General features: G+C 67.3%; 108 protein-coding genes and 2 tRNA genes (2 of these 110 cut by a window edge). 73 read left to right on the forward strand and 37 right to left on the reverse strand.

Going from position 1 to position 114,341, the window contains the following annotated elements; genetic code table 11:
* On the forward strand, window positions 1–77 hold the final stretch of the coding sequence (gene nrdE, locus AAFP35_RS19525) for a class 1b ribonucleoside-diphosphate reductase subunit alpha (protein ID WP_419223297.1). It extends 2,119 nt beyond the left edge of the window; only the last 77 of its 2,196 coding nucleotides appear in the window; the start codon falls outside the window, past its left edge; its stop codon occupies window positions 75–77.
* A 46-nt stretch (window positions 78–123) separates the two neighbouring features.
* Window positions 124–1,128, forward strand: coding sequence for a class 1b ribonucleoside-diphosphate reductase subunit beta (nrdF, locus tag AAFP35_RS19530; RefSeq protein ID WP_419223298.1), 1,005 nt, complete (start codon window positions 124–126; stop codon window positions 1,126–1,128).
* A 91-nt stretch (window positions 1,129–1,219) separates the two neighbouring features.
* On the opposite strand, the gene AAFP35_RS19535 is transcribed toward nrdF, so the two are convergent.
* The 4 genes from AAFP35_RS19535 to AAFP35_RS19550 all read right to left on the reverse strand — a co-directional run bounded on the left by AAFP35_RS19535 (window position 1,220) and on the right by AAFP35_RS19550 (window position 6,578).
* Complete coding sequence (locus AAFP35_RS19535) at window positions 1,220–2,014, reverse strand: hypothetical protein (RefSeq protein ID WP_419223299.1); 795 nt, start codon at window positions 2,012–2,014, stop codon at window positions 1,220–1,222.
* A complete protein-coding gene (locus AAFP35_RS19540) occupies window positions 2,011–5,004 on the reverse strand; it encodes a DEAD/DEAH box helicase (RefSeq protein ID WP_419223300.1) in 2,994 nt (997 codons plus the stop codon). Before AAFP35_RS19540 ends, AAFP35_RS19535 begins: the two co-directional genes overlap by 4 nt.
* Window positions 5,005–5,046: 42 nt before the next feature.
* The gene (locus tag AAFP35_RS19545) at window positions 5,047–5,544 is read right to left on the reverse strand and encodes a beta-class carbonic anhydrase (protein WP_419223301.1); all 498 of its coding nucleotides are present in this window, start codon (window positions 5,542–5,544) and stop codon (window positions 5,047–5,049) included.
* Between the two features lie 86 nt (window positions 5,545–5,630).
* Window positions 5,631–6,578, reverse strand: a complete 948-nt coding sequence (locus AAFP35_RS19550) for an aldo/keto reductase (protein ID WP_419223302.1) — start codon at window positions 6,576–6,578, stop codon at window positions 5,631–5,633.
* Between the two features lie 96 nt (window positions 6,579–6,674).
* Here AAFP35_RS19550 and AAFP35_RS19555 point away from each other — a divergent pair, with 96 nt between their 5' ends.
* A complete protein-coding gene (locus AAFP35_RS19555; protein ID WP_419223303.1) occupies window positions 6,675–7,253 on the forward strand; it encodes a TetR family transcriptional regulator in 579 nt (192 codons plus the stop codon).
* Window positions 7,254–7,340: 87 nt separating this feature from the next.
* Here AAFP35_RS19555 and AAFP35_RS19560 read toward each other — a convergent pair whose 3' ends face one another.
* Both AAFP35_RS19560 and AAFP35_RS19565 read right to left on the reverse strand, forming a co-directional pair.
* Entirely contained in the window at window positions 7,341–8,099 is a 759-nt protein-coding gene (locus AAFP35_RS19560; protein ID WP_419223304.1) for an isocitrate lyase/PEP mutase family protein, read from the reverse strand.
* Window positions 8,086–9,054 carry an ABC transporter substrate-binding protein gene (locus tag AAFP35_RS19565; protein WP_419223406.1) on the reverse strand — a complete coding sequence of 323 codons (969 nt, stop codon included), beginning with the start codon at window positions 9,052–9,054 and terminating at the stop codon, window positions 8,086–8,088. The genes AAFP35_RS19560 and AAFP35_RS19565 overlap by 14 nt, the downstream gene beginning before the upstream one ends.
* A gap of 341 nt (window positions 9,055–9,395) precedes the next feature.
* Between AAFP35_RS19565 and ctaD the strand changes: the two genes are divergently transcribed.
* From ctaD to AAFP35_RS19585, 4 genes are all read left to right on the forward strand, one after another.
* Window positions 9,396–11,180, forward strand: coding sequence for a cytochrome c oxidase subunit I (gene ctaD, locus AAFP35_RS19570; RefSeq protein ID WP_419223306.1), 1,785 nt, complete (start codon window positions 9,396–9,398; stop codon window positions 11,178–11,180).
* A gap of 22 nt (window positions 11,181–11,202) precedes the next feature.
* Window positions 11,203–12,432 (forward strand): phosphoserine phosphatase SerB, encoded by a 1,230-nt coding sequence (serB, locus tag AAFP35_RS19575; RefSeq protein ID WP_419223407.1) that lies wholly within the window; start codon window positions 11,203–11,205, stop codon window positions 12,430–12,432.
* An 86-nt stretch (window positions 12,433–12,518) separates the two neighbouring features.
* Complete coding sequence (locus tag AAFP35_RS19580) at window positions 12,519–12,902, forward strand: VOC family protein (RefSeq protein ID WP_419223307.1); 384 nt, start codon at window positions 12,519–12,521, stop codon at window positions 12,900–12,902.
* Window positions 12,902–13,693 (forward strand): peptidyl-tRNA hydrolase, encoded by a 792-nt coding sequence (locus tag AAFP35_RS19585; RefSeq protein ID WP_419223308.1) that lies wholly within the window; start codon window positions 12,902–12,904, stop codon window positions 13,691–13,693. Before AAFP35_RS19580 ends, AAFP35_RS19585 begins: the two co-directional genes overlap by 1 nt.
* A gap of 40 nt (window positions 13,694–13,733) precedes the next feature.
* Here the strand turns inward: AAFP35_RS19585 and AAFP35_RS19590 are convergent, their stop codons facing one another.
* Entirely contained in the window at window positions 13,734–14,765 is a 1,032-nt protein-coding gene (locus tag AAFP35_RS19590) for an LLM class flavin-dependent oxidoreductase (RefSeq protein ID WP_419223309.1), read from the reverse strand.
* Window positions 14,766–14,865: 100 nt separating this feature from the next.
* On the opposite strand from AAFP35_RS19590, the gene AAFP35_RS19595 reads away from it, so the two are divergent.
* Window positions 14,866–15,732 carry an ABC transporter ATP-binding protein gene (locus tag AAFP35_RS19595; RefSeq protein ID WP_419223310.1) on the forward strand — a complete coding sequence of 289 codons (867 nt, stop codon included), beginning with the start codon at window positions 14,866–14,868 and terminating at the stop codon, window positions 15,730–15,732.
* A 70-nt stretch (window positions 15,733–15,802) separates the two neighbouring features.
* Window positions 15,803–16,615 carry an NUDIX hydrolase gene (locus AAFP35_RS19600; protein WP_419223311.1) on the forward strand — a complete coding sequence of 271 codons (813 nt, stop codon included), beginning with the start codon at window positions 15,803–15,805 and terminating at the stop codon, window positions 16,613–16,615.
* On the opposite strand, the gene AAFP35_RS19605 is transcribed toward AAFP35_RS19600, so the two are convergent.
* On the reverse strand, window positions 16,605–17,210 hold the full coding sequence (locus tag AAFP35_RS19605) for a maleylpyruvate isomerase family mycothiol-dependent enzyme (RefSeq protein WP_419223408.1): 606 nt from the start codon (window positions 17,208–17,210) through the stop codon (window positions 16,605–16,607). The genes AAFP35_RS19600 and AAFP35_RS19605 overlap by 11 nt on opposite strands.
* Before the next feature lie 89 nt (window positions 17,211–17,299).
* Entirely contained in the window at window positions 17,300–18,298 is a 999-nt protein-coding gene (gene ligD, locus AAFP35_RS19610) for a non-homologous end-joining DNA ligase (RefSeq protein ID WP_419223312.1), read from the reverse strand.
* Between the two features lie 57 nt (window positions 18,299–18,355).
* Between ligD and AAFP35_RS19615 the strand changes: the two genes are divergently transcribed.
* From AAFP35_RS19615 to AAFP35_RS19625, 3 genes are read left to right on the forward strand one after another with little or no spacing between them, the layout of a single operon-like run.
* Entirely contained in the window at window positions 18,356–19,144 is a 789-nt protein-coding gene (locus AAFP35_RS19615) for an enoyl-CoA hydratase/isomerase family protein (protein ID WP_419223313.1), read from the forward strand.
* 39 nt (window positions 19,145–19,183) lie between these two features.
* On the forward strand, window positions 19,184–20,173 hold the full coding sequence (locus tag AAFP35_RS19620; RefSeq protein WP_419223314.1) for a class I SAM-dependent methyltransferase: 990 nt from the start codon (window positions 19,184–19,186) through the stop codon (window positions 20,171–20,173).
* Window positions 20,174–20,189: 16 nt separating this feature from the next.
* Window positions 20,190–21,401, forward strand: a complete 1,212-nt coding sequence (locus tag AAFP35_RS19625; RefSeq protein ID WP_419223315.1) for a THUMP-like domain-containing protein — start codon at window positions 20,190–20,192, stop codon at window positions 21,399–21,401.
* On the opposite strand, the gene AAFP35_RS19630 is transcribed toward AAFP35_RS19625, so the two are convergent.
* A complete protein-coding gene (locus AAFP35_RS19630; RefSeq protein ID WP_419223316.1) occupies window positions 21,321–22,634 on the reverse strand; it encodes an MFS transporter in 1,314 nt (437 codons plus the stop codon). The two genes, AAFP35_RS19625 and AAFP35_RS19630, sit on opposite strands and share 81 nt — an antisense overlap.
* A 66-nt stretch (window positions 22,635–22,700) precedes the next feature.
* On the opposite strand from AAFP35_RS19630, the gene AAFP35_RS19635 reads away from it, so the two are divergent.
* A complete protein-coding gene (locus AAFP35_RS19635) occupies window positions 22,701–23,699 on the forward strand; it encodes a GlxA family transcriptional regulator (RefSeq protein ID WP_419223317.1) in 999 nt (332 codons plus the stop codon).
* 44 nt (window positions 23,700–23,743) lie between these two features.
* Window positions 23,744–24,358, forward strand: coding sequence for a DUF3887 domain-containing protein (locus AAFP35_RS19640; protein WP_419223318.1), 615 nt, complete (start codon window positions 23,744–23,746; stop codon window positions 24,356–24,358).
* 15 nt (window positions 24,359–24,373) lie between these two features.
* On the opposite strand, the gene AAFP35_RS19645 is transcribed toward AAFP35_RS19640, so the two are convergent.
* A complete protein-coding gene (locus AAFP35_RS19645; RefSeq protein WP_419223319.1) occupies window positions 24,374–25,711 on the reverse strand; it encodes a PQQ-binding-like beta-propeller repeat protein in 1,338 nt (445 codons plus the stop codon).
* 98 nt (window positions 25,712–25,809) lie between these two features.
* Between AAFP35_RS19645 and AAFP35_RS19650 the strand changes: the two genes are divergently transcribed.
* Window positions 25,810–26,559, forward strand: a complete 750-nt coding sequence (locus tag AAFP35_RS19650) for an acyltransferase (protein WP_419223320.1) — start codon at window positions 25,810–25,812, stop codon at window positions 26,557–26,559.
* A 12-nt stretch (window positions 26,560–26,571) separates the two neighbouring features.
* Here AAFP35_RS19650 and AAFP35_RS19655 read toward each other — a convergent pair whose 3' ends face one another.
* The 3 genes from AAFP35_RS19655 to AAFP35_RS19665 are packed head-to-tail and all read right to left on the reverse strand — an operon-like array spanning window position 26,572 to window position 30,217.
* Entirely contained in the window at window positions 26,572–27,855 is a 1,284-nt protein-coding gene (locus tag AAFP35_RS19655) for a glycosyltransferase family 4 protein (protein ID WP_419223322.1), read from the reverse strand.
* Entirely contained in the window at window positions 27,852–29,414 is a 1,563-nt protein-coding gene (locus AAFP35_RS19660; RefSeq protein WP_419223323.1) for a 1,4-alpha-glucan branching protein domain-containing protein, read from the reverse strand. The genes AAFP35_RS19655 and AAFP35_RS19660 overlap by 4 nt, the downstream gene beginning before the upstream one ends.
* A 17-nt stretch (window positions 29,415–29,431) precedes the next feature.
* Window positions 29,432–30,217 (reverse strand): methyltransferase domain-containing protein, encoded by a 786-nt coding sequence (locus AAFP35_RS19665; RefSeq protein WP_419223325.1) that lies wholly within the window; start codon window positions 30,215–30,217, stop codon window positions 29,432–29,434.
* Between the two features lie 143 nt (window positions 30,218–30,360).
* Between AAFP35_RS19665 and sfnG the strand changes: the two genes are divergently transcribed.
* The 9 genes from sfnG to AAFP35_RS19710 all read left to right on the forward strand — a co-directional run bounded on the left by sfnG (window position 30,361) and on the right by AAFP35_RS19710 (window position 39,747).
* Window positions 30,361–31,485: a dimethylsulfone monooxygenase SfnG gene (gene sfnG, locus AAFP35_RS19670; protein ID WP_419223326.1), complete on the forward strand. Its 1,125-nt coding sequence runs from the start codon at window positions 30,361–30,363 to the stop codon at window positions 31,483–31,485.
* A gap of 203 nt (window positions 31,486–31,688) precedes the next feature.
* The gene (locus tag AAFP35_RS19675; protein ID WP_419223327.1) at window positions 31,689–32,474 is read left to right on the forward strand and encodes an electron transfer flavoprotein subunit beta/FixA family protein; all 786 of its coding nucleotides are present in this window, start codon (window positions 31,689–31,691) and stop codon (window positions 32,472–32,474) included.
* A gap of 51 nt (window positions 32,475–32,525) precedes the next feature.
* The gene (locus AAFP35_RS19680) at window positions 32,526–33,482 is read left to right on the forward strand and encodes an electron transfer flavoprotein subunit alpha/FixB family protein (RefSeq protein ID WP_419223328.1); all 957 of its coding nucleotides are present in this window, start codon (window positions 32,526–32,528) and stop codon (window positions 33,480–33,482) included.
* A 175-nt stretch (window positions 33,483–33,657) separates the two neighbouring features.
* Window positions 33,658–34,557, forward strand: a complete 900-nt coding sequence (locus AAFP35_RS19685) for a lysophospholipid acyltransferase family protein (protein ID WP_419223329.1) — start codon at window positions 33,658–33,660, stop codon at window positions 34,555–34,557.
* A 118-nt stretch (window positions 34,558–34,675) separates the two neighbouring features.
* Entirely contained in the window at window positions 34,676–35,173 is a 498-nt protein-coding gene (locus tag AAFP35_RS19690) for a DUF4334 domain-containing protein (RefSeq protein ID WP_419223330.1), read from the forward strand.
* A 5-nt stretch (window positions 35,174–35,178) separates the two neighbouring features.
* Window positions 35,179–36,264, forward strand: a complete 1,086-nt coding sequence (locus AAFP35_RS19695; protein WP_419223331.1) for an NAD(P)-dependent alcohol dehydrogenase — start codon at window positions 35,179–35,181, stop codon at window positions 36,262–36,264.
* Window positions 36,265–36,365: 101 nt separating this feature from the next.
* Entirely contained in the window at window positions 36,366–37,568 is a 1,203-nt protein-coding gene (locus tag AAFP35_RS19700) for a cysteine desulfurase family protein (protein WP_419223409.1), read from the forward strand.
* Window positions 37,568–38,713 (forward strand): tRNA 2-thiouridine(34) synthase MnmA, encoded by a 1,146-nt coding sequence (gene mnmA, locus AAFP35_RS19705; protein WP_419223332.1) that lies wholly within the window; start codon window positions 37,568–37,570, stop codon window positions 38,711–38,713. Before AAFP35_RS19700 ends, mnmA begins: the two co-directional genes overlap by 1 nt.
* Window positions 38,714–38,733: 20 nt before the next feature.
* A complete protein-coding gene (locus AAFP35_RS19710) occupies window positions 38,734–39,747 on the forward strand; it encodes a vitamin-B12 independent methionine synthase (protein WP_419223410.1) in 1,014 nt (337 codons plus the stop codon).
* Window positions 39,748–40,202: 455 nt separating this feature from the next.
* Here the strand turns inward: AAFP35_RS19710 and AAFP35_RS19715 are convergent, their stop codons facing one another.
* Entirely contained in the window at window positions 40,203–40,601 is a 399-nt protein-coding gene (locus AAFP35_RS19715) for an MmcQ/YjbR family DNA-binding protein (protein WP_419223333.1), read from the reverse strand.
* Window positions 40,602–40,782: 181 nt separating this feature from the next.
* On the opposite strand from AAFP35_RS19715, the gene AAFP35_RS19720 reads away from it, so the two are divergent.
* Together AAFP35_RS19720 and ligA are read left to right on the forward strand one after the other, a co-directional pair.
* On the forward strand, window positions 40,783–41,769 hold the full coding sequence (locus tag AAFP35_RS19720; protein ID WP_419223334.1) for an LLM class F420-dependent oxidoreductase: 987 nt from the start codon (window positions 40,783–40,785) through the stop codon (window positions 41,767–41,769).
* 66 nt (window positions 41,770–41,835) lie between these two features.
* Window positions 41,836–43,911, forward strand: coding sequence for an NAD-dependent DNA ligase LigA (ligA, locus tag AAFP35_RS19725; RefSeq protein ID WP_419223335.1), 2,076 nt, complete (start codon window positions 41,836–41,838; stop codon window positions 43,909–43,911).
* Between the two features lie 3 nt (window positions 43,912–43,914).
* Here ligA and AAFP35_RS19730 read toward each other — a convergent pair whose 3' ends face one another.
* A complete protein-coding gene (locus AAFP35_RS19730; protein WP_419223336.1) occupies window positions 43,915–44,586 on the reverse strand; it encodes an amino acid-binding protein in 672 nt (223 codons plus the stop codon).
* 114 nt (window positions 44,587–44,700) lie between these two features.
* On the opposite strand from AAFP35_RS19730, the gene gatC reads away from it, so the two are divergent.
* Together gatC and gatA are read left to right on the forward strand one after the other, a co-directional pair.
* On the forward strand, window positions 44,701–45,015 hold the full coding sequence (gene gatC / locus AAFP35_RS19735) for an Asp-tRNA(Asn)/Glu-tRNA(Gln) amidotransferase subunit GatC (protein WP_419223337.1): 315 nt from the start codon (window positions 44,701–44,703) through the stop codon (window positions 45,013–45,015).
* A complete protein-coding gene (gene gatA / locus AAFP35_RS19740; RefSeq protein ID WP_419223339.1) occupies window positions 45,012–46,502 on the forward strand; it encodes an Asp-tRNA(Asn)/Glu-tRNA(Gln) amidotransferase subunit GatA in 1,491 nt (496 codons plus the stop codon). The genes gatC and gatA overlap by 4 nt, the downstream gene beginning before the upstream one ends.
* Here gatA and AAFP35_RS19745 read toward each other — a convergent pair.
* Together AAFP35_RS19745 and AAFP35_RS19750 are read right to left on the reverse strand one after the other, a co-directional pair.
* The gene (locus tag AAFP35_RS19745; protein WP_419223340.1) at window positions 46,472–47,710 is read right to left on the reverse strand and encodes an alpha/beta-hydrolase family protein; all 1,239 of its coding nucleotides are present in this window, start codon (window positions 47,708–47,710) and stop codon (window positions 46,472–46,474) included. The two genes, gatA and AAFP35_RS19745, sit on opposite strands and share 31 nt — an antisense overlap.
* Window positions 47,707–48,387, reverse strand: coding sequence for a hypothetical protein (locus AAFP35_RS19750; RefSeq protein WP_419223341.1), 681 nt, complete (start codon window positions 48,385–48,387; stop codon window positions 47,707–47,709). The genes AAFP35_RS19745 and AAFP35_RS19750 overlap by 4 nt, the downstream gene beginning before the upstream one ends.
* 179 nt (window positions 48,388–48,566) lie before the next feature.
* Between AAFP35_RS19750 and AAFP35_RS19755 the strand changes: the two genes are divergently transcribed.
* From AAFP35_RS19755 to AAFP35_RS19765, 3 genes are all read left to right on the forward strand, one after another.
* Window positions 48,567–49,886 (forward strand): sensor histidine kinase, encoded by a 1,320-nt coding sequence (locus AAFP35_RS19755; protein WP_419223411.1) that lies wholly within the window; start codon window positions 48,567–48,569, stop codon window positions 49,884–49,886.
* A gap of 11 nt (window positions 49,887–49,897) precedes the next feature.
* Complete coding sequence (locus AAFP35_RS19760) at window positions 49,898–50,578, forward strand: response regulator (RefSeq protein WP_419223342.1); 681 nt, start codon at window positions 49,898–49,900, stop codon at window positions 50,576–50,578.
* 110 nt (window positions 50,579–50,688) lie between these two features.
* Window positions 50,689–51,723, forward strand: a complete 1,035-nt coding sequence (locus AAFP35_RS19765; protein WP_419223343.1) for a 6-phosphofructokinase — start codon at window positions 50,689–50,691, stop codon at window positions 51,721–51,723.
* 4 nt (window positions 51,724–51,727) lie between these two features.
* Here AAFP35_RS19765 and AAFP35_RS19770 read toward each other — a convergent pair whose 3' ends face one another.
* Entirely contained in the window at window positions 51,728–51,946 is a 219-nt protein-coding gene (locus AAFP35_RS19770; RefSeq protein WP_419223344.1) for a PspC domain-containing protein, read from the reverse strand.
* A 107-nt stretch (window positions 51,947–52,053) separates the two neighbouring features.
* Between AAFP35_RS19770 and gatB the strand changes: the two genes are divergently transcribed.
* Window positions 52,054–53,556, forward strand: a complete 1,503-nt coding sequence (gene gatB / locus AAFP35_RS19775; protein WP_419223345.1) for an Asp-tRNA(Asn)/Glu-tRNA(Gln) amidotransferase subunit GatB — start codon at window positions 52,054–52,056, stop codon at window positions 53,554–53,556.
* Between the two features lie 61 nt (window positions 53,557–53,617).
* Here gatB and AAFP35_RS19780 read toward each other — a convergent pair whose 3' ends face one another.
* Complete coding sequence (locus AAFP35_RS19780) at window positions 53,618–54,733, reverse strand: PQQ-dependent sugar dehydrogenase (RefSeq protein ID WP_419223346.1); 1,116 nt, start codon at window positions 54,731–54,733, stop codon at window positions 53,618–53,620.
* Between the two features lie 82 nt (window positions 54,734–54,815).
* Here AAFP35_RS19780 and AAFP35_RS19785 point away from each other — a divergent pair, with 82 nt between their 5' ends.
* A complete protein-coding gene (locus tag AAFP35_RS19785; protein WP_419223347.1) occupies window positions 54,816–55,895 on the forward strand; it encodes a DoxX family protein in 1,080 nt (359 codons plus the stop codon).
* Window positions 55,896–56,026: 131 nt separating this feature from the next.
* Here AAFP35_RS19785 and ilvD read toward each other — a convergent pair whose 3' ends face one another.
* Both ilvD and AAFP35_RS19795 read right to left on the reverse strand, forming a co-directional pair.
* Complete coding sequence (ilvD, locus tag AAFP35_RS19790) at window positions 56,027–57,871, reverse strand: dihydroxy-acid dehydratase (RefSeq protein WP_419223348.1); 1,845 nt, start codon at window positions 57,869–57,871, stop codon at window positions 56,027–56,029.
* 194 nt (window positions 57,872–58,065) lie between these two features.
* Window positions 58,066–58,521, reverse strand: a complete 456-nt coding sequence (locus AAFP35_RS19795) for a PH domain-containing protein (RefSeq protein ID WP_419223349.1) — start codon at window positions 58,519–58,521, stop codon at window positions 58,066–58,068.
* A 276-nt stretch (window positions 58,522–58,797) separates the two neighbouring features.
* On the opposite strand from AAFP35_RS19795, the gene AAFP35_RS19800 reads away from it, so the two are divergent.
* The 3 genes from AAFP35_RS19800 (at window position 58,798) to ilvC (ending at window position 62,349) form a co-directional block, all read left to right on the forward strand.
* The gene (locus AAFP35_RS19800; protein ID WP_419223350.1) at window positions 58,798–60,756 is read left to right on the forward strand and encodes an acetolactate synthase large subunit; all 1,959 of its coding nucleotides are present in this window, start codon (window positions 58,798–58,800) and stop codon (window positions 60,754–60,756) included.
* Window positions 60,753–61,256, forward strand: coding sequence for an acetolactate synthase small subunit (gene ilvN / locus AAFP35_RS19805; RefSeq protein ID WP_419223351.1), 504 nt, complete (start codon window positions 60,753–60,755; stop codon window positions 61,254–61,256). The genes AAFP35_RS19800 and ilvN overlap by 4 nt, the downstream gene beginning before the upstream one ends.
* Window positions 61,257–61,335: 79 nt before the next feature.
* Window positions 61,336–62,349 carry a ketol-acid reductoisomerase gene (gene ilvC / locus AAFP35_RS19810; protein ID WP_419223352.1) on the forward strand — a complete coding sequence of 338 codons (1,014 nt, stop codon included), beginning with the start codon at window positions 61,336–61,338 and terminating at the stop codon, window positions 62,347–62,349.
* 176 nt (window positions 62,350–62,525) lie between these two features.
* Here the strand turns inward: ilvC and AAFP35_RS19815 are convergent, their stop codons facing one another.
* Entirely contained in the window at window positions 62,526–63,191 is a 666-nt protein-coding gene (locus tag AAFP35_RS19815; RefSeq protein ID WP_419223353.1) for a serine protease, read from the reverse strand.
* Window positions 63,192–63,509: 318 nt separating this feature from the next.
* Here AAFP35_RS19815 and serA point away from each other — a divergent pair, with 318 nt between their 5' ends.
* The 4 genes from serA (at window position 63,510) to AAFP35_RS19835 (ending at window position 67,799) form a co-directional block, all read left to right on the forward strand.
* Window positions 63,510–65,105 (forward strand): phosphoglycerate dehydrogenase, encoded by a 1,596-nt coding sequence (serA, locus tag AAFP35_RS19820; protein ID WP_419223354.1) that lies wholly within the window; start codon window positions 63,510–63,512, stop codon window positions 65,103–65,105.
* Window positions 65,102–66,112 (forward strand): 3-isopropylmalate dehydrogenase, encoded by a 1,011-nt coding sequence (locus tag AAFP35_RS19825; protein ID WP_419223355.1) that lies wholly within the window; start codon window positions 65,102–65,104, stop codon window positions 66,110–66,112. Before serA ends, AAFP35_RS19825 begins: the two co-directional genes overlap by 4 nt.
* Before the next feature lie 293 nt (window positions 66,113–66,405).
* Window positions 66,406–66,759 (forward strand): GntR family transcriptional regulator, encoded by a 354-nt coding sequence (locus AAFP35_RS19830; RefSeq protein WP_419223356.1) that lies wholly within the window; start codon window positions 66,406–66,408, stop codon window positions 66,757–66,759.
* Window positions 66,756–67,799 (forward strand): DUF1648 domain-containing protein, encoded by a 1,044-nt coding sequence (locus AAFP35_RS19835; RefSeq protein ID WP_419223357.1) that lies wholly within the window; start codon window positions 66,756–66,758, stop codon window positions 67,797–67,799. Before AAFP35_RS19830 ends, AAFP35_RS19835 begins: the two co-directional genes overlap by 4 nt.
* Here AAFP35_RS19835 and AAFP35_RS19840 read toward each other — a convergent pair.
* Window positions 67,747–68,931 (reverse strand): MFS transporter, encoded by a 1,185-nt coding sequence (locus AAFP35_RS19840; RefSeq protein ID WP_419223412.1) that lies wholly within the window; start codon window positions 68,929–68,931, stop codon window positions 67,747–67,749. The two genes, AAFP35_RS19835 and AAFP35_RS19840, sit on opposite strands and share 53 nt — an antisense overlap.
* A 162-nt stretch (window positions 68,932–69,093) precedes the next feature.
* Here AAFP35_RS19840 and AAFP35_RS19845 point away from each other — a divergent pair, with 162 nt between their 5' ends.
* From AAFP35_RS19845 to AAFP35_RS19865, 5 genes are all read left to right on the forward strand, one after another.
* Window positions 69,094–69,867 (forward strand): fumarylacetoacetate hydrolase family protein, encoded by a 774-nt coding sequence (locus tag AAFP35_RS19845; protein ID WP_419223358.1) that lies wholly within the window; start codon window positions 69,094–69,096, stop codon window positions 69,865–69,867.
* Window positions 69,864–70,688, forward strand: a complete 825-nt coding sequence (locus AAFP35_RS19850) for an alpha/beta fold hydrolase (RefSeq protein ID WP_419223359.1) — start codon at window positions 69,864–69,866, stop codon at window positions 70,686–70,688. The genes AAFP35_RS19845 and AAFP35_RS19850 overlap by 4 nt, the downstream gene beginning before the upstream one ends.
* A 75-nt stretch (window positions 70,689–70,763) precedes the next feature.
* Window positions 70,764–72,239 carry a glutamate--tRNA ligase gene (gene gltX / locus AAFP35_RS19855; RefSeq protein ID WP_419223360.1) on the forward strand — a complete coding sequence of 492 codons (1,476 nt, stop codon included), beginning with the start codon at window positions 70,764–70,766 and terminating at the stop codon, window positions 72,237–72,239.
* A 121-nt stretch (window positions 72,240–72,360) separates the two neighbouring features.
* A tRNA-Gln gene (locus tag AAFP35_RS19860) sits at window positions 72,361–72,432 on the forward strand.
* Between the two features lie 68 nt (window positions 72,433–72,500).
* A tRNA-Glu gene (locus AAFP35_RS19865) sits at window positions 72,501–72,573 on the forward strand.
* Between the two features lie 57 nt (window positions 72,574–72,630).
* Here the strand turns inward: AAFP35_RS19865 and AAFP35_RS19870 are convergent.
* Both AAFP35_RS19870 and AAFP35_RS19875 read right to left on the reverse strand, forming a co-directional pair.
* Window positions 72,631–73,128 carry a pyridoxamine 5'-phosphate oxidase family protein gene (locus tag AAFP35_RS19870; protein WP_419223361.1) on the reverse strand — a complete coding sequence of 166 codons (498 nt, stop codon included), beginning with the start codon at window positions 73,126–73,128 and terminating at the stop codon, window positions 72,631–72,633.
* A gap of 70 nt (window positions 73,129–73,198) precedes the next feature.
* On the reverse strand, window positions 73,199–73,933 hold the full coding sequence (locus AAFP35_RS19875; RefSeq protein WP_419223362.1) for an IclR family transcriptional regulator: 735 nt from the start codon (window positions 73,931–73,933) through the stop codon (window positions 73,199–73,201).
* Window positions 73,934–74,024: 91 nt separating this feature from the next.
* Between AAFP35_RS19875 and leuC the strand changes: the two genes are divergently transcribed.
* The 3 genes from leuC (at window position 74,025) to AAFP35_RS19890 (ending at window position 76,897) form a co-directional block, all read left to right on the forward strand.
* Window positions 74,025–75,461, forward strand: coding sequence for a 3-isopropylmalate dehydratase large subunit (gene leuC, locus AAFP35_RS19880; RefSeq protein ID WP_419223363.1), 1,437 nt, complete (start codon window positions 74,025–74,027; stop codon window positions 75,459–75,461).
* A 44-nt stretch (window positions 75,462–75,505) separates the two neighbouring features.
* Window positions 75,506–76,099 carry a 3-isopropylmalate dehydratase small subunit gene (gene leuD / locus AAFP35_RS19885; RefSeq protein WP_419223364.1) on the forward strand — a complete coding sequence of 198 codons (594 nt, stop codon included), beginning with the start codon at window positions 75,506–75,508 and terminating at the stop codon, window positions 76,097–76,099.
* A 189-nt stretch (window positions 76,100–76,288) separates the two neighbouring features.
* Complete coding sequence (locus tag AAFP35_RS19890) at window positions 76,289–76,897, forward strand: HU family DNA-binding protein (RefSeq protein ID WP_419223365.1); 609 nt, start codon at window positions 76,289–76,291, stop codon at window positions 76,895–76,897.
* 90 nt (window positions 76,898–76,987) lie between these two features.
* Here AAFP35_RS19890 and AAFP35_RS19895 read toward each other — a convergent pair whose 3' ends face one another.
* Genes AAFP35_RS19895 through cofC form a run of 3 tightly spaced genes read right to left on the reverse strand, consistent with a single transcriptional unit; the run spans window position 76,988 to window position 80,908 of the window.
* Window positions 76,988–77,908 (reverse strand): NUDIX hydrolase, encoded by a 921-nt coding sequence (locus AAFP35_RS19895; RefSeq protein WP_419223366.1) that lies wholly within the window; start codon window positions 77,906–77,908, stop codon window positions 76,988–76,990.
* A 35-nt stretch (window positions 77,909–77,943) separates the two neighbouring features.
* A complete protein-coding gene (locus tag AAFP35_RS19900) occupies window positions 77,944–80,121 on the reverse strand; it encodes an RNA degradosome polyphosphate kinase (protein WP_419223367.1) in 2,178 nt (725 codons plus the stop codon).
* A 7-nt stretch (window positions 80,122–80,128) separates the two neighbouring features.
* Complete coding sequence (gene cofC / locus AAFP35_RS19905; protein WP_419223368.1) at window positions 80,129–80,908, reverse strand: 2-phospho-L-lactate guanylyltransferase; 780 nt, start codon at window positions 80,906–80,908, stop codon at window positions 80,129–80,131.
* Between the two features lie 115 nt (window positions 80,909–81,023).
* On the opposite strand from cofC, the gene AAFP35_RS19910 reads away from it, so the two are divergent.
* Entirely contained in the window at window positions 81,024–82,031 is a 1,008-nt protein-coding gene (locus AAFP35_RS19910) for an NAD(P)H-dependent glycerol-3-phosphate dehydrogenase (protein ID WP_419223369.1), read from the forward strand.
* A 23-nt stretch (window positions 82,032–82,054) separates the two neighbouring features.
* Here the strand turns inward: AAFP35_RS19910 and AAFP35_RS19915 are convergent, their stop codons facing one another.
* Complete coding sequence (locus tag AAFP35_RS19915) at window positions 82,055–82,633, reverse strand: DUF3515 domain-containing protein (protein WP_419223370.1); 579 nt, start codon at window positions 82,631–82,633, stop codon at window positions 82,055–82,057.
* A gap of 11 nt (window positions 82,634–82,644) precedes the next feature.
* Window positions 82,645–82,890 (reverse strand): Lrp/AsnC ligand binding domain-containing protein, encoded by a 246-nt coding sequence (locus AAFP35_RS19920; RefSeq protein WP_419223371.1) that lies wholly within the window; start codon window positions 82,888–82,890, stop codon window positions 82,645–82,647.
* A 149-nt stretch (window positions 82,891–83,039) separates the two neighbouring features.
* Between AAFP35_RS19920 and thiL the strand changes: the two genes are divergently transcribed.
* From thiL to AAFP35_RS19935, 3 genes are read left to right on the forward strand one after another with little or no spacing between them, the layout of a single operon-like run.
* Entirely contained in the window at window positions 83,040–84,086 is a 1,047-nt protein-coding gene (thiL, locus tag AAFP35_RS19925) for a thiamine-phosphate kinase (RefSeq protein ID WP_419223372.1), read from the forward strand.
* A 38-nt stretch (window positions 84,087–84,124) separates the two neighbouring features.
* Window positions 84,125–84,646: a gamma carbonic anhydrase family protein gene (locus tag AAFP35_RS19930; RefSeq protein ID WP_419223373.1), complete on the forward strand. Its 522-nt coding sequence runs from the start codon at window positions 84,125–84,127 to the stop codon at window positions 84,644–84,646.
* Window positions 84,643–85,323: a uracil-DNA glycosylase gene (locus AAFP35_RS19935; protein ID WP_419223374.1), complete on the forward strand. Its 681-nt coding sequence runs from the start codon at window positions 84,643–84,645 to the stop codon at window positions 85,321–85,323. Before AAFP35_RS19930 ends, AAFP35_RS19935 begins: the two co-directional genes overlap by 4 nt.
* Window positions 85,324–85,340: 17 nt before the next feature.
* Here the strand turns inward: AAFP35_RS19935 and AAFP35_RS19940 are convergent, their stop codons facing one another.
* Window positions 85,341–86,168 carry an enoyl-CoA hydratase/isomerase family protein gene (locus tag AAFP35_RS19940; RefSeq protein WP_419223375.1) on the reverse strand — a complete coding sequence of 276 codons (828 nt, stop codon included), beginning with the start codon at window positions 86,166–86,168 and terminating at the stop codon, window positions 85,341–85,343.
* Window positions 86,169–86,287: 119 nt separating this feature from the next.
* Entirely contained in the window at window positions 86,288–86,479 is a 192-nt protein-coding gene (gene rpmB, locus AAFP35_RS19945) for a 50S ribosomal protein L28 (RefSeq protein ID WP_124706538.1), read from the reverse strand.
* A 257-nt stretch (window positions 86,480–86,736) separates the two neighbouring features.
* Between rpmB and AAFP35_RS19950 the strand changes: the two genes are divergently transcribed.
* The 4 genes from AAFP35_RS19950 (at window position 86,737) to AAFP35_RS19965 (ending at window position 93,177) form a co-directional block, all read left to right on the forward strand.
* Window positions 86,737–88,407, forward strand: coding sequence for a DAK2 domain-containing protein (locus AAFP35_RS19950; RefSeq protein ID WP_419223376.1), 1,671 nt, complete (start codon window positions 86,737–86,739; stop codon window positions 88,405–88,407).
* Window positions 88,408–88,415: 8 nt separating this feature from the next.
* Window positions 88,416–90,662, forward strand: a complete 2,247-nt coding sequence (gene recG / locus AAFP35_RS19955; RefSeq protein ID WP_419223377.1) for an ATP-dependent DNA helicase RecG — start codon at window positions 88,416–88,418, stop codon at window positions 90,660–90,662.
* Between the two features lie 87 nt (window positions 90,663–90,749).
* Complete coding sequence (locus AAFP35_RS19960; RefSeq protein WP_419223378.1) at window positions 90,750–91,505, forward strand: HNH endonuclease family protein; 756 nt, start codon at window positions 90,750–90,752, stop codon at window positions 91,503–91,505.
* Between the two features lie 217 nt (window positions 91,506–91,722).
* Window positions 91,723–93,177 (forward strand): aldehyde dehydrogenase family protein, encoded by a 1,455-nt coding sequence (locus AAFP35_RS19965; RefSeq protein ID WP_419223413.1) that lies wholly within the window; start codon window positions 91,723–91,725, stop codon window positions 93,175–93,177.
* 72 nt (window positions 93,178–93,249) lie between these two features.
* Here AAFP35_RS19965 and AAFP35_RS19970 read toward each other — a convergent pair whose 3' ends face one another.
* On the reverse strand, window positions 93,250–94,089 hold the full coding sequence (locus AAFP35_RS19970) for a mycofactocin-coupled SDR family oxidoreductase (protein ID WP_419223379.1): 840 nt from the start codon (window positions 94,087–94,089) through the stop codon (window positions 93,250–93,252).
* Window positions 94,090–94,369: 280 nt separating this feature from the next.
* Between AAFP35_RS19970 and AAFP35_RS19975 the strand changes: the two genes are divergently transcribed.
* From AAFP35_RS19975 to holA, 12 genes are all read left to right on the forward strand, one after another.
* Complete coding sequence (locus AAFP35_RS19975; RefSeq protein WP_419223380.1) at window positions 94,370–94,981, forward strand: TetR/AcrR family transcriptional regulator; 612 nt, start codon at window positions 94,370–94,372, stop codon at window positions 94,979–94,981.
* Window positions 94,982–95,112: 131 nt separating this feature from the next.
* On the forward strand, window positions 95,113–96,390 hold the full coding sequence (locus AAFP35_RS19980; RefSeq protein ID WP_419223381.1) for a glutamate-5-semialdehyde dehydrogenase: 1,278 nt from the start codon (window positions 95,113–95,115) through the stop codon (window positions 96,388–96,390).
* Window positions 96,390–97,331: an AAA family ATPase gene (locus tag AAFP35_RS19985; RefSeq protein ID WP_419223382.1), complete on the forward strand. Its 942-nt coding sequence runs from the start codon at window positions 96,390–96,392 to the stop codon at window positions 97,329–97,331. Before AAFP35_RS19980 ends, AAFP35_RS19985 begins: the two co-directional genes overlap by 1 nt.
* Window positions 97,331–98,794 carry a vWA domain-containing protein gene (locus tag AAFP35_RS19990; RefSeq protein WP_419223383.1) on the forward strand — a complete coding sequence of 488 codons (1,464 nt, stop codon included), beginning with the start codon at window positions 97,331–97,333 and terminating at the stop codon, window positions 98,792–98,794. The genes AAFP35_RS19985 and AAFP35_RS19990 overlap by 1 nt, the downstream gene beginning before the upstream one ends.
* A gap of 17 nt (window positions 98,795–98,811) precedes the next feature.
* The gene (gene nadD / locus AAFP35_RS19995; RefSeq protein ID WP_419223384.1) at window positions 98,812–99,525 is read left to right on the forward strand and encodes a nicotinate-nucleotide adenylyltransferase; all 714 of its coding nucleotides are present in this window, start codon (window positions 98,812–98,814) and stop codon (window positions 99,523–99,525) included.
* A 61-nt stretch (window positions 99,526–99,586) separates the two neighbouring features.
* On the forward strand, window positions 99,587–99,949 hold the full coding sequence (gene rsfS, locus AAFP35_RS20000) for a ribosome silencing factor (protein ID WP_419223385.1): 363 nt from the start codon (window positions 99,587–99,589) through the stop codon (window positions 99,947–99,949).
* Entirely contained in the window at window positions 99,946–100,659 is a 714-nt protein-coding gene (locus AAFP35_RS20005) for a histidine phosphatase family protein (RefSeq protein WP_419223386.1), read from the forward strand. Before rsfS ends, AAFP35_RS20005 begins: the two co-directional genes overlap by 4 nt.
* Window positions 100,656–101,417 (forward strand): diglucosylglycerate octanoyltransferase, encoded by a 762-nt coding sequence (octT, locus tag AAFP35_RS20010; RefSeq protein ID WP_419223387.1) that lies wholly within the window; start codon window positions 100,656–100,658, stop codon window positions 101,415–101,417. Before AAFP35_RS20005 ends, octT begins: the two co-directional genes overlap by 4 nt.
* Window positions 101,418–101,426: 9 nt before the next feature.
* The gene (locus tag AAFP35_RS20015; RefSeq protein WP_419223388.1) at window positions 101,427–102,275 is read left to right on the forward strand and encodes a DegV family protein; all 849 of its coding nucleotides are present in this window, start codon (window positions 101,427–101,429) and stop codon (window positions 102,273–102,275) included.
* 114 nt (window positions 102,276–102,389) lie between these two features.
* Entirely contained in the window at window positions 102,390–103,430 is a 1,041-nt protein-coding gene (locus AAFP35_RS20020; RefSeq protein WP_419223389.1) for a helix-hairpin-helix domain-containing protein, read from the forward strand.
* The gene (locus AAFP35_RS20025) at window positions 103,427–104,983 is read left to right on the forward strand and encodes a ComEC/Rec2 family competence protein (RefSeq protein WP_419223390.1); all 1,557 of its coding nucleotides are present in this window, start codon (window positions 103,427–103,429) and stop codon (window positions 104,981–104,983) included. The genes AAFP35_RS20020 and AAFP35_RS20025 overlap by 4 nt, the downstream gene beginning before the upstream one ends.
* Complete coding sequence (holA, locus tag AAFP35_RS20030; protein ID WP_419223391.1) at window positions 104,976–105,944, forward strand: DNA polymerase III subunit delta; 969 nt, start codon at window positions 104,976–104,978, stop codon at window positions 105,942–105,944. Before AAFP35_RS20025 ends, holA begins: the two co-directional genes overlap by 8 nt.
* 99 nt (window positions 105,945–106,043) lie before the next feature.
* On the opposite strand, the gene rpsT is transcribed toward holA, so the two are convergent.
* A complete protein-coding gene (gene rpsT, locus AAFP35_RS20035; protein WP_419223392.1) occupies window positions 106,044–106,304 on the reverse strand; it encodes a 30S ribosomal protein S20 in 261 nt (86 codons plus the stop codon).
* Between the two features lie 269 nt (window positions 106,305–106,573).
* On the opposite strand from rpsT, the gene AAFP35_RS20040 reads away from it, so the two are divergent.
* From AAFP35_RS20040 to AAFP35_RS20055, 4 genes are read left to right on the forward strand one after another with little or no spacing between them, the layout of a single operon-like run.
* Window positions 106,574–107,713 (forward strand): sulfotransferase family protein, encoded by a 1,140-nt coding sequence (locus AAFP35_RS20040; RefSeq protein ID WP_419223393.1) that lies wholly within the window; start codon window positions 106,574–106,576, stop codon window positions 107,711–107,713.
* 57 nt (window positions 107,714–107,770) lie between these two features.
* Window positions 107,771–109,561, forward strand: a complete 1,791-nt coding sequence (locus tag AAFP35_RS20045) for a circularly permuted type 2 ATP-grasp protein (RefSeq protein ID WP_419223394.1) — start codon at window positions 107,771–107,773, stop codon at window positions 109,559–109,561.
* Entirely contained in the window at window positions 109,558–110,538 is a 981-nt protein-coding gene (locus AAFP35_RS20050) for an alpha-E domain-containing protein (RefSeq protein ID WP_419223395.1), read from the forward strand. Before AAFP35_RS20045 ends, AAFP35_RS20050 begins: the two co-directional genes overlap by 4 nt.
* Window positions 110,535–111,383, forward strand: coding sequence for a transglutaminase family protein (locus tag AAFP35_RS20055; protein ID WP_419223396.1), 849 nt, complete (start codon window positions 110,535–110,537; stop codon window positions 111,381–111,383). Before AAFP35_RS20050 ends, AAFP35_RS20055 begins: the two co-directional genes overlap by 4 nt.
* A gap of 23 nt (window positions 111,384–111,406) precedes the next feature.
* On the opposite strand, the gene AAFP35_RS20060 is transcribed toward AAFP35_RS20055, so the two are convergent.
* Window positions 111,407–112,414: an AsnC family transcriptional regulator gene (locus AAFP35_RS20060; RefSeq protein ID WP_419223397.1), complete on the reverse strand. Its 1,008-nt coding sequence runs from the start codon at window positions 112,412–112,414 to the stop codon at window positions 111,407–111,409.
* A 161-nt stretch (window positions 112,415–112,575) separates the two neighbouring features.
* On the opposite strand from AAFP35_RS20060, the gene AAFP35_RS20065 reads away from it, so the two are divergent.
* Entirely contained in the window at window positions 112,576–114,138 is a 1,563-nt protein-coding gene (locus AAFP35_RS20065; RefSeq protein ID WP_419223398.1) for an MFS transporter, read from the forward strand.
* A gap of 16 nt (window positions 114,139–114,154) precedes the next feature.
* Here the strand turns inward: AAFP35_RS20065 and AAFP35_RS20070 are convergent, their stop codons facing one another.
* Window positions 114,155–114,341, reverse strand: partial view of a type II toxin-antitoxin system PemK/MazF family toxin gene (locus AAFP35_RS20070; RefSeq protein WP_419223399.1) — the 3' end only. It continues 251 nt past the right edge of the window; 187 of the gene's 438 nt are visible here — the last part of the coding sequence; its start codon lies off the right edge, out of view; it ends in the stop codon at window positions 114,155–114,157.

The following is a 114,341-nucleotide window of genomic DNA, read 5'->3' on the forward strand; positions in this document are numbered from 1 at the left end:
CGCTGTACTACATCCGCCTGCGGCAGATGGCTCTCGAGGGGACCGAGGTGGAGGGTTGCGTCAGTTGCATGTTGTGATCCTCTGTCGCCAAACGCCTCTCAGCACTCACCAAGGGATGATTCGATGACCTCCACCGAAAGCCACAGCCCCGCCGACGGCGCACCCATCAAGCTGGTGAGTCGCGTCTCGGCCATCAACTGGAACCGTGTGCCCGACGAGAAGGATGCCGAGGTCTGGGATCGACTCACCGGCAACTTCTGGTTGCCCGAGAAGGTGCCGGTGTCCAACGACATCCCGTCGTGGAACACCCTCACCGAGTACGAGAAGCAGCTGACCATGCGGGTCTTCACCGGCCTCACGCTGCTCGACACCATCCAGGGCACCGTCGGTGCGGTTTCGCTGATCCCGGATGCGACCACGCCACACGAGGAGGCGGTGCTCACCAACATCGCGTTCATGGAGTCGGTGCACGCCAAGAGCTACAGCTCCATCTTCTCGACGTTGTGCTCCACCAAGGAGATCGACGAGGCATTCCGCTGGTCGGAGGAGAACGAGCAGCTGCAGCGCAAGGCGCAGATCGTCATGGACTACTACCGTGGCGACGACCCGCTCAAGCGCAAGGTGGCCTCCACACTGCTGGAGTCGTTCTTGTTCTACTCGGGCTTCTACCTGCCGATGTACTGGTCGAGCCGCGCCAAGCTCACCAACACCGCAGACCTGATCCGCCTCATCATCCGCGACGAGGCTGTCCATGGGTACTACATCGGCTACAAGTACCAGCGCGGTCTCGAGGTGCAGTCGCCGGAACGTCGTCAAGAGCTCAAGGATTACACGTTCGAGTTGTTGTTCGAGCTCTACGACAACGAGTCCGACTACACCGAGTCGCTCTACGACGAGGTCGGGCTGACCGAGGACGTCAAGAAGTTCTTGCGCTACAACGCCAACAAGGCGTTGATGAACCTCGGCTACGAGGCGATGTTCCCGCGCGACGAGACCGATGTGAACCCGGCGATCCTCTCCGCGCTGTCGCCGAACGCCGACGAGAACCACGATTTCTTCTCCGGCTCCGGCAGCAGCTATGTGATCGGCAAGGCGGTCAACACCGAGGACGAGGACTGGGACTTCTGAGGCGGCATTCGGTGTCCTGAGGCCAGCGCAGTATCTGGGCGGGTTCTGGGACTGATGTTGCGGTGATCTCGCCTGCTGGAGGCTCTCGAGATCAGTTGTCCCGCAAGCGCGTATAGAGCAGATCGAGCGTGTCGAGTGTCTCGCCGACGTCGGCGGGTGAGATACCGGAGGCACGCAGCGCGCTGCGCAGTGCGTCACCGTCGAGATCCATGAGCGGGTTCATCGGCGGCGGTGCCGGCAGTGGCGGCAGCGTCGCGTGAGTGCCGTAGAAGTCGATGACGGGTGCGGCGGCAGTGTCGTCCTCCGTTCCGAATCGGTCGTCGCCCGAACGACGCGACGCGGCGTCGAGCAACTCCGACAGATCGGTACCCATGACGGTGAGCAGTGTGGTCGGGTTGCGGTCGATCTCCGCGGCCACCTCGTAGGCCACGCACAGGACGTGGATGCAGCGAGGTGCCTCGTCGGGGCAGGTGCAGTCGGCCGCGATATCCGCGGATTCGGTCGGCAGCAGCAGTTCTCCCAGCGCGGTCGGCTGTTCGCCGCGGGTGAGGGTCATCAGGTCGCCTGCCGCGTCACGGTGCCGCAGCAGATCCACCACGGTGCCGGCATCGACGGCGCGCATGGTGAGGGTGACATCGAACGGATCGAGTTGACTGCCGCGCACCGACGCACTGACCGACGCGGCGCCGATGTGCAGTCGGTGCGCATGCCGGTCGCGGAAATACCTGCGGGCCTGTGTGATCCGCCGTCGATCGGGCTCGCCGGACCCGGCGCCCTCCACGACGTCGACGAATGCCCGACCCCAGCGGGTCACCCCGTACCCGCGGGTCGATCCCGGCCCGCGGGTACGGCTCGCACGGCCGGCGCCGGTCCGTCCGGGGCTCACTCGCTCACCGCCTCGTCACGCAACCGGAACAGGTCGAAGAGCTCATCGTCGCCTAGTTCGGTCAGCCAGTTCTCTCCGGAACCGACGGTGAGTCGGGACAATTCGCGTTTCGCGGTGATCATCTCGTCGATGCGCTCCTCGAGGGTGCCGACGCAGACGAACTTGTGCACCTGCACCCGTTGCTGCTGACCGATGCGGTAGGCGCGGTCGGTGGCCTGGTCCTCGACCGCCGGGTTCCACCACCGGTCCACGTGCACGACCTGATTGGCCGCGGTGAGGTTCAGTCCGGTGCCACCGGCCTTGAGGGTGGCGATCATCGCGGGTGGGCCGCCGTCGGACTGGAAGTCGGCGACGAGTGCTTCGCGGTCGGACCTCGACAGCCCGCCGTGCAGGAGGGGGACCGGCGCGCCGAGTTCGGTGCCGAGCCAGTCCGAGAGCAGTTCGCCGAACGCCGCGAACTGGGTGAACACCAGCGCCCGGTCACCTTCGGCGGCGGCCGTGGTGAGGATGTCGACGAGCAGTTCGACCTTTCCGGACCGATGTCTGTTGCGACGCAACAGCGCCGAACCGTCGGCCAGGTAATGCGCAGGATGGTTGCACACCTGCTTGAGGCGGGTCAGTGCGGCCAGGATGTTGCGTCGCCGGATGGTACGTTGCTGTTTGTTGCGCAGGGCCTCCATCAGTTCGTCGATGACCGCACGGTAGAGCGCAGCCTGCTCCACGGTGAGGTTGGCGCGCACGGTGAGGTCGGTCTTCTCGGGGAGATCGGTGATGATCGAGGGGTCGGTCTTTTCTCGGCGCAGGATGAACGGGCGGGTGAGACCGTTCAGACGGCGGATCGCATCCGGGTCGCGGTCGCGTTCGATGGGTTCGGCGAAACGGGCACGGAACCGTGACGCGGAGCCGAGTAGCCCAGGATTGACCAGATCGATCACGGCTCGCAGGTCTTCCAGTCGGTTCTCCACGGGCGTTCCGGTCAAGGCGATCCGGTGGTCGGCCGGAACGGCCCGAATCGCCTTGGCGGCCTTGGTCGCGACGTTCTTGACATGTTGTGCCTCGTCCACCACGACCCGCCGCCATCGGTGTGCGCTGAGCGTCGCACGATCTCGGGTCGCGATGGCGAAGGTGGTCAGAACCACATCGGTTCCGGCATGCACTGCGCCGAACCGGGTGCCGTCGGCGCGCTCGGTGCCGTGGTGCACCACGACGCGCAGGTGTGGGGCGAATCGTGCGAGTTCACGCTCCCAGTTCCCGACCACCGACATCGGGCAGATGATCAAGGTGGGGTCGGGTGATGTTGCGCTGTCCTTCTCGTGGCACAGCAGGGCGATGATCTGGACGGTCTTTCCCAGGCCCATGTCGTCGGCGAGCACACCTCCGATCCGGTTGGCGGCCAAGTACGCCAGCCAGTCCAGGCCGCGGCGCTGGTATGGCCGCAGCTCGGCGTGCAGCGCCGCAGATGGTTGCACCGGCGCCGGGCGTAGCGTGCCGCCGTCGGCGAGGTCGTCGAGCCACGCCAGGCCCTCGATGGCGGTGACCGGTACCGGCACGGTGTCGACGATGAGGTTGAACAGCTCGCCCACGTCGGCCGGGTGATCGGAGACCGATTGTGCGCGTTGGGCTACGACGAACGCGGCCGCTCGCGTCAGCGCGGCACCCTCCGCACGCACCCACAGGCCGCGCACGCGAACGATGTCGCCCTGACGGGCGGCGAGCGCGGCCAGGTCGGCGTCGGACAAGGTCAACGCATCCGGGCTGTCACCCAATGCGAGGCGCCACTCGAACTCGTCGATCTCGGCGACCCCGATCTGCGCGGCCCGTTGGGCGCTTCCGGCGACCGGCCGGGCACGCAGACCCAGGGTCGGGCGCACCTCGGCGATGGTGCGGGGCAACAGCACCGGGCAGCCCGCGGACGCCAACGCGGATGCCGCCCCCGAGAACAGCGCCTCGACCATCGGGGTGGTCAGCAGGAAGTCGAGTGTGTGGCGATCCGGTTCGGCCTGGCCGAGTTCGGGAAATGCCCGCACGGCGGCGGCCAGGCCGGTGGTGACCCGGTCGAGTTCATGCGAGTCGAGATGATGGGGGACCACCGGGACCAGACGGCCGTCGTCGATCCGGCGACACACCTGCAGCCGCCAGCGTTCCGCGGGTGGTGGTGACCACCGATCCGGTTCATCGGATTCGTCGGGTTCGTGCAGCCGCAGGATGACGGTTGAATCACCTTGGGGAGCAGTGGAACTCCAGTGTGTCCAGGCGGTCGACGAGGTGCGCAGTCGGCTCTGGGTCGCGGCGGGCAGCGCGGGCGGGTTGGGGCCGAGAGCATCGACGAGCCATCTTCCGGGCCCCTCGACATCGCCGACGGGACCCGTCGCGGCGATGCGTCCACGGCATTCATGGTCGACGAGCTCGGCGATGAAGTCGGTGACCGCCGCCATCCCGCCATTCTCGAGCACCACCGAGGGGACGGTGGAGGGCAGGACCGCCGTCCAGCCACGCCAGGCCGATGTCTGCGCGGTCTGCCATCGGAGCATGGCCTCACCGTCGACGTCGGCCACCGTCGGAGCCACGGCGCCGGCCGCGACGAAACGGCGGACCCCGTCGAGCACATATCGGTACCACGCGATCTCACCGCTCACCGGGTGATTACGGCTCAGATCGAGCAGGGCGACGGTGGCCGCGACGCCCAGCGACAGGGCGGCGACGAAATCGCGGTGACCGGCCGCGTCGATGACCGGTACCGAGGTACGGAACCGCCTCGCCGACAACAGGTCCGCCAGGGGCTCGGGGAGTGGCGGCAACGCGTCCGCACCCGACTCCGACCACACTGACTCCGACGACCCCGACTCCGACGACCCCGACTGCGACCACCCCGACTGCGACCACACTGCACCCCCGGAACCCGGTCGCCACAGCAGATGCAGTGGCAGCGCGGAGGGCCCGGTGTCCGTGGCATGCGAGCCCACGGTGTCGGTGGTTCCCGCCCTGGTCATGGGCCCACCTTAATGGTGGGCTCCGACGTGGTGACGTGGCCGTCAGGCCGCCGCGTCCACCTCGTGGAGTCTGCCGGTGGCCACGTCGAAGACGAAACCACGCAACGAGCTCGTCTTGGTGATGAACGGGCTGGTCCGAATGCGCTGGAGGGATTGGCGGACATCTTCGTCGAGATCGGTGAACGACTCGGCTGCCCAGTTCGGCTTTTGGCCGATCTCGTTCTGGATGTCGCGCGCGAAGTCGTCGTCGGTGAACGTCAGCATGCCGCAGTCGGTGTGGTGGATCAGGATGATCTCGGTGGTGCCCAGCAGACGCTGGCTGATGGTCAGGGACCGGATCTCGTCGTCGGTGATCACCCCTCCGGCGTTGCGGATCACGTGCGCTTCGCCGTCGTGCAGGCCCAGGATGCGGTAGACGTCCAGCCGGGCGTCCATGCAGGCGACCACAGCGACGTGTTTACTCGGCGGCAGGGGGAGGGGGCCGGTGAAGGACTTCGCATAGTCGGCGTTGTTGGCCAGGTACTGATCGGTGACGGTCATGCGTCGATCGTTCTCGCACGGCGTCCAGGCCGCGAGAGTTTGGCCCACTGTGAGCGATTTCGGACGGCCCGGGCAGGCTCAGGCAGTCAGGCGCTTCCGCCGACGCCACCGTTGGGCGCCAGCTCGGCGATGCGGTCCAGGTCGGTCTCGGTCAGAACGAGCTCGGAGGCAGCGATGTTCTGCGCGACCCGGTTGGTGTTGCGCGAACCCGGAATAGGGACGACGTAGTCCTTCCGTGCGAGGAGCCAAGCAAGTGCGAGCTGCGAGAGTGTCGCGCCCTTGCTCTGGGCGAGGCGCGTCAGCTCCCGAACGATGTCGACGTTTGCTGCAAAGTTCTCGGGCGCCCACCAGGGGATGAATTGCCGGAAGTCGTCGGCCGTGTAGGCGGTGCGGGGCTCGACTGAGCCGCCCAGGAACCCGCGGGCGAGCGGGGAGTACGCGACAAGACCGATCCCCAACTCCTCGAGTACCGGAAAGAAGGTCTCCGACTCATGGGCGAAAATCGAGTACTCGGCTTGCAGGACCGAGATCGGGTGGACGGAATGCGCTCGGCGGACACCTTCGGCGTCGGTGTTGGACAGACCGAGGTAGCGCACCTTGCCGGCGTCGACGTACTCCTTCATCACGCCGACGACCTCTTCGACAGGAACGTTCGGATCAGGGAGATGTTGATAAAGAACATCGATGTGGTCGACATCGAGGTTGCGCAGGCTGTCGTCGACGACCCGGCGGATCTTGTCCGGGCTCGAGTCGGGTACGAAGCCCCGGCCGGGTTCGAACTCGATGCCGAACTTCGTCGCGACGGTGATCTCGTCACGGAACGGGGCGACCGCAGCGCCGAGGAGCTTCTCGCCGTCGCCCCATCCGTACATGCGTGCGGTGTCGAAGTGAGTGGTGCCGAGTTCGAACGCACGTCGGATCGCCCCGATGGACTCGGTGTCATCGGACGGGCCGTAGCCGATCGCGGTGCCCATCGTGCCGTACCCGATTTCTGCGACTACCAGGCCTTGTTGCCCGAGGATGCGCTGCTGCATGTGAATCTCCCAGTGGTCATACCAAACAGTTCGGTTTGATGGTACGCGCAGAAGGCCTGTTTCCAAACTGAACGGTTTGGTTTGTACGCTCGGGGCATGGCACGTGAGAGCAACTCCACTCACGATCGAATCCTCGCTGCTGCGACGACCGAGTTCGCGGAGCACGGAATCGCTGGTGCGCGGATCGAACGTATCGCCAGATCGGCTCAGACCAGCAAGGAGCGCGTTTACGCCTACTTCCGGAGCAAGGATGAGTTGTATCGCTTTGTCGCGGCCCGCGAGCTCGAGGCAATGGCGACGGCGGTTCCACTCGAGCCGAAAGATCTACCCGGTTATGCCGTCCGTCTTCATGACCACGCCGTCGAACATCCCCAGCGGCTTCGTCTCATGCAGTGGGGTCAACTCGAGATGGCTTCGGACACAGCCGACGGCGACCCCTATCAGATGATCGTCCAAGGCAAAATCGAACAGCTCCGGCGAGCTCAGGAGGCCGGCCAGCTCGAGGAGAGTTGGGACCCCGCGGATGTGCTCGTCTTCGTGAGTCAGTTGGCCACATCGTGGGCAGGCCAAGTCGACCTCGTGCCGGCGGGCCCCGAACGCAGCGCGTTCCTGGTATCGCGCCGCCGAGCCATCGAGACTGCGGTGCAGCAGCTCTTCCCCCGCCACACCGACTGACCAGCACCACCGCAGGGAACCCGCGTTTCGGGCTGGTGCGCGGGAAAAACCCAGGGGTCGGTGGAGATGCGCGGTCCCTCGCGGCCCTCAGCGCCAGTCGGCGAGGAGTTCGGTGGTCCGCTGGGCGAGATTCACCTGCCACAGAGGCCCGAAGCTGATCCGACCGACACCGAGTTCGGCCAGATGCGCGCGCGATCCCTGCGCTGGGTCGGCGATCGCGTTCACCGGTAGCGGCAGTTCGGCGGTGAGTCGTCGCTGAACTTCGTCGGTGTGAAAGCCGACCGGATAGAGCGAACTCGCGCCGGCCTGGGCGCACAGGATGAGCCGCTCGATCGCGCGGTCCACACGGTCGGATTCCTCGCCGACCTGTCTGAGGAACAAGTCGGTGCGCGCGTTGATGACGAGCGGGATGCCCGCATCGTCGGCAGCGGCACGCAGAGCACCGACGAGATCGGCGTGCTCGCCTGCCTCGCGCAGGCGCCCACCCTCGGAGTGCACGGTGTCCTCGATGTTCAGCCCCACCGCACCGACCTCCAGCAGGCCGTCGACGAGACGTTTCGGCGATTCCCCGTAACCGGACTCGATGTCGATCGAGAGCGGCACGTCGACCGCATCACCGATCTGACGCACCCGCGTCAACAGTTCGTCGAAGGTCATGCCCTCGTTGTCGGGACGTCCGATCGACTCGGCGACCGGATGGCTGCCGACGGTGAGCGCGGCGAAACCGGCCGCGACCGCGAGGTTGGCCGACCACGCGTCCCAGACCGTCGGGAACACGCCGGGATCACCGGGACGGTGCAAACCCAGCAGTGTCCGGGCCTGGCCTGCCAGATCACGAGTTGCCATCGAGGGATCCCTTCACGTCGTTGAGTACGAGCCATGCGGCAGCCAGTCCGGATGTCTGATACCAGATCTCGTCGTCGACGGAGAGGACGCGTTTCCACGTCGGCGCACCCATGTCCAGCCAGCGGTCGTCCAGCAAGACCTCTTTACCATGTGCGAGCCCACGTTCGCCCTGGAAACTGACGTAGATGAGGTCGGCGTCGGCGTCGGTGAAATTCTTGTCCGTCAGCGTGAACGACGACGGGGTCCGCTGCGGTGCCGGGCGTTGGATGCCGATCTCGGCGAGGATCTGTCCGGCGAACGTGTCGGTGCCGGCGATCATCTCCGAGTCGCCGGTGAAGCGCACCAGTGAGACCTGATTGTGCGCGGCATCCATCCGGCGGCCGGTCTTGGCGGTCTCGGTGTGGAACTCGTCGAGTAGTCGGGTACCGGCCTCGGTCCGGCCGAGCGCCTCGGCGACCGATCGAAACCGCTCCTGCCAACCGTCGCCGGAGGCCACCGTCGCGACGTGCGCGTCCCCGAACGATTTCGCGGTGGCCTCGGTCCGCGGTGTGGTCAGGACGACGTCCGGGTCGGCCTGATCGGCTGCCCGTGCATCGGGGGTGGCTCCGATCACCGGTACCGCGCCCAGTTGCGGGCCCAGATAGGTGGGCACCGCACCGTCGGCGGCGATGGCCGTCACCTTCGGGCCCAGGCCCAGCGCGCACACATCATCGAGGAGGGCCGGGTCGGTCACCACGATCCGGGCGACGTCGGCGACGCCGGGATCCGGTGCGGTGGGAGCCAGACAGGTCTGCGTCAGGTCCCGGTCGGCGTTGACGATGTTCACCTCGGCAACGCGCGTGGTGACAGTCGAGATCGGGCTCCCGTCGGGAGTCGTCAGCGGCGTCTCCTGGCTGCATCCGGCCAGCGCGAGCAGCGCCAGCGCCGACGTCACCGCGCCGATCGTCCGGGCCACGCCGTTGCCACACCGTCGGGTCGTCGGGGTCGGGATCTCACCGCTGCGCTGCACGCGATCACGCTAGCAAGGCCGCGGGGCGGTGCCGCCCATGGTCGGTGCGCCACGCGGCACACCACGATCCGGCCTCGGGTCAGCGGGAGGCGCGTCGTCGCATTCGGGGTACCTGAACTGTGCCTTCGTGCCTGGCCGGGAATCAATTACGACGGATCGTAGGACCCACTCGGTCACCGCCTTGTCGAGGGTTTAGGATCAGTTACCAGCGCTCGGTTTGTTCATGTGGCGAACGCAGGGAAACGGCAGTTCACCGGCCCCTGACGGTCGCGCAACGAGGAGGATCTGTGACCGCGGTTGACCAGCCCACCACGCAAGTGGCTCCAGTGCGTCCGTTCCCGGAGCGCTATCAGCCCAAGGGTTCGTTCATCTACAAGCTGCTCACCACCACCGATCACAAGCTGATCGGCATGATGTACATCACGGCCTGCTTCGTCTTCTTCCTCATCGGTGGCCTGATGGCGCTGCTGATGCGTGGCGAGCTCGCCCACCCCGGCATGCAGTTCCTGTCGACGGAACAGTTCAACCAGCTGTTCACGATGCACGGCACGGTCATGCTGCTCATGTACGCGACGCCGATCGTGATCGGCTTCGCCAACTTCGTCCTGCCGCTGCAGATCGGTTCGCCCGACGTCGCGTTCCCGCGACTGAACGCCTTCGGCTTCTGGCTGTTCGTGTTCGGTTCGACGATCGCGATCAGCGGCTTCCTCACCCCGGGCGGCGCCGCCGACTTCGGCTGGACGGCCTACACCCCGCTGACCGACGCGATCCACTCGCCCGGCGTCGGCGCCGACTTCTGGATCATGGGTCTCGGTGTGTCCGGTCTGGGCACCATCCTGGGTGCGGTCAATATGGTGACCACCGTGGTCTGCCTGCGTGCTCCCGGTATGACGATGTTCCGCATGCCGATCTTCACCTGGAACATCCTGATCACCAGTGTGCTGATCCTGCTCGTGTTCCCGCTGCTGACCGCCGCCCTGATGGGGCTGGAGGTCGACCGACAGTTCGGCGCCCACCTGTACGACCCCGCCAACGGCGGTGTGATCCTGTGGCAGCACCTGTTCTGGTTCTTCGGTCACCCCGAGGTGTACGTCATCGCCCTGCCGTTCTTCGGCATCGTGTCCGAGGTCTTCCCGGTCTTCTCGCGTAAACCGATCTTCGGCTACTCGGGTCTCGTCTACGCGACGATGGCGATCGCGGCGCTCTCGGTCGCGGTGTGGGCGCACCACATGTACGTCACCGGCGCGGTGCTGCTGCCGTTCTTCTCGTTCATGACGTTCCTCATCGCGGTACCGACCGGCGTGAAGTTCTTCAACTGGATCGGCACGATGTGGCGAGGTCACATGACCTTCGAGACACCGATGCTGTTCTCGGTCGGCTTCATCGTCACGTTCCTCTTCGGTGGTCTGACCGGTGTCCTGCTCGCCAGCCCGCCGCTGGACTTCCACCTGTCCGACAGCTACTTCGTGGTCGCGCACTTCCACTACGTGCTCTTCGGCACCATCGTGTTCGCCACCTACGCCGGCATCTACTTCTGGTTCCCGAAGATGACCGGACGCATGCTCGACGAACGGCTCGGCAAGATCCACTTCTGGCTGACCTTCATCGGTTTCCACGTGACCTTCCTGGTGCAGCACTGGCTGGGCAACGAGGGCATGCCGCGTCGGTACGCCGACTACCTGCCGTCCGATGGCTTCACGACGCTGAACATGATCTCCACGACCGGTGCGTTCATCCTCGGCCTGTCGACCCTGCCGTTCCTGTGGAACGTCTTCCGTAGCTACCGCTACGGCGAGGTCGTCACCGTCGACGACCCGTGGGGCTTCGGCAACTCGCTCGAGTGGGCCACCAGCTGCCCGCCGCCGCGGCACAACTTCACCGAGCTGCCGCGCATCCGGTCCGAGCGTCCTGCGTTCGAGTTGCACTATCCGCACATGATCGATCGGATTCGTGCCGAGGCGCACGTGGGTGCCGGGCACAGTGAGGGTCGCGATCGGGCCATGGAGGACATCCGTCGAGATCCTCTGACCACCGGTGATCACGAGGCATCCGGCGACCCGGATCCCCGCTGACGTCCCCGACCGACGCGAACTCGTGCCGAAAGAATCGGGCGACACGACAGTTCTGATCACCGTCACCGGACCGGACAAGCCGGGGGTGACCTCCGTGCTGATGGGCGCTCTGGCGAGCGCGCAGGTGAGCCTGCTCGACGTCGAGCAGGTGGTCATCCGCGGACGGCTCACCCTCGGTGTCCTGGTCTCGACGTCGGGAGATCCCGAAGAGTTGCAGGACGTCGTCGAACAGGCCATGGCATCGATCGGGATCGATGTCATCGTCGAGGTGGGTGCCGATGCGGCCAACCACAGTCCGTCGAGTCATGCTGTCGTCGTTCTGGGAAGTCCGGTCAGCGCCAAGGCATTTCGCGCTCTGGCGGCCGCACTCGCCGACCAGGGCGGCAACATCGACTCGATCCGCGGGGTCGCCGACTATCCGCTGACCGGGCTGGAACTCATGGTGAGCGCCGACCGCGACGACGTGGCGGCCGATGCGGCGCTGCGTAAGTCACTGGCCGCGGTTGCCGCGGCGCACGACGTGGACATCGCCGTCGAGCGGGGCGGCTTGGCCCGGCGGGCCAAGCGGCTGATCGTGTTCGACGTGGACTCGACGCTCATCCAGGGCGAGGTCATCGAGATGTTGGCGGCACGGGCCGGACGCGAGGCCGAGGTGGCCGCGGTGACCGAGGCCGCCATGCGTGGCGAGCTCGACTTCACCGAGTCGCTGCATCAACGGGTGGCCGCACTGGCGGGTCTGGACGCTGCGGTCATCGACGATGTGGCCGGGTCCCTGCAGCTGACACCGGGCGCGCGCACCACGATTCGCACGTTGCACCGGCTCGGTTATCACTGCGGTGTGGTCTCCGGGGGTTTCCGGCAGGTCATCAACGACCTCGCGCACGAGCTCGAACTCGACTTCGTGCGTGCCAACACCCTCGAGATCGTGGACGGCAAGTTGACCGGGCGAGTTGTCGGCGAGGTCGTGGACCGGGCCGGCAAGGCCCGCGCGCTGCGTTCGTTCGCCGATCAGGTCGGGGTGCCGATGGAGCAGACGATCGCGGTCGGCGACGGGGCCAACGACATCGACATGCTCAGTGTGGCGGGACTCGGCATCGCGTTCAACGCGAAGCCTGCGCTGCGCGAGGTCGCCGATGCGGCGCTGAGTCATCCGTTCCTCGACGCGGTGCTGTTCATCCTCGGCGTCACGCGCGACGAGATCGAGGCGGCAGACGCGGCCGACGGAGTGTTGCGTCGGGTTCCGTTGAGCTGACCGACGTTTGTCGGGATTGTTCAATCCGACACGTGGTCGGCGACAGATGATCTGGGTACCGATCACCGACCGAGAGGACAACCGAGATGACTTCTGATTCGACTATCGCCAAGCTGGCCATGGTGACCCTGGACTGTGCCGACGCCGCGGTGTCCGCCGAGTTCTGGTCGACGGTGCTCGGCTGGGAGATCACCGCTGCCGGTGACGGTTACGCGATGATCACCGGCCCCGGCGCACCGGCCGTCGGATTCGGCACGGTTCCCGACTATCAGGCGCCGGCGTGGCCCAACCCTCACGGCTCCAAGCAGTTCCACTTCGATCTCGCCGTCGACGATCTGGACGATGCCGCGCGACGGTGCGTCGATCTCGGTGCCACGGTGCCGATCGAACAGCCCGGCGAGACCTGGCGGGTCCTGCTCGACCCGGCCGGCCATCCGTTCTGTCTGACGCGGGCCGAGAACTGGGGCTGATGCCTGTGGCCGACAGCGCAGCTGGCATCGATGGTCCTGCCGCCGATGACGACGGCGGTGCCTTCCACGAGGGTGCCTTCGACGATGCCTACGGGCGTCTCGTCGACTACGTCGGTGGCGGTGCGGACCCGTCCGATCCGGCCGACGTGTTGGCGATGCAGATGGTTCTGCGGATCGAGAAGACCGACCCACCCGACCGGTCCGAGCTGCTGACCGCGGCGGGCCGTGCGGTCGCATTGCTGTGTCTCGACGACCGGTCCGGCGCCGACGGTCCGTGGGCTGCGCCGATGGACGACTGGTGCGGCGCGCGCATCCGCAAGATCGCGCGCCGCGCCCGCGGTGCGCAATGGGCTGCAGCGCAAGAGGTCTGGGGGCTGTCCGTCACCGAAGGTGCCGCCCAGGCGCGGGCGATAGTGCCAGGCCGGGTGGGTGACGTCGACAAACGGATCTCGCGCCTACAGATCGGTGGAACCGATATCGGTGGCGCGTTGTCGCAGGCGCGGCCCGAGCACGGGGTGTGCCTGTGGATCAACCCCGATCTGGAGATGACGGTAGGCAAGTGCGCCGCTCAGGTCGGTCACGGTGCGATGCTGGCGGTTGCGCTGATGTCGTCGACGCGGGCATTCGAATGGCGTTCGGCAGGTTGCCCACTGGTCGTCCGGGAATCGTCGTCGGCGCGCTGGCAGACGCTCCTCGCAGCCGACGCCGGAGGCACCGCGGTCGCCGTGCGGGATGCCGGTTTCACCGAGATCGCACCGGGATCGGTGACGGTGATCGCGGAACTGTTGTGAGCGGCACCCGCGAAGCCAACAGGCAGACGCGGATGACGCATCACACGGTCGTGACCGGAGGATCCGCGTTCGGCCGCCCGGTCGCAGGTGCGGCGTCGGCTGCCGGAGCGAGGTGACCGAAGGTGTTGCGCCACACCGACCGATCCGGTGCCAGCGACGCGACGATGAGTTCGTCGGCGTCGGCATGTCCGGTGAACCAGTCCAGGTAGTCGCGGACCTGGGTGGGGGTACCGACCCCGCAGTAGGTGAGCATCGAATCGACCTGACGGCCCTGGGGCATCTCGTCGAGGATCATGTCCGCCTCGGCGTCGGTGAACCGACGTTCGCGAGCGAACAGCGCGTTGACACGCTGGCGCTTGGCCTGGCGTAGCTGGTCGTGTGCGATCGCCTCGTCGTCGTCGACGATCGCCCCGACACCGGCGATCACATACGGTGCCTCGTGCTGGTCGGACGGCCGGAACTCGCGCCGATACAGAGCCACCGCCTCCTCGAGTGCCTGCGGGGCGAAGTGGGAGGCAAAGGCGTACGGCAGACCCAGCGCCGCCGCCAACTGCGCGCCGAACAGCGACGATCCGAGGATGTAGAGCGGGACATCGGTGCCGTCGCCGGGTGTCGCGGCGACGCCCTCGACGCGCGACTGGCCGCGCAGGTAGCCCTGCAGTTCCAGGACGTCCTGGGGGAACCGGTCCGCCGACGCCATGCTGCGGCGCAGCGCCGCGAACGTCTTCTGGTCCCCGCCGGGAGCGCGCCCCAGCCCGAGGTCGATCCGACCGGGATGTAGTTCGGCGAGCGTGCCGAACTGTTCGGCGATGGTCAACGGGGCATGGTTGGGCAGCATCACGCCCCCCGACCCGAGCCGGATGGTGTCGGTGTGGGCGGCCACATGCGCGATGAGGACGGCGGGAGCCGCCGACGCAATGGTGCGCATGTTGTGATGTTCGGCGTACCAGATGCGCGAATACCCCCACGATTCGGCGCGCCTGGCGAGGTCGACGCTCGCGGCGAAGCTGTCGGCGACGGTCTCTCCGGGGCCGACCTGGGCGAGGTCGAGAATGGACAGATCAACACTCATGTGTGGTTCAAGGCCAGATCGGCGGTGTGTATTCCTTTGGCGCCGAATACGTGTCACACCGCTGCACGCGTGGGGGTCGGCGGTGGTGCACGATAGGGGAGTGACCAACGCCAGTGACGTGACCACCGACGACGCCGTTCCCGAGTCCGACCCCGATCTGCTGATCGACTTCCGCGACGTCACCCTGGTGCGGGGTGGCAACACCCTGGTGGGCCCGGTGACCTGGCAGGTCGAGCTCGACGAACGCTGGGTGGTGATCGGCCCCAACGGTGCGGGCAAGACATCGCTGATGCGGTTGGCCGGTGCTCAGGTCCACCCCACGTCGGGCACCGCGTTCGTCCTCAACGAGACCCTGGGCAAGGTCGAGGTGCGCGAGCTGTCCACCCGGATCGGTGTGTCGAGCGCCGCATTGGCCGAACGCGTCCCCGCCGACGAGATCGTCAGCGACGTGGTCATCTCGGCCGGGTACTCGGTGATGGGGCGCTGGCGGGAGGCCTACGACGACGTCGACCGTGTGCAAGCCGTGGAGTCCCTCGAATCCATGGGTGCCGAGCACCTCGCCGACCGGCGATTCGGGACCCTGTCGGAGGGCGAGCGCAAACGCGTGTTGATCTCGCGTGCGCTGATGACCGACCCCGAGCTGCTGCTGCTCGACGAACCTGCCGCCGGCCTGGATCTCGGTGGTCGCGAGGAGCTCGTCGATCGGCTCGCCCGTCTGGCGAGTGATCCGGAGGCTCCGGCGATCGTGTTGATCACCCATCACGTGGAGGAGATCCCGTCCGGATTCACCCACGCCCTGCTGTTGTCCGAAGGTGCCATCGTGGCCCAGGGCTTGCTCGACGAGGTGCTCACCAGCGAGAACCTCTCGGCGACCTTCCGCCAGCAGATCACCCTGAGCCAGGTCGACGGACGATACTTCGCCCGCCGGACCCGGCGCCCCGGCGGCCATCGCCGTGCGGGTGCCTGACCGGCGGGCGCCGGCTCACGACAGCTAGGGTCCATCCTGGGACAGATCGTCTCGAGGAAGAGGTGTTGTGATGACCGCATCCGAGTCCGAGCCCGCGCCGTTGCGTGACGCGTCGACGGTGGTCCTGGTGCGCGACGGTGCCGACGGCATCGAGGTGTTCCTGCAACGACGGGTTCGCCAAATGGCGTTCGCCGGGGGTGTGACCGTGTTCCCCGGGGGCGGCGTCGACCCGCGTGACGCGGATGCCGACATCGCCTGGGCCGGTCCCGATGCGCAGTGGTGGGCCGATCGGTTCCACACCGATCCGAAGTCGGCGCAGGCGCTGGTGTGTGCCGCGGTGCGCGAGACGTTCGAGGAGTGCGGTGTACTGCTCGCCGCCGCCGACGACGGCGAGTTCCCGCAGCCGCAGGCTTTCGCGGTCCAGCGCGGCCAACTCGTGGACAAGTCGCTGTCGTTCGGTGAGTTCCTACGCGCGCAAGGACTGACCCTGCGGGCGGATCTGCTGGCACCGCTGGCGAATTGGATCACGCCGATCATCGAGAAGCGTCGTTACGACACCCGCTTCTTCCTCGCCGCGATGCCCGAGGGGCAGTCCGCCGACGGGGAGACCACCGAGGCCGAGGTGGCCGGCTGGGTGGGCGCGCAGGCTGCGCTCGACTCGTGGGTGGCCGGCGATCACATCCTGCTGCCGCCGACCTGGGCGCAGTTGCGGCACCTGGCCGGGTTCGCCACGGTCGGCGAACTGTTGGCGGAACCGCACGTCGTCGAGCCGATCGAACCGTCGATCACTCCGGGTGCCGGTATCGCGGGCCTCAAGTTCCCGCAGTCGGATCTCTATTTCGCCGTGGCCGCCGACCGCGAGGTGCCCGGGCTCAGTCGCTGACCTCGTCGGTGAGTACACCGGCTGCGGCGGCGCGACCGGCGAACAGCATCAGGATGTCGCGCACCGGGGCCTGCACCGTCCGTCCGTGTCCGACGTCGAGGTCGGTGTCGGTGGCGACGAACCGCACGCCCGGGTGATCGCGGGCCGGGTGGAACGGAAAACGCTTGGGCCACAGGCGCACAGCAGCGGCGACAGCGGCATCCGGGGGCATCTCCCGGTCGATCCCGAGGGGGACGGCGATGTCCTGGCCGTGTACGAGGACATCGAGCAGTGCGTCGAGTTCGGTGGTGCCGATGGCATGACGACGTGAGCCGACCATGGCGCGCAGTAGCGTGGGTGTCTGTGCGGCCGGTGTCGGGGCATCGACGGCGTGACGCCGGATCATCACGTCGAAACGGAAGCCCGATCGGACGGCGGCCCACACGACCTTCGTCGGGGAGCCGTGTGCCTGGGTCAGGTGTACGGCGACGTCGCGTACCGTCCATCCGGCGCACAGTGACGGTGTCCGGAACTGGTCGGGGGAGAAGGTCTCGATCAGATCCGCGAGATCGAGCCGCTGGGCGTCGATGTGGCGCCAGACGGAGTCGCTGTCCATGACGTCGCTGTCCATGACCGACCTCCAGTGCAGATGGTCAGCAGCGCTCTTAGCCTAGACCGGTGATCCGGTGTATCACCAGCGACGATTCACCGGTCCAGGTCGACGATCTCGTCGACTTCCGTGTCCTCCGCTGCGGTGGGGTCGTCGCGGTCGTCACGGTCGGCCCACTCCAGCAGAGTGTCGATCCGGTAGGCGACGTCGTCGATCTCGGAGTGCAGGTCGCCGAGGTCGGCGAAGCGGGCGGGCATCGTCGCGATGGTGAAGTCGTCCGGTGCGACGTCGTCGATCTCTGACCACCGGATCGGTGCCGACACGGTACCCCGTGGGTTACCGCGTACCGAGTACGCCGATGCCATGGTGTGGTCGCGGGTGTTCTGGTTGTAGTCGACGAACACCGCGGCCGGATCACGATCCTTGCGCCACCACGTCGTGGTCACGTCGTCCGGGGCGCGGCGCTGTACTTCGCGGGCGAAGGCCAAGGCGGCCCGGCGCACCTGAGGAAATCCCCAGTCGGGCACGATCCGGACATAGATGTGCAGCCCGCGACCGCCGGAAGTCTTCGGGAAGCCGCGCATGCCGAGCTCGTCGAGGATCTCCTCCACCACGTGGGCGACGCGTTGGATGCGGGAGAACGGGCAGTCGGGCATCGGGTCGAGATCGATGCGCCACTCGTCGGGCGATTCCGGGTCGTCGCGGCGTGAGTTCCACGGATGGAACTCGACGGTCGACATCTGCACCGCCCAGATCACGCTCGCGAGCTCGGTCACGCACAGCTCATCGGCGGTCCGGCCGTAGCGTGGGAACCAGATCTCGACGGTCTCCAGCCAGTCCGGTGCACCGGAGGGGACACGTTTCTGGTGCACCTTCTTCTCGCTGACGCCCTTGGGGAAGCGATGCAGCATGCACGGTCGCTCACGCAGGGCGCGGACGATCCCGTCGCCGACGGACATGTAATAGTGGGCGAGATCGAGCTTCGTCTCGCCGCGTTCGTCGAAGTAGACGCGGTCCGGACTCGACAGTCGGATCGTCCGGTCACCTGCGCGGAGTTCGACGGGTTGGCCCGCGTCCGACGATGCCTTCGCCATGTGCACACTCTATGGCCTGCGCAACACCCTCGGGTGGGCTAACGGTAGCCTTCGACCATGGCTGAGTTCGTCACCCTCGAGACATCCGATGACCATCCCGGTGTGGGCACCATCGCGCTGCACCGGCCGCCGATGAATGCGTTGAACCGCCAGGTACAGCGCGAGCTCGCGGCCGCCGCCGAGGAGGCCACACTGCGTGACGACATCAAGGCAGTGGTGATCTACGGCGGTCCCAAGGTGCTCGCGGCGGGCGCCGACATCAAAGAGATGACCGACATGAGCTACGCCGAGATGAGCAAGGTCGCCGGGCGTCTGCAGGCCGATCTGGGTGCGATCGCGGAGATCCCCAAGCCGACCGTCGCGGCCATCACCGGATACGCGCTCGGCGGAGGCCTCGAGGTGGCATTGTCGGCGGACCGCCGTATCGCCGGGGACAACGCCAAACTCGGCGTGCCGGAAATCCTGCTCGGGGTGATCCCCGGCGGTGGCGGGACCCAGCGTCTGGCGCGGCTCGTCGGGCCGGCGAAGGCCAAGGACATGATGTTCACCGGACGTTTCGTGGGTGCCGAGGAGGCGCTGTCGATCGGGTTGGTCGACGAGGTCGTGGCCCCCGACGAGGTCTACAACGCCGCACTGGCGTGGGCCGATCAGTTCCGCGACGCGGCGACGGTGGCCCTGGCGGCCGCCAAGAAGGCCGTCGACGAAGGGCTGGGCGTGGATCTGACGACCGGCCTGAAGATCGAGGAGCATCTCTTCGCAGGTCTCTTCGCCACCGAGGACCGCGTCATCGGGATGAAGTCGTTCGTCGAGAACGGCCCCGGCAAGGCGAAGTTCACCGGTAAGTGACCTGCTGACCGACACCGACCACGAGGAAGTAGCCGAGCAATGACGACGAACGTGACCGACGGGCCCGCGACCGGTGGCGCCGATCCGGCCCCGAACCCGCATGCCACCGAGGAACAGGTGAAGGCGGCGCTGGAGGACACCAAGCTGGCCCAGGTGCTCTACCACGACTGGGAGGCCGAGACCTACGACGACAAGTGGTCGATCTCCTACGACGAACGCTGCATCGACTATGCGCGTGGACGTTTCGACCAGGTCGGCGACGACGCCGACCTGCCGTATGGGCGGGCCATGGAATTGGGCTGTGGCACAGGATTTTTCCTGCTCAACCTGATGCAGTCCGGAGTCGCGGAGAAAGGATCGGTCACCGATCTGTCGCCCGGCATGGTCAAGGTGGCCCTGCGCAACGCGGAGAACCTCGGGCTCGACGTCGACGGCCGCGTCGCAGACGCGGAGAAGATCCCGTACGACGACAACACCTTCGACCTCGTCGTCGGACATGCCGTGCTGCATCACATTCCCGACGTCGAGCAGGCGCTGCGCGAGGTGTTGCGTGTCCTCAAGCCCGGCGGCCGTTTCGTGTTCGCCGGTGAGCCGACCACCATCGGCGACTTCTATGCACGGTGGATGAGCCGCGCCACCTGGGCTGCTACCACCAACATCACCCGTCTCGGGCCGCTGCAGTCGTGGCGTCGGCCGCAGACCGAGCTCGACGAGTCGTCGCGGGCGGCGGCGCTGGAAGCGGTCGTCGACATCCACACCTTCGACCCGGCCGACCTCGAACGTATGGCGACCGACGCCGGTGCGACGCAGGTGAAGACCGCAACAGAGGAGCTCGCCGCGGCGATGCTCGGCTGGCCGGTGCGCACCTTCGAGGCCGCGGTGCCCGCGGAGAAGCTCGGCTGGGGCTGGGCCATGTTCGCGTTCAACGGGTGGAAGAGGCTGTCCTGGCTGGACGAGAAGGTGCTGCGGAAAGTGGTGCCGCCCAAGTTCTTCTACAACGCCATCGTGACCGGCACCAAGCCGCGGTGAGTCGTCTCGGCGGCTGATGGGATTCCGGTTCGGGCCGCAGGAGGTCACGTTGCTGCGGTCGGACCGTGGACGTGATGCGCTCGCGTCTGCCGAGACATTCGATCTCACCAAGGGATCGATGCTCGCCGACCTCTCCGCGCTGCGGGCGCGGTACGCGCCGTTCGAGGGTGCGCTGATCGAGACCGTGCTCTGCCGACGGCGCGCCCGGGAGAAATTGCGCGGCGCCGACGACATGCTGTTCACCGACGACGCGGTGCAGCAGGCGACGGCGAGTGCGGTGGCCGCGCACCGCGCCGGTGAGATCGCCGCACGATTCCCGGGTGCGGTGGTCCACGACGTCACCTGTTCGATCGGCGCCGAACTCGTCGAGATGGCGGGGCCCGAAGGGATATCGAGAGTCATCGGCAGCGATCTCGACCGGGTGCGGCTGTCGATGGCCCAGCACAACTGTGCGGCACTGGCATCGGCGGCGACACTTCTCGTGGCCGATGCGCTGACGCCGACCTCCACGGCCGATGTCGTGATCGCCGACCCGGCACGCCGGTCGGGCGCGGGACGCGTGTTCCGTCTCGACCAGCTGACCCCGCCGCTGCCGGAGATCCTGGCCACGTACGCGGGGCGGCCGGTCGCGGTGAAGTGTTCTCCGGGACTGGACTACCGCATGCTGCGCGAACGCTTCGGCTTCACCGGTCAGGTGCAGATCGTGTCGCTCGACGGGGCGGTCCGGGAGGCCTGCCTGTGGACCGGACGAGACGGTGAGCCGGACCGGCGCGCCACCGTGCTGCGTACCGGCTCCGACGGTTCGACGCACGTGTACGAGGTGACCGCCGACGACGCCGACGACGTGCCGAGTGGCGAGGTCGGGGAGTGGATCATCGATCCCGACGGTGCGGTGGTGCGTGCCGGGCTGGTGCGCCAGTATGCGCGCCGCCACGGACTCTGGCAGCTCGATCCGCAGATCGCCTATCTCACCGGTGACACGGTGCCCGCGGGTGAGCGAGGGTTCCGCGTCGTCGAAACCGTCGGCGTGTCGGACAAGGAGCTGCGCAAGGCACTGGCCGCCCACGATTGCGGCAGTCTCGAGATCCTCGTCCGCGGACTCGACGTGGATCCTGACCGATTGCGTAAACGCCTCAAGCCCAAGGGATCACGACCGCTGACCCTGGTACTCACCCGCATCGGACGCAAAGGTCTCGGTTTCCTCTGCGAGCAGGGTGTGCGGTTCTGACCGACGGGGCCGGATCGCGGCGCACAGCACGGCCGCGACGACACACAGTCCGGCGGCGACGTGGAATGCGTTGTCGTAGCTGCCCTGGGCGTCGCGGATGTACCCGGCGCCGAACGATGCGACGGCGGCACCGAGTTGATGTGAGGCGAAGATCCAACCGAACACCACCGGGGTGTTGGCGCCGAAGTGCTGCCGGGCGATCGCGATCGTCGGCGGCACCGTGGCCACCCAGTCCAGGCCGTAGAAGATGATGAACACCCACGTGCTCGGCTCCGCCTGCGCGGAGAGCAGCATCGGCAGGACCAGCAGAGAGGCGCCGCGGCCGATGTAGTAGATCACGAGCAGTAGCGGGGCATCGACGCGGTCGGTCAACCAACCGGAGAAGATGGTGCCCGCGACGTCGAAGATGCCGATCGTCGCGAGCAGCGACGCGGCCAGCGTCGTGGGCATCCCGTGATCGTGTGCGGCGGGGATGAAATGCGTGCCGATCAATCCGTTCGTCGTCATCCCACAGATCGCGAAACTACCTGCCAGCAACCAGAATGCCGGTACGCGTGCCCCCTGCACGAGTCCGGACGCCGCTGCACCGAAGGTGCCGTTCGGCAGCGGTTCTTCTGCCGCGTCCTGATCGGCGCCGTAGGCCACCGCACCGACGTCGCGTGGATGATCGCGCACACCGAAGACGACGAGTGGGATGACCGCGAGCGCCGCGATGGTGACCAGGATCGACGCCGATCGCCATCCGTGCTCGGTGGTGATCGTGGCGACGACCGGCAGAAAGATCAGCTGACCGGTGGCGCCTGCCGCGGTGAGGATTCCGGTGACCAGGCCGCGCCGTGCGACGAACCACCGGGTGGACACCGTCGCGACGAAACCCATCGAGATCGATCCGGTACCCAATCCGACGAGCACGCCCCACAGCACGAGCAGCTGCCAACCGGCGGTCATGAACACACCGAGGCCGGTCCCCGCGGCGATGAGCACGAGCGCGCCGACCAATACCGGGCGGATCCCGAACCGGTCCATCAGGGCGGCGGCAAACGGGGCGGTGACGCCGAACAGCACCATGTTGATCGACATCGCCGCACCGATGGTGGCGTGTGACCACCCGAACTCCATGTGCAACGGATCCATCATCACGCTCGGCACGGCGCGGAATCCGGCCGCACCGATGATCGCCACGAAGCTGACCCCCGCGATCACCCAGGCCCAGTGTGGGCGGGTGATCGTCATCGTTCTCACCATGTCGATCATCTTCGGGGATGTCGCCCTGGCGGCGACAGTGGCATGATTGCCAATATGTCGGAAGATTCTGCCAACCCCGTGCCGCACCGCGTGGTGGTGCTGTGGGTGCCCACGATCATCGGGTTCGACGCCACCATCCCGTCGCTCGTCTTCGGTCAGGCCGCCGACGCGCAGGGGCGTCCACTCTACGAGGTGATCACGTGCAGCATCGAGCGTGGACCTCTCGAAACCACGACCGGATACGGGATGATCGCCGCCGCCGGACCGGAGGTACTCGCCGACGCGGACACCGTCATCGTCCCAGGGACGCGATGTGCCCCGGCTCGCCGCAGCGGTGTGCTGCCCGACGGACTCGCCGCCGCGCTCGACACGATCCGCCCCGATGCGCGTGTCGTCTCGATCTGCACCGGCGCCTTCGTCCTCGCCGCGGCAGGCAGACTCGACGGGCGCCGGGCCACCACTCATTGGCGCTACGCCGACAACTTCCGCCGACTGTTCCCGCAGGTGCATCTCGACGAGTCGGTGCTGTTCGTCGACGACGGCGACGTGCTCACCTCGGCCGGGTTGGCGGCAGGTATCGATCTGTGCCTACACATGCTGCGCCGCGATCACGGCACCGCGGTCGCGAATGCCGTTGCGCGACATTGTGTGGTGCCGCCGTGGCGTGAAGGCGGGCAGGCCCAGTTCATCGACCGGCACCTACCGGAGGTGGACGGCCGCAGCACGGCCGTGACGCGGGACTGGGCGGTGGCCAACCTCACCGAAACGTTGTCGGTCGCGCAACTGGCCGCTCACGCGGGCATGAGTTCGCGGACCTTCAGTCGTCGATGCCGAGAGGAGACAGGCCTCTCACCCGGCGCATGGGTGCTGGCACGTCGGGTCGATCGCGCACGCGAACTCCTGGAGGACGGCGCCCTGTCGGTCGACGACGTGGCGCAGCGATCCGGTCTGGGGTCGTCGGACAATCTGCGACATCATCTGCGGCGAGATCTGGGGATGTCTCCGTCGGCGTATCGGAAGACGTTTGCGGGCAACCGGATTGCCGCGATGTAAAGGACAGCTTGACAATAACCTTGTGTCAAGGGATCGTTTACATCATGGACGAGGTGGTGGATCTGGCCCGCGAGATCGAGCGGTACGCGCACAGCATCGGCATGGGCGCCGTCGGAACAGCAGGTGAGGCGCTGTCCAAGGTGCACGACGCCTGTCAACTCGGCCGTCACGCCGAGGACCTTGTCAGCGTGACGGCGCGGGCCGCGCGCGATCACGGATGTACCTGGCAGGAGATCGGCGACGTTCTCGGCACGACCCGTCAGGCGGCCTTCCAACGGTTCGGCAAGCCCATCGACCCCAGGACGGGAGAACCCATGCTCAAGACGCTCATACCGCACGCAGATGTGATGGCGGTCGATCTCTGCGAACATATCCGCCGCGGTGACTGGGACACTGTGGTGTCGCGGTTCGGCCCGACGATGGCCACGACACTCGACGCCGACGGCCTGGCGGACGCGTGGGCGTCGGTGGTCGCGGTGGGTGGCGAGGTCGAGGCCACCGGTGTCCCGTTCGTTCGCCTGCACGGTCTGCACACGATCGTCGACCTCCCCGTGGAGCAGGAAGCCGACGAGATCACCATGCGGATCGCCTACGACGACACCGGAAAGATCGCCGGGCTGTTCTTCCTCACCCGCGACATCGCCGACCGGTCCCGCTGACCGGGTCGGCGACGCTCACCGACCCGCGATCGCCGAACGACTGTCGAAGAAGTACACCTTGCCGATGTTGGTCGCCACCGCGAGCTGACCCTTGGGCGACACCGACACACCCGTGGCGAATCCGACCGATTCCGGCAGTGACAGAACACGTTTCGTCGATCCGTCGGTGGTGGACACCTCGGTGAGTGACAAGGAGTTCTTGCCTGCATCGCGCACCACGGTCCATGCGGTGTCCGAATCGGTCAACGTGGACAGGCTGACGGTGGCCAGATCCTTGCGTTGCCACACCTGTTCGGCGTGATCGCCGCGGTCGCGCAGCAGCGTGAGCGGTGCGCCCAGCACGCCGGTCGGGATGATCAGACCGTCCGGCGACACCGACATCGTGGCGAAACCGTAGCCGCCGTTGCGATATGTCCAGCGGGTCTTGCCGGTGGCGGCGTCGAGGGCGACGATCTGACCCAACCGACTGAACGCGTAGACGGTCGCACCGTCGGCCGACAACGTCGGCGGTCCGACCACGCCACCGGGTACATCGGCATGCCAGAGTTCACTCATGGTGCGGGCGCCGTCGCGCTCGGCGTACGTCATGGCGCGGACCTGCGAGGCGATCGCGCCCTGCGGCCAGAAGTTGAGGAAGAAACGCTCGTGGTCGGTGTCGACGGCGGGCGCTGCCGGGATCGCGCAGCGCGGGCCGTTGGTCACACAGTCGCCGTAACCGGCGATCGGGTCGTCGGGGTTGGCGTCGGGGCGCAACCGGACCTCGGGGGCGGCGAACTCCGCGGTCTGACTGTCGATCAACAACACTTGGCCCTGCGTGGTGGTCACCAGCACCTGACCGGGCGCGGCGAACTTGCCGGGTAGCGGAACACCGATGACGGGCATCCGCCAGCGAATGGCGCCGCCGGCATTCCACGCGAGGAACGTGGTCTCCTCGCCGATGTAGGGCTGGTCGAACTGGTCGATGAGTGCGGTGTTGACCTCGACGCCGGGACGCATCCGCTTGCAGAAGTTCTTGCGCCCGTTGCGGGGATCGAGCACCAACCAGTTGCAGCCGTTGGCGGTGTCGGCGGTGACGCCCACATTCGACTGGTTGGAGATGCTCAGAGGTGCCGTCACCGGCCCGCCGGTGGGGCGCGTCCAGCTCAGTTCCAGATCGTCGGGGACCGCGGGATAGGCGAAGTTGGAATTGGCCGCGTTGCCGCCGTAGCTCGACCACCCCGGGCTCGCGACCGTGCGCACGTCGATGTGTCCGTCCGAGCAGGCCGCGACCAGCAGTGCGATCGACGTGACCAGGAGTGCGGCGAGGGGCCGAACTCGGCTCGAAACCTCACGCCCGCGGGCCGTTGCAGCCATCCTTCTCCTGTTCGGTGATCACGATCTGCTCCGTCGGTCGACGTGCCAGCTTCAGAGCCTATCGTGCCGAGAAATCGCGTCGATTAGGGTTTGTCCCCATGACGACGATGTGGAACGCCTCGTACCGCTCACGCTGGAGAGCGGGCCGTCGGCGCGACCCCGCGCAGGCGCGGTTCCTCACCCTCGACTCGCTGCGATGGGTGTTGCGAAACCGGGCATACACGCCCTGGTACCTGGTGCGCTACTACCGTCTCGCCCGGTTCCGGCTGGCGAATCCGCACATCGTCCTGCGCGGCATGGTGTTCCTCGGCCGCAACGTGGAGATCCACGCGACGCCGCAGATGTCGCGGATGGAGATCGGTCGTTGGGTGCACATCGGGGACGGCAACTCGATCCGCTGCCACGAGGGCAGCCTCAAGATCGGCGACAAGACGGTCTTCGGCTGCAACAACGTCGTCAACGCCTATCTCGACCTCGAGATCGGTGGGTCGACGCTGCTCGCCGACTGGTGCTACATCTGCGACTTCGACCACCGGATGGACGACATCACCCTGCCCATCAAGGATCAGGGCATCGTCAAGGGGCCGGTGCGTATCGGCCCGGACACCTGGGTGGCGGCGAAGGTCTCGGTTCTGCGCAACACCGTCGTCGGGCGTGGCTGTGTGCTGGGCTCGCACGCGGTGGTCAAGGGTGTCATCCCGGACTATTCCATCGCGGTGGGCGCCCCGGCGCGCGTGGTGAAGAACCGGAAGGACATGTGGGCGAACTCGGCCGCCGAGCGAGCCGAACTCGAACGGGCGCTGGCCGACATCGAACGCAAGAAAGCCGCTGCGGCCCAGCAGAAGTGACCGGGAACGGGGTCACTCGTCGTCGAGCGGCTTGCCCGGATCGCGCTCGGGCAGCGGTCGTTGCGGGATGTCCGGACGGCCGATCGCATGGCGGACCCGCCGTTTGGCGGCCAGATAGACGCCCGCGGTGCGTTCGGCGACCTCGTCCCAGGAGAAGTCCTCGGTGAGTCGCTCCCGGGCGCGGCGGGCGCGGCTCGCCGTGGCGCCGGCGTCGGTGAGGGTGGCGCGCACGGCCGACGCCAGACCCGCCACGTCGCCGGGGGCGAAGGTCAGTCCGGTGGTCGGATCACTCACGGCCTCACCGAGTCCGCCCGCGGTGGACACCACCAGCGGTGCGCCGGTCGCGGCGGCTTCGAGCGCGACGATCCCGAACGGTTCGTAGCGGCTCGGTAGGACGATCGCCGAGCAGCGGTGCATAAGTTCGACGAGTCCCTCGTGGTCGACCGACCCGATGAACCGGACCGCGCGGGTGATCCGCAGACGGCGCGTCTGCTCGACCAGCCACTCCTGCTGGGTTCCGATGCCCGCGATGGTCAGCGTGGTACCCGGATGTGTCCGTCGGATGCGGGGCAGTGCCGCGAGCAGATCCTGGACGCCCTTCTCGTATTCGAGGCGTCCCGCGAAAAGCAGTTCCGGCGGGCCGGGGTGCCCGGTGCGTGGCGCGAACGGCCAGGTGCGGATGTCGATGCCGTTGTGGATCACCGAGATGTCGCAGATGTCGGGGCCGAACAATCGGGTCACCTCGTCGCGCATCGACGCCGAACACGTGATCAGCGAATCCGATTCGGCGGCCAGCCACCACTCGACCGAATGCACCTGACGATTCGTCGGACCGCTCACCCACCCGCTGTGTCGGCCCGCCTCGGTGGCGTGCACGGTGGTCACCAGCGGGACGTCGAAGAACTCGGCCAGCGCGATGGCCGGGTGGGCGACCAACCAGTCGTGGGCGTGCACGACATCCGGCTCCCACGGACGGGAATCGGGTGAATTGCGTTCCCCGGCAAGGATTCTCAATCCAGCACGAACAAACGAATGGCCCATCGCCAGCGTCCAGGTCATCATGTCGCGGCCGAAGTCGAACTCCGGTGGGTCCTCGGCGACCGCGATGATCCGCACACCGTCGATGCGGGTGTCGGTGGTGGGATGGGTCAGCGCATCGGTGCCGGCGGCACGTCTGGAGAGCACGATGATCTCGTGCCCCTGCGCCGCGAGCGCGGTGGCGAGATTGTGCACATGGCGCCCGAGCCCCCCGACCACCACCGGCGGGTATTCCCACGAGACCATCAGGACCTTCATGTGCGACCCCCCGTCGCGGCCGTTCCGGCGGCGGCGTCGGTGCGCAGCCGTCGCGCATCGAGACCGGCGAACAGATTGTCGGCCCGGAACCAGTTGTCGGCCAATGTCTGTGCCCGCTCGGGTCGTCCGCGCAGCGCGGCGTCGCAGATCTCCCGGGTGGCATGGGCGTGTTTGTGGGCACGATCCACGGCGTAACCTGCCGCGGTGTCCTTGGAGACCATGAACGGCCAGTCCGACGCCACCGTCATCAGTGTCTCCCGGACGATCTGGTCGGCCACCCGGTTTCGGCCGCCGCCGGGCGAGAGCACCTTGTCGACGGTGGTGAGCGCTGTGTCGACGACCTCGGCGTTGAGCTGCACCAGATGCTCCACCTGCGGTCCGTTCCACACCCGCCAGTCCTTACCCGACCCCCAGGACGAGGCCGGGAGGTCGACCGGGGCGCCGACGAACCCGTCACGGCGGGCGCCGGCCAGGGTGCCGATCGCAACGCCCGCCTCGGGGAGTCGTCGGAGCACACGCTCGAGCCAGACCGGGCCTTCGTGCCACCAGTGACCGAACAACTCGGTGTCGAAGGCCGCGACGACGAGCGCAGGCCGGCCCTGACGATCGGATTCACTGATGAGGCGCCGCCGCACCTGGTCGACGAAATCGTCGACGTGCCGGTCGATCACCGCGTCCACCAGGTCGGGGTCGTAGGGCTTCTTGTCCTCCGACGGCACCGACCGGCCGGTGACACGGGCGGGTTTGAGGCCGGTGAGATGGTCGTAGGTGTGGAAGTCGCGGTATGCGCCGTGGCCCGGGTAGCCGGATTTCGGTGACCAGACGCGATAACTGACGACCAGGTCGCGACCGAATGCCACCACGTCGGTGTCGCCCACCGGCCGACCGAGTGCGGTGTCGCCGCGCAGGGTGGGGCCGTCCACCATGAAGTGTCCGACGCCTGCGGCGGCATACTCGGTTTCCATCCCGGGGGCGAAGGCACATTCGGGCGCCCAGATGCCTTGCGGATCAACGGCCCACCGTGCGTGCGCATCGGCGAGGCCCTGTTCCAGCGAGAAACGGCGCAGACGTTGATCGAGCAGCGGGGCGAAGGGGTGCGCCAGCGGGCCGCCGAGGATCTCGACGACACGGGACTCGGCGAGCGCCCGGATCTGCGGACCGCCGCCGTGACGCCAGTGGGTCTCGAAGTCATCGATGGCCGCACCCGCCGCGAGGAACTCGCGGCGCCCGAGGTCCCGACGGTTCGGATCGGTCGCCACCGCGGCCTCGATCGCCCGCAACCGCCAGTCGGCGAGCCATTCGTGCATGGATGCGGCACAGTGCGGATCGTCGAGCTGGGCGGCCAGGACCGGCGTGATACCCAGCGACAGTTGATCGGTCAGACCGTCGGCGGCCAGCCTGCGCAGCATCGCGAAGACCGGGAGATAGGACGCGGCCCAGGATTGATACAGCCATTCCTCGCCGACCGGCCACCGGCCGTGATTGGCCAGCCAGGGCAGATGCGAGTGCAGGACCAGGGTGAACTGGCCGGGGACGGTGTCGGGCGAGGAGATGCTCACGAGTCCGGTGTCATCCGTCAGGGCCGCGTGGCGACGGCGAGCAGGTCCAGGCACGCATCGATGTCGTCGCCCGCGGCACCGGCCCGGATGTCGAAGTCGTCGGTGGTGATGGCCGCGACGTCGGCGGCCAGTTCCTCGGGCCATGGCACGTCGGCCAGCGCGCGCTCGATCTGTGCGTCGATGATCGATCCACCCCACGTGGCGTCGAGTGCGGCCAGACGTGCGCCGTGGTGGACGCCGAGCATCTCGTCGACGACGAACCCGCCGTCGACGAGCAGTTCGGTCAGTTCGGCGGCGTTCAGTTCCCGGGTGTGGAACGGATTGAGGGGGGTGTCGCGTCCGGGCGAGAAGGTGATCCGGTTCGGTGTCGAGATCAACAGTCGGCCGCCGGGACGCAGCACGCGACGGCACTCGGCGATGAACTGTGCCTGATCCCACAGGTGCTCGATGACCTGGAAGTTCACCACCACGTCGACCGAACCGTCGGGCAGTGGCAGATCGATGAGATTTCCCTGATGGACCACGAGTCCCGGATATCGTCGGCGCGTGTGCTCGACGGCACTGCTGTCGTAGTCGACGCAGGTCACCGAGTCGGCGACGGTGGCGAGCATCGCCGCGCCGTAGCCCTCACCCGATCCGGCCTCCAGGACGACCCGCTGCGCACACCGTGCCAGGATGGCCTCGTAGGCGACCTCGTGACGACGGAACCAGTAGTTCTCCTCGGGAATCCCGGGCACGGTCCGCTCACCGGTCAGCGCCAGGTGCGCATCCGCGGCCGCGATCGTCTCGTGAGGCTCGGTCATCTCAGAGACACTAGTGCCTGATCTCCGCCGGATCGGGCACGGGATTCGCTCGCCGGGATCCGCCGAACGTCCCCGAGTCACCCTTGTGCTCAGCCTGAACGTATCGTTGCCCCCGCTGACCTGCGGGTGTTGGCATGGTCGTCATGACGACAGAAGCGGTGTCCGACGAGATCAAGTTCGCCTATTGGGTTCCCAACGTGAGTGGTGGGCTCGTCACCAGCACCATCGAGCAGCGCACGAGCTGGGATTACGACTACAACGTGAAACTGGCGCGCACCGCCGAGAACAACGGCTTCGAGTACGCCCTCTCCCAAGTTCGCTACGAGGCGAGTTATGGCGCCGAATACCAGCACGAGTCAACGAGTTTCAGCCTCGCCCTGTTGCTGGCCACGCAGCGGTTGAAGGTGATCGCGGCCGTGCATCCCGGACTCTGGCAGCCGGCGGTGCTGGCCAAGCTGGGTGCGACCGCCGATCAGCTCTCCGGCGGGCGGTTCGCCGTCAACGTGGTCAGCGGCTGGTTCAAAGACGAGTTCACCCATCTCGGTGAGCCGTGGCTCGAGCACGACGAGCGCTACCGCCGCAGCGCGGAGTTCCTCGAGGTCCTGCGCACGATCTGGACCACCGACGACGTCGACTTCCGGGGGGACTTCTATCGAATCCACGACTTCACCCTCAAGCCCAAGCCGCTCAACAGTCCGGCGCGGCCCAATCCCGAACTGTTCCAAGGCGGGAACTCGCTGGCCGCGCGCCGAAACGGTGGCCGTCACGCCGACTGGTACTTCTCCAACGGCAAGGACTTCGACGGCGTCACCGAACAACTCGTCGACGTGCGGGCCTCGGCGCGCGAGGTCGGCCGGGAGGTGAAGTTCGGACTGAACGGCTTCATCATCGCCCGCGACACCGAGAAGGAGGCCCGGGACACCCTGCGCGAGATCGTGGAGAAGGCGAATCGTCCGGCGGTCGAGGGTTTCCGGGAGGCGGTGCAGCAGGCGGGCAACTCGACGGCGACGAAGTCGGGGATGTGGGCAGACTCCACCTTCGAGGACCTCGTGCAGTACAACGACGGTTTCCGGACCGGCCTGATCGGTACACCCGAACAGATCGCCGAGCGGATCGCCGCCTACCGCAAGCGCGGCGTCGACCTGATCCTCGGCGGCTTCCTGCATTTTCAGGAGGAGATCGAGTATTTCGGTGAGCGGGTGCTGCCGTTGGTGCGCGAGATCGAGGCGAACGAGCGATCGGCCGGACACGTGCTGGCGGGGGTGTGACCGACCCGGGCGAATGAATGCCGCACGCAGGCCCGTCGCGACGATCGCGACGGGCCTGCTGTTGCCATCGGTCTCCGACCGGCACATTCTGTGAGGTAGTCGATGTTCATCGTCGAGGTGGCAGACGCTAAAGTGGGGGAGACCGAAAGCAACTTACTGGGGAGTAAGGTGCTGAACCCGACGCAGGAGGTCGACGCAGACCCATGACAAACATTGTCGTTCTGATCAAGCAGGTTCCCGATACGTACTCCGAGCGCAAGCTGTCGGACGGCGATTTCACCCTGGACCGTGAGGCCGCCGACGCCGTGATCGACGAGATCAACGAGCGCGCAGTCGAAGAGGCCCTGCAGATCAAGGAAGCCGCCGGCGGCGAGGTGACCATCCTGACCGCCGGTCCCGAGCGTGCCACCGAGGCCATTCGCAAGGCGCTGTCGATGGGTGCCGACAAGGCCATCCACATCCAGGACGATCTCCTGCATGGTTCCGACGCCGTGCAGACCGCCTACGTGCTGGCCCGTGCGCTCGGCACGGTCGAGGGCGTCGAGCTCGTCATCGCGGGCAACGAGGCCACCGACGGTCGTGTCGGTGCGATCCCGGCGATGATCGCGGAGTACCTGGAACTGCCGCATCTGACCCATCTGCGCAAGCTGACCGTCGAGGGCGAGACCCTCAAGGGCGAGCGTGAGACCGACGACGGCATCTACCACATCGAGGGACAGCTGCCCGCGATCGTGAGCGTCAACGAGAAGATCAACGAGCCGCGCTTCCCGTCCTTCAAGGGCATCATGGCCGCCAAGAAGAAGGAAGTCCAGGTCGTCACGCTGGCCGAGATCGACGTCGAGGCAAGCGATGTGGGTCTGGACAACGCAGGTACCGCCGTGCTGTCGTCCACCCCGAAGCCGCCGAAGACCGCGGGCGAGCGGGTCGCCGACGAGGGCGACGGTGGCGTGAAGGTCGCCGAGTACCTGGTGTCGCAGAAGATCATCTAGCGCCCGGACTCGAACCAGACCATCCACCTCAGACACTCAGGAGTAATCACCATGGCAGAAGCACTTGTGCTGGTCGAGCAGGACGCCGAGGGCGGACTGAAGAAGGTCACCAGCGAACTCATCACCGCAGCGCGCGCGCTGGGCACCCCGGCGGCCGTCGTCGTCGGAAAGCCGGGTGGCGCGGACGGCATCATCGACGGTCTCAAGGAGGCCGGTGCCGAGAAGATCTACGTCGCCGAATCCGACGACGCCGCCACCCACCTCGTCTCGCCGCAGGTCGACGTGCTCTCGGCGATCGCCGAGCAGGCCACCCCGGCAGGCGTCCTCGTCGCGGCGACCGCCGACGGCAAGGAGATCGCGGGACGTCTCGCAGTGCGCCTGGGCTCGGGCGTGCTCGCCGACGTGATCGACGTGAAGGAAGGCGGCGTCGGAGTCCACTCGATCTTCGGTGGCGCCTTCACCGTCGAGGCCCAGGCCAAGGGTGACGTCCCGGTCATCTCGGTGCGTCCGGGTGGCGTCGAGGCGGCTCCGCAGGCCGGTGCCGGTGAGCGCGTGGACGTCGAGGTCCCGGCCACCGCCGAGAACGCGGTGAAGATCACCAAGGTCGAGCCGAACGTCGGCGGCGACCGTCCGGAACTCACCGAGGCCTCCATCGTCGTGTCCGGTGGACGTGGCGTGGGCAGCGCGGAGAAGTTCTCGGTCGTCGAGGAACTCGCCGACTCGCTCGGTGCGGCCGTCGGTGCCTCGCGTGCCGCGGTCGACTCCGGCTACTACCCCGGACAGTTCCAGGTTGGTCAGACCGGCAAGACCGTGTCGCCGCAGCTCTACGTCGCACTCGGCATCTCGGGCGCGATCCAGCACCGCGCGGGCATGCAGACGTCGAAGACCATCGTCGCGGTCAACAAGGACGAAGAGGCGCCGATCTTCGAGATCGCCGACTACGGCATCGTCGGCGACCTGTTCAACGTCGCCCCGCAGCTGACCGAAGAGGTCAAGAAGCGCAAGTGATGTCCACGCGCGGCTGACACCGCGCGATCGGTCACCGCGATGACCCCCGCCCGTCACACGACGGGACGGGGGCCATCGTGCGTCCGTGGCTCCCGAGCTGGGAGTTCACCCACCGCGCACCGACACGACATGTGGGCTTCGCCACCTCGTCGCCGGGTGCCGATGTCATCGACGCATGGCAGTGCTGACCAGCCCCATGACCCCCGCACTCCATGCACCGCCGTGGCCCACGGCCGCGCCGATCGGTGCTCCGACGTCCACCTCGACACCCGGGGTGGACCCTGTTCATCACGCGTGGTACCCACTGAGTCCTTGTGGCGCAAGCTGTTTCGACGATGAGCTGCCGCGAGGGGCCGGTCGGGTACTGGTGGCGGCGCGGATGGCGCGCCTGATCGCGACGATGCTTACGTTGGCGATCCTCGGCCCGCTCATCGCACTCGGGCCACGCATGATCCGCAGGCGATTCCTCAGCCGGGCAGCACGCGGGCTGCTGCGCGCGCTCGGCGTCACCGTCATGGTCGACGACCTGCGTCCGTTCCCGGGGCGGATGCGTGGCCTCGTCGTCGCCAACCACATCTCGTTCCTGGACATCCTCGCGCTCGCGGTGATCTGCCCGGCACACTTCGTCGCGAAGTCGGACATCGCGGCGATGCCGGTGGTGTCCGGTCTGGCCAGACGGCTCGGCATCATCACCATCGACCGCGCGGCGCTGCGAGAACTGCCTGGTGCGGTGCGCACGGCTGTCGACGGACTCCACCGGGACAGTTCGGTTGCGGTGTTCCCGGAGGGGACCACCCGATGCGGGCGAGAACCCGGTCGATTTCGTCCCGCCTTCTTCCAGGCCGCCATCGACGCAGGTGTGCCCGTCCTCCCGGTCCGGTTGCGGTTCGCGACGGCCGGCGGCGTGACGACCACGGCGCCGAGTTTCATCGGCACCGACACCCCGGCGCACACGCTGCGCCGGGTGCTGCGGATGCGCGGGCTCACGGTGCACATCCGTGTCCACGAGATGCAGATCGCCGACGTCGATCGGCGGACCCTGGCCGCACGCTGCGAACGGATCATCGCGGCCTGACGGGGCCGGCCGGCTCTCCGGGAGGGCGCCGATGACACCTTTACATATCTCATATATGTTGTAGCCCTGGTGGGCGACGGTCGCGCCCATCGAGTCGACGACCAGGAGGCAACCAGCTATGGCACCCAGAGCGGGATCCGCATCGGCATTCTCCCGAGCCGAGGCACAGGACAGATTCCGCGAGTTGAGGTCGGCGACCGGTCTGATCGACGACGCCGAACTCGACAACGTGTGGGCAGCCCTCGAGACGGTCCGTCCCGAGGAGATGCTCGGTTCCTGGAAGGGCGCCCAGTTCGTCACCGGCCACCCGGTCAACGCGATGCTGGAGAAGGCGCGCTGGTTCGGCAAGACGTTCGTCTCGCGCACCGACGTCAAGCCGATGATCTGTCGCGACGACGAGGGGAACCTCTACTCCGACACCAAGCTGGGCAAGGGGGAGGCGAGCTTGTGGTCGGTGGACTTCCGCGGTGAGGTCACCGCGTCGATGGTCTACGACGGCCAGCCGATCATCGACCATTTCAAGAAGGTCGACGAGAACACGGTCATGGGCATCATGAACGGCAAGGGTGCGGTCGTCGACGGTCGCTACCTGTACTTCCTGCTCGACCGGATCTGACGCGGGTGCGTATCGACGCTGCGGTGGTGTCCGAGCCGGGCGGGCCGTTCGAGGTCGTCCCGGTGGACATCGACACGCCGCGCGCAGGTGAGGTCCTGGTCCGCATCCGGGCGGTGGGGATCTGTCACACCGATCTGGGCATGAAGGCCACGTGGTCGCCACGACGGTGCCCGCAGGTCTTCGGACACGAGGGTGCCGGGATCGTGGAGGCGGTCGGACCGGGAGTCACCCGGGTGGTGCCGGGTCAGTCCGTCTGTCTCACCTATCGCAGCTGCGGACGATGTGCGCAATGTGCCGCCGGGCATCCGGCCTACTGCACGGCCGGGCTGAACACCGTGGGACGGCCCGACGGTACGCCCACGCTCACCCGCGACGGCGCCCCGGTGTTCGGCGGCTTCTTCGGTCAGTCCAGCTTCGCCACCTATGCACTTGCCCACGAGGACAACACGATTGCGGTTCCGGACACGCTGTCGCCGGTGGTGGCGGCGCCGCTGGGGTGCGGGGTGCAGACCGGCTACGGCACCGTCACCCGCGTCGTGCGGCCGGCCCGCGGTTCGACGGTGACCGTCTACGGCGCGGGCAGCGTCGGCCTGTGTGCCGTGATGGCGGCCGTGCATGCCGGAGCCCAGGTGGTGGCCGTCGACCCCATCGCGGGGCGTCGGGAACTGGCCGAGAAGTTCGGGGCGCTCGCCGCCGTCGACCCCACCGTCACCGACGACCTCGGGCGCGAGGTGATCGCTCGGCACGGTCGGGGGACCGACCACGCCATCGACACCACCGCGCGCCAGGACGTGTTCTCCGCCGCGGTGACAGCGGCCGAGCCGCGCGGAGACATCGCGCTCGTCGGTATCGGCCGGCGACTCGAGTTCGACGTCATGGGTGTGCTCTACAAGGGGTTGAGCATCCGCGGGGTCATCGAGGGCGACGTGGTGCCCCACGAGACGATCCCCGAACTCGCCGATCTCTACGCCTCCGGAGAGTTGCCGCTCGACGACCTCATCACCGCCTATCCGTTCGCCGAGATCGAGCGGGCCGCCGCCGACTCGCTGTCGGGTACATCGATCAAACCGGTCCTCGTCTTCGACGCCTGAGTACCGATCCGGCCCAGATCCGGCCTGCCGGGAAGTGGAGATCCCGCCCGCCGGGAATTGGACCGTGGTGTTCGCGCGTTTATCCTTGCAACGACATGTCCATGCCATCCCGCGCCCCGGTCTACCTCGACCATGCTGCTTCGACGGCCATGCTGCCCGAAGCCGTCGAGGCGATGAGTGCTGTCTTCGCACAACCCGGTAACGCGTCGTCGCTACACGGATCCGGACGCTGGGCGCGCCGCAAGCTGGAAGAGGCGCGCGAATCGGTGGCCGCATCCGTGGGTGCCCGGCCCTCCGAGGTGATCTTCACCGGAGGCGGCACCGAATCGGACAACCTCGCACTCAAGGGCATCTACTGGGCGCGTCGTCGCGGCCATCCCGAACGTCGCCGCGTCATCGTCTCCGCGGTGGAACATCACGCGATCCTCGATCCGGCGATGTGGCTGGCCGACGCGGACGATGCGGAACTGGTCATCGCTCCGGTGGACGACCGCGGTTTCGTGTCGCCTGCCTGGCTGCGCGCCGACCTCGCCGACCACGCGGACGAAACCGCCGTGATCTCGGTGATGTGGGCGAACAACGAGGTGGGCACCATCCAGCCGATCGCCGAACTCGCGGCGATCGGCGCTGCGTTCGGTGTGCCGGTGCATTCCGACGCCGTTCAGGCGGTCGGCCACATACCGGTCGACTTCGGTGCGAGTGGGTTGTCGGCGTTGAGCCTGGCCGCCCACAAGTTCGGCGGTCCGCAGGGTGTGGGTGCCCTGCTGCTGCGCCGCGACGTGGAGTGTGTGCCGCTGCTACATGGCGGTGGACACGAGCGCGACGTGCGATCGGGCACGCAGGACGTCGCCGGCGCCGTCGGGATGGCCACTGCGCTGCGTCTGGCCACCGAACGGATGGCGGATTCGACCGCACACGTCGGTGCGTTGCGGGATCGACTCTTCGACATCCTGCTCGCACAACCCGACACGATCGTGAACGGACCCGACGACGAGCACCGTCTGCCGGGAAACGTGCACGTCTCGTTCGAGGGGTGCGAGGGCGACTCACTGCTCATGCTGCTCGACGCGAACGGCGTGGAGTGCTCGACCGGATCGGCGTGTACCGCCGGGGTCGCACAGGCCAGTCACGTGCTGCTGGCGATGGGCCTCGACGTGGCCACGGCCCGCGGATCACTGCGTTTCTCGTTGGCGCCGAGCACCACCTCGGCCGACATCGACGCGGTCGACGAGGTCATCGGACAGGTCGTCGAGCGGGCTCGCGCCGCCGGGCTCGTCTCGTCACGAACAGGGGAGGCACGCTGATGCGGGTTCTCGTGGCGATGAGCGGCGGGGTGGACTCCTCGGTCGCCGCCGCCCGCGCCGTCGAGGCGGGACATGACGTGGTCGGCGTCCATCTCGCGCTGTCCACGGCGCCGGGCGCACTGCGGACCGGTTCGCGCGGATGCTGCTCGCGCGAGGATGCCTCGGATGCGCGGCGCGTCGCCGACATCCTCGGAATCCCGTTCTACGTCTGGGATTTCGCCGACCGGTTCAAAGACGACGTCATCGACGAGTTCGTCGAGGCGTATGCCGCAGGCCAGACGCCGAATCCCTGCCTGACGTGCAACGAGAAGATCAAGTTCGCCGCGCTCGCCGAGAAGGCCGTCGCACTGGGCTTCGACGCGCTGGCCACTGGACACTACGCACGACTGGTCGACGGTGAGCTGCGGCGCGCCGTCGACGAGGACAAGGATCAGTCCTACGTGCTCGCCGTTCTCACGGCCGATCAACTCGGGCGGGCGATGTTCCCGATCGGTGACTCCCCGAAGAGTGAGATCCGCGCGGAGGCCGCGGGTCGAGGGCTCGCCGTCGCGGACAAGCCCGATTCGCACGACATCTGTTTCATCCCAACCGGTGACACGCAGGCATTCCTGGGTGCGCACATCGGGATTCGACCGGGCGCGGTCGTGGATGCCGACAGCGGGGACCAGTTGGCCGAGCATTCCGGCGTGCACGGTTTCACCATCGGTCAGCGCAAGGGGCTCGGCATCGAGGCGCCGGCCGCCGACGGCCGACCGCGTTATGTCACCGACATCGATCCGGCGTCCGGCACGGTCACGGTGGGCTCGGCCGAACACCTCGACGTCTGGTCGATCACTGCGCGTCGTGCCGTCTGGACCTGCGGTGCGACCCCGGATGGGCCCGTCGACGCGATGGTCCAGGTACGTGCACACGGAGGTCTGGCACCCGTCCGTGCCACCCCGTTCGAACGCGACGGGGAACCGATGATCGAGATCGCGTTGCGGGAGCCGCTGACCGGCGTGGCGCGCGGGCAGGCCGCCGTTCTGTACCTTCCCGACGCCGAGCGAGGCGACCTCGTGCTCGGTTGCGGCCGCATCGCCGACACCGACTCCGACCCGGCCTCCGGTCTGCGCTCGGATGCGGTCGTGAGCGGCCGTCACCGGTGAGTTCGTCGCGGGCCGCATCGATGCAGGGCGTGCTCCATGGTGGGGTGGGCACCGGAGTCGGCTCCATGCCGGGCGCCGATCCGCGTGAGGCGGCGGCGGTCGTCAACGGCGAACTCGATCTCGCACATCTCGCCGAACTCCCGCAACGTGGCGCCGGCGCCGACATGGTGGGGCGGATGGCCGCGGTGCTCGTCGACATGCCCATGGACGCGGGCACCTGGGGTTATCGGCTCGCCGCACGGGGTTCCGCAGTCGCCCGCCGTGCCCGCGACTTCGTGCACGCCGATCTCGACGCGGTCGAAGAACTCTGGGACACAGCGGGTTTCATCGGAACCGGGCGGGTCTTCAAGATCCAGGTGTGTGGTCCGTTCACGTTGTCTGCGTCGGTGGAGCTTCCTGCCGGCCACAAGGTGCTGCGTGACCGCGGCGCCTGGCGTGACGTGGTCGCCTCCACCACCGAGGGGATCATCGAACTCGTCGACGACGTGACGCGTCGCTTGGGTGCCCAGGTCGTGGTACAGCTCGACGAGCCGATGATCGGTGCGGTCATCGACGGCTCGGTTCGGCCTCTGACGCGATTCGACACCATCCCCGCGGTGCCGGTGAACGACGTCGCCCAGTCGCTGGCCGGTCTCGTCGAGGCGGTTGGTCGTCCGGTGATCGTGCACAGCTGCGCGACGCCGCGCTGGGATCTCGTCGAACGGTTGCCCGCGGTGGCCTGGTCGCTCGACATGTCCTCGCCGGGTCCCGCGGACCTCGATGGTGTGGGGGGCCTGATCGATCGCGGTGGGATCCTGCTCGCCGGTGTCGTACCCAGTGCAGGCGGCGATCGGCGCGTGCGTGCCGAGATCGTCGCCACCGGACTGGCCGAACTCACCGACCGGATCGGATTAGGTCGGAAGGTGCTGGCGGACAACGTGATCGTCACGCCGACGTGTGGTCTCGCCGGCGCCACGCCCGGTTGGGCCAAGGACGCGCTCGGTGTCTGCGCGCGGGCAGGCGAACTCCTCGCCGCCGATCCCGACGCGTTGTAGACACCGGTCGCCGGCCGAGATCTCGATACGGCGCCTCGCTGCGCTCGGTGCCTACTCGATCCGCGGGGGCGGTGGGTGCTCGTCGCTGGGCTCGGTGTCTACTTGATCAGCGGGGTCGGTGGGTGCTCGTCGCTGGGCTGGGTGTCTACTTGATCCGCGGGGGCGGTGGGTGCTCGTCGCTGGGCTGGGTGTCTACTTGATCCGCGGGGGCGGTGGGTGCTCGTCGCTGGGCTGGGTGTCTACTTGATCCGCGGGGGCGGTGGGTGCTCGTCGCTGGGCTGGGTGTCTACTTGATCCGCGGGGGCGGTGGGTGCTCGTCGCTGGGCTGGGTGTCTACTTGATCCGCGGGGGCGGTGGGTGCTCGTCGCTGGGCTGGGTGTCTACTTGATCCGCGGGGGCGGTGGGTGCTCGTCGCTGGGCTGGGTGCCTACTCGATCCGCGGGGGCGGTGGGTGCCTACTCTGTCGATGCACCGGGCGACGGCAGTCTTGCCATCGACCGCTTCGGGGCCACCTGGCGAAAACTCGCGTCCAGGAGTTCGGCCACCTCGGCCCAGTCCGTCGAACCGTCGAGGGCCAGACCGAGCCACCCGTACGGCCCAAGGTAGGCGGGCAGGAAGAACCGCGGATCCTCCACCAACGCTTGCCGTTCGGATTCGTCGGGGATGAACAGGATCGAGTGGTCGCGCCGCTCGCCGCCCTTCACGCTCCCGCCGTAGTTGCCGAACATCTTGCCGCACCGGAAGGTCGGCCGTCCGTGCGCGATCACCTCGGTGGCATCCGGGAGTGCCAGGGCGATCTGCCGTACCCGGCCCAGCAGGGGGTCGGCGTCGTCGAACATGATCGGGTGCGCCACGTGTCCCAGCATAAATCGTCGTGTCCGTCTCGTGGTCGTGTGCGCCCGGCCGGGAGCACCGAATTGCACTCATCGTGATCCGTGGGGTTGCGAGCCCTCCCGGTGCCGCTCAACGGGTCGAATCGTCCGGACACCGAGTCGCCGGGGCATGCGGATCGTCTCGAACCGCTACTTTTGTGCCATGAGATTCGGAATCTTCATACCGCAGGGCTGGCGACTCGATCTCGTCGGCATCGAACCGGCTGCGCAGTGGCCGCTGATGAAGGATCTGGCCGTGCAGGCCGATGCCGGACCGTGGGAATCGTTGTGGGTCTATGACCATTTCCACACCGTGCCCGCACCGACCGCCGAGGCGACACACGAGGCGTGGACCCTGATGTCGGCATTTGCCGCCTCCACCGAGCGGATCCGGCTCGGGCAGATGTGCACCTGCATCGCCTACCGCAATCCGGCCTATCTCGCGAAGGTGGCGGCCACGGTCGACCACGTCTCGGGTGGACGTGTCGAGATGGGGATCGGTGCCGGTTGGTACGAGCACGAGTGGCTCGCGTACGGGTACGGATTCCCCAGCGCGGGTGAGCGACTCAAGGCGCTCGACGAAGGTGTGCAGATCTTTCGGCAGGCATGGGAACACGGCGTGGCGAGCATCGACGGCGACATCTATCAGGTCGACGGCGCCATTGTTCAGCCGCTTCCGTTGCAGGAGAACGGTATTCCGATCTGGATCGCCGGAGGTGGGGAGCGCAAGACGTTGCGTATCGCGGCGAAATACGCGCAGTACACGAACTTCGACGGCACGCCGGAGGGATTCGCCCGCAAGTCTGCGATCCTGGCCGAGCACGCGCGTGACGTCGGGCGTGATCTCGACGAGATCGTGCGTTCGTCCAATTACAACGTGGTCATCGGAGAGACCGAGCGAGACGTTGCCGACAAGCTGGACTGGATCGACGCCCACTACCGGCCGTTGGTGCCGCAGGAGGCCTACGAACGTTTCTCGCAGACCTTCCGGTCGGGCCACCTCGTCGGCACCGTCGAGCAGATCATCGAGCGGCTGAAGGGGGTCGGGGACCTCGGACTCGCGTATGCGATCACCAATTTCGTCGACCTCGCCTACGACCGGTCCGCCGCGCAGTTGTTCGCCGACCGGGTGATACCCGAACTCGCCTGAGTCTCGGACCGGCCTGAGTCTCGGACCCGCCGGACCTGTCGGAACACTCCGATAGGCTTTGTGACCGTGGCAGAAGAAGTCGGCACCACAGACACCAGCGGCGACCTGCGCGAACAGTGGACCGCGCTGGCGGACGAGATCCGCGAGCACCAGTTCCGCTATTACGTCAAGGACGCGCCGGTCATCACCGACGGCGAGTTCGATCGGCTGCTGCGCTCGTTGCAGGAGATGGAGGACGCCCATCCTGAACTCGCGACACCGGATTCGCCGACGAAACTGGTCGGCGGCGGCTTCTCCACGGCATTCACCCCGGTGGACCATCTCGAGCGAATGTTGTCACTGGACAACGTGTTCGATTCCGACGAGATGCACACCTGGGTGGACCGGGTGGAGGCCGAGACCGGGAGCGGCACCCATTTCCTGTGTGAGCTCAAGATCGACGGTGTCGCGCTGGCGCTGGTCTACACCGACGGAACGTTGACCCGTGCGGTCACCCGCGGCGACGGCCGCACCGGCGAGGACGTCAGTCTCAACGCCCGCACCATCGAGGACATCCCGACCCGACTCACCGAGTCGGCCGACTACCCGATTCCGTCGGTGCTCGAGGTCCGCGGCGAGGTGTTCTTCCGGGTGGAGGATTTCGAGGCACTGAACGCGTCGCTGGTCGCCGACGGCAAGCCGCCGTTCGCCAACCCGCGCAACTCGGCGGCCGGGTCCCTGCGCCAGAAGAACCCCCAGGTCACCGCCCGTCGCCGACTGCGGATGATCTGCCACGGCATCGGCCACACCGAAGGCTGGCGACCGGAATCGTTGCATGACGCGTACCTCGCGCTGGGAGCGTGGGGTCTACCGGTCTCCGACCACACCACCAAGGTGTCCGGCACGTCGGAGATCCTCGACAAGATCGCCTACTGGGGAGAGCATCGCCACGACGTCGAGCACGAGATCGACGGCATCGTGGTCAAGGTCGACGATGTCAACCTGCAGCGCCGTCTCGGCGCGACATCGCGCGCCCCGCGGTGGGCGATCGCCTACAAGTATCCGCCCGAGGAGGCGACCACCACGCTGCTCGACATCAGGGTCGGCGTCGGTCGCACCGGCCGGGTCACCCCGTTCGCGTTCATGGAACCGGTGCTCGTCGCCGGATCGACGGTGTCGCGGGCGACCCTGCACAACGAGTCCGAGGTGCGACGCAAGGGTGTGCTGATCGGTGACACGGTGACCATCCGCAAGGCCGGCGACGTGATCCCCGAGGTGCTCGGTCCGGTGGTCGACGTCCGTGACGGCAGCGAGCGCGAGTTCGTGATGCCCACGCACTGCCCCGAATGCGGGACGCAGTTGCGGCCCGAGAAGGACAGCGACGCAGATATCCGTTGTCCCAACTCTCAATCGTGCCCGGCGCAACTGCGGGAGCGACTGTTCCATCTGGCCGGCCGCGGCTCCTTCGACATCGAGGCGCTCGGTTACGAGGCCGCGACCGCGTTGCCGACCTCCGGGGTCATCACCAACGAGGGCGATCTGTTCTCACTCACCGCCGACGATCTGACGAAAACCGATCTGTTCACCACCAAGGCCGGTGCGCTCTCGGCGAACGGCAAACGGCTTCTCGCCAACCTCGATGGGGCCAAACAGGTTCCGTTGTGGCGGGTGCTGGTCGGGCTGTCCATCCGCCACGTCGGGCCGACCGCGGCGCGGGCGTTGGCGACCGAGTTCGGCTCGTTGCAGGCCATCGAGGAGGCGAGCCCCGACGATCTCGCCGGGGTCGAAGGGCTCGGCATGACGCTGGCGCAGAGCATCCACGACTGGTTCACCGTGGACTGGCATCGCGACATCGTCGAGAAGTGGCGTGCCGCAGGCGTTTCCATGGAAGACGAGCGTGACGAGTCGATCGTCCGCACTCTCGAGGGCAAGACCGTCGTGGTGACCGGTTCGCTGCAGAACTATTCGCGCGACGGCGCCAAGGAAGCGATCCTGGCCCGCGGCGGAAAGGCGTCGGGGTCGGTGTCGAAGAAGACCGACTACGTCGTCGTCGGCGATGCGCCGGGCAGCAAGGCCGCCAAGGCCGAACAACTCGGCGTGCCGATTCTCGACGAGGACGCGTTCACCCATCTGCTGGAGACGGGAGAGGCGCCCGAGGCCTGACGCTCAGCCCTCCGAGCGCAGCACGGTGCTGACGATGCCGGCGAGGTAGCCGAGTCGGGCGATCTCCGACGGCCGGAAGTCGGGTCCACCGATCCGGCCGAGCAGGATGGCCTTCTCGTGTGTGCCCACCGGCGCCGCGGCGAGTCTGGTGTCCATGTCCTGCCAGGTGTCGGGTACCCAGTCGGCGCTGCCGTCGAGCTGGTGGGCGCGATCGATGGGTAGCCAATCGGCGCGGGTCAGCTGTGTCTCCGGAGCACCGGAGCTGCCGAACAGCTGGAGTACCCCGCCGCTGGCGCTGGTGATGACCGTCGCCCACGACACCCGCAGCACCCGCGGAGCGTTGTCCACCAGCACCTGCAGTCGGTCGGGCGATGCCGCCGTGGCCACCTGATCCACCAGCTCGAGCTCGCGGTGGGTGTCCAGCACACCGGCATAGGGTCGGATCGAATCGACGCGGACACCTGCGAGTTTCTCGGCCGCGGTGATCAGTCCGTCGGGGAGCGAGCCGGGGGCGATGTCGACGACGAGGTCGTCGACCGCGTAGCCCTCGCCACGCTCGACGACCTCCAGGGACAGGATGTCGGCACCCACGGAGCCGAGTTGGACGGCGAGGAGTCCGAGACTGCCGGGCCGATCCTCGAGGTGGACACGCAGCAGATACGACACGCGGATCATTCTCCCACCGTCACGCCAGCGCCGCGTGCCCGGGGAGCCCACACCGACGCCGTGCAGGTGCGCTCCCATAGGCTGGAGGGCAAGCACGCACGACACGGCGAGAAAGGACCTGTCATGTCCAGCGGATCATCCTCGGCGATCTCTCGGGAGGAGGTCGCGCACCTGGCCCGGCTGTCCCGGCTCGCGCTGACCGACGAGGAACTCGACCAGTACGCGACCCAGCTCGATTCCATCCTCGCGCACGTCGCACAGGTGTCCGAGGTGGCCGCCGACGATGTGCCCGGCACCGCCCACCCGGCGCAGCTGGCCAACGTGCTCCGTCCCGACGTGGTGAAGCCGTGCCTGACGACCGAGCAGGCACTGTCCGGTGCGCCCGCCGTGGAACAGGACCGCTTCGCCGTCCCGCAGATCTTGGGAGAAGAACAGTGACATCTGCCACCCGCGCCGCGGACGACATCACCGGACTGTCCGCCGCCGACCTGGCCGCCAAGATCGCATCGCGTGACCTGTCGTCGGTCGAGGTCACCCAGGCACACCTGGACCGGATCGCCGAGGTCGACGACCAGCTGGGTGCCTTCCTGCATGTCAGCGGCGCCGAGGCCCTCGTCGCGGCCAAGGCCGCCGACGACGCGATCGCGGCCGGGTCCGCGCCGTCGCCGCTCACCGGGGTCCCGATCGCACTCAAGGACGTGTTCACCACCGTCGACGCCCCGACCACCTGCGGGTCCAAGATCCTAGAGGGATGGGTACCGCCTTACGACGCGGCGGTCACCGAGCGCCTGCGTGCCGCCGGGATCCCTATCCTCGGCAAGACCAACATGGACGAGTTCGCGATGGGCAGTTCCACCGAGAACTCGGCCTATCAGGTGACCCGCAATCCGTGGGACACCTCCAAGATCCCCGGCGGATCGGGTGGTGGCAGTGCCGCGGCTCTGGCCTCCTATCAGGCGCCGCTCGCGATCGGTACCGACACCGGTGGCTCGATCCGGCAGCCCGCCGCGGTCACGGCCACCGTGGGCGTGAAGCCGACGTACGGCACCGTGTCCCGCTACGGGCTGGTGGCCTGCGCGTCATCGCTCGACCAGGGCGGTCCGTGTGGCCGGACCGTCCTCGACACCGCGATGCTGCACGCCGTGATCGCCGGTCACGACCAGCGTGACTCGACGTCCATCGACGCACCCGTCCCCGATGTGGTGGCGGCGGCGAAATTCGGTGCGGAACAAGACCTCTCGGGGGTGCGGATCGGTGTGGTCCGCGAGCTGGGCGGCGAGGGCTACCAGTCGGGTGTCCTCGATTCGTTCCATGCCGCCCTGCAGGTGCTCACCGATCGTGGTGCCGAGGTCGTCGAGGTGTCCTGCCCGCACTTCACCTACGCCCTCGGTGCGTACTACCTGATCCTCCCGTCGGAGGTGTCCTCCAACCTCGCGCGGTTCGACGCCATGCGCTATGGCCTGCGCGTCGGCGACGACGGCACTCACAGTGCCGACGAGGTCATGGCACTCACCCGGGAGGCAGGTTTCGGACCAGAGGTCAAGCGGCGCATCATGATCGGCACCTACGCCCTGTCGTCGGGGTACTACGACGCCTACTACGGGCAGGCGCAGAAGGTCCGCACGCTGATCTCCCGGGACTTCACCGAGGCCTTCGAGAAGGTCGACGTCCTGGTGTCCCCGACGACTCCGACGACCGCCTTCGCCATCGGCGAGAAGGTCGACGATCCGCTGTCGATGTACCTGTTCGACCTGTGCACGCTGCCGGTGAACCTCGCGGGTGTCGGCGCGATGTCGGTGCCGTCGGGTCTGTCCGCCGACGACGGTATGCCCGTCGGTCTGCAGATCATGGCGCCCGCACTGGCCGACGACCGGCTCTACCGGGTCGGCGGTGCCTACGAGGCGGCGCGCGGTCCCATCGAGTGAGCCTGCTCGGGTCCGTAGCGGTGACCGACACCGGCCGGACCGTCGAGCGAGGTGAGCAGGTCGGTACTGGTCTGCACGAAACCGACGATCGGTAGCCATGGCGGACGCCGCACCTCCCGCCCGACGACGGTGGTGTCCTGCGGCGGGGAGGCGGGTCGCCACAGCAGCGACCACGACCAGCGGGCCACCGGGTCCGACGCGTTGGCGAGAACCGTGCGCGGCGATCCCGGTCCCGGCCCGGGGGCGACGCTGTCGCCGGGTACGCCGGCCAGCACTGTGTCCGCCACGGCGCCCGGATGGGTGCGGTCGGCCCACTCACGTGCGGCGTCGGCGCCGAGTGCGCCCAGGCTCTGTCCGTACAGGTGGATCTCGGGTCGTGGAGCCGCGCCGCGGGTCTCGACCTGAGCGATCACCTCGTCGAGCACCGCGGTCGCAGAACGACCGGCTCCCGACCGGTCGCCGATGAAGGCCTGCCACGACGGTTCGTGTGCGTATTGCAACGCGATGACCGACACGTCTCCGTGGAAGCGGTCGGTGTAGCCGTTCACCGCTGCCGGATCCACCCAGCCCGACCCGGTCGGCACCGCGATCACGACGGCGCGGCGATCGAGGCCACCGTCGTCTGCCCACCGCTGGGCCAATGCCTGGCTGCGCACGGCGAGTGATCGGCCGTCCTGCGGCGCGTACACCACCCCCGCCGGTGTGCGTGGTCCGGCACCGGTGTCGTCGGCGGTGGCCGCGGGGAGGTAACCGGCCATCAGTGCGGCGGCCGTCGCGACCACCAGGGCGGTCACCCGGGGCACGAACACGATCGCGCCGAACGCGACGGCGGCCGGTGTCAGCGAGATCATCATCCATTCGACGCCGACCTGTGGGGCCCCCAGGTCGGTGCGCAGGGCCTTCTGCCACGACACGCTCAGGATGCCGAGCACCGTGAGCGCACCGGCGAAGATGAACAGGCCTGCGGCCGCGACCGGCGGACGCACCCGGCGGTGACGTGTGGCCACCAGCGCGATGACGGTTGCGATGGCGACGATCGCGGCGGTCAGCAGCCCCGAGACGACCGCCGATCGCGGCAACCCCGACGGCCACAGCCCGGTCATGGCGCCCGCGGTCGCGGCGATCGAGACCGCGATGTGCGGTAGCCCCCGTGTATCACGTGACCGTGAATATCGCTGTGTCCGAGGCAGATACGTCACGGCGGTCATCGCACGGCCTTCGGTAGGTCGACGGTGAGTGTCGCCCAACCGCGTTCGACGGCCGTCGACACGATCCGCACGGTCGACTCATTCGGCGCCGGTGGACCGTCGTATTGGCGCCAGGTGTTCAGGCGCAGCCCGCCTGCGGCCGCCACTGCCGCCAGATCGCACAACGGGGACGAACACGACGCGTGCATCCGGTCGATGAGCTGACCGTCGAGACGGCGGCGCGCCCAACCGCCGAGGGGATGTCCCTGTTGTTCGGCGAATCGCAGGACGTCATAGCCGAAGTCATGGGTACGGCACAACCGATCGAACCGGTCCGGCATGGGGATCGGTGACGAGCAATCGCCGTCGGCGTCGACGGGATAGCCGTCCTCGACCCCGGGCCGATAGCCCATCGTCTCGACGAACGAGTCCGGCAGTTCTGCGAGAACTCGCTCGTGGTGCCCATCGGTCAGATCCCAGACCATCCGGCCGGCCGGTGTGGACAGGTCGGCCGACACGGCACCGTCAGGCGCCTCGTCGTCGAGATACGGTGCCGGATAACCATTTCCGTCGAGCGCCGCAGGTGCTGCGACCGCGGGAGCGATTCCGACGGCCAGTGCAGCGGTCGTCGTGGCGATCAGCGTGGTGAATGCCAGAACATGTCCGCTTCGAGTGCGGAGCCTCCGATGAAATCCCATGGCTCCGAAGCTAAGAAGCGTGCCCACGACGCCACATCACCCGCGACGGTGAACCGGAGACGGGTGCGGGGACCGGATCGGGCCGTGTCGGGTCATCCGCGCGGGGGAGTGGAAATCCCTCGCAAGTATGAGGACGACGGGTGGGTGCACCACATACCGTGGACAGCGAGGTGATGGAGATGTTTCGACGGATGAGATCGCTGGCCGGCGCGGCCGGGACGGCGGTGGTGGGTGAGCTCCGCGAACTCCCCGCGGCGCAGGACCCGGCGGTCCGACACTACTTTGCGAGCCGGATCAACTGGTTCTTCCTGTTCGCGGCGGCCGTGATGTACGCGGTCTCCTGGCCGACGCTGCCGATCACGCATTCGTTGCCCACCTACACGCTGCCGGTGGTGGCCGCGTTCGCGGCGTTCCCGCTGGCGTTCGCCTGGTCGGCTCCGCTGATGGCGTGGGCGGTGTCGGTCGTGTCGGCGCAGCTCATCGGTCTACTCGTCCCCACCGTGAACGGATGGCCGTGGGGCATCCAGGTCACTCATCTGATCGTGTTGCTGGTGCTCACCTTCTTCGCCTACCTGCGTGGCCCACTGCGCCTGTTGCCGGTGGTCTGGCTGTGTACCGCGCTCGTCGTCTACCTGTCGGCGCCTGCTGACGCCCGGGTCGGGTGGGTCTTCGGCCTGACCTTCCTCGCCGTCGTGGTCGCCCTGATCCGGTTCCTCGCCGCGACCCGGCGCCAACTGGCCGAGCGCGCCGAGGAGAAGGATCTCGCCGAATCCCAGAAGGCGATCCTGCAGGAGCGCACCAGGATCGCCCGAGACCTGCATGACGTTGTCGCACATCGGATGTCGGTGGTGGTCGTGATGGCGCAGACCGCTCGCTACCGGCTGTCGGACGTGAGTGACGAGGCGGCGGCCGAGTTCGATTCGATCGCGGTCGCCGCGCGGTCGTCACTCGACGAGGTGCGTCAGCTGCTCGGGGTGCTCCGGACAGAGGCCGGCGCCCCCGCCGCGCCGAATCCGGGACTGGCGGATCTGTCGACGTTGGTGATGCAGACCCGCCTGACCGGCGCCGAGGTGGCGTTGTCGGAGTCGGTGACACCGACTGCGGTCGGCGACGCACAGGCTCTGGTGATCTACCGGATCGTGCAGGAGAGTCTGGCCAACGCCACCCGGCACGCCCCGGGCGCACGCATCGACATCCGGATCGCCCCCGACGACGACGCAGGCGTCGACGTCGAGATCCGCAACTCCGCTCCCACGGCGGCGCCGGTTCGACTGCCCGGCACCGGGACCGGGATCCGCGGCATGGTGGAGCGGGCGATCGCAGTCGGCGGTGCGTTGTCGGCGACTCCCACCGCCGACGGAGGTTTTGTCGTACGCGCCCGAATCCCGTTGGCGGGAGCCCAGATCTCCGACGCGGTCGACGAGATCACATCGCGGCCGTGGGTGGCGGCGGCACCGCAGACCGGGGATCGGGCAACGACACCGTTACGCGGCGCATAGGCTCTCCGATTGTGGCGGTCACAGTTGTCGTTGTCGATGATCAGGCTATGGTGCGGCAAGGCTTCTCGGCGTTGCTTGCTGCGCAACCCGACATCTCGGTGCTCGGGGATGCCGCCGACGGGGTCGAGGCCGTGGAGCTCTGCGCTCGGGTGCGCCCCGATGTGGTGCTGATGGATGTGCGCATGCCACGCAAGGACGGGCTGCGAGCGGCCGAGGAAATCCTGCGTTCCGCACCGGGATCCGGTGGCGACCCGAGGTCTGGCGTCAATACCGCGACCCGGGTACTGATGCTGACGACGTTCGACATCGACGACTACGTCTACGAGGCGCTGCGTATCGGTGCATCCGGATTCTTGCTCAAGGATGCACCCGCAGACGAACTCGTCCGGGCGGTCCGCGTCGTCGCGGCGGGCGAGGCGTTGCTGGCGCCGTCCATCACCCGGAGGCTCATCGCCGAGGTGACCTCGCGTCGTGCACGTGCACCCCGCAACGGTGCCGTCGACGTCCTCACGCCCCGGGAGCGGGAGGTCCTCGACCTCGTCGCCGACGGCAAGTCCAACGGCGAGATCGCCGCGGATCTGTTCGTGTCCGAGCAGACCGTCAAGACCCACGTCAGCAGCGTGCTGAGCAAGCTGGCACTGCGCGATCGTGCCCAGGCCGTCGTCTTCGCCTACGAGAACGGGCTCAAATAGCCACCGGAACGTGGTCGCGTCGATGGTGGCGACATCCGGCGCAGTCGGGCCCCGACCATTAGATTGAACGACGAAGTGTCAGTGTCGGTCGGCAGGAAGGTCCCGGAGTAATGGCCAAGAGGTTCGGCATTCTCACCAGCGGCGGCGATTGCCCGGGTCTGAATGCGGTGATCCGAGGTGCGGTACTCAAGGGACAAACCGTTTACGGGCACGAATACGTCGGCTTCAAGGACGGCTGGTACGGGCTGGTCTACGGCGACATCATGGAACTCGATCGAAGCGCCGTCCGCGGATTGTCCAACCAGGGTGGAACGATCCTCGGCACAAGCCGATTCGGCCCGTATGCCGAACCCGACGGCGGGGCCGAGAACATCAAGAAGGTGCTCAAGAACCTCGGCATCGACGGTGTGATCGCGGTCGGCGGCGAGGGTACGGCGTCGGCGTCGAAGCGGCTGTTCGAAGACGGCATCGACATCGTGGGTGTCCCCAAGACCATCGACAACGACATCGACGCAACCGACTACACGTTCGGTTTCAACACGGCGGTGGAGATCGCCACCGAGGCCATCGATCGGCTGCGTACCACCGGCAACTCGCATCGGCGGTGCATGGTGCTCGAGGTGATGGGCCGTCATGCAGGCTGGATCGCCCTGCACTCCGGGATCGCAGGCGGTGCCCATGCGATCCTCATCCCCGAACAGCCGGAGAGCCTCGATCAGATCTGCGCATGGGTGACCAGCGTGAAGAAGCGTGGCCGTTCGCCGATGGTGGTGGTGGCCGAGGGCTTCACCCTTCCGGAGATGGAAGAGGCGTACTCCGACAAGGGACTCGACGGCTTCAACCGGCCGCGTCTCGGTGGCATCGGTGAGGTGCTGGCGCCGCTGATCGAGGATCGCACCGGTATCGAGACCCGGTCGACCGTGCTGGGACACATCCAGCGTGGCGGCGTGCCCAGCGCCTACGACCGGGTGCTCGCCACCCGGTTCGGCATGGCGGTCGCCGATCTCGTGGCCGACAAGGCGTGGGGGCAGATGGTGGCCCTACGCGGCACCGACATCGTGCGCACGACCTTCGACGAGGCGCTGGCCAATCCGAAACAGGTGCCGGTCGAGCAGTATCAGGAGATACGGGTCATCTTCGGCTGACGTCTCAGGGTTCGCGCGGGATGACCAGCCACAGGATCAGGTAGAGCAGCACCTGCGGGCCGGGCAGCAGGATCGACAACACGAACAGGACGCGCACGAGCGTCGGATCCCATCCGAACCTGGTGGCGATGCCGGCGCAGACGCCACCGATCCAGGCGTCGTTGCGCGAACGCTGCAACCGCGGGGTGGACGGTGCGGGCGGGTATGCGGCCGGAGTGGTCATCGGGTTTCCTTTCTCTCGCCTTCGACGCTACGGATCGCGCTCGACGCCGACATCGGGGTTCGCCCCTGATCCGACCCCGGTTTCCGCAGCGCAATAAGATGGCATCCATGACTGCCGCTGCCACCGAACTGTTCGATTACGACCAGGTCATCGCGGACTTCGATCCGGTGATGGGACTCGAGGTCCACGTGGAACTCGGCACCGAGACCAAGATGTTCTGCGGGTGCCCGACCACGTTCGGTGCCGATCCCAACACCCAGGTCTGCCCGGTCTGCATCGGTCTGCCCGGATCGTTGCCGGTGGCCAACGTGAAGGCGATCGAATCCGCGATCCGGATCGGACTCGCGCTGAACTGTTCGATCCGGCCGTCGAGCGTGTTCGCCCGGAAGAACTACTTCTATCCCGACCAGCCGAAGAACTACCAGATCTCGCAGTACGACGAGCCGATCGCCTTCGACGGCCATCTCGACGTCGTGCTGCCCGACGGCACACCCTGGCGCGTCGACATCGAACGTGCCCACATGGAGGAGGACACCGGTAAGTCGTTGCACATCGGTGGCAGCGGTCGTATCCACGGCGCCGACCATTCGTTGCTCGACTACAACCGGGCCGGGGTCCCGCTCGTCGAGATCGTCACCAAGCCCATCGTCGGCGCCGGTGAACGCGCACCCGAGGTGGCGCGCGCCTACGTGAGCGCGTTGCGTGACCTGCTCAAGGCACTCGACGTGTCCGATGTGCGCATGGACCAGGGGTCGTTGCGGTGTGACGCCAACGTCTCGTTGATGCGCAAGGACGCCACCGAGTTCGGGACGCGTACCGAGACGAAGAACGTGAACTCGCTCAAGAGCGTCGAGATCGCGGTCCGCTACGAGATGCGTCGGCAGGCCGCCGTCCTGTCGGCTGGGGGAGAGATCGTCCAGGAGACACGGCACTTCCACGAGGCGGACGGGACCACGTCTGCGGGTCGACGCAAGGAGACCGCAGAAGACTATCGGTACTTCCCGGAGCCCGATCTGCCTCCGGTGCAACCGGATCGGGCCTGGATCGACGAGCTGGCGACCACGCTTCCGGAGATGCCGTGGGTTCGTCTGGCGCGCATCAAGGAGGATTGGGGTGTCTCCGACGAGGTGATGCGTGATCTCGTCAACGTCGGCGCCGTCGACCTCATCATCGAGACCGTCGAGGCAGGCGCCTCGGCGGAGGCCGCCCGCGGTTGGTGGGTTGCCTTCCTCGCCCAGCAGGCCAACACCCGCGGCGTCGAACTCGTGGACCTCCCGATCGCCCCGACCCAGGTCGCCACGATCATCGGCATGGTCGACGACGGCAAACTGACCACGAAGCTCGCCCAGCAGGTCGCGTCCGGCGTGCTCGACGGTGAGGGTGAACCCGAGCAGGTCGTCGCCGACCGCGGCCTCGAGGTCGTTCGCGACGACTCGGCGTTGCAGAAGGCGGTCGACGAGGCGCTGGCCGCCAACCCCGACATCGCCGACAAGATCCGCGGCGGCAAGGTGGCGGCCGCGGGAAAGATCGTCGGTGACGTGATGAAGGCGACCCGTGGTCAGGCCGACCCGGCGCGGGTCAAGGAACTCGTACTGGCCGCCTGCTCCTGACCGTCGGGGCCGGCCGACGCGATCCCGTACCGGGTCGCGTCGGTTACCCGGGTCGCGTCGGTCAGGTGCGGTCCTCGCCTGCCGACGGCGGCAGCCACTTGACCACCCGGTCGTCGGTGCTCACCGGCTTGCCCGACGTGCGGTTGACCGTCGCGAACTGCAGGATCCCGTTGTCCAGCGCGACCATCCGGCCCAGTGCGCCGTACCGCTTCTCCAGCACCACGGTGGGCGGGGTGACTCCGGGCTTCTGGCGGGTCGGTTCGGTCAGTGCCTCGATGTGCTGGGTGCGGGTCGTCGATACGTAGAGGTTGCCCGACGCCGCCGCACATCCGGCGATCTGCGGGCGATCCGGCCAGGTCCACAACACCTTGGGGCCGGACTCGTCGAGAACCTGCAGCCGATCCTCGGTCGGGGCCTGGTCGGCGACGTAGAGCGAACCGGTGGCGGCACTGGTGCACAGCGACACATTCGAGCCGAATCCCGACGCCAACACGCGCGGGCGCGGATTGCCCGTCGAGCTCAATGACCTGACACTGAGGACCTTTCCGGCCAACGACGTCGGATCCGCCGCGGACGACGGATCACCCGCGTTGCCCGTCGCCACCACCAGCTCGCCCGGCGACCGGAAGAACATCGACCCCATGTTGCCGGTGGCGCCCTTGGGGATCCCGGTGAGGATGGGTTTGGGCACGTCACCCGGGGCGATGCGCACGATCCGATTGTCCGACCCGGTTGTGATGAGGGCGTAGATGAGTCGGTCCTGCGCATAGGTCGGCGACGGTGCGAATGCGATCAATCCGCCGTCGCCGGAGGCGTCGACGCCGACGGTGGCCAGAACCCGCTGTGGTCCATAGCGTTTGGTGGTGATGATCTTGCCGGTCGTCCGTTCGGCGACGATGGTGACATCGCCCTTGTCGTCGCCGGGCAGCACCGCAGCGGTCGACTCCAGACAGGTCGCGATCACTGCGGGGTCGGGATCGACACACGGTCCGGGCGGGGGCGGGACGAGAGGTTCGTTCGGCGACGGGGTCGGCTGCTCCTGCTTGCGCATCGACTCGTTGTTCGCGCTCCACGCGCCTGCGTCCTTGGCCCGGTCCTGATCGCTGAAGTCGGCGCAACCCGTCAGGGCCAGCAGCGCTGCGACGACGACGGCGACGAACAGGGACCCCTTGCGCATGGCACCCACAGTAGGCGATCGATCTCGACTCACCGCGCCCTGTTGGGTGGCGACGGGCCCGACAACGGTTACTGTCGGGCATGTGAGCGAACGTGACATGGCTGCGCCTGGCGGGTCCAGTCCGTACGACGAACCGACCGGCGAGATCGGCATCACCGACGAAGCCGCGTCGCGTCGGCGCGCAGTGCCGACGTCCGAGCGCGACGACTTCTATGCACGGCACGCGATGCCCGAGAATGCCGCGGTGTCACGCGTCGACGAGCTAGACGACATCGATCCCGACGATCTGCAGACGCGCCCGATCGCGAAGAGCCCGCCCGCCGATGCGCCCACCCGGGCGTTCTCCCGGACCGAACCGGCGGCCCGCGACGAACCGGAACCGGAACCCGTCCCGACGCAGCGCTTGGACGACACCTCGTTGCCGCCGGTGGCCGACCGGCCGTATCCCGAGGCCGCGACCACGGCGTTCGGTGCTGCGACCCTGGACACCGAGCCTCTCGCGGAACCGGATCATCGGATCGATGATCCCGTCGTCGACGACGAACCGCGCACCGCCGAGCAAGATCTGGTGGACGCGCAGAAACGTGCCCGGCGCGGCACTCTCGACCTCGGCTTGCTGCTGCTTCGCGTCGCCGTGGGCGTGATCGCCCTCGCGCACGGCACACAGAAACTGTTCGGGTGGTGGAACGGTCCGGGGTTGTCGGGATTCGAGGACTTCCTGATCAACTCGCCGAACCCGGGTCTCGGTTTCGACTCGGGAGCCGCGCGGGTGCTCGCGATCGTCGGCGCATTGTCGGAGACCCTGGGCGGGCTGATGCTGGTGGTGGGGCTGTTCACGCCGATCGCGGCCGCGGCCGTACTCGGTGTCATGCTCGTCGCCGGTGCCTTCAAGGCCACCCTCGCCGGCGGTATCTGGTTCTTCGCCGCGGACGGCAACGGAGCGGGTCTCGAATACGAGGGACTGCTCGTGGTCTGCGCCGCGGTCATCATCCTCACCGGGCCCGGCCGCATCTCGCTGGACGCACCGCGAGGCTGGGCCAGGCGGCCCGCGTGGGGGTCACTGGCGTTGTTCGTCGTGGCCATCGCCGCGGCGGTCGCGGTGTGGGTGGTCTTCAACGGCACCAACCCATTGCAGTCGCCAGGCAACCCCACCCAGGGCTAGACGCCCACACACCGACAGCAACCACAATTCCGCCGACAGCAACACGCGCCATATGCGCGCGTGTTGCTGTCGGCGGAATTGTGGTTGCTGTCAGCGGGAAAGTGGCTGCTGTCGGCGGGGCGACCTGGAGGTCAGTCGACCTGGCGGACGGCGCCCTTGTCGGCGGAGGTCGCCAACTTGGCGTAGGCCCGCAGCGCCGTGGTCACCGTGCGCTGACGATCCTTGGGTTGCCACGGACGTTCGGACGCCTCCATCTTGGCGCGCCGCTCGGCGAGCACCTCGTCGTCGACGAGCACCTCGAGGCGACGGGTCTGGACGTCGATGAGGATCGGGTCGCCGTCCTCGATCAGGCCGATGACGCCACCGGAGGCGGCCTCGGGGGAGATGTGTCCGACCGACAGACCCGACGATCCGCCCGAGAAGCGACCGTCGGTGATGAGCCCGCACTTGCGCCCCATCCCGGTGCCCTTCATGAAGGCCGTGGGGTGCAGCATCTCCTGCATACCCGGGCCACCCGCGGGTCCTTCGTAGCGGACCACGAGCACCTCGCCCGCCTGGATGGTCTTCGACAGGATGACCTCGACGGCCTCTTCCTGGCTCTCGACGACGCGCGCCGGACCCTCGAAGTGCCACAGCTCCTCGTCGATACCCGCGGTCTTGAGGATCGCGCCGTCCTCGGCGAGGTTGCCCCGCAGCACACACAGTCCACCCTCGACTGTGTAGGCGTGTGCCTTGTCGCGGATGCATCCGCCCTCGGCGTCGGTGTCGAGTGAACTCCACCGGTTGGCGGTCGAGAACGGGGTGGTGGTGCGCACACCTCCGGGGGCGGCGTGGAAGAGTTCCACGGCCGCGTCGATCGCCTTGCCGCCGCGGATGTCCCAGTCGTCGAGGAACTGCGCGACGGTCGGGGAGTGCACGGTCGAGGCGGTGTCGTCGAGCAGTCCGCCGCGCCGCAGTTCACCGAGGATGGCGGGGATGCCGCCGGCCCGATGAACGTCTTCCATGTGGTAGTCGGAGTTGGGTGCCACCTTCGACAGGCACGGCACGTTGCGGCTGATCTCGTCGATGACCGACAGATCGAAGTCGGCGACCTCACCCTCCTGCGCGGCGGCGAGGATGTGCAGCACCGTGTTGGTCGATCCGCCCATCGCGACGTCGAGGGCCATGGCGTTGCGGAACGCGGTGGGAGTGGCGACGTTGCGGGGGAGCACCGACTCGTCGTCGTCGCGGTAGTAGCGGGTGGCGGCATCCACGACGACCCGGCCGGCGCGCTCGAACAGCGCATGGCGGGCCTCATGGGTGGCCAGGGTCGACCCGTTACCCGGCAGGGCCAGTCCGAGAGCCTCGGTGAGGCAGTTCATGGAGTTGGCGGTGAACATGCCCGAGCACGACCCGCAGGTCGGGCACGCCGACCGTTCGACCTCCGACAGGCCGGCCTCGTCGACGGAGCTGTTGGCCGATGCCGAGATCGCGGTGATGAGATCGGTGGGGGCCTGCGCGACGCCGTCGACGACGACGGCCTTGCCCGCTTCCATCGGTCCGCCCGACACGAACACCGTCGGGATGTTCAGCCGCATCGCGGCGTTCAGCATTCCGGGAGTGATCTTGTCGCAGTTGGAGATACAGACCAGGGCATCGGCAGTGTGCGCGTTCACCATGTACTCGACCGAGTCCGCGATGATCTCGCGACTGGGCAGCGAGTAGAGCATTCCGCCGTGCCCCATGGCGATTCCGTCGTCGACGGCGATGGTGTGGAACTCCCGTGGGACGCCGCCTGCGGCGCGCACCGCGTCCGCGACGATCTCGCCGACGTCCTTGAGGTGTACATGGCCGGGCACGAACTGGGTGTAGGAGTTGGCGATCGCGACGATCGGCTTACCGAAATCGTCGTCGGTCATACCGGTGGCGCGCCACAGGGCGCGCGCTCCGGCGGCTTCACGTCCGACAGTGGTGGTGCGGGACCTCAACGCTGGCATCGCAATTCCTCGGTGTTCTCGTGATCCGCCCGGGCTCCGGCGGATGGGCTTCGACGGTGAGCTCGACACGACGCGACGCTGGGGTATTCGCTGGCGCTCTTATCACTGTGGTGATCGGCGGACCGACGCGAGGGCATCACCGACGTCCGACGTTACTCCCGCCGCGGACAGCGGCGACACAAGGGTGTCGGGCGTCAGGACCGATCGGCCTGCGCGGCCGCGTACGGGTCGGGGATTCGACCGTGGCTGGCCGCCGACAGTCGGGGGAGATCGGCGAAGGTGACGGCAGGCAGTCGGACACGCGCGCCGTTGACGAGGACCGCGTGCACCGAACCCCACCGCGGGAACTGCAGGCCGTCGAGTTCGTTCCACGGGATCTCGCGAGAAGAGAAGGTGTGCACCGCCGTCAGTCCGTCCTCGTCGACGACCGTCCGGATGCGCACGATCCACCAGCCCAGCAACACCGGGAGTACGAGCGTCCACCCCAACCAGGGCAGTGATGCCCCGGCGAGGATGACGGCGACGACGAACATCATCGGGACAGCGAAGTAGGCGATCTTCTGGATGCGGAACGTCTGCGGCAGGGCGATGGAACTCGCGGCCGCGGAGTTCTCGGCATGGTCGGCGGAACCGGGGGCAGGGCTAGACACATCCCTATTGTCTCATCCCGCGTATCGCGCTCATCCACCTGTGATTTCCCATCATGTGGGACGCGACGGGGGGTGGTTTGACTCTTGACATGTGCCGGTCCTACCGTGAGTGCGTGATGAAGCACGAGATTCTCGTAGTACTCGGCCGGCGCGTCGTCGCCTGACCGGGTCACTTCGCAGACCCTGCAGCATCGACGCGCCACCCTCGAACAGCTCAGCTGTCGGGGGTTTTTTCTTGTCAACAACCGGATGAATCAAAAAGGTGAGGTACGTGCAGTGAGCGCACCAACAGCACGAGCCGGCGGTCCGAACGTCAGCGGAAGCGGGTCGCACGCGGCCGACGCCGCGACGGCGCCGCGTAAGCAGTCACCAGCGGGCGGAAACCTGCGCGCGGTAGGCCAGCACACAGTGGCCCCCGAACGCGTCAGCGGCGCCCAGTCGGTTGTCCGGTCGCTCGAGGAACTCGGTGTCGACGTGGTCTTCGGCATTCCGGGCGGCGCGGTCCTCCCGGTCTACGATCCGCTGCTGGACTCGCAGAAGGTCCGTCACGTTCTTGTCCGCCACGAGCAGGGCGCGGGCCATGCCGCGACCGGGTACGCCCAGGTCTCCGGTCGTGCCGGGGTCATGATGGCGACGTCCGGTCCGGGCGCCACCAACCTGGTGACCCCGCTGGCCGACGCCCAGATGGACTCGGTCCCGGTGGTCGCGATCACCGGTCAGGTCGGGCGGGCGTTGATCGGCACAGACGCCTTCCAGGAGGCCGACATCTCCGGCATCACCATGCCGGTGACCAAACACAACTTCCTGGTGAGCAACGCGATCGACATCCCTCGCGTGATCGCCGAGGCGTTCCACATCGCCGAGAGCGGTCGCCCGGGTGCGGTCCTGGTGGACATCCCCAAGGACATCCTGCAGGCGCAGACCACCTTCTCGTGGCCGCCGCAGATCGACCTGCCCGGCTACCGTCCGGTGACCAAGCCGCACGGCAAACAGGTCCGCGAGGCCGCCCGGCTCATCGAGGCCGCGCAGTCGCCGGTGCTCTACGTCGGTGGCGGTGTCATCAAGGCGAACGCGTCGGAGGAACTGCTCGAACTCGCCGAGCTGACCGGCATCCCCGTGGTCACCACGCTGATGGCGCGGGGCGCCTTCCCGGACAGCCATCAGCAGCACCTGGGCATGCCCGGCATGCACGGAACGGTGGCGGCGGTCGCGGCCCTGCAGCGCAGCGACCTGCTCATCACCCTCGGTGCGCGCTTCGACGATCGCGTCACCGGACAGCTGTCGTCGTTCGCCCAGAACGCCAAGGTGATCCACGCCGACATCGACCCGGCCGAGATCGGCAAGAACCGGCACGCCGACGTGCCGATCGTCGGTGACTGCAAGGCGGTCATCGTCGATCTGATCGAGACGATCCGCAACGAGCGCGCGACCACCGCGGCCACACCGGATCTGACCGAGTGGTGGGGTTACCTCGACGGCATCCGTCGTACCTACCCGCTGAGCTATGACCGTCCCGCCGACGGTTCGATGTCGCCGGAGTTCGTGATCTCCGCGGTGGGCAAGGCCGCCGGACCGGACGCGATCTACTGTGCGGGTGTCGGCCAGCATCAGATGTGGGCCGCCCAGTTCATCTCCTACGAGAAGCCGCGGACATGGCTCAACTCGGGTGGTCTCGGCACGATGGGGTACGCCGTCCCGGCGGCGATGGGCGCCAAGGCCGCTGCCCCCGACGCCGAGGTGTGGGCGATCGACGGCGACGGCTGTTTCCAGATGACCAATCAGGAACTCGCGACCTGTGCGATCGAAGGCATCCCGATCAAGGTCGCGCTGATCAACAACGGCAACCTTGGCATGGTGCGGCAGTGGCAGACGCTCTTCTACGAGGAGCGCTACTCCAACACCGACCTGTCCACCCACTCGCGGATGATCCCGGACTTCGTCAAGCTCGCAGAAGCATTGGGCTGTGCGGCTTTCCGGGTCGAGCGTGAGGAAGACGTCGACGAGGTCATCGCCAAGGCGCGTGCCATCGACGACCGCCCGGTGGTCATCGACTTCATCGTCGGTGCCGACGCGCAGGTGTGGCCCATGGTCGCGGCCGGCACCGGCAACGACGAGATCATGGCCGCCCGCGACATCCGCCCGTTGTTCGACGACGACGAGGCCGCGTCCGATCCGGTCGACATCCACGAGACGATGAACAAGCCCGACCGTGCGGCGGGGAAGGACGAGCAGTGAGTACCACCCATACCCTCAGCGTGCTGGTCGAGGACCGTCCCGGTGTGCTCGCCCGTGTGTCGAGTCTGTTCTCGCGGCGCGGCTTCAACATCACGTCCCTCGCGGTGGGACCCACCGAACTGAAAGGGATCTCGCGCATGACCATCATGGTCAGCGTGGAGGACTTCCCGCTCGAGCAGGTCACCAAGCAGCTCAACAAGCTGATCAACGTGATCAAGATCGTCGAGCAGGATCCGGCGAGCTCGGTGTCGCGTGAACTGATGATGATCAAGGTGCGCGCCGACGCGTCCGTGCGCAACGAGGTCGTCGATGTGGTGAACCTGTTCCGCGCCAAGGTCATCGACGTCTCGCCGGAGTCGTTGACCGTCGAGGCGACCGGCACGGGGGAGAAACTCGAAGCGCTGCTGCGGATGCTCGATCCGTACGGCATCCGTGAGATCGCCCAGTCGGGCGCGGTCACGTTGGGCCGCGGGCCCAAGAGCATGTCGGCAAACCGCTGACGCAGACACAACTGTGGTACACGCCCTCGGGGACACAGAAAAACCTTGAGGGACAACAGAAATCGAAGGGAATTGAACTGTGGCGATCGAACTGTTCTACGACGACGACGCCGATCTGTCGATCATTCAGGGCCGCAAGGTCGCGGTGATCGGCTACGGCAGCCAGGGCCATGCGCACTCGCTGTCGCTGCGTGACTCGGGTGTCGACGTGGTGATCGGTCTGCGCGAGGGAAGCAAGTCGCGCGACAAGGCCGCCGAGCAGGGGCTCAAGGTGCTCTCGGCTGCGGAGGCCGCCGAGTGGGCCGACGTCATCATGATCCTCGCTCCCGACACCTCGCAGGCGAAGATCTTCACCGACGAGATCGAGCCGCACCTCAAGGACGGCGACGCGATCTTCTTCGGTCACGGCCTCAACATCCACTTCGATCTGATCAAGCCGGCCGCCAACATCACCGTCGGCATGGTCGCGCCCAAGGGCCCGGGCCACCTGGTTCGGCGTCAGTTCGTCGACGGCAAGGGCGTGCCCTGCCTCATCGCCGTCGACCAGGATCCGAAGGGCGAGGGCCAGGCGCTCGCGCTCAGCTACGCCAGCGCCATCGGCGGTGGGCGTGCGGGCATCATCAAGACCACCTTCAAGGAAGAGACCGAGACCGATCTGTTCGGTGAGCAGGCCGTGCTGTGCGGTGGCACCGAGGAACTGGTGAAGACCGGTTTCGAGGTCATGGTCGAGGCCGGTTACGCCCCGGAGATGGCCTACTTCGAGGTGCTGCACGAGCTCAAGCTGATCGTCGATCTCATGTACGAGGGTGGCATCGCCCGGATGAACTACTCGGTGTCGGACACCGCGGAGTTCGGCGGTTACCTGTCCGGTCCGCGCGTCATCGACGCCGACACCAAGGAGCGCATGCGCGGCATCCTCAAGGACATCCAGGACGGCACCTTCGTCAAGCGCCTCGTCGCCAACGTCGAGGGCGGCAACAAGGAGCTGGAAGGGCTGCGCAAGGCCAACGCCGAGCATCCGATCGAGGTGACCGGCAAGAAGCTGCGTGACCTGATGAGCTGGGTGGATCGCCCGATCACCGAGACCGCCTGAGTCCCAGGACCCCGACGGGGATCGATTCTTCCCCCACGATCACGTTCGTCCGCCGGAAACATCCGGCGGACGAACGCATTTCCGGGGGACGAACAGTCCTGACGGCATAGATACCACCACGACGACGAGGCCCCGGCACTGGAAAGTGCCGGGGCCTCGTCGTCGTGGTGTTCGCGTCAGACGGGCTTGAATCCGCCGTACTGCGGCAGCGAGCCGACCCGCTTGAGGATCGGTCCGATGTTGGTGCCGGTTTCCGGGCCGAGGCAGGCCAGGAAGTAGTAGGCGTTCACCATCGCGACGAGGCGGTCGCCGACGACGACGGGGCTACCCGAATCGCCTTCGATCACACACATCTGGCTGAAGTGGACATCACCGTCGGAGAACCAGCTGATGCCGCAGGTCCGCCCGGTGGTGCGGCCTTCCTTGCAGGCGACGGCCGGGAACGCGAGCGGTCGGGTGTCGATCGACCGGATGGTCAGTCCGCGCACGCTGCGCAGCGGGACCACCTTGGCCGCGTTGAACTCGATGACCGCGATGTCCAGGTCACTCGTCGAATACGTGATCGTGCCGGCCTGACCGCGGTTCTGGAAGGACTCGGAATACACCTTCTGGCCGGGCTTGCCGCAGTGACCCGCGGTGATACCGATGAGCTTGCCGGTCTTCGACTTGCCGATCGTCGTGAGCGTGCACGCCGCAGCGGAATTCCCGCCCTTGAGGACCAGAATCCCGGAGCCGCCACCGAGATAGATCTTCGCCGGCGCGGCCTCGACCGAGCCCGCCCCCCAGCCGGCCAGCACCACTGCAGCCAACACAGCCACCAGTGCTGTCAGCTTCCTCATCATCCAGTCTCCACTCGTCGGCGCGCCAATGATCATCGGCCCGCAGGTCGTCCATCCACCGCGGGCCATGCACACGGTACCGGGCCGCAGCCATCTCGTGCCCTGCGTGGAATCGTCCCGGGGTCGGTTTGCAACCTATCCGTAATGCCGGTCACAATCTACCCACATTCGCACCTTGCTCTTGCATGGGTGGCCGACCGGCTGTAAATGGCCAGGCCCCCGGCGACTAAGCTGATCGCGGAAGTTCTTCGCGGTCACACGGCACGATCGTGGAGATCTCCGTTCGGACAATCCTCACGACACACGAGCATGGAGAATACTGTGACCTCAGCTGGCCGTCCGGTCGTTCTGATCGCCGACAAACTGGCTCCGTCGACCGTCGAAGCCCTGGGTGACGACGTCGAGGTGCGCTGGGTGGACGGCCCTGACCGGCCCAAGCTCCTCGAAGCCGTGGCCGACGCGGACGCGATCCTGGTTCGTTCGGCCACCACGGTCGACGCCGAGGTGCTCGCGGCAGCACCCAAGCTCAAGATCATCGCGCGCGCGGGCGTGGGACTCGACAACGTCGACGTCCCCGCCGCGACCCAGCGCGGTGTGATGGTGGTCAACGCGCCGACGTCCAACATCCACACCGCCGCCGAACACGCCATCGCGCTGCTGATGTCGGCCTCCCGTCAGATCCCGGCCGCGGATGCGACCCTGCGTGAGCACACCTGGAAGCGCTCGTCGTTCAACGGTGTCGAGATCTTCGACAAGACCGTCGGCGTCGTCGGGCTCGGCCGCATCGGTCAGCTCGTCGCGGCCCGGCTGGCCGCCTTCGAGACGTCGATCATCGCCTACGACCCCTACGTGTCGCCTGCGCGCGCCGCGCAACTCGGTATCGAACTGGTGACCCTCGACGAACTGCTCGAGCGCGCCGACTTCATCACCGTGCACCTGCCCAAGACGCCGGAGACCCTCGGTCTCATCGGTTCCGAGCAACTGGCGCGCACCAAGAAGGGCGTCGTCATCGTCAACGCCGCGCGCGGCGGACTGATCGACGAGCAGGCACTCGCCGACGCCATCACCGACGGCCACGTCCGCGGCGCCGGACTCGACGTGTATGCCACCGAACCCTGCACCGACTCGCCCCTGTTCGAGCTGCCGCAGGTCGTGGTCACACCCCACCTCGGTGCCTCTACGAGCGAAGCGCAGGACCGGGCCGGGACCGACGTGGCGAAGAGCGTGCGCCTGGCGCTGGCCGGACACTTCGTGCCGGATGCGGTGAACATCACCGGCGGTGCGGTCGACGAAGAGGTCGCACCCTGGCTAGAGGTGGCCCGCAAGCTCGGCGTCCTGGTCGGGGCGATCAGCAGCGAACCGCCGACGTCACTCGTCGTCGATGTGCGTGGCGAACTGGCCGCCAACAACGTCGAGGTGCTCGGTCTGTCGGCGCTGCGTGGTCTGTTCTCGGCCGTGCTCGACGAGCCGGTCACCTTCGTCAACGCCCCTGCGGTCGCCACCGACCGCGGAGTGACCAGTGAGGTCATCACCGCGCCGGAGAGCCCCAACCACCGCAGCGTGGTGGACGTGCGCGCCGTCTTCGCCGACGGTTCGGTACACAACGTCGCGGGCACGCTGACCGAACCGCGTCTGGTCGAGAAGATCGTGAACATCAACGGTCGCAACTTCGATCTGCGCGCCGAGGGACACAACCTCATCGTGAGCTACACCGACCAGCCCGGCTCGTTGGGCAAGATCGGCACGGTGCTGGGCAACGCCGAGGTCGACATCCTGGCGGCCGGTCTGTCCCAGGACGCCGAGGGTTCGGGTGCCACCGTAGTGCTCCGGGTGAGCCGTCCGCTCGATGACGACCTGCTCGCCTCGATCGGTGACTCGGTCGGCGCGACCCTGATCGAGCAGGTGGATCTGGCATGAAACTGGCTGTCATCGCAGGCGACGGCATCGGACCGGAGGTCATCTCCGAGGCGCTCGGCGTCTTGGAGAAGGTCGTTCCCGACGTCTCGACCACCGAATACGATCTCGGAGCCCGTCGCTATCACCGCAACGGGGAGTTGCTGACCGACGCAGACCTCGACTCGCTGCGTACCCACGACGCGATCCTGCTCGGCGCGATCGGCGATCCGTCGGTACCGTCGGGTGTGCTCGAGCGCGGGCTCCTGCTGAACATGCGTTTCGCGCTCGATCACCACGTCAATCTTCGTCCCGCACGACGTCTTCCGGGTGTCGCGACGCCGCTCGCCGGCGATCCGGAGATCGATTTCGTGGTGGTACGTGAGGGGACCGAGGGCCCGTACACCGGCAACGGCGGTGCGATTCGTGTCGGTACCCCCAACGAGGTCGCCACCGAGGTGAGTGTCAACACACGCTTCGGGATCGAACGCGTCGTCCGCAACGCCTTCGAGCGGGCGCAGTCGCGACGCAAGAAGCTGACGTTGGTGCACAAGACCAACGTGCTGACCTATGCCGGTTCGATGTGGAGCCGCACGGTGGCCGAGGTGGGCGAGGAGTTCCCCGACGTCACCACCGACTACTGCCACGTCGACGCGGCGACCATCTATCTGGTCACCGATCCGGGACGGTTCGATGTCATCGTCACCGACAACCTGTTCGGTGACATCATCACCGACATCGCCGCCGCGGTGACCGGTGGAATCGGTCTGGCCGCATCGGGAAACATCGATGCCACCCGCACCAACCCGTCGATGTTCGAGCCGGTTCACGGTAGCGCCCCGGACATCGCCGGACAGGGCAAGGCCGACCCGACGGCCGCGATCCTGTCGGCATCGTTGTTACTCGCTCATCTCGGTGAGGCCGACGCCGCCGAGCGAGTCGAGAAGGCCGTCATCGACGATGTGGCCGACCGCGGCTCGCAGCCCCTGAGCACCTCGGAGATCGGTCGCCGGATCCGGGACCGGGTCTGAGTCGTGTTCTCTTGCGGGAGAAGTAATCTCGTTAGGAGTCTGGCCTAACGGCTCGACGCCGACGATCAGCGGCCGGGAGTTCTTCCCGGCCGCTGATCTGTGTCCGGGGAGCGTTCCGGTCGCCGCTGATCGAGTGTCCCCACCGCTGATCGAGTAGTCCCACCGCCGATCGAGTAGTCCCACCGCTGATCGAGTAGCCGCACCGCTGATCGAGTAGTCGACGAGCGCAGCGAGGAGACGTATCGAGATCACACTCAATTGTTCTAGTTGACATAGAACTATATGATGTTGGTGTGTTGATCCGCATAGACCCGACCGCACGGACGCCGCTCTTCGAACAGGTGGCGTCTTCGGTCCGGGGTGCCATCGCCCGCGGGGAGATCGAGGTCGGCGAGCGACTGCCGACCGCGCGCGAACTGTCGCGGTCGCTCGACATCAACCTGCACACCGTGCTGCGCGCCTATCAGATGCTGCGTGACGAGGGTGTCGTGGAGTTACGACGCGGTCGCGGCGCAGTGGTCGTCGATGCCGCACCCGATCGTGCCGAACTCGTCGAGGCGGTCGATCGGCTCGTGGCCGTGGCGCGACGGCTCGGATTGACTCGTGATGCGGTGAGCGCCGCGATTTCGGAGGGATGGACGAAATGAAAGACTCTGCTACGCATGGCCTCATCGACACCGCGACGCGCGTGCGGGTGCTCATGCTCGCGATCGTGCCGTCGGTGCTCGCCGGTTGTCTCGGGACGGCGGTGATCGCTTCGTGGAGATCATCGTTGCCGAATCCGGTGGCCACGCACTGGTCCACCGACGGTGCCGACGGCTTCTCGAGTCCGTCGTTCGTGGTGGCGACTCCGATCGTCGTCGGTGTGGTGGGCGCATTGTTGTGTGCGGCATTGTGTTTGCGCGCCGTCCAGCCGACATTGGTGCGCACCGCGGTCGGCGTGGTGGCGGGCGTGGTGTTCGGCGTCGTGGCATTGGTGGTGGGCACCACCGCCGTTCAGCGCGATGTCGTGGATGCGAGCACCGTCGCGACGCCCGGCTGGGAAATCGTGATTGCCTTGTTCGTCGGCCTGGTGTGCGGATGTGTCGCTGCCGCATTGGTTCCCGAGTGGTCGCTGCCGGTGCCTGCCGCCGACGGTCGACGTGGCCCCGGGCAGACCGGTGACGACGCGCCGCGGATCGCGCTCGCCGACGATGCGCAGTTCATGTGGACGCGTACGGTCACGTCATCTCCGGTGGTCTCCGTGATCGCGGCCGGAACCCTGGTGATCGTCGCCGTGTTGGCGCTGGTGCTGCGAACGTGGCTCGGCGCCGCTGTCCTCGTCCTGGTCTTGGCCGTGTGCCTGCTGTTCTGGAGCATCCGGGTGACGGTGGACCGTTCCGGTGTGAGCGTACGGGGACCACTCGGCTGGCCGCGTCGACGGATTCCGGCCACCGAGATCGACCGTGCCGATGTCGTCGACGTTCGGGCACTGGCCGGTTTCGGCGGTTTCGGCTACCGGATCTCGATACGCGGGGAACTCAAGGGCGCCAAGGGATTCGTACTGCGATCCGGTCCGGCGCTCGAATTGTGGCGTACCGACGGCCGACGCGAGGTCATCGTGGTGGACGATGCGTCGACCGCGGCCGCCTTGGTCAATCACGTTCTGCGTCGCGCGGCACCAGGGGCACCGCCACCAGAGGCGTGAGAGCGGTCAGCGCGAACGCGAGCGGGAAGCCTGCCGCGCCGACCACCGCGCCCAGTATCGGGGTGGTGGCGGCGGTGGCCAGATACTGGGCGGTGTTCTGCACGGCCAGTCCGCGTCCGCTCCATGCGGGTCCCGCGTACTCGGCGATCGCAGTGAACGCCAAGCCGTTGTCGGCCACGGAGGCAATCGTGGCCAGTGCCATCACGACCGGCGCAACGGGGCTGTGCAGCCAGTCGGTGAGGGCCAGTGCCGCCATCCCGATCGCCGCGGTGACCGCGATCAGTCGGATGGGCCGCATACGTGAATCCCACACATCCGACCACCGTCCCGCCCCGATGCGGCCCAGTGCCCCGGCCACCTGGGTCACCGTCACCAGCGCACCCGCGGCGCCCGGCGACCATCCATGCGCCACGATCAGCCACGTGGGGACAAACGTCCACAGCATCGATTGCGGGATCACCAGCAGGACACTGACACCGTGCACGCGGGCGAGGAAACCGCCCGCCCGATAGGGGTTCTCGGCCCGCAGCTCGGTCACGCCGGAGGCGACGTCGGCGGCCGGCGGGTCGACGATGCCGATGACACAGGCCACCAGCCCGGCCGCGGAGACGACGGCGGGGATCGCGAATGCCGCGGTGACACCGTGGTTCTCGGCGACGAACGGCATCGTCAGTGCGCAGACGCCGATTCCCAGGGGCTGTGCCATCTGACGCACCCCCATCGCGGTGCCGCGTTGTGTCGCAGGGAACCAGCCCACGACGATCCGTCCGCTCGCACCGTTGGCGGCGCCTGCACCCAGCCCACCGACGAACAGAAAGGTGCCCAGAACCCACGTCGGGGCATCGAATCCGGCGGCAAGCGCGGTGGCGGTGGTACCGGCCACTGTGATCGACAGGGAGATCATCAGCACACGTCGCTCGCCGAATCGGTCCAACAGCACACCCCACGGGATGATCAGGAGCATCAACCCCACCGTGGGGACGGTCGCGAGGACCGAAGCCTGCCCGAGCGACATTCCGTGATCGGTGTGCAACGCCGGGATCAGATAGGCGATCCCACTCACCGCACAGGTGGTGGTCATCGCGGCGAGCAGCGCGCAGGCGAGCATCGACCACCGACGTCGTGCCGACATCGTTGTCGTTTCGGGCTGCGTCACCTCGACTCCCAATTCGGCGTCCACCGTTTGCTCCTATCTCATATACTGGACAAATCCGTCCACATTTTAGAACAGGCTGAGTCAGTGGCCAATTGGCGTCCCGAGTCGTGGGATGGGTCGGTGCGATAACCTCGTGCCATGCGTTTAGGACGAGTTGCCAGCCCGGACGGGGTCGCGTTTGTCGCCATCGAGGACGTCGACGGCGGGACGCGGGCGCGGGAGATTGCCGAGCATCCATTCGGCACACCGACATTCACGGGGCGCTCGTGGGCGCTCGACGACGTGCGTCTGCTCGCCCCGATCCTGGCCTCGAAGGTGATCTGTATCGGGAAGAACTACGCGGCGCACGCCGCCGAGATGGGTGGTGAGGCGCCTGCCGCGCCGGTCATCTTCATCAAGCCGAACACGTCGATCATCGGCCCCGAGGTGCCCATCGTGCGGCCGCCCAGTTCGGAACGGGTGGATTACGAGGGCGAGCTCGCGGTCGTCATCGGTCAACCGTGCAAGGACGTGGCAGCCGCCAAGGCTTCCGACGTCATCCTCGGCTACACCGTCGCGAACGACGTCACGGCGCGCGATCAGCAGCAGATCGACGGGCAGTGGACCCGGGCAAAGGGCTATGACTCCTTCTGTCCACTCGGGCCGTGGATCGAGACCGAGTTCGATGCGTCCGACGCGGAGCTGACCACCGAACTCGACGGCGAGGTCAAGCAGCGGTCGCGCACCTCCTTGATGCTGCACGACATCGGCGCCATCGTGGAGTGGATCTCCCGGGTCATGACGTTGCTCCCCGGCGACGTGATCCTCACCGGCACGCCGGAGGGGGTCGGCCCGATGGTTGCCGGTCAGCGTGTGTCGGTGACCGTGTCCGGACTCGGCACCCTCACCAACCCGGTGGTGGACAAGCCGTGAGGCGGGCGCCGAAGATCGCCCGGGTCAACGGGATCGAGATCTCCTACGAGGAGTTCGGCGACGGTCCGCTGGTGGTGCTGGTGATGGGCACCGGTAGTCCCGGCCGCGTCTGGCAGGCCCACCAGCAGCCGGCATTGACCAAGGCGGGCTATCGGGTCGTGACCTTCGACAACCGCGGGATCGCCCCGTCGTCCGAATGTCCGGGCGGTTTCACCCACGCCGACATGGTCGCCGACACCGCGGCCCTGATCGAACACGTCGGTGGCGGACCGGCACTGGTCGCGGGGACCTCACTGGGTGCCCGCGTCACCCAGGAACTGGCGCTGGCCCGTCCGGATGTGGTGAAGGCGGCCGCGATGATCGCCACCTACGGCCGCAACACCCCACTGCAGGAAGCGATCTCGGCGGGCGAACGAGCGCTCTACGACAACGGGATCACGCTGCCGCCCGCGTACGAGGCGGCGATCACCGCGCACCTGAACCTGTCGCCGCACACGCTCGACGACGACCGCTCGGCCAAGGATTGGCTCGACGTGATCGGCTTCTCGTCGCAGAAGGTAACCGCAGGCGTGCGGGCCCAACTCGGTCTGCACGATCGGGAGAGCGATCGTCTCGCCGCCTACCGGGCGATCACACGTCCGGCGATGGTGATCGGTTTCGCCGACGATCGCACCCTGCCGCCCAAGCTGGCGCGTGAGGTCGCCGACGCCATCCCGGGCGCGCGCTACGAGCAGATCAACAGGGCCGGACACTTCGGATACCTCGAACGCCCGGACGAGGTGAACCGTCTGCTGCTGGACTTCTTCGCCGCGCACGTCTGATCCGCGGGGGCGAGGACCCCTCCACCGGAGAGATCGGTGGCCGCGCGATGTCGTCGATTCGATACCCTGACGTGCATGAGTGCCAGCGATGTCCGCGTCCGTTTCTGTCCGTCTCCGACCGGTACCCCGCACGTCGGGCTGGCGCGGACCGCGCTGTTCAACTTCGCGCAGGCGCGTCACGACAAGGGGACGTTCGTCTTTCGTATCGAGGACACCGATGCGGCACGCGATTCCGAGGAGTCCTATGCGGCGATCCTCGACGCCCTGCGGTGGCTGGGCCTCGATTGGGACGAGGGGCCGGAGGTCGGCGGGCCCTACGGACCCTATCGCCAGTCGCAGCGTCGAGACCTCCATCTCGACGTGGTGCGCAGACTGCTCGAGGCCGGTGAGGCCTACGAGGCCTTCTCGACGCCCGAAGAGGTCGAGGCGCGCCACCGCGAGGCGGGGCGGGATCCGAAGCTCGGATACGACAACTTCGATCGTGACCTGACCGACGAGCAGCGTGCCGCTTTCGTCGCCGAGGGCCGCAAAGCCGTTGTGCGGCTGCGGATGCCCGATCACGACATCACCTGGGACGACCTCGTCCGCGGAACCACCACCATCAAGGCGGGCACCGTGCCCGACTTCGCGCTCACCCGGGCAAGCGGCGATCCGCTCTACACGTTGGTCAATCCCGTCGACGACGCCATGATGAAGATCACCCACGTGTTGCGCGGCGAGGACCTGTTCTCGTCGACGCCGCGTCAGATCGCGCTCTACGACGCGCTGATCCGCCTCGGCGTCGCCGAGCAGGTGCCGGAGTTCGGACACCTGCCGTTCGTGATGGGGGAGGGCAACAAGAAACTCTCCAAACGGGATCCACAGTCGAATCTGTTCCACCATCGCGATCGTGGATTCCTGCCGGAGGGGTTGCTGAACTATCTCGCCCTGCTCGGATGGGGCTACTCCGGTGACTCGGATGTCTTCACACTCGACGAGATGGTCGCGGCGTTCGATGTGCGGCAGGTCAATTCGAATCCGGCCCGCTTCGACCAGAAGAAGGCCGACGCGATCAACGCCGAGCACATCCGTCGTCTCGAGGTCGGCGACTTCGCCGGCCGCCTCAAGCGCTACCTGCTCGATCACGCCCTGCTGACCGAGCCCGTGGACGACGGACCGTTCACGGCGCTCGCCGAGTTGGTGCAGACCCGCATCCAGGTTCTCGGCGACGCGTGGCCGCTGATGTCGTTCCTCTACGTCTCCGACGCCGACTTCGTGATCGACGAGAAGTCGGCGGCCAAGAATCTCGGAGCCGATTCGGCGCCCGTTCTCGACGCCGCCATCGCGTCGCTCACGGCACTGGACGAGTGGTCGGGCCCCGCGATCGAGGAGGCGCTCAAGACGGCTCTGGTGGACACGCTGGGCCTCAAACCGCGCAAGGCCTTCGGTCCGGTCCGGGTTGCGGTCACCGGATCGCAGGTGAGTCCGCCGCTGTACGAGTCGATGGAACTACTCGGGCGCGACAAGAGTCTCGCGCGTCTGGCCGCGGCACGTGAATCGGTCCCGGAATAGGGGCTTGACCAGGCGATTTGTAGTTCGAGGGTAGGTCCCTGGTACTCTTCTCCTCGGTCCTTTTCGGAGCGGTCACCAGGAGCCTGGCGAGCGGTTCGGCCGGTCAGAAAAGGGAAGACCTTGGGGTATGGTGTAATTGGCAACACAGCGGTTTCTGGTACCGCCATTCTAGGTTCGAGTCCTGGTACCCCAGCGGACAGCCGGTGACGGGTCTCCAACCGAGACGCCCACCCGGTCGTTCCAACTGAATAGCGTGTCCATGGCCCCGTCGTCTAGCGGCCTAGGACGCCGCCCTCTCAAGGCGGTAGCGCGGGTTCGAATCCCGTCGGGGCTACAAACGAAGAGCGCCCTCTCCGATCTCGGAGAGGGCGCTCTTCGCATGAGGGGTTGATCACTGCTGGGGTGCGGTGCTCCCGGACACCGGCATCTCGGGCAGGCCGAGCTTGCGGTGATCCCACGAGCGAATCCGGTCGGCGACGACACGGACGGCGACGCGCTTGTGCATCATCTGGTCCACGAACGGACGCTGTTCGTCCGTGTAGGGCCCGGTGTAGCGCTCCCACACGCTGATGCCGATCTTCAGACACGACTCCGGATCGTCGAGGATCTCGGCGGTCCCCTCGAAGGCGACCCCGCGCAACGTGTCGTAGGTGTCGCCGTCCTCGATCAGGACCGAGCACCGGTTGTTACGACCGAGGTTGACCGCCTTCTGCGACTTGGCCTTGGTCTCGAACCAGATCTCACCGTCGATGACCCCGTACCACATGGCGACGAGATGAATGCTCCCGTCCGGACCGGTGGTGGCGAGGGTCGCGGTGCGACTGCGCGCCACGAACTCGGTGATCTCGGTCTCGGACATGACGATCTGTTGGCGTTGATTGACTCCCATGGACCGAAGCTAGCCGACGGACATCGGACGCGGGTAGGTGCCCGTCGGCCCGCGTCACACGGCCCGGGGTTCACGCGCGGTTGGGCAGCAACCGTTTGTGGATGGCGTCGGCGGCGGCGAGGAGGTCGGCCGCCCACCGGGCACCGGGCCGACGACCCATCCGGTCGATGGGGCCGGACACCGAGATCGCCGCGACGACCTCGCCTGCGCTGTCGCGGACCGGGGCCGAGACACTGGCGACGCCCGCCGCCCGCTCGCCGGCGCTCTGCGCCCAGCCGCGTCTGCGGATCTCGTGCAGCGCGCGGTCGCTGAAGACACTGTCGTGCAGGAGGGCTCGCTGTGTCGACGGTTCGGCCCACGCGAGCAGGACCTTGGCCGCCGAGCCCGCGGTCATCGGGAATCGGGTGCCGATCGGGACCGTGTCACGAAGGCCGGTGGGCGGTTCCATCGCCGCGATACACACGCGTTCGGAGCCTTCGCGTCGGTAGACCTGCACGCTCTCGCCGGTGATCTCGCGCAGACGCGGCAGCACCATGAGCGCGGCCTCCCGAATGGGATCGTGTGCAGAGGAGGCGAGTTCGCTCAATGCCGGCCCCGGATACCACCGTCCACTCGCATTGCGGGCGAGGAGGCGATGGGTCTCGAGACCGACGGCGAGACGATGTGCCGTGGCGCGTGGCAAACCGGTGCGCTCACACAACTCGGTGAGGTTCGCGGGGGCCTCGGCCATCGCCCGTAGGACGACCATCGATTTGTCGAGGACACCGATTCCGCTGCTGGGTGCCAATGCGCTATCATTTCCCATAGGACGATATTATCGTTCCAAATAGTGAGATGCACAAGTTGGTCGCGACGCCTGCGCGTCCCGACGATTCCGAGCAGATGCGAGTACAGCCATGAGTTACAGCCCCGACACACCGCGTACTCTCGCCGAGAAGGTGTGGGACGACCACGTCGTCGTACGTGGTGACGAAGATGCCGCCGGGAACCGCAATCCCGACCTGATCTACATCGATCTCCACCTCGTCCACGAGGTGACGAGCCCGCAGGCGTTCGACGGTCTGCGGATGGCCGGACGGCCCGTGCGACGTCCGGATCTGACCATCGCCACCGAAGACCACAATGTGCCGACGGTCGACATCGACAAGCCGATCGCCGACGTCGTCTCGCGCACCCAGGTCGACACGCTGCGCCACAATTGCGCGGAATTCGGTGTCCGCCTGCATCCGATGGGCGATGCCGAACAGGGCATCGTGCACGTCGTCGGACCCCAGCTCGGGCTCACCCAGCCGGGTATGACCGTTGTCTGTGGCGACAGCCATACCTCGACGCACGGCGCATTCGGCGCGCTGGCAATGGGAATCGGCACCTCTGAGGTCGAACACGTGTTGGCGACGCAGACACTCTCGTTGCGCCCCTTCAAGACCATGGCGATCACCGTGGACGGCGAACTGCCGCCCGGGGTGACGAGCAAGGACCTGATCCTGGCGGTCATCGCCGAGATCGGCACCGGGGGCGGTCAGGGGCATGTGCTCGAGTACCGCGGACCGGCCATCGAGAAGCTCTCCATGGAATCGCGAATGACGATCTGCAACATGTCGATCGAGGCGGGCGCCCGCGCCGGCATGATCGCGCCGGATCAGGTCACCTACGACTTCCTGAAGGGGCGGCCGAACGCGCCGACGGGTGCGGACTGGGATGCGGCGGTCGAGTACTGGAGCAGTCTGCGTACCGATCCCGGAGCGGAATTCGACCGTGAGGTGCACATCGACGCCAGCACGCTGACGCCGTTCGTGACCTGGGGAACCAACCCCGGACAGGGTGCGCCGCTGGGTTCGTCGGTGCCCGATCCCGACCAGATCGCCGACGAGACCAAGGCGACCGCCGCCCGTCGCGCGCTGGACTACATGGACCTGCAGCCGGGGATGCCGCTGCGGGAGGTGAAGGTCGACACCGTCTTCGTCGGTTCGTGTACCAACGGCCGGATCGAGGATCTCCGTGCGGTCGCCGACATCCTCAAGGGGCGCAAGATCGCCGACGGGATGCGGATGTTGGTGGTGCCGGGTTCGATGCGCGTCCGCGCGCAGGCCGAGTCGGAGGGGCTCGGAGAGATCTTCACCGCGGCCGGTGCGCAATGGCGCCAGGCCGGTTGCTCGATGTGCCTGGGGATGAACCCCGATCAGCTCTCGCCGGGGGAGCGGTGCGCCTCGACCTCCAACCGCAACTTCGAAGGGCGGCAGGGTAAGGGCGGACGGACTCACCTGGTGTCGCCGGCGGTGGCCGCGGCCACCGCGGTACGCGGCACTCTGGCGGCTCCGGCCGATCTCGACTGACCACCCGAGTACCATCTCGACCACAACACGATCGGATCTTTCCCATGGAACCCTTCATCACCCACACCGGAATCGGTGTGCCCCTGCGACGCAGCAACGTGGACACCGACCAGATCATCCCTGCGGTCTATCTGAAGCGAGTGACCCGCACAGGATTTGAGGACGGGTTGTTCGCCGGATGGCGCAGCGACCCGGACTTCATCCTCAACAACGAGCCGTGGAGCCGCGGGTCGGTGTTGGTCGCCGGCCCGGATTTCGGAACAGGTTCCTCCCGGGAGCACGCGGTCTGGGCTCTGTCGGACTTCGGTTTTCGGGTCGTCATCTCGTCACGCTTCGCGGATATCTTCCGCGGCAACGCCGGCAAGGCGGGTCTGGTGGCCGCCCAGGTCGAGCAGTCCGACGTGGAACTGCTCTGGAAGCGGATCGAGGAGCAGCCCGGGCTGGAACTGACCGTCAGCCTTGCCGATCGGACCGTCACGGCGGCAGACCTTGTGGTGCCGTTGGCAATTGATGACTACACGCGATGGCGTCTGATGGAGGGTCTGGACGACATCGGACTGACATTGCGCCAGGTAGAGGCCATTTCTGAGTTCGAGCGCGGCCGGCCGTCCTTCAAGCCGGTCACCCTGGACGGCTGATCGCCGGGGGAACGCGGGACCCCTTTCGGCCACACCGCGACCGCATCGCCGGGAACATGATTGCTGCTTTCGATTTCGCAACATGCCCGGTTAATTGGCGTGGAAGATGGACGTTTTCGAATTGGACGTTTACCGTGAGGGTTAGCTGGCCATATTCCGATGGGTCAGAACAGCTTGCGGAGGTTTCCAATGAACAAGGCAGAGCTCATCGATGAGCTGACCAAAAAGCTCGACGCGGATCGCAAGACTGCGACAGCCGCCGTCGAGTTGATCGTCGACACGATCGTGCGCGCGGTGAACAAAGGTGAGAGCGTCACCATCACCGGCTTCGGTGTGTTCGAGAAGCGCAAGCGCGCCCCGCGCGTGGCGCGCAACCCGCGCACCGGCGAGACCGTGAAGGTGCGTGCCACTTCGGTTCCCGCGTTCCGTCCGGGCGCACAGTTCAAGGCCGTGGTCGCCGGTAAGCAGAAGCTCGCTTCTTCCGGTCCCGCGGTGAAGCGCGGCAGCGGCGCCATCGCGGCCCCGGCCAAGAAGGCTCCGGCGAAGAAGACGGCAGCCAAGAAGGCGGCTCCCGCCAAGAAGACCGCGGCCAAGAAGGCTCCGGTCAAGAAGGCGGCTCCGGCCAAGAAGACCGCGGCCAAGAAGGCGGCTCCCGCCAAGAAGACCGCAGCCAAGAAGGCTCCGGTCAAGAAGGCGGCAGCCAAGAAGGCGGCTCCCGCCAAGAAGACCGCGGCCAAGAAGGCCCCGGCCAAGAAGACCGCGGCCAAGAAGGCCCCGGCCAAGCGCACCCGTCGCTGAGGTCGCCCAGGTTTCACCAGTTCAGCCCCCGTCGCCCTTCCCTCGGCGGGGGCTGAACTGTGTGCCGAGTCGGAAAAGTGGTACTGGGTATCAGGATTCGGTGTGGTCGTTCTCCGGCAGCGGGCTGTCGATGTGATCGGCCGCGACGAGACGGCCACCGAGCGTAGACAGGACCCACACACTGCCCTTGCGATTCCGTTTGGGCGGCAGGGTGATGTCGTCGCGCTGCGACCACCACGTCATCATCGGCGGGATGACCTTGCCCTGACTGCAGACGGCATGAACTGCCGACACGTCGCGCGCGATCTCCTGGATGCGTTGCTGCGCCGCGACGGGATCCGAACGGTAGGACTCCTCGGAGAGGGCCTTCTCGATGGTGATCGGCACGCCCAGCGACTCGGCCAGCGGAGCGACGGTCTGTTCGCAGCGGACGCGGTCTGCGGCGTGCACGCGCGTGGCACCGAAGATCTCCAGCAGTCCGGCCAGTTCGGCGGCCTGCCGGCGCCCGAGCTGGTCGAGCGGCCGCTCGCGGTCGTCACCCTTGTAGCGTGACCGCCGGCCCGCCCTGGCGTGGCGGACGAGGAGCAAGGTGTGCACATCGGCGGGTAGACGCACGAACTCACGAAGGACCGTGCGGTCCTGGTTGTAGCTGAGTTTCGCTGTGGCACTGGGGATATCGAGCCATCGAAGTTCATCGACCTCGTGGTTGAGGAGGAAGTCGCCATCGAGATCACACGCCGCCCAGTAACGGACCCGTTTGCGGTTGCCGTTGGGCAGTGAGTAGGCGACATCCCGGAGATGGCGACCGAGCCGCACACGGTGCCCGGTTTCCTCGGCGATCTCGCGGGCCGCGGTCGCGATGAGGGTCTCGCCGTTCTCGGCCTTGCCCTTGGGAAGCGTCCAGTCGTCGTACCGGGGCCGGTGTACGAGTCCGACCTCGATGTGGCCGTCGCGGCCGGGACGCCACAGGACGCCACCGGCCGCCCACACCGTTTTCGTTGTCTTGGACATCGAGGCGATCTTAAATGCCCGACATTGCGTGCCGGCTACGATTTCTGGTCGAGTCGATGATGCCTGCGCATCATCTGCCGTTGGTGATCGCGGACCTCTTCGCCTGCTGCCGGCGACGCCACCCAACTCCCGTCCGACTGCAACACCCAGCATCGGGTACGTGGATCGAGCGCGGAGGCGAACATGTCCTCGAGCTCGCCGGTCAGGCGCGAGTCGCGTACCTGGACCATCACTTCCACGCGACGGTCGAGATTGCGATGCATCATGTCGGCGCTGCCGATCCAGTACTCGTTCTGCGCACCGAAGTAGAGGATGCGCGAATGCTCCAGGAACTGGCCGAGTATCGACCGCACCACGATGCTCTCGCTGATCCCGGGCATCCCGGGACGCAGCGCGCAGATGCCGCGCACCACGATCTCGACCGGCACACCGTTCTGAGAGGCCCGGTACAGGGCGTCGATCACCTGCTCGTCGACGAGGGCGTTGGCCTTCAGCTGGATTCGCGCACGGGTGTCGCCCTCCCGGAAACGGTCGACCTCGCCCTGGATTCGGGCGATGATGCCCGACCGAATCCCGTGCGGGGCCACCAGAATGTTGCGGTACTCCTTTTTGCCGGAGTAACCGGTGAGCGTGTTGAACAGATCGGTCAGGTCCGCGCCCACATCCGGCGCCGCCGTGAACAGACCCACGTCTTCGTAGAGCCGCGCCGTCTTGGGGTTGTAGTTGCCGGTGCCGATGTGGCAGTAACGGCGGATGTGCGATCCTTCGCGCCGCACCACGAGGCATGTCTTGCAGTGCGTCTTGAGGCCGACCAGTCCGTACACCACGTGCACGCCTGCCTGTTCGAGTTGCCTGGCCCACTTGATGTTCGCCTGCTCGTCGAAGCGTGCCTTGATCTCCACCAACGCGACGACCTGCTTGCCTGCCTCGGCCGCGTCGATCAGCGCGTTGACGATCGGTGAGTCACCGGAGGTCCGGTAGAGAGTCTGCTTGATCGCCAGGACCTGGGGGTCGGCCGCCGCCTGTTCGATGAAGCGCTGCACGCTGGTGGAAAACGAATCGTAGGGGTGATGGACGAGCACGTCGCCCTCGCGCAGGGTCGAGAACACGCTCTTGGGCGTCTCGCGCTCACCGAATGCCGGGTGCGTCGCCGGCACGAACGGGCGGTCCTTGAGATGTGGTCGGTCGAGGCCGTGGATCTCGAACAGACAGGACAGGTCGAGCAGACCCGGAACCTGGATCACATCGGCGGGATTCACATCGAGTTCGCGCAGGAGCAGTTCGAGCATGTGCTCGCTCATGTCGTCGGCGACCTCGAGTCGCACCGGTGAGCCGAACCGTCGGCGCGCCAACTCGCGCTCGAGTGCCTGCAGAAGATCTTCGTCCCGATCCTCCTCGACCTCGAAATCCGCATTTCGGGTGATCCGGAACACGTGGTGCTCAACGATTTCCATGTCCGGGAAGAGTTGTTGGAGGTTCGCCGCGATCAGGGTTTCCAGGGGCAGGAACACCGCTTGACCCGACTCGTTGGACGGATCGCTGCGCGGCATCAGACTGTCGACGCGGACGAATCGGTTCACGTTGTCGGGCACCTTGACGCGGGCGAAGTGCTCACCGCCCTCGACGGTGTCGCGAACCGTGACCGCCAGGTTCAACGACAGCCCGCTGATGTAGGGGAACGGGTGTGCCGGGTCCACCGCGAGCGGAGTGAGGACCGGGAACACGTCTTCGTGGAAATACTCCACCAGGCGGGCTTGCTGCGCGTCGGTCAGTGCGTCCCAGGTGACGACGTGAATGTTCTTGTCCGCCAGGGCAGGTCGCACCGAATCGAGAAAGACCCTGGCATGACGGTCGGCCAACGTCTGGGTGCGCCCGGCGATTCGCAGCAACTGTTCGCGAGGGGACAGGCCGTCCGCGGAACGCACCGACAGGCCGGTCTCGTCGCGGCGTTTGAGTCCGGCGACGCGCACCATGAAGAACTCGTCGAGGTTGGACGCGAAGATGGCCAGGAATTTGGCCCGTTCGAGTAACGCCATCGAGGTGTCCTCGGCCAGGGCCAGGACGCGGGCATTGAAGTCGAGCCAACTCAACTCGCGGTTGAGGTATCTGTCGTCGGGCAGGTCGGCGGACTCGTCGGGCAGCAGGGTCGCGGCCGGTGGTGCCCCGGGGATGGAGGCGATCGGCTGCGTGGCGATGTCGTCTGCTGGGATCACCGTTCAATCATGACGCATCGGGCGTCGTTCGCATGCTTTCGGCCTGCCTCAGACCCAACGATGCGGCCGTGTGTCTTCCCAGACCGAGCAGACGTGCGGCCTCGAGATCGGCCGCGGTGTCCACGTCGGTCCTCAGATCCGCCCAATGCCGGTGGCCCGGGTCGAGTTCGACGGCGCCTGCGAGCCGGTGGGCTGTTGCCGAATCCGGGCCGAAGCGCGGCGGGTGCGCCACCGCCACGTCGCGCACGAGGATCGTGGTACCGGTGGCGTCACGGTCGGTGAGCAGCGCTTCGGTGTGGCCGCGCGAGGCGTCGATCACCGACGTCAGGCTCTGCGAGGTGGCCGCGGGCAGATCGGCCTGGATCAACAGCACCCTGGTGGTCGAGGGCCACTGTGCGCGGACCTGCGCGGTGGCGTGGGTGAAGGCGAGATTCAGGCGGTCGGCTGGTGAGGCATCGTCGGCAGCCACGATCTCCTGGGCGCCGACCGCCCCGGCCGATCGGGCCGCCGCCAGGACGTCGGCGTCCGGACTGACGACGACGATGCGTCCGATCCCCGCCGACGACACGGCCTCCACCGTGTCGAGCATCATGGCGAGCACCAGACCCCGGTGTCCCGCATGATGCGCGGGCCCGCGGCTTGCGGCGAGACGACTCTTCGCGTCGTCGAGTCGCTTCACCGCCATCACCGCTGCGGTTTCGGCGGTGGCGGGTTCACCGACGACGCGCATGCGGGTGACGTCGTCGGCGTACACGCCGTCGGGTCCCGGATGCGATGTCGAGTCCATGGTGACCATCATGCCGACAGGTGCGCGGGCACGGTCAACCCGCACCGGACATCGGCGTCGGCGGCCGGGGTGCACGCATTAGGGTGAGGTGCTAGATCGAGGTGAAGGAGTGGTTGTGCGCACGGTGGTGATGGGGGCCGGGTCCTGGGGGACCGCAACGGCGAAGGTTCTCGTCGACGCGGGAGCGTCGGACACGACGATCTGGGCCCGACGGCCCGAACTCGCGGATCGGATCAACACCGAGCACACCAATCCCGACTACCTGCCGGGTATCGCGCTGCCCGTCGGCCTGACGGCCACCAGTTCGGTGGCCGAAGCGCTCGCCGATGCCGATGTCGTCGTGTGTGCGGTCCCGTCACAGTCGTTGCGCGCCAACCTCACCGAGTGGACGGCCCACGTCCGACCGGACACCACCTATGTGTCGTTGGCGAAAGGTGTCGAGACGGGCACGCTGTTGCGGATGAGCGAGGTGATCGCCGAGGTGTCCGGTGCCGACGCGGCGCACATCGCCGTGTTGTCGGGGCCGAATCTGGCCCGCGAGGTGGCCGAGGGCCAACCGGCGGCCACAGTGATCGCCTGCGCCGACGAGCCGCGCGCACGCGAACTGCAGCAGGCCTTCAACACCGGATACTTTCGGCCGTACACCAACACCGATGTGGTGGGGACCGAGATCGGTGGTGCCGTCAAGAACGTCATCGCGCTCGCCTGCGGGATGGCCAGTGGTGTCGGCTTCGGTCAGAACACGCTGGCCACCATCATCACCCGTGGGCTCGCCGAGACGATGCGTCTGGGTGTCGCGCTCGGCGCCCACACCGAGACCCTCGCGGGTCTGGCAGGTATCGGGGACCTGGTCGCCACCTGTTCGTCGCCGCTGTCGCGTAACCGTTCCTTTGGCGCTCGGCTCGGCGAGGGCGCGACGATGGAGCAGGCACAGGAGGACACACACGGCCAGGTTGCCGAAGGCGTCAAATCGTGTTCGTCGGTGCGTGCGCTCGCGAGCAAGGTCGACGTGGAGGTGCCGTTGACCGATGCCGTCCATCAGGTGTGTCACCAGGGACTCTCGGTGCACGACGCGGTCAAGACGTTGTTGGGGCGCAGCACCAAACCCGAGCGATATCGCTGAGACGGCCAGACGTCCGGATTCGCTCAGCCGAAGTCGAGCGGACCGCGATCCAGGGTGCGGTCGATGATCGCCGAGACATCGGTGATTGGGCCGTTGCCGGCGTTCTCCGGGATCCACATCGCCACGTAGGGGCGGTGATCGACGCACACGTAGGCCTGGCCGGAGCCCTCGACGCTGTCGGTGATGAACCACTGCACCGGATTGATCACCTGCAGATTGCTCGTCGGGGACAGCTCGGTGGGCCGGGAGATCCCGCAACGCAAGGTGAGGGCGTCACCCTGACCGTCCGCAGGCCAGCGCACCGTGGACCCCTCGACCTCTTTGTCGCCGAAACCGTCGAAGGTCTGCGGTAGTTCCGAAATGAGTTTCGCGCAGTCGGCCGAGGCCGCCTCGCCGGTGGCGTAGTTGTCGATCGGCGTCGTCGGATCGGGACGCAGGGCGGCGAAGGTGATGAAACCGACGATCACCATCACCGGGACCGCGATCAGCGTGGCGATCAGTGCCGGACTCAGGCGCGGACCGGAACCGTAGCGCGACGTCAGTCCGTCGGCGGATTCCTCGGGGCGGTCGGGCTGGGCGTCGTCATCGGTCACGGACAACACCCTAGTGATCGTCAGCGGGTGTGCTGCACCACCGGGCAGGTGAGGGTGCGGGTGATGCCGTCGACCTTCTGGATCTGCGGGACGACATCGTCGGTCAGATGGGTGGCGTCGGCGGCGTCGACCCGGACGATCACGTCGTAGGGGCCGCTGACCTCCTCGGACGAGGCCACACCGGAGATCTCGGCGATCGTCGCGGCAGCCAGCGCGGCCCGTCCGACCTCGGTCTGGATCAGAATGTATGCCTGGACCACGCCCATCCTCTCGTCTGCGCCCGGCCGGCGGACGCGCCCCGCGGCGAGCGGGGTGACACTGCCGCGGTCGGGCAATCGGCCCCGGCGACCCAATACACTGTCGCCATATTGTCGCTGACAACCCCGTGCCAGCGCGACTCAAAGCGATCGAGGAGATGTCCGTGTCCGTCGGAAGCGTCGGGGATCCGGTCGACCGTACGGCCACGGTCCGCGATGTGGGCGAGCGGCGACTGATCGCCGAACTCACCCGCGTGGCAACACAAACCGCCTCGTCTGCCGAGCGCGATCCGTCGGCCGGGCACCGGCCGGACATCGTGATCGGCTCCGGCGACGACGCCGCGGTCATCGACACCGCGGGACCCACCGTGATCAGTACGGACACCGCCGTGCAGGGACGACACTTCCGCTTCGACTGGTCTGACGCAAGGACCATCGGCGCACGGGCGGTGGTGCAGTCGGCCGCGGACATCGCGGCGATGGGCGCCCGCACCACGGGCACGGTGGTCTCGATCGCCTGTCCGCCGACGACGACGGTGGGCACCGTGCTCGAACTCAACGCAGGCATCGTCGAGATGACGCACCGTTTGGGCGCACGGGTTCTCGGTGGCGATCTCGTCGCCGCCGACCAGGTCGTCCTCACGGTGACCGCGGTGGGCGCCCTCGACGGTGCGGTCCCGATCGTGGTTGGCGGCGCCCACCCGGGTGACGTGCTCGCGGTCACCGGTCGGGCACTCGGTTCCAGTGCTGCGGGACTGGCGTTGCTGGTCGACGCCGATGCACGCTCGCGCACGGCCCTTCTCGACGAGCATCGGTCGGTGGTGGATGCCTACCGGCTGCCCACCCCGGACCTGGCGCAGGGGCCGCGTGCCGCGCGCGCCGGTGCGCACGCGATGACCGACATCTCCGATGGTCTGGTGGAGGAACTGATCACGATGGCGTCGGCATCGGGCGTGTGCCTCGAGGTCGAGAGCGCGCGAATCCCGGGTAGCCCCGCTCTGCCGGGCATCGCCGCGGCACTGGGCGCTGATGCGACCTCGTGGCGGCTGACCGGCGGTGAGGATCACGAACTGCTCGCCGCCTTCCCCGATGGCGACCTGCCGCAGGGGTGGACCGCGATCGGCGCGGTGACACCGGGATCGGGTGTGTACGTCGACGGCCGAGTGGTTGCGGATCTGCACGGCTGGCAGTCGTTCGGAATGTGACCGTCGCCGCGAGCCGCCGGTGTGTTTGGATTCGGTGCATGGCTATCTATGCACTCGGTGACCGCGAACCAGTCCTCGGCGAGGACGTCTACATCCATCCGGACGCGGTGGTGATCGGGGACGTGACACTCGCTGACGGCGTATCGGTCTGGCCCGGTGCGGTGCTGCGCGGGGATTCCGGCACGATCACCATCGGCCGTCGCACCAACATCCAGGACGGCACCGTCATCCATTGCACGCCCATCGATCCGACCGTCATCGGCGACGAATGCGTGGTCGGCCACAACGCGCACATCGAGGGGGCGACGATCGGCGACCACTGTCTGATCGCGTCGGGTTCGGTGGTGCTCAACGGTTCGACCGTGGGAGCCGGTGCGATCGTGGGGGCAGGTGCGGTGGTGCCCTTCAAGTTCGCCGTTCCCGAGCGGGCGATGGCCCTCGGTGTCCCGGCGCGGATCCGTGAGGGATATGTGGTGCCGAAGGGGCATGTCGATCTCAACGTCGAGATGTACCACCAGAACGCCACCTATTTCCGCGAGTCGCTGCGGAGGATCGGATGAGCCCGAAACCGTTGTCGGAGTTGCTGGATCCCGGCTGGGCCGCAGCCTTGGCGCCGGTGCAGGACACCATCGCGGCGATGGGCGGCTTCCTGCGTGAGGAGAACGCGGCGGGCCGCGGATATCTCCCGTCCGGCAAACATGTGTTGCGCGCGTTCACGCAGCCGTTCGATGACGTCCGCGTGCTCATCGTCGGGCAGGATCCGTACCCGACGCCGGGGCATGCGGTGGGGTTGAGTTTCTCGGTCGCGCCGGACGTCGCGCCGATCCCGCGTTCGCTGACCAACATCTATCGCGAGTACTGCGAGGACCTCGGGTACCCGATGCCCGCCAACGGTGACCTCACCCCGTGGGCGCAATCCGGGGTGTTGCTGCTGAACCGAGTTCTCACCGTGGCGCCGGGGGAACCGGCCTCGCATCGCGGCAAGGGGTGGGAGGACGTCACCGAATGCGCGATCAAGGCGCTCGTCGCGCGGGAGGCAGAACCGCTCGTGGCCATCCTGTGGGGTCGTGACGCGGGCAACCTCAAACAATGGCTGCCCGACGTCCCGGTGATCGAGTCGGCACACCCTTCGCCGCTGTCGGCGAGTCGAGGGTTCTTCGGATCCCGGCCGTTCAGCCGGGCCAACACCGCGCTCGAGGAGCTCGGCGCCGACCCGGTGGACTGGCGACTGCCCTGATCCCTGCCGGTTGCCGGTCAGCGGGTCCGTGCGGCAGCGAAATCGGGTGCACGCTTGGCGACGAAGGCGTCCACGCCCTCGATGCCCTCCGGCGATGCCGACAGTGCGGAGATCGACCGTGCCTCGGCGGCGAGGTGATCGGCGAGCGATCTGGTGGCCGAGTCCGCGAGCAGGGCGCGGGTGTTGTTGTCGGACTGCCAGGGTCCCGCGGCCAGTTCGGCCGCGACCGCGCGGGCACGCGATTCGACCTCGTCGTCGGCGACGACCTCCGACAGCAGGCCCCACGCGAGTGCCTGCTCGGCCGCGATCACCTGATCGGTGAGAATGATGTGCCGGGCCCGGGCCGGGCCGACGATGCGTGGCAGGGTCCAGGTCAGGCCACCGTCGGGGGACAGGCCAATGCCGCGGTAGGCCGGTCGCAGGCGGGTCGACGTCCCGCCGATCGCGACGTCGGCGTGCAGCATGGTGCTCATTCCGGCGCCCGCGGCCCAACCCTTGACGGCTGCGACGACCGGCCGGTTCGCCTCGTGGAGCGCATTGACGAAGGCGTGGAAGTTGTCCGCGATCTCGCGGAGATAGGTCGGGCGGTGCTCGGCGGCGGCGAACGCTTTCACGTTGCCGCCCGCGCAGAAGTTGTTCCCGGTGCCGACCAGCAGGACGGCTCCGACGGCACGTTCGCCGCGGGCCACCTCGTGCAGTGCTGCCGCGCCCTCGATCATGGCGTCGTCGGCCAGCGAATTGCCCGCCGCCGCGGTGGAGACGGCGATCGTCAGGAGTGGGCCGTCCTGCTCGACGAGAGGGGCGGCGGGGACGGGGGCGGACGCGGTGGTCGGCTGTGCGGTCATAGCGCGCACTCTATCGCCCAACGCACAAAGACCCGACCCCCGGGGCGAGCGAATGCTCGTTCGGGAATCGGGTTTGCGTGCGTGAAGAACGACGATGGGGCGCCGCAGCGCCGCATCGATCAGACGCGTGCGGTCTTGCCGGCCTTCAGGCAGGAGGTGCACACGTTCTTGCGCTTGCGGTTCCCCGGCGCGACCTCGACGCGCACCGACTGAATGTTCGGGTTCCACCGGCGGTTCGTGCGCCGGTGCGAGTGCGAAACCGACTTGCCGAAGCCCGGTCCCTTGCCGCAGATATCGCAGACGGCAGCCATCGTCGAACTCCCTTGGTTGATGAATCGTGGTCGTGTCCTGCCCGCGACAGTCGCGATCGCCGACGAGACGTCGACGGGTTTTGTCGCGAGGCAACCCTGCAAGAGTAGCCGCATACGGCCGACCCGGCCAAATCCGGTGTCCATGACCACCCTGATCCACACCATCGATGTCGGTGATCTCGGAGAGCTCCGACTGCCCGGGTAACCTCTAGCACAACGGAGGTTGGGCATGGGCACCAGCAGGAGTTAGGGGTTTCATGGAGTCGGTGTTCGACGGTGGCCTCGCGCGGACGATGAACCCCGCGCTGCTGCGGGACTGGGCGCACGCCGCCGTCGACGGCCTCGAGGCGCTGCGCGGCGAGATCAATGATCTCAACGTCTTCCCGATCCCGGATTCGGACACCGGCAGCAACATGCTGTTCACCATGTCGGCGGCGGCCGACGCCGCCGACCGGGTGCCCGCGGACGCCGGAAGTGGGGCCATCGCCCGGGCGATGGCCGACGGGGCGGTCACCTCGGCCCGCGGCAACAGCGGCATCATCTTGTCCCAGGTGCTCGTCGGACTCGCCGACGCAGCCGAACTCGGCCCCGACGACACGCAGCTGACCTTCAACCAGCTGTGGTCGGCCGGTCTGCGGCTGGGGTCGCTGGCCGCGTTGCGGGCCGTGAGCGATCCTCGCGAGGGCACGGTCCTGACGGTGATCGCGACCGCGGCGCAGACCGCCGCCGAGCACCTCGACGGTTCGCCCGGCGACCTGGCGCGTGCGGTGGCCGACGACTGTGCGGAGGCCCTGGAGCGGACCCCGGAACAACTTCCGGAGCTGGCCGATGCCGGCGTGGTGGATGCCGGAGGCCGCGGTTTCCTGGCCCTGGCCGACGCCATGGTGGCGGTGCTGACCGGCGTCGCGCAGCGTCGGCGGCGCTATCGAGGCATCCTCATCGGTGGCGGTGCGCCGGGGCATCAGGAGAACGACGCCTGCTCGGGCGGCACCGACATGGACTTCGAGGTCATGTACCTCCTCGACGGCACCGCGGGTGGACAGATCGGATCACTGCGCGAGTTCCTCAACGAGATCGGCGACGCGGTGGTGATCGTCGGCGACAGTTCCGGCGGTGCGGGCGAACGTTTTTCGGTGCACGTGCACACCTGTGAGCCCGGCCGGGCGGTGGAGGCCGGTGTGGTGCGCGGCGCGGTCTCCGACATCCGGATCAGTTGCTTCGCCCTCGACGCGATTCGGGCGCAGGCGGCCACCGTGGAACCGCCGCCGCGTCACAAGCGAGCCGTGGTGGCGGTGGTCACGGGCGCGGGTGCCGCCGACCTGTTCGCCGAGGAGGGGGCCGCGGTGGTTCGCGCCGACGACGGGCTCACACCGTCGGCGCTCGCCGAGGCGATTCGTGCGACCGACAGTGCGCATGTGGTGGTGATGGCCAACGGCAAGCTGACCTCGCAGGATCTGGTCACCGTGACCGCGGAGACCCGATCGACTCAGCGATCCGTGGTCTACCTGCCGACTTCGTCGATGGTGCAGTGTCTTTCGGCTCTCGCCGTGCACGATGCGGCCGAACAACCCGATGCGGACACCTATGCGATGGCCGAGGCCGCCGCGGCCACCCGCTGGGGATCGCTGCGTCGCGCCGAGGGGCGCATGATGACGTTGGCGGGCACCTGTGAGGTCGGGGATGTGCTCGGGCTCATCGGGTCCGACGTCCTGGTCATCGCGCCCGACCAGACGGGTGCGGCGACGGCGCTGGTCGATCTGATGCTCGCGACCGGTGGTGAGATGGTGACCGTGATGGCCGGGCAGGACGTGGACGATGCGGCGCTCGACGGCGTCGCCGAACAGATGCGGCGCAGCTATCCCGGTGTGGAGCTCGCGGTGTACCGGACAGGTCAACCCGACCAACTGATCCAGGTGGGGGTCGAGTAGTGCCCCGGATGTCGGACTCGCTCGAGGCCGTCCTCGGTCCGCAGGTGACTGCCAAGCTGGAATCGATCTCGGTGAGCACCGTCGGTGAGCTGTTGCGCTACGCGCCCCGGCGGTATGTGCGCCAGGGGCAACTGTCCGAGGACGAACTGCCCGCAGACGACGAATGGGTGACCATCCTCGGGCGTATCACCGGATCGCGGATGATCCAGATGCGCAAGCGGCACGGCCAGTTCCTCAAGGTGACCGTCACCGACGGCAACCACACGTATGAGGCGAACTTCTTCAACGCCCGGTACATCCAGCACAAGCTGACATCGGGTGCACGGGTGATGATGGCCGGCAAGGTGAAGACCTTCAACGGCAAGGTGCAGCTGTCGCATCCGGAGTGGGCGATTGTGCCCGACGGTGATCCCGAGGTGGAACGCGTCGTCGGGACGGGGATGCTCGCGGAGATCTATGCGGCCGAGAGCGAGAAATCCGGCGGTGACGTCGAACTCGTCGACCTGGACCGTGCGATCGTGCCGATCTACCCGGCCACCAAGGACATCCAGACCTGGACCATCTGGAATGCGGTTCGCAAGGTGCTGGCGGCCTTCGGCGACGACACGGTCATCGAGGATGCACTGACCGAGGAGCAGAGGACCCGACGCGGTCTGATCAGCACGGCCGAGGCGCTACATCGGATACATCTGCCCGAGACCTCCGAGGATATCGAGACCGCGTCGCTGCGGCTGAAATTCGATGAGGCGCTGGCGATCCAGACGGTACTCGCGCGGCGCCGGATCGCCGGTCGTGAGGAGATGGCACCCCCGTGCCCGCATGTGCCCGACGGGCTGGAGGATGCGCTCACCGCGCGGTTGCCGTTCACGCTCACCGACGGACAGCAGGGCGTCGTCGCCGAGATCGGTGCGGAACTGGGCCGATCGGCACCGATGAGCAGGTTGCTGCAGGGCGAGGTCGGCTCGGGCAAAACCCTCGTCTCGTTGCTGGCGATGCTGCGAGTTGTCGACAACGGTCATCAATGTGTGATCCTCGCGCCGACCGAAGTTCTTGCAGCACAGCATTATCGGACGATGCGCACCATGCTGGGAGACCTTGCGTCTGCCGGTGAGCTCGGCGCCGCCGACGGCGCCACGACCATCGCGCTGTTGACCGGCTCGATGAAGACGGCGGGCAAGCGACAGACATTGCTCGACGTGGTGAGCGGGACGGCGGGCATCGTCGTCGGGACGCATGCCCTGCTCGAGGAGAACGTCTCGTTCTTCGATCTGGGCATGGTGGTCGTCGACGAGCAGCATCGCTTCGGCGTCGAACAGCGAGATGTACTGCGGGGCAAGGGGAGAGACGGTCTGATGCCGCACTTCCTGGTGATGACCGCGACGCCGATTCCGAGGACGGTCGCGATGACGGTCTTCGGCGACCTGGAGACGTCGGTGTTGCGTGAGCTCCCGCGTGGGCGTCAGCCGATCAGCACCTCGGTGGTCCCGATGGGCAACGACGCATGGGTGGACCGGGCGTGGGCGCGCGCCGCCGAGGAGATGACCGCCGGTCGACAGGTCTACGTGGTCTGTTCACGTATCGGCGACGACCCGGATGCCAAGAAGTCGAAGCGACGTTCCACCGACGAGGAGAACCCGGCGGCCAAGACGACGTCGGTCCTCGATCAGTACGCGGAACTGCTGACCGGTCCGCTCGGTGGGTTCCGCATCGAGATGCTGCACGGCCGTCTGCCTGCCGAGGAGAAGAACTCGGTGATGGACGCGTTCGGGCGCGGCGAGGTCGACCTGGTGGTGTCCACCACCGTCATCGAGGTCGGTGTCGACGTGCCCAACGCCACGATGATGGTCATCGTCGACGCGGAGCGATTCGGTGTCAGCCAGCTGCATCAGTTGCGCGGTCGTGTCGGCCGTGGTCGCCATCCCGGACTGTGCCTGCTGATGACCTCTGCACCGCAGATCTCGCAAGCGATGCAGCGGTTGCGGGCCGTCGAGTCGTCGAACGACGGTTTCGAGCTGGCCCGCGTCGACCTGGAGCAGCGTCGGGAGGGTGATGTGCTGGGCTCACTGCAGTCCGGTGGCACGTCGTCTCTGCGGTTCCTGTCGCTGATGGCCGATGCCGACGTCATCGCCGACGCGCGAGAGTTCGCCGAGGAAGTCGTCGGCGGTGACCTCGAACTCGAGCGGCACCGCTCGCTCGCCGATCTGGTCGACGCGATCCTGATCCCGCAGAAGGTCGAATACCTCGACAAGTCCTAGCGGCCGGCACCAGTCGGCCCCGGAACCGTCTGCGTCGCGGTGACGTCCAACCCTGGGACGGGGAGGGGCGGACGGGGAGGGGCGCGGATGCGGCAGCTCGAGTCGATCGCGACGATCGTCGGGTCATGGCGGCGATCGGGGTATCGCGGTGTCGAATGGCCGTTGCGATGGTGGCTGATCGCGGCCGTGTGCGTGGGCAGTGCCGTACTCGTCGCCATCGGCACTGCGCTGCCCGACGACGTGCCCTCCGACCCCGCAGTGGCACGACGTGCGCAGATCGCCGTATCCGAATTGTCGGTGATCGACATCGCGGCCCGGCGGCCCGCGCGCGACGATTACCAGCGCGAGGCGTTCGGCGCGGCGTGGACCGACGATGTCCGGGTCGTCGACGGCGCCAACGGTTGTGACACCCGCAACGACGTGCTGGCCCGCGACCTGCGCGACACCCGTCGCGCCCCGGTGCGATCCTGCCCGACGGCGGTGATGTCGGGCGAGTTCCGCAGTCCCTACACCGGTGAGTTCCTGGTGTTTCGACGCGACGGGCATGCGGGCGCGGTGCAGATCGACCACATCGTGCCGCTGGCGTACGCCTGGGACATGGGGGCGTGGGCCTGGGCACCGGGGCGGCGGGCGGACTTCGCCAACGATCCGGCGAATCTCGTCGCGGTCGACGCGTCATCCAACCTGACGAAGTCCGATCACGAGCCGGCGCGGTGGATGCCACCCGACGACGGGTTCCACTGCCAATACGCCATCGAGTTCGTCATGGTCTCGGGGACCTACGGACTGGCGCTCGACCGCCGCTCCCGCGACGTCCTGCTCGGGGCACTGCGAAGCTGTTGACCTGCGCCGATCATCACGACTGACCCGGCGGCCGGCATGGCGGGGAGATTGGTGTTCGCGTATTGAGAGAACGTCGTTGACACCCTCGGGGTTTCGTGTCAGTGTTCTGACATTGGGGCGTGTCCGCGTCGTGGCATCCGACCATGCCGGTCGCGCCCTGGTTCTGGTGACAACTCACATCACTGCCGCCGACGCAGGCGGCGAGAAGGGGATCACGATGACGCTGCAGGCGGTCTTGGACGACATTGCGAAACGGCCGGGGGACGGAGACGTCATCCCGGTCATCGATCCGGCCACAGAAGAACAGATCAGCGAGTTCGCCGACGGGGGTGCGGCGGCCGTCGACGCCGCCGTCGCGCGCGCACGCGAGTCATTCGACGCCGGTGTGTGGGTCGGCATGAGCGATCGCGACCGCGCCAAGGTGCTGTGGCGCATCGGCGATCTGATCGACAAGTATGCCGACGACATCGCCCAGTTGGATTCGCTCAACACCGGCATGCCGCTGGCGCAGGCGCAGATGATCGTGCCGACCTGTGCGGAGTTCTTCCGCTATTACGCGGGCTGGTGCACCAAGATGAACGGCACCGCGCACGATGTGCAGATGGCAGGCGGTGTCTCGGGTGCCCATGCCAACATGCAGGCCTACACCCGTAAGGAACCGTACGGTGTGGTCGGCCTGATCTTCCCGTGGAACGGGCCGATCTTCAACGCCTGCGCCAAGATCGCACCGGCCTTGGCCGCCGGCTGCAGCAGCGTGGTGAAGGCGGCCGAGGAGACACCGCTGTCGGCCTTCCTGCTCGAACGCATCCTCGCCGAGGCCGGTGTCCCGGACGGGGTGGTGAACCTGGTGCTCGGCTACGGACACACCGCGGGTGCCGCGTTGTCGGTGCATCCCGACGTCGACAAGATCGCCTTCACCGGGTCGACCGAGGTCGGCAAACAGATCATCGCGGCGTCGGCGGGCAACCTGAAGAAGGTCATGCTCGAACTCGGTGGCAAGTCGCCGGTGCTGATCTACGACGATGCCGACCTCGACATGGCCATCCTGATGGCCGCCATGGGCATCTTCGTGCACTCAGGCCAGGGCTGTGTCTGCGGATCGCGGATCTTCGTGCACCGCAACGTCTACGACCAGGTTCTCGAAGGTATTGCGGGCGTGGCCAATTCGCTGAACCTGGGCGGCCCGAAAGAAGAGGACGTGCACATCGGTCCGCTGATCTCCGACAAGCAGCTCAAGCGGGTCATGGGCTACATCGACGAGGGCAAATCCGACGGCGTGGAGGTCGTGACCGGCGGCCACCGGCTGGATCGCAAGGGGTATTTCGTCCATCCCACGGTGCTGACCAACGTCGACCCCGGCATGCGTCTGTACCAGGAGGAGATCTTCGGTCCGGTCGTGCCGGTGCTGCCGTTCGACGACGACGACGAGGCCGTGAAGCTGGCCAACGACACCACCTACGGCCTCGCGGCCACGGTGTGGACGGAGAACCTGGCCCGTGCCAACAACATCGCACGACGACTCGAAGCGGGAACCGTCACGCTGAACTGCCAGTTGGTGTTCGACCACTCGGTGCCGTTCGGCGGCTACAAGCAGTCCGGGTGGGGGCATGAGTTCGGTCGCGAGGGTATCGAGGCCTACATGCAGACCAAGTCGATCTGGGCGCAGATCTGACGGATGCCCCGACGACAACGGGTAACGCGCCCCGAGGAGAACCTCGGGGCGCGTTACCCGTTGCGGTGACGACTATTTCAAGCAGCTGCCGCCGTCGACGGTCAGTTCCAGACCGGTGACGAACCGGGATTCGTCGGAGGCCAGGAAGAGCACCGCATTGCTGATGTCCTCGGGCTCCACCCAGCCGATGGGCAGCACATGCATCATCTGTCCGATGGGCAGCAGGTCGTCGGGGCCCGGGTTCTCGAGGTCCGGACGGAACATCTTCATGGTGCCCTCGTTCATGAACATCGGCGTGTTCACGTTGGTCGGGTGCACCGAGTTGACCCGGATGTTGTGCTGACCGAGTTCCACGGCGAAGCTGCGCATCACGCCGACGACGCCGTGTTTGGCGGCCACATAGTTGCCACAGTTCGGGTACGCCTTGAGGCCGCCGACCGAACTGGTGAGGATGATCGATCCGCCTTCGCCGCCGGAGATAACGTGTCCCACACCTGCTTTCACGGTCTTCCAGACCGAGCTCAGGTTGACGTCGATCATTTCCTGCCAGTCGTGCTCGCTGGTCTTGTCCAGCGTGTCACCGCCGTTGCCGATGCCCGCGTTGGCGACGATGATGTCGAGGCGACCGAGCTGTTCTACGCCGCTGTCCACTGCGGACTTCAGTGCGTCGAAGTCGCGGACGTCGACCTCGGCGGTGACGATACGGCGGTCGAGGGCCTTGACCATGTCGGCGGTCTCGGCCAGATCCGCCGAGGTGGACGCCGGGATCGGTGTGTCCTCGACGACGGGGCGGCAGATGTCGACCGCGATGATGTCGGCGCCCTCCTGTGCCAGACGCACCGCGTGGCTGCGCCCCTGTCCGCGCGCCGCCCCGGTGACCAGCGCAACCTTTCCTTCTACGCGACCTGTCATCGAATACCCCATTTCCGTTGGAATTCCCTAGATTTCGAGAGGACTGCCAAGCGACCGCCCGATCGTCACCGGTGCTGCCGCGGTCATTCATCGGGTGCAGGAAGTGTTGTGCGACAGGTTGATTCCCGTCTCATGCCACCCCCTGCGGTAGAGCGCATCCGGTGGGCGTGCCGGGTTGGTACTCGAGGATTGCGTGCACTGTGCGACACTGAACCCACCAAAATTCTGTCAGTAGACTGACACCAGCTAGAGGCGGTTGTCAATGGTTCAGGACCACTCAGTGGGACCGGCGCAGCAACGGATCTCGCGCCCCGCGCAGGTGGAGCGGACGCGTAAACGCATCGTCGGCGCGGGCGCAGCGCTCGTCCACGAATTCGAGAGCTGGAATTGGGATGGGTTGACGTTCCGGGCCGTGGCCGAGCGGGCGGGTGTCAGCGATCGCACCGTGTACCGATATTTCCCCACGGAGCGTCACCTGCACGACGCGGTGATGGCCGAGTTGGAGGACGAGGCCGGCATGGATTACGACGGCGTGGAACTCAAGGACGTGGGGCAGATGGCGGCCAAGGTCTTCGAGTCTCTGCAGCGGTATTCCACACCGCAGACGATCGCGACGTTCACCGGGGAGGCGTTCATCGGTGCCGATGAACGCCGCCGGATGGCTCTGGTCAAGGCGGTGGCCGGGCACGCACCCGATTTCACCGACCGTCAGCGACAGGTCGCCGCCGCCATCATCGACGTGCTGTGGAATCCGCCCACCTATGAACGGCTCACCGGGGCATGGGGTCTGGATCACGACACGGCACTCGCCGCGGTCGAGTGGATCGTCGGAAAGGTCTCCGATGTTCTCGACGAGGGAGACTTCCCGCGGTTCGACGGGTCCGACGAATGACCGGGGCGCCGCGACGGGCGCGCACCGGCGCAGAATCGGCCGCGCGGCCCCGGACGCTGGTGGATGCCCGTCGGCGCTGCCCGGTTACTCTGGGACGAGACAAGATTTCGCCGGAGTAGTCGAGGATTTCCATGAGCGCACCCACTGCCGAACCCGGTGTGACCGCCGACGACATCGAGAAGGTCGTCACCGGTCTCGCCACCGCAGCCCGCGCGGCATCACGCGCCCTGGGCGGCTTGACCGCGGCCGCCAAGAACAAGGTCCTGCTCGCCGCCGCCGACGCCGTCGAAGCGGGTGGTGAGGGCATCCTCGCCGCCAACGCCGCCGACGTCGCGCGTGCCGATGCGAACGGTACCGAGGCGAGCCTCGTCGATCGGCTACGACTCACACCTGCACGCATCGTGGGGATCGCCGACGGACTACGACAGGTCGCCGCGCTGCCCGACCCCATCGGCGAGGTGGTCAGCGGCAAGACCCTGCCGAACGGTCTCGAGTTGCGGCAGGTCCGCGTGCCGCTCGGCGTCGTCGGCATGGTCTACGAGGCCCGGCCCAACGTGACCGTCGACGCTTTCGGCATCGCGTTCAAGTCCGGCAACGCCGTGCTGCTGCGTGGTTCGTCGTCGGCCGCGGACTCGAACGCCGAACTCGTGCGCATCCTGCGCGCGGTGTTGCGTGACGAGGGCGTCTCGCCCGATGCGGTGGCCCTGCTGCCCAGCGAGGACCGGGCGAGCGTGACCGCGCTGATCCGCGCCCGCGGCCTGGTGGACGTGGTGATCCCGCGTGGCGGCGCGGGCCTCATCAACGCGGTGGTCGCCAACGCGACCGTGCCGACCATCGAGACGGGTACCGGCAACTGCCACGTGTACGTCCACGCGCTGGCCGACCTCGATGTGGCGACCCGGGTGATCCTGAACTCCAAGACCAGGCGCCCGAGCGTCTGCAACACGGCTGAGACGGTGTTGGTGGACAAGGCCGTCGCCGCCGACGCGTTGCCGAAGTTCATGCAGGCGCTGCAGTCGCAGGGTGTCGTCGTGCACGGCGACGAACCCGGAATGGAGCCGGCGACCGAGGCCGACTGGGCCGACGAGTACCTGTCGATGGACATCGCGATGAAGATCGTCGACGACCTCGACGCCGCTGTCGCGCACATCGACACCTACGGCACCGGGCACACCGAGGCGATCCTGACGACCGACCTCGCCGCCGCCCGTGAGTTCACCCAGCGCGTGGATGCGGCGGCCGTCATGGTGAACGCGTCGACCGCCTTCACCGACGGCGAGCAGTTCGGGTTCGGTGCCGAGATCGGCATCTCCACCCAGAAGCTGCACGCGCGGGGCCCGATGGGTCTGCCCGAACTCACCTCGACCAAGTGGATCGTCTGGGGCGACGGCCACATCAGGCCCGCGTGATGTCGGCCGCTGACACGTCGGCTGCTGCGGCGGGCCCGACCACCGTGCCGACCTTCACCGATGTCCCCGACGTGGTGAACCGGTTGCGCGCCACCGGCTATCTGGCCGACGACGCCACCGCGACCGCCACCTACCTCGCCGACCACCTGGGCAAGCCGCTGCTCGTCGAGGGCCCCGCCGGTGTGGGTAAAACCGAACTCGCACGGGCGATCTCGCAGGCGACCGACGCCGAGCTGATCCGGTTGCAGTGCTACGAGGGCATCGACGAGGCGCGTGCACTCTACGAGTGGAATCACGCGAAGCAGATCCTGCACATCCAGGCGACCGGGAACCGCGCGTGGGAAGAGGCGAAGACCGACATCTTCTCCGATGAGTTCCTGTTGCCGCGGCCTCTGCTCAAGGCGATCTCACGGTCGGGGCCGACGGTGCTGTTGATCGACGAGGTCGACAAGGCCGACGTCGACATGGAGGGCCTGCTGCTCGAGGTGCTCAGTGACTTCGCCGTCACGATTCCGGAGATGGGCACGGTCGCCGCCTCGCGGCGTCCGATCGTGCTGCTCACCTCCAATGCCACCCGCGATCTGTCGGAAGCCCTCAAACGGCGCTGCCTGTACCTCTACATCGACTTCCCGGACGCGGCTCGTGAGCGCGAGATCCTCGCGTCCCGTGTGCCGCATCTGTCGCAGGCGCTGTCGGCCGAGTTGGTTCGTATCGTCGGGGTGCTGCGCACCCTGGACATCCGCAAGAAGCCGTCGGTCGCCGAAACGATCGACTGGGCCAACACGGTGCTCGCCCTCGGTGCAGGGGAGACCGGCGGGCAGGGCTCCGGCTCGGGTGGCGCGGACAAGATCGACGAGGGCCTGATCGCCCGGACGCTGGGCGTGGTGCTCAAGCATCGGCCGGATCTGAAGACGGCCCTCAAAGAACTCAAGTTGGGCTGATGAGCGGCCCCGCCTCCGGGAGTCGGGCCGGCGGGTCCGAAACGGCACCCGCCGCCGCGGTCCCGATCGTCGACCACCTGGCCGGGTTCGTCGACGAACTCCGTGGTCGGGGAATCGTGGTGGGGCCGTCATCGCTCATCGATGCATCCCGCGCGGTGTCGGTCCTCGACCTGCTGGATCGTCGCAGTCTCCGCGAGGGGCTGGCCGCCACCCTGATCAGCGACCACATGCACCGGCGCGTGTTCGACATCGTCTTCGACCTGTGGTTCCCGCTGGGGACGGGGGCGCGGACCGTGGTCACCGACCTTCCGCGAGCCGAGGACGGCGAGATCGACGTCGAGGCCATGCGCGACGCCCTGGCACAACTGCTGGCCGACGACCAGGCCGCCACCGACGGCAGGCTCGACCAGATGATCTCGTTGATCGTCGACCGGTTCGGCCGGTACGAATCGACCCGCGGCGAGGCCTTCTCGGCCTACCAGTCGCTGTCGGTGGTGAACCCGCAGACACTCATCGCCAAGATCGCCGCCGCCCTGGCCGGGGCCACATCCGACGACGGGGAACTGGGCGATCGGCCGGGGACCGAACCGATGTACCGGCGGGCGGCGCGTCAGCGGGCTGCCGACCTGCGAGCGGGGATCGAGTCGGAGACCCAGCGTCGGATGGCCGGGGCGAAGGGGCGCGACCGGGTCGCCGACTATGCGGTGCCCGATCTCCCGGAGAACATCAACTTCCTGACCGCCGGTGCCACCGAACTCGCCGAGATCCGGCGCACCGTGGAGCCGTTGGCGCGTCTGCTGGCCGCGAAGCTGGAGATCCGTCGTCGGCGCGCACACCGCGGTGCGGTGGATGTGCGACAGACACTGCGCCGGTCGATGTCCACCGGCGGGGTGCCCATCGAACTCACGCACCGCAAACCGCGGCCCGGTCGGCCGGAATTGGTCATCATCTGTGACGTCTCCGGATCGGTGGCCGGTTTCTCGCAGTTCACGCTGCGTCTGGTTTATGCTCTGCGACAACAATTCTCGAAGGTTCGGGTGTTCGCCTTCGTGGACACCGTGGACGAGGTGACCGACTATTTCGACCGGAGCCCCGACGATGAGGACTTCGGTGCCAACATGCATCGGATGATCAGTACCGCGCGGATCAGCACGCGCGACGGACACTCCGACTACGGCAACATGCTCAAGGGTTTCGTCGACGAGTACAGCGAGTCGCTCACGCATCGGGGCGCGTTGCTGATCCTCGGCGACGGCCGGACGAATTATCACGATCCGCGTCTCGGCGCCCTGCGCGAGCTGACCGAACGCGCGCGGCACGCGTACTGGCTGAACCCGGAGGCGCGTCGGAACTGGGGGACCGGCGACTCCGCGGCCGACGAGTACGCCGACGTCATCGAGATGTTCGAGTGCCGGAATGCGACGCAACTCGGGCGTGCGATCGCCGACCTGTTGCCGGTGTGAGCGTAAACTCTCACGCCATGTCCACCGAGCGGCCGTCTCCGCACCCGCGTGCGCGTCGCATCGGCGTCATGGGCGGCACCTTCGATCCCATCCACAACGGGCACCTCGTGGCCGCGAGCGAGGTCCAACACCGGTTCGCGCTCGACGAGGTCATCTTCGTGCCGACCGGCCGACCCTGGCAGAAGCTCACCGACGCCGACGAGACCGCGGCGGACGGTGACGGTCGGGATTCGTCGCGGGCCGTCAGCCCCGCCGAGGACCGTTACCTGATGACGGTGATCGCGACGGCGTCCAATCCGCGGTTCTCGGTGAGTCGTGTGGACATCGACCGTGAGGGCTACACCTACACCGTCGACACGCTGCGCGACCTTCGCAAGGTCCACCCCGACGCCGAGCTCTTCTTCATCACCGGGGCGGATGCGTTGGAGTCGATCCTGTCCTGGCAGCATTGGGAGGAGTTGTTCGAGCTCGCCAACTTCGTCGGCGTCAGCCGCCCGGGCTATGAATTGCATGCCAAACACCTGACCCAGTACCTGGCGGCGTTGCCTGCGGACACCCTGAAGATGCTCGAGATCCCGGCGCTGGCCATCTCGTCCACCGAATGCCGTGCGCGCGCGGCACGTGGTCGGCCGGTGTGGTACCTCGTGCCGGACGGGGTCGTGCAGTACATCGCCAAGCGCAAGCTGTACCGAGTACCGAGGGCGTCTTCCCCGGGCGTCTCGGCACCGTGACCGAAGGTCCATCGACCGACCCGATCGGAGTGCCGACTCCGAACCCAATGGAAGGACTTGTGTGACTGCCTCAGCCGAAGCTGTGGAGATGGCCACCATCGCGGCACATGCCGCTGCCGACAAACTCGCCCACGACGTCACCGTCATCGATGTCTCCGAACAGCTCGTGATCACCGACATCTTCGTGATCGCCTCCGCCGACAACGAGCGCCAGGTCAATTCGATCGTCGACGAGGTCGAGGACAAGCTGCGCGAGGCCGGCCACAAACCGGTTCGCCGCGAGGGCACCCGTGAGGGTCGTTGGTCGCTCATCGACTACGCCGACATCGTCGTGCACATCCTGCACTCCGAGGAGCGAGAGTTCTACGCGCTGGAACGACTCTGGAAGGACTGTCCGATCATCGACGTGGACGGGCCGGCGTGAGCGGGGGACCCGACAGCCACGACACCTCGGTCGAACGATTGACCCCGGTGGTGCGGCGACTCATCCTCCTGCGGCACGGACAGACCGAGTACAACGCGAACAGCCGTATGCAGGGCCAGCTCGACACCGACCTGTCCGACCTCGGTGTGCGTCAGGCAGCGACCGCCGCACAGGTTCTTGCCGAGCGCGATCCGCTGCTGATCGTGTCGTCGGATCTGCGCCGGGCGCGTGACACGGCCGAGGCACTCGCGTCGCGGTCCGGGTTGTCGGTCACCACCGACACCCGGCTGCGCGAGACACATCTCGGCGACTGGCAGGGCCTGACACACCACGAGGTCGACGACGCGATGCCCGGCGCCCGGCGCCTGTGGCGCGACGACGCATCGTGGCGGCCGCCGAACGGCGAGAGCCGCATCGACGTCGCCCGCCGGGCCGCGCCGCTGGTCGCCGAACTCGTTGCCGCCCGGACCGACTGGGGCAGCGGCGACACCCCGGAGGCGCCGGTTGTGCTGGTGGCCCACGGCGGGGTGATCGCCGCCCTGACCGCCGCCCTGCTCGGCCTGGACGAATCGTCGTGGCCGGTTTTCGGCGGGCTGGCCAACACCAGCTGGGTGCAACTGTCCGGGCACGGGTTGCCCGGCAGCGAACCACGCTGGCGGCTCGACGTGTGGAACGCGTCGGCCGAGAGCGCGGATGCGGCTGTCCAATGACGGTGCTGGTGCTGTCGGACTCGCTCGCCTACTACGGGCCGACCGGTGGGCTGGCCGCCGACGACCCGCGTATCTGGCCGAATCTCGTGGGGGAGGACTGCGACCGCGAGGTGCAACTCTTCGGGCGGATCGGATGGACCAGTCGCGACGTCTGGTGGGCACTCACCCAGGACCCGAACATCTGGGCCGCCGTTCCGCACGCCGAGGTGCTGGTCCTCGCGTTCGGCGGGATGGACAGCCTCCCGTCACCGCTGCCGACCGCGCTGCGCGAGCAGATCAGGTACCTGCGGCCGAACCGGTTGCGTCAGGTGGTCCGCGACGCCTATTCGTGGGTGCAGCCGCGCCTGTCGCCGGTGGGCTGGCCGATGGCGTTGCCGCCCAAGGTGACCGTGGAGTATCTGGAGAAGATCCGGGCGGCCGTGACGCAGTTGCGGCCCGATCTGCCGATCGTGGTGTGCCTGCCGCCCACCCATCGCAGCCCCTACTACGGACATGTCCACGACGGCCGCATCCCGACCACCGCCGCGATGGCGGCTTGGGCGGACCGGCACGGTTTGGCCACCGCCGACTTCTATCCGGTCACCCGCGACGCATTCGCGGCAGCCGACTCCGAGATGAATCCCGACGGGATCCACTGGGGGTTCGACTGCCATCGCGGCATCGCCGACGTGGTCGTCCCACGGGTGCGCGACCTGCTCGTGGACCGGTCGGTGGGGTCGCTCGACACGCCCGCCACCGACGCCGAGCACACGGGATAACGTAGACGCGTGCCTGTCGTCGTCGTCACCGATTCCTCGTCGCGACTGCCCGATCCTCTCGCGGCTCGCTACGGGATCCGTCAGGTCCCACTGCACCTGGGGATCGACGGCACCGACTATCTCGAAGGTGTCGACGACATCCCGGCCGACATCGTCACCACACCGGGTGTGAGCACCTCGGGGGCCAACCCGCACGAACTCGCCGCCGCCTACGAAGAGGCGTTGGCGGCCAGTGACGGCGACGGGGTGGTCGCGGTGCACATGTCGCGCAGACTATCGGGGACATGGGGTGCCGCCCGCATCGCCGCCGAGCAGTTCTCCGGCCAGGTACGTGTGGTGGATTCGCGGTCGGTGGGTCTGGCGGTCGGGTTCACCGCGATCGGCGCGGCGCAGGCGGGCGCGGCCGGTGCCGACCGTGATCGCGTGTACGAGGCGGCGATCCGACAGGCCGCGACAGTCGACTCGATGCTGTGTGTACAGCAACTGGAGAACCTACGGCAGAGCGGTCGGATCAGTGCGGCGAGCAAGATGCTCGGGTCGGCGCTGTCGATCAAACCGATCCTGCACATGGCCGACGGTCTGCTGACCCTCAAGGAACGGCATCGGACGTTCTCCAAGGCCGTCGCCAAGATGGTCGACGCCACCGTCGAATCGGCAGCCGGACGCCCCGTGGTGCTCGGTGTCCAGCATTCCGCGGCACCGGACGCAGCGGCCGAGCTCGCCGGCCAGTTGCGCGAGCGGTTGGGTGTGGTGACCTCCGAACTGATCGTCGACCTGGGGCCGATTCTCGGCTGCCACGTCGGCCCCGGTGCACTGGGTGTCGCGCTGGGCACCCATCTCGATCCGATCGAGCAGTAGGTTTCCCGGCCGACGCGTCGGCCGATTTCTCCACAGACCGATGTTCGTCCACAGATCGGATGTCGGTGGCTCTGCTCGCGATTCGTCAGGCGAGTGCGTCGTTAGCGTCACGACATGAACATCGCAGGGCCGGGCCGTCGGCGCAGTGCACTGGACCGATTGGGTGGACCGGTGGGGCCGCCACCGACCCGCGACGAGCAGCTCGCACCGGAGAACGACAGTCCTGCCGACGATTCGGACTCAGCCGGACCGACCGACAGCGCCGACACCGGATGGTCGGACGACGGGTGGGGTATCGCGCCGCCGCCCGCGTGGCTCGATCCGGTGGCCGTCGAGGACCGCGACGGCATGCGAATGTCGGTGGGGGACAGCTTCGGTGAACTCGATCTCGACGACGACGAGAAGCTGCCGCGTCGCCGGTTCGCGGTCGCACCGCCCGCCGCGGTGGCATTGATCCTGATCGGCGTGGTCGCCTGTGTGGTGGCCGGAGTCTCGTTGTTGCGGGGTGGCGGCGACCCGCCCGCCGTCGTGGCGTTCCCGGAGTCGGCGGGCCCGACGGCCGAAAGAGATTCTCCGGCACCATCTGTGGCGTCCGGTGCGGCCGCGGCAGGCGCGTCGACGTCGAGTGCGTCGTCCTCAGAGCTGGTGGTCAGCGTCGTCGGGCTGGTCCACAAACCCGGTCTGGTCCGTGTCCCCGGCGATGCGCGTGTGGCCGATGCGATCGCTCGTGCAGGCGGTGTCCGCACGGGCGGTGACCTGCTCTCGCTGAATCTCGCGCAGCGATTGAACGACGGCGACCAGATCCTGGTGGGATATGCCGGTGGTGGTCGGATGTCGTTGCGCAGCGCCGTCATTGGGCCGTCCGGTGCGACGCAGGCATCGCCCGGGGGTGGCAGCTCTGGATCCGGCGGGTCGGCAACCGGCGGCTCCGGATCGTCGGGAACGTCGGCCTCGGCGGCGTCGGACAAGATCGATCTGAACACTGCCACCGAGGCACAACTCGACACGCTGCCCGGGGTGGGGCCGGTGACCGCCAAGGCCATCATCGCCTGGCGTGAAAAGCACGGACGGTTCACTTCGGTCGAACAGCTCGGTGAGGTCGACGGCATCGGGCCGGCCCGACTGGCGAAGCTCCGTGGCCTGGTCGGCGTGTGACCGGGGACCGGAGCAGGGCGAGCGTGCTGCCGTCCGGCGATTACCGTCTGGTCGCGCCCGCGGCGACCGTCTGGGCGGTCACCGTGGGCAGTCTGTACCTTCCCGTCGGCGGTGTGCTCGTGCTGACCGGGACGTCGGCACTGCTCTGCGCCGGGGGTTTGATGGCGGTTCGTCGCGGGTCGGTGTCCTGGCCGGTGATGGCCACCGCGGTGGTGATCACCGGGATGGCCGCGGTGACCGCGGGTGCCATCGTGTTGCGCATCGAGGGGCGCAGCGCACATCCGTTGTCCGAGGGTGAGGGCAAGGTGAGGATCGTCGCGACGGCGCGTGACGATGCGACTGCGTTGGGATTCGGGGGCCGGGTGCGTGTGCGCGTCGATGTCGAGCAGGTGGGCGAGAGACGTGCGCGGTCGATGTCGGCGGAGATCGCCGGGCCGGCTCAGAGTTGGTCGGATATGCTTCCGGGACAAGGTTTCTCGGCGGTGGTCCGGATCGGTCGGGCGCAGCCGGCGGCGTTGCTGCCGATGCGGCTGACGGCTGTGTCGTCACCTCGCATGCTCGGCAGACCCCCACCGCATCAACGCCTCGCCGGTGCGGTGCGGCATCGCTTCGGGGTCATCGCCGCCCGCGGGCTCGGTCCCGAGGCCGCGGGCCTGTTACCCGGATTGGTGTTGGGTGACACGAGTGCACTCGACCATGCGGTCCGCGACGACTTCCGTGCGGCCGGACTCTCGCATTTGATCGCTGTGTCGGGCAGCAATTTCGCGATCGTGACCGGCGCGGTGCTGCTGGGTGTCCGGATGCTCGGTGCTTCGCCACGGGTGACGGCATGCTTCGGCGTGGTTGTGGTGGTGGGGTTCGTCGTCCTGGTGCGGCCGTCGCCGAGCGTGTTGCGGGCCGCGATGATGGGCCTGATCGCGCTGGCGGCGTTGGCGGGGGCGCGTCGGGCGCAGGCGCTGCCCGCGCTGGGTGCGGCGACCGTCGTCGGTCTGTTGTGGTGGCCCGAGCTCGCGGTCGCTCCGGGCTTCGTGTTGTCGGTGCTGGCCACGGCCGGGCTGGTGTTGTGGTCGGCCGGGTTGCGGGATTGGTTGCGGGGCAAGCGGCTTCCCGCAGGGATTGCGGAGCTTGTGGCGATGGCGCTGGCCGCGCAGCTGGTGACCGCGCCGATGGTGGCGGCGTTGAGCGGGCAGGTGAGTCTGGCGGGGCTGGTGGCGAACATCGTCGTGGTGCCGGTGGTCGGCGTGGTCGGTGTCGTCGGGACCGCCGCGGCGGTGCTGGGGTCGGTGGGAGGTGTCGACGGTGTGGGCGCACGCTGTGCCGAACTGCTGGTGCGTGCGCTCGAACCGGAGCTGTGGTGGATGCTGGCCTGCGCGCGGGTCCTCGGGCGCCAGACGTGGGCGAGCATCGCGGTCCCCGAAGGCGTGGTCGGTGCGGGTGTGGTGGCCGTCGGTATCGTGCTCACCTGCCTTGCGGCGGCACGCGCTCGGACCGTCGGACGGCGTGCACGCAGACTCGGTGTCGCACACGTCTGGCACGATGGTCGCCGTGAGTGAACACCTGCATCTGTTGCTCGGCGACGACGATTTCCTGACGGGGCGGGTGATCACCGCGGTGGTCGCCGAGCAGTCGGCCGCCACGGGCAACGACATCCCGGTCACCCGGGTGCGCGCCGGTGATGTCACCGAACACGAACTCGCCGAGCTGTTGAGCCCGTCGTTGTTCGCCGAGGATCGCATCGTCGTGATCGAGTCGGCCGCCGATGCCGGCAAGGAACCCGCAGCGCTCATCGCCGAGGCGGCCAAGGAGCTGCCCGAGGGCATCACCCTGATGGTCGTGCACACCGGCGGTGGACGCGCCAAGTCGATGGTGCCTGCGCTCAAGAAAGTGGGTGCGGTCGAACATCAGTGTGCCGCCCCGAAATGGCCGTCGGAACGAGTGGACTTCGTGCGCAACGAGTTCCGGTTACTGGGTGCGCGGGTGAGCAACGACGTCATCGAGCAGGTGGTGGAAGGTGTCGGTTCGGAGCTGCGGGAGTTGGCGGCCGCCTGCAGTCAGCTCGTCGCGGACACCGACGGCAAGATCACCGTGGACGCGGTCCGCCTCTACTATCAGGGCCGCCCGGAGATCACCGGTTTCGAGGTCGCGGACAAGGCGGTCACAGGAGACCGCTCGGGTGCGCTGGAATCGCTGGCCTGGGCCGAGCATCACGGGGTGCCGCGCGTCCTGCTCGCCGACGCGCTGGCCGAGGCGGTGCATGCCATAGCCCGGGTCCGGGCCATGGGATCGACCGATCAGTACGCGGCTGCCTCGGAACTCGGCATGCCGCCGCGCCGCGTCAAGAAGGTCCAGGCGCAGGCGCGTGCGTGGGATTCGGACTCGATCGCGGCTGCCGTCGTGGTGGTCGCGCGCCTCAACGGCGATGTGAAGGGTCAGGCCGCCGACGCCGACTACAGCCTCGAACATGCCGTCGCGACTGTCGCCGAGCTGCGGCCGACCAGGGGACGCCGCGACTGATCACGTGCCCCGGTGATGCGACGCGAAACACCCCGGTGACCGCGTGGATGTCACCGGGGTGAGCCGACTAGTAAGACTATGCGGCTGTCTGGAGCAGATTCAGAGCTTGTTGACGGCCAGTGAGATGGCCGACTTCTTGTTGGCGGCCTGGTTGGCGTGGATGACGCCCTTCGAAGCTGCCTTGTCGAGCTTGCGGCTGGCAGCGGTGCCCAGCTCTGCGGCCTTGGCCTTGTCACCGGCGTCGACGGCCTCGCGGAAGCTGCGGATGGCCGTACGCAGCGAGGACTTCACCGACTGGTTGCGCTGACGGCGAATCTCGTTGGTGCGGATGCGCTTGACCTGCGACTTGATGTTTGCCACGCGTGTATACCTCTTGGTTCTGGTTGATCGTTCTCGGTCTTCTCGGCGGCGACCGGAGTCGCGCCTTGGGCAGGTCTGATGGCCGTGGAACTATCAGGTGACCACGTCGACGCTGCGACAGCGATCGAGTTTACCAGCCTGGGGGGACCCGCCCAAATCGTTGGAACGCCCCGCATCGCCGGACCCGCAGATTGCCGGACGTCCGAATCGCGGACGTACCGCCGGGATCGGACGGTCAAGGGTTTCCACCAACTAGGGTCTAGCTCATCATGTCTGTTGTCTTCATTCACATCGGCCTGCCGAAAACCGGAACGACGCACCTGCAGGACCGTCTCTGGCGCAACCGGGACCTGGCCCTCAAGACGTCGGGTCTGTTGTATCCGGGCAATGTGATCTCCGATCACTTCCACGCAGCGGTGCATCTGCAGCCGGAGCGGTACCTGGATTGGGTCGACCCGGCGTTCGCGGGCAGCTGGCCTGCGCTGCTCGCCCAGATGAAGGCGTGGCCGCAGACGTCGTTGCTCTCCCACGAGCTCTATGCGACCGCGACGCCCGAACACATCGCGACCATCCTGGACGATCTCTCCTTCGCCGACGAGGTGCACGTCATCGCGACGGTTCGGGATCTCGCCCGTCAGCTGCCGTCGGTGTGGCAGGAGAACGTCAAGAACCAGAGGCGTGCCACCTTCGACGAGTTCCTGGCGTCGGTCCATGTGCACGGACCTGCGCTGCCCGGTTTCGTCCCGCCGCAGGATGCAGGCGAGGAGGAGCCGTTCTGGGAGTTCCAGGATCACGCCCGGATCCTGGCGAACTGGGCCAAGGCGGTCGGTTCGGAGCGGGTGCACATCGTCACGGTGCCGACCCGGCGCGACACGCCCGGAGACGACCTGTGGCATCGCTTCCTCCGCGTTCTCGACGTCGATCCGCAGGCGTTGACGATCCCGGTGCCCAGCCTGAACTCGTCGCTTTCGGCCGCGCAGGCGGAGTTCCTCCGTCAGCTCAACGCGCGCCTGCAGCCCGACGACGTGGCATGGCAGCGCTATGAGCGCATGATCAAGGGGGAGCTGATCGGGCAGATCCTCTTCCAGTCGCCGTCGGGTGCACCTCGCGGACTCAGTGCCGATCAGCGCGACTGGGTGGCCACCACCGCCGACGACATGATCGCCGTGGTGCGTGACTCCGGCTACGACGTGGTGGGCGATCTCGACGATCTGCGGGTGAGCAGACTCGCTGCCGGCGACGCTCTTCCGCCGACCACGCAGGACGTGCTCGACGTGGCGCTCGATTCGCTGGCCGAGATGGTGCAGCGGACGCCGCTGCCGCGTGTCGGGCCGCGGATGCGGACCCGTGCGATGAACGTCGTCCGGCGGCTACGCAGAAGGGTCGTCGGTCTGCGCCGGTCGCTGTGACGCGGCCGCGCTCGACGATCATGCCGAATCACGTTTTTTGTAGCACCATGTCAAGGTATGACTCCCGCTTCCACCACCTCAGCGTCCACCAAGCGTTCGGCAGCGAAGGCGGCGTCGACCAAGTCGGGCGACTCCGGGACGACCAAGGGGAGTAGGTCCCGCGCCCGGGGTGGCGACGGCAAGGCGTCGTCCGCCAAATCACGCAGCCGCGAGGCCGCCCCCAGCAAGCGCTCGAAAGCTTCTGTGCGAGAAGTGAAGAGCGTCGACACGACGATCTTCGCAGGTTATTCGAAGGGGCCGTACGGGCAGGCCTTCGATGAGATGTTCGACAACGACGGAGAACTTCGCGCGCCGTATCGCGGTATCTACAAGGCGATGTCGGAGTACGACCGGGCCGATCTGGACGTACGCGTCGACGCGCTCGGCCGCGCGTTCATCGACCAGGGCGTCACCTTCTCGCTGTCCGGCAAGGAGAGGCCGTTCCCGCTCGACGTTGTGCCACGGGTGATCTCGGCTGCCGAGTGGACCAAGCTGGAGGCGGGGATCACGCAACGCGTGCAGGCGCTCGAGCTGTTTCTCGACGACATCTACGGGGAACAGGAGATCCTTCGCGACGGGGTGTTGCCGAAACGGTTGGTGCACTCCTGTGAGCATTTCCACCGGCAGGCGGCAAACATCCGACCGCCCAACGGAGTTCGTATCCATGTGGCCGGCATCGACCTGATCCGCGACGAGAACGGCGACTTCCGGGTACTCGAGGACAACCTGCGATCGCCGTCGGGTGTCTCCTATGTGATGGAGAACCGTCGCACCATGGCGCGGGTGTTCCCGGATCTGTTCTCGTCTCATCGCGTTCGCGCCGTCGGTGACTATCCCAGTCATCTGCTGCGCGCACTGCGGGCTTCTGCGGCGTTCAACGAGGCGGACCCGAACATCGTCGTGCTGACACCGGGGGTGGCGAACTCCGCCTACTTCGAGCACTCGTTGCTCGCGCGTCTGATGGGTGTCGAACTCGTGGAGGGGCGCGACCTGTTCTGTCGCGACAACGTGGTCTACATGCGGACCACGGAGGGGGAGCAGCGCGTCGACGTCATCTACCGACGCATCGACGACGACTTCCTCGACCCCATGCAGTTCCGTCCCGACTCGATGCTCGGCGTGGCCGGACTGCTCAACGCGGCGCGGGCCGGGAACGTCGTGATCTCCAGTGCCGTCGGCAACGGTGTCGGGGACGACAAACTGATCTACACCTATGTGCCGGAGATCATCGAGTACTACCTCGGTGAGAAGCCGTCGCTGCAGAACGTGGACACCCTGCGGTGCTGGCTCGACGAGGAATGTGAAGAGGTACTCGACCGCATCGGCGAGCTCGTCGTCAAACCGGTCGAGGGATCCGGCGGCTACGGCATCGTGTTCGGTCCGGATGCCACGAAGGCCGAACTCGACACGTTGGCGCGCAAGGTCCGCAACGATCCGCGCGGCTGGATCGCCCAACCGGTGGTGCAGTTGTCGACGGTGCCGACCAAGATCGACGGCGAGGTGCGGCCGCGCCACGTGGACCTGCGGCCGTTCGCGGTCAACGACGGTGAGTCGGTGTGGGTGCTGCCCGGCGGCCTGACGCGTGTGGCGCTTCCGGAGGGATCGCTGGTGGTCAACTCGAGCCAGGGTGGCGGTTCCAAGGACACCTGGGTACTCGCGTCCGCGCGGTCGTCGGAGGAGCGTGAGCTGGCCGGCGCGAAGATCGTGCACGACAGCGGTGTTGCCGCGGCACGGCCCGCGGAGAGCGCACCCGACCAGATCTACACCCAGACCCAGCAACAGCAGCAGCAAGGCGGTGATCGGCGATGATGCTCGCGCGCAACGCCGAATCCCTCTACTGGATCGGCCGCTACGTCGAACGCGCCGACGACATGGCCCGCATCCTGGACGTCGCGATTCACCACATCCTGGAGGACGCGACCGTCGACGTCGACCGACAGGCACGAGTGGTGATCCAGGTGCTCGGCCTCGAACCGCCGTCGGATGGTCCGCTGGACGTGTGGTCGCTGACCGAACGTGTTGCCTACGACAAGGATTCGGTCGGATCCATCGTCGACCTGATCCGCTCGGCACGCGAGAACGCCCGAGGCGCACGTGAGGTCACGTCCAGCGAGATGTGGGAGTGCCTGAACACCACCTACAACGGTCTGGGAGAGGCCGAACGACGAGCGCGGCGGTTGGGGCCACACGAGTTCCTCTCGTACGTGAAGAACCGGGCGGCGATGTTCTCCGGCCTGGCCGACGCCACCCTCAGTCATGACGACGGATACCGCTATCTGCTCCTCGGGCGGTCGGTGGAGCGCGTCGACATGACCATCCGCATGTTGTTGTCGAGGGCGGGCGATCGGGCGAACTCGCCGTCGTGGGTCAGTGTGCTGGTCTCCGCCGGCGCGCACGACACGTTCCTACGCACCTATCGTGGCGTGTTGGACGCGGAGAACGTCGTCGAGTTCATGTTGCTGGACAGACTGTTCCCGCGCTCGGTGTTCCATGCCCTGCGCGTGGCGGAGGCCAATCTGATCGATCTCGAGAAGCGGCCCAGCCGGGTGGGCGCCCAGGCCGAAGCGCTCCTGCTGCTCGGACGGGCGCGCAGTTCGCTCGAATTCCTCGAACCGGGAAGGCTTCTCGAAGGTCTCGAAGACCGTCTGCTCGATCTGCAGGACACGTGCCGAGCGGTCAACGAGGCCGTCACCGGACAGTATTTCCATGTGTCGCCGTACGTCTCGTGGGCCGATGCCCGGGTGAGCGACGCCGAGGACCATGTCATCGAGGAGAGTGAACTGTGAGCTGGCGTCTTCGCGTCGTCCATTCCACCGGATTCGCCTACAAGAGTCCGGTCACGTCGTCGTACAACGAGGCGCGGCTCACGCCCCGCAGCGACAACCGGCAGAACGTGATCGTCAACAGGGTCGAGACGACCCCGGCCACGAGGTCATACCGGTACACCGACTACTGGGGTACCGCGGTCACCGCGTTCGACCTGCACGCCCCGCACGAGGAACTCGAGGTGTCGGGCATGTCGGTGGTGGAGACCGAGCCCGGCGCTCGTCTCGACGACGAGGAACTCGCCGGATGGGACGAGGTCCGCAGCGACTACGTCGAGGATCGTTACGACGAAATGCTCTCGTACACGACGTATGTGCGCAAGAACCGTCAATTGTCCACGACCGCAAACAGATTGGCGAAAGGTCTGGAACCGGTCGACGCGGTGGAAGCCGTGTGCAAGTTCGTCCACGAGGAGATGAACTACGTGCCCGGCACGACCGGTGTGCACACCACCGCGGTCGATGCGTGGAACGAACGCAAGGGCGTCTGTCAGGACTATGCGCACCTGACCCTGCTGATGCTGCGCAGCCTCGGCATCCCCGGACGCTACGTGTCGGGATATCTGCACCCGAAACCGGATGCGGCCATAGACAAGACGGTGGAGGGACAGAGCCACGCCTGGATCGAGGCGTGGACCGGTGGATGGTGGGGCTACGACCCGACCAATGACACAGCGATCACCGAGCAGCACGTGTCGGTGGGCGTGGGACGTGACTACTCGGATGTGTCGCCGCTGAAAGGCATCTACACCGGCGGTGGCGCCACGGATCTCGACGTGGTCGTGGAGATCACCCGGCTTGCCTGACCACGTCGGCGGCCGGGGCCGCGTCAGCGCAGTGTCGGTGGTGCCAGGCGTCCGCCGGTGTTGAGTGCGGTGGCGTGTTTGATCCGACGATCGATGATCGCGATCTCATATCCGGTGATCCCGTCGACGGAACCCATGGTGCCGGTGACGAAGTCGTAGAGGCCGGCGGGTCCGGTGGTCATCACCACCGTGGCCAGGTTGGTGGGTCCGGTGGTGGCGGCGGCGAACGGAACGTTCGGGTGTGCTGCGAGTGCCTCACCGACAGACCGCAGGTGGCGTGGTTCGACCGTCAGCCACAGCGCGGTCGGTTGCATCTCGGTGGCGGCGTAGGCGAGGTCGACGTCGAGGTAGATCACCCCCGACCGCAGCAGCTGGTCGATCCGGCGGGTCACCTTGCCTGCGGTGGTGCCCACCGACCGCGCGACCGTCGCGTACGGGATGCGGCCGTCTCGGTGGAGGTGGTCGATGATCCTGCGGTCCTCGGCCGTGAGCGCAGTGCCCGAACCCGGATGTGGCGCGATGCCGGGGTCGGCGATACGGGTCGCCGCGAGCTCCCGGATCTGCTCGGCCGACAGCAGTCCAGACCACGGCTGCCAGTCGTCGGGTGCGCCGCCGGCGTAGGTGTGGATGATGGCGGCCGGTGACACGCCCTGCACCGGCGCCGCCTTGGGTAGCAGACGTGTGAGCAGTTCCTCGCTGTCGGTGCTGCTGGTGGCATTGAGGTTGAAGGTCACCTCCCAGCCCGCCGAGAGGATGGTGATCCAGGAGACGTCGTCGCGGCGGGCGAGCGCATCGGCAATGGCCGACGCCCCCTCGGGACGGCACTGCACGCGCACCTGCCATGCGGTCTCGCCGAAGGCGTGTGGGTTGACCGCGACGGTCACGCGGAGAAGCCCCTCTCTGCGCAGTCGGCGGTAGCGGCGGGTGACAGTCTGCTCCGGCACCCCGAGCGTGTCGGCCACCTGTGCGAACGACACACGGGGAGAGACACGGATCGCGTGAGTGATTCTGATGTCTGTCTCGTCGAGCATGGGCGAGATAATCGCTTCCTCGCTGTCCATACGTGTAATCCTACGTCGAGGCGGCCCCGATGCAACGGATGTCAGCCCAGGAGGGGAGACTGTGTGGATTCTCGGCGCGACGATGCGCCGCCTTCCGGACATCCAGCTGTCTGCTGGGAAAGGATGCCGTCGTGGATAAGAGATGGTGGACGCTGGTCGTCGTGTCGGCGGCGACGTTCATGCTGCTGCTCGACGTCACGATCGTGACCGTCGCCCTGCCCGACATCCGGATCGAGCTGGGCGCGAGTTTCTCGGCGCTGCAATGGATCACCGACGCCTACGCGTTGGCGCTCGCGGCCCTGTTGTTGACCTCGGGATCGATCGCCGATCGATTCGGCAGGCGTCTGGTCTTCACGGTCGGGTTGGTGGTGTTCACCCTCGGCTCCTTGCTGTGCGGCGTGGCCCAGGACGCGACGATGCTGATCGTGTCCCGTGCGCTGCAGGGCATCGGTGGCGCCATGCTGTTCGCCACCTCGTTGGCGTTGCTGGCGGCAACCTTCCATGGGCGTGATCGTGGCGTCGCGTTCGGTGTCTGGGGCGCCGTCACCGGCATCTCGACGGCGCTTGGCCCGATCCTGGGCGGCGTGATCACCACCTATTGGTCGTGGCGCGGCATCTTCCTGGTCAACCTGCCGGTGGGGATCTTCGCACTCGCGGTGACCCTGTGGAAGGTCGAGGAGAGTCGCTCGCCGCATGCGCGCCGGATCGACTGGCCGGGTGTGCTGACTTTCACGATCGCACTGCTCGCGCTGGTGTTCGGGCTCACCGAGACCGGCACCCGGTCGTGGGGCGACCCCGTGGTGGTGACGTCTCTGATCGTGGCAGGCGTTCTGCTGGCCGTGTTCGTGGTGGTCGAGCTGACGGTCGCCGAGCCGATGTTCGACCTGTCACTGCTGAAGGTGCCGACCTTCGTCGGCGGCTCGATCGCGGCGTTCACCATGAACGGCTCGCTGTTCGCGATGTTGCTGTATGTGGTGATCTACCTACAGGATTCGCTCGGTTACAACTCGATGGAGACGGGCCTGCGACTGCTGGTGATGTCGGGATTGTCGATGGTCGTCGCGACCGTGGCCGGTCGGGCATCGGCCCTTGTGCCGGTGCGGTGGCTGATCGGGCCGGGGCTGCTGTGTGTGGGTGTCGGGCTGCTGTTGATGTCGGGACTCTCGGCGGGCACCTCGTGGACACACCTCATCCCCGGTCTGGTGGTCTCCGGTGCCGGTGCGGGACTGGTGAATCCGCCGTTGGCATCCACTGCTGTCGGGGTGGTCGACGTGCACCGGTCGGGCATGGCGTCGGGTATCAACACCACCTTCCGCCAAGTCGGTATCGCGGTGGGGATCGCGGTGTACGGTTCGATCTTCTCGGCGCAGATGGCGTCGACGATGACGGAGCAGTTGGCGCAGGTGCCGCAGATCGGTTCACACGCCGATGCTCTGGCCGACGCGGCCCGCGGCGGTCAGGTGAGCCAGGCGATTGCGTCGCTGCCTGCCGGGGTGCAGGGTGCGGCGACGGACGCGGCGCACGCGGCCTTCGCCGACGCGATGAACGCACTGTTCGTCGCGAGCGGGATCGTCGCGCTGGTGGGTGCGGTGAGCTCGGTTGTGCTCATCCGGCGCAAGGACTTCGTGGCGCCCGCGCCCGCTGCCGCTACCGTCGTCGACGAGGGCGAGCCAGAGGTGGCCGGGGCGCAGTGACGGGCGCCGACGACGGTCAGCGCCAACCGAACCGTGTGCGCAATTGCTGCGCGACGATGTCGAACTGGGAGCGGTCGAGGATCGCACCTTCGCGGCGGATGCCGAACTCCGCGATCCGTAACGTTCGGTCGAGGCGGACGAAACTCTCTCGGTGCCGAGAATCCCACGCACCTGCGCCCAGTGAGACCCAATCCGGGTCGTCG

The sequence above is a fragment of the Gordonia sp. CPCC 206044 genome (genome assembly GCF_048537895.1).
Taxonomy (GTDB): domain Bacteria; phylum Actinomycetota; class Actinomycetes; order Mycobacteriales; family Mycobacteriaceae; genus Gordonia.

Coding starts and splice junctions, on each gene's coding strand:
- AAFP35_RS19845 (WP_419223358.1), top strand. CDS start 69,094: ATGCGTTTAGGACGAGTTGCCAGCCCGGACGGGGTCGCGTTTGTCGCC.
- AAFP35_RS19940 (WP_419223375.1), bottom strand. CDS start 86,168: ATGACCGCACAGCCGACCACCGCGTCCGCCCCCGTCCCCGCCGCCCCT.
- AAFP35_RS19965 (WP_419223413.1), top strand. CDS start 91,723: ATGACGCTGCAGGCGGTCTTGGACGACATTGCGAAACGGCCGGGGGAC.
- AAFP35_RS19960 (WP_419223378.1), top strand. CDS start 90,750: ATGCGGCAGCTCGAGTCGATCGCGACGATCGTCGGGTCATGGCGGCGA.
- AAFP35_RS19550 (WP_419223302.1), bottom strand. CDS start 6,578: ATGCAGCAGCGCATCCTCGGGCAACAAGGCCTGGTAGTCGCAGAAATC.
- AAFP35_RS20050 (WP_419223395.1), top strand. CDS start 109,558: ATGATGCTCGCGCGCAACGCCGAATCCCTCTACTGGATCGGCCGCTAC.
- AAFP35_RS19635 (WP_419223317.1), top strand. CDS start 22,701: ATGTCGGAAGATTCTGCCAACCCCGTGCCGCACCGCGTGGTGGTGCTG.
- AAFP35_RS19835 (WP_419223357.1), top strand. CDS start 66,756: ATGAAAGACTCTGCTACGCATGGCCTCATCGACACCGCGACGCGCGTG.
- AAFP35_RS19935 (WP_419223374.1), top strand. CDS start 84,643: ATGAGCCCGAAACCGTTGTCGGAGTTGCTGGATCCCGGCTGGGCCGCA.
- AAFP35_RS19605 (WP_419223408.1), bottom strand. CDS start 17,210: ATGGACAGCGACTCCGTCTGGCGCCACATCGACGCCCAGCGGCTCGAT.
- AAFP35_RS19895 (WP_419223366.1), bottom strand. CDS start 77,908: ATGTCCAAGACAACGAAAACGGTGTGGGCGGCCGGTGGCGTCCTGTGG.
- AAFP35_RS19780 (WP_419223346.1), bottom strand. CDS start 54,733: ATGCGCAAGGGGTCCCTGTTCGTCGCCGTCGTCGTCGCAGCGCTGCTG.
- AAFP35_RS19875 (WP_419223362.1), bottom strand. CDS start 73,933: ATGGGAAATGATAGCGCATTGGCACCCAGCAGCGGAATCGGTGTCCTC.
- ilvD (WP_419223348.1), bottom strand. CDS start 57,871: ATGCCAGCGTTGAGGTCCCGCACCACCACTGTCGGACGTGAAGCCGCC.
- AAFP35_RS19585 (WP_419223308.1), top strand. CDS start 12,902: ATGCCTGTGGCCGACAGCGCAGCTGGCATCGATGGTCCTGCCGCCGAT.
- AAFP35_RS19745 (WP_419223340.1), bottom strand. CDS start 47,710: ATGACCGCCGTGACGTATCTGCCTCGGACACAGCGATATTCACGGTCA.
- nadD (WP_419223384.1), top strand. CDS start 98,812: ATGTCCACCGAGCGGCCGTCTCCGCACCCGCGTGCGCGTCGCATCGGC.
- AAFP35_RS19985 (WP_419223382.1), top strand. CDS start 96,390: ATGTCGGCCGCTGACACGTCGGCTGCTGCGGCGGGCCCGACCACCGTG.
- AAFP35_RS19980 (WP_419223381.1), top strand. CDS start 95,113: ATGAGCGCACCCACTGCCGAACCCGGTGTGACCGCCGACGACATCGAG.
- thiL (WP_419223372.1), top strand. CDS start 83,040: ATGTCCGTGTCCGTCGGAAGCGTCGGGGATCCGGTCGACCGTACGGCC.
- AAFP35_RS19730 (WP_419223336.1), bottom strand. CDS start 44,586: ATGATCCGCGTGTCGTATCTGCTGCGTGTCCACCTCGAGGATCGGCCC.
- AAFP35_RS19970 (WP_419223379.1), bottom strand. CDS start 94,089: ATGACAGGTCGCGTAGAAGGAAAGGTTGCGCTGGTCACCGGGGCGGCG.
- mnmA (WP_419223332.1), top strand. CDS start 37,568: ATGCGGGTTCTCGTGGCGATGAGCGGCGGGGTGGACTCCTCGGTCGCC.
- AAFP35_RS19560 (WP_419223304.1), bottom strand. CDS start 8,099: ATGGCAACTCGTGATCTGGCAGGCCAGGCCCGGACACTGCTGGGTTTG.
- gatB (WP_419223345.1), top strand. CDS start 52,054: ATGACTGCCGCTGCCACCGAACTGTTCGATTACGACCAGGTCATCGCG.
- AAFP35_RS19890 (WP_419223365.1), top strand. CDS start 76,289: ATGAACAAGGCAGAGCTCATCGATGAGCTGACCAAAAAGCTCGACGCG.
- AAFP35_RS19750 (WP_419223341.1), bottom strand. CDS start 48,387: ATGGGATTTCATCGGAGGCTCCGCACTCGAAGCGGACATGTTCTGGCA.
- AAFP35_RS19815 (WP_419223353.1), bottom strand. CDS start 63,191: ATGATGAGGAAGCTGACAGCACTGGTGGCTGTGTTGGCTGCAGTGGTG.
- AAFP35_RS19630 (WP_419223316.1), bottom strand. CDS start 22,634: ATGACGATCACCCGCCCACACTGGGCCTGGGTGATCGCGGGGGTCAGC.
- ligD (WP_419223312.1), bottom strand. CDS start 18,298: ATGGCGAAGGCATCGTCGGACGCGGGCCAACCCGTCGAACTCCGCGCA.
- gatC (WP_419223337.1), top strand. CDS start 44,701: ATGTCCAGCGGATCATCCTCGGCGATCTCTCGGGAGGAGGTCGCGCAC.
- AAFP35_RS19700 (WP_419223409.1), top strand. CDS start 36,366: ATGCCATCCCGCGCCCCGGTCTACCTCGACCATGCTGCTTCGACGGCC.
- cofC (WP_419223368.1), bottom strand. CDS start 80,908: ATGGACTCGACATCGCATCCGGGACCCGACGGCGTGTACGCCGACGAC.
- AAFP35_RS19540 (WP_419223300.1), bottom strand. CDS start 5,004: ATGACCAGGGCGGGAACCACCGACACCGTGGGCTCGCATGCCACGGAC.
- AAFP35_RS20020 (WP_419223389.1), top strand. CDS start 102,390: ATGAACATCGCAGGGCCGGGCCGTCGGCGCAGTGCACTGGACCGATTG.
- recG (WP_419223377.1), top strand. CDS start 88,416: ATGTCGGACTCGCTCGAGGCCGTCCTCGGTCCGCAGGTGACTGCCAAG.
- AAFP35_RS19710 (WP_419223410.1), top strand. CDS start 38,734: ATGCAGGGCGTGCTCCATGGTGGGGTGGGCACCGGAGTCGGCTCCATG.
- AAFP35_RS19840 (WP_419223412.1), bottom strand. CDS start 68,931: ATGTCGGCACGACGTCGGTGGTCGATGCTCGCCTGCGCGCTGCTCGCC.
- AAFP35_RS19655 (WP_419223322.1), bottom strand. CDS start 27,855: ATGAAGGTCCTGATGGTCTCGTGGGAATACCCGCCGGTGGTGGTCGGG.
- AAFP35_RS20060 (WP_419223397.1), bottom strand. CDS start 112,414: ATGCTCGACGAGACAGACATCAGAATCACTCACGCGATCCGTGTCTCT.
- AAFP35_RS19720 (WP_419223334.1), top strand. CDS start 40,783: ATGAGATTCGGAATCTTCATACCGCAGGGCTGGCGACTCGATCTCGTC.
- AAFP35_RS19545 (WP_419223301.1), bottom strand. CDS start 5,544: ATGACCGTCACCGATCAGTACCTGGCCAACAACGCCGACTATGCGAAG.
- gltX (WP_419223360.1), top strand. CDS start 70,764: ATGAGTGCCAGCGATGTCCGCGTCCGTTTCTGTCCGTCTCCGACCGGT.
- AAFP35_RS19950 (WP_419223376.1), top strand. CDS start 86,737: ATGGAGTCGGTGTTCGACGGTGGCCTCGCGCGGACGATGAACCCCGCG.
- leuC (WP_419223363.1), top strand. CDS start 74,025: ATGAGTTACAGCCCCGACACACCGCGTACTCTCGCCGAGAAGGTGTGG.
- rpmB (WP_124706538.1), bottom strand. CDS start 86,479: ATGGCTGCCGTCTGCGATATCTGCGGCAAGGGACCGGGCTTCGGCAAG.
- AAFP35_RS19765 (WP_419223343.1), top strand. CDS start 50,689: ATGGCCAAGAGGTTCGGCATTCTCACCAGCGGCGGCGATTGCCCGGGT.
- AAFP35_RS19590 (WP_419223309.1), bottom strand. CDS start 14,765: ATGAGTGTTGATCTGTCCATTCTCGACCTCGCCCAGGTCGGCCCCGGA.
- AAFP35_RS19690 (WP_419223330.1), top strand. CDS start 34,676: ATGGCACCCAGAGCGGGATCCGCATCGGCATTCTCCCGAGCCGAGGCA.
- AAFP35_RS19990 (WP_419223383.1), top strand. CDS start 97,331: ATGAGCGGCCCCGCCTCCGGGAGTCGGGCCGGCGGGTCCGAAACGGCA.
- AAFP35_RS19615 (WP_419223313.1), top strand. CDS start 18,356: ATGGCTGAGTTCGTCACCCTCGAGACATCCGATGACCATCCCGGTGTG.
- AAFP35_RS19645 (WP_419223319.1), bottom strand. CDS start 25,711: ATGGCTGCAACGGCCCGCGGGCGTGAGGTTTCGAGCCGAGTTCGGCCC.
- AAFP35_RS19620 (WP_419223314.1), top strand. CDS start 19,184: ATGACGACGAACGTGACCGACGGGCCCGCGACCGGTGGCGCCGATCCG.
- AAFP35_RS19675 (WP_419223327.1), top strand. CDS start 31,689: ATGACAAACATTGTCGTTCTGATCAAGCAGGTTCCCGATACGTACTCC.
- AAFP35_RS19685 (WP_419223329.1), top strand. CDS start 33,658: ATGGCAGTGCTGACCAGCCCCATGACCCCCGCACTCCATGCACCGCCG.
- AAFP35_RS19650 (WP_419223320.1), top strand. CDS start 25,810: ATGACGACGATGTGGAACGCCTCGTACCGCTCACGCTGGAGAGCGGGC.
- AAFP35_RS19770 (WP_419223344.1), bottom strand. CDS start 51,946: ATGACCACTCCGGCCGCATACCCGCCCGCACCGTCCACCCCGCGGTTG.
- octT (WP_419223387.1), top strand. CDS start 100,656: ATGACGGTGCTGGTGCTGTCGGACTCGCTCGCCTACTACGGGCCGACC.
- AAFP35_RS20040 (WP_419223393.1), top strand. CDS start 106,574: ATGTCTGTTGTCTTCATTCACATCGGCCTGCCGAAAACCGGAACGACG.
- AAFP35_RS19920 (WP_419223371.1), bottom strand. CDS start 82,890: ATGGGCGTGGTCCAGGCATACATTCTGATCCAGACCGAGGTCGGACGG.
- AAFP35_RS19930 (WP_419223373.1), top strand. CDS start 84,125: ATGGCTATCTATGCACTCGGTGACCGCGAACCAGTCCTCGGCGAGGAC.
- AAFP35_RS19680 (WP_419223328.1), top strand. CDS start 32,526: ATGGCAGAAGCACTTGTGCTGGTCGAGCAGGACGCCGAGGGCGGACTG.
- sfnG (WP_419223326.1), top strand. CDS start 30,361: ATGACGACAGAAGCGGTGTCCGACGAGATCAAGTTCGCCTATTGGGTT.
- AAFP35_RS19640 (WP_419223318.1), top strand. CDS start 23,744: ATGGACGAGGTGGTGGATCTGGCCCGCGAGATCGAGCGGTACGCGCAC.
- AAFP35_RS19825 (WP_419223355.1), top strand. CDS start 65,102: ATGAAACTGGCTGTCATCGCAGGCGACGGCATCGGACCGGAGGTCATC.
- AAFP35_RS19555 (WP_419223303.1), top strand. CDS start 6,675: ATGGCACGTGAGAGCAACTCCACTCACGATCGAATCCTCGCTGCTGCG.
- AAFP35_RS19755 (WP_419223411.1), top strand. CDS start 48,567: ATGTTTCGACGGATGAGATCGCTGGCCGGCGCGGCCGGGACGGCGGTG.
- leuD (WP_419223364.1), top strand. CDS start 75,506: ATGGAACCCTTCATCACCCACACCGGAATCGGTGTGCCCCTGCGACGC.
- AAFP35_RS19625 (WP_419223315.1), top strand. CDS start 20,190: ATGGGATTCCGGTTCGGGCCGCAGGAGGTCACGTTGCTGCGGTCGGAC.
- AAFP35_RS19870 (WP_419223361.1), bottom strand. CDS start 73,128: ATGGGAGTCAATCAACGCCAACAGATCGTCATGTCCGAGACCGAGATC.
- AAFP35_RS19665 (WP_419223325.1), bottom strand. CDS start 30,217: ATGACCGAGCCTCACGAGACGATCGCGGCCGCGGATGCGCACCTGGCG.
- nrdF (WP_419223298.1), top strand. CDS start 124: ATGACCTCCACCGAAAGCCACAGCCCCGCCGACGGCGCACCCATCAAG.
- AAFP35_RS20045 (WP_419223394.1), top strand. CDS start 107,771: ATGACTCCCGCTTCCACCACCTCAGCGTCCACCAAGCGTTCGGCAGCG.
- AAFP35_RS19580 (WP_419223307.1), top strand. CDS start 12,519: ATGACTTCTGATTCGACTATCGCCAAGCTGGCCATGGTGACCCTGGAC.
- AAFP35_RS19600 (WP_419223311.1), top strand. CDS start 15,803: ATGACCGCATCCGAGTCCGAGCCCGCGCCGTTGCGTGACGCGTCGACG.